Below are 101,052 nucleotides of genomic sequence, written 5' to 3' on the forward strand. Positions count from 1 at the left end.
GTACTGGCCCGCAAGTGGCGGCCGCGATCGTTCGATACCCTCGTGGGACAGGATCACGTGGTGCGCGCGCTGACGCATGCGCTCGACACGCAACGCCTGCACCACGCCTGGCTGTTCACCGGAACCCGGGGCGTGGGCAAGACCACGCTTTCGCGCATTCTGGCCAAATCGCTCAACTGCGAAACAGGCATCACGTCCAAGCCTTGCGGCGTGTGCCAGGCGTGCACGGAAATCGACGCGGGGCGCTTTGTCGACTACCTCGAACTCGACGCGGCCTCGAACCGCGGCGTCGAGGAAATGACCCAGCTGCTGGAGCAGGCGGTGTACGCGCCGGGCGCAGGACGCTTCAAGGTCTACATGATCGACGAAGTCCACATGCTGACCGGGCACGCGTTCAACGCCATGCTCAAGACGCTGGAAGAGCCGCCGCCCCACGTCAAGTTCATCCTGGCCACGACCGACCCGCAGAAGATCCCGGTGACGGTGCTATCGCGCTGCCTCCAGTTCAACCTCAAGCAGATGCCGGCCGATTCCATCGTCGGGCACCTGCAGGCCGTGCTGGGGCAGGAAGACGTGGGCTTCGAAGTGCCGGCCTTGCGGCTGATCGGGCAGGCGGCCTCCGGGTCCATGCGCGACGCCCTGTCGCTGACCGACCAGGCCATCGCCTACAGCGCCGGAAACCTCACCGAAGAGGCCGTGCGCGGCATGCTCGGCACCATCGACCAGCGGCATCTCGTGCGCCTGCTGGACGCGCTGTCCACGGGCGACGCCAAGGGCGTGCTGGCGGTGGCGGACGAACTCGCGATCCGCGGCCTGTCCTACGCCGGCGCGCTGGCTGACCTGGCCGTGCTGCTGTCGCGCGTGGCCATCGAGCAGCGCGTGACGGGCGTCACCCCGGCCGAGGATCCCCTGGCGGCCGATATCTCGCGTCTGGCGCAGTCCCTGCACCCCGACGCCGTGCAACTGTTCTATTCCGTGGCGGTGCACAGCCGCGGCGAGCTGACGCTGGCTCCCGACGAATACGCGGGCTTCATCATGGCGTGCCTGCGCATGCTGGCGCTCAATGGCGAGGCCGGTCCGCAGACCGCGCTGGAAACGCCTGCCGCGCCGGCCCGCCAGGTTGCCGATCCGGCGCCCGCCGTGGCATCCGCTCCCGTGCCCGCAACCATGCCCGCCCCCGAGCAGGCCGCGCCGGAACCCGAAGCCGCGCCTGTCGCGCCGGCCGAGGCTCCCCGGGCGTCCGTGCCGCAGGCGCCTGCCGCGCCCGCGGCCGGGCCCGAACCCGCTGCGCAACCCGCCGAAGCGGCCGTCGAAGCGGAAGCCCCCCAGGCGGCCCCGCACGGCGGCGTGCCGCCCTGGGAAGAACTGCCGGCCGAACAGACCGCTCCCCAGGCCGCTCCCGAGGCGCCCAGGGCAACCGGCTCCGCGGCGCTGGCGGTCACGCCGGCCGCCGCCGCGGTTGCCGCCGCGCCGGCTGTCGATGTCGCGGCGGCCGATGTCGCGGCGGCCGATGCCGCGGCGGCCGATGTCGCGGCGGCCGATGTCGCGGCGGCCGATGCCGCGGCGGCCGATGCCGGCGGCCCGCCGTCCTGGGTCGACGAGGAAATCCCGTACGACGCAGAAGGCGGTTTCGCGCCGGACAACGGATTCACCGCGGATCCGGATGACGACGATTTCGAAACCCTGGCCTCCGCGCCGGGCGCTGCCGCGGCTCAGGCCGCGCCCGCCCGTCGCGAAGGCCCGGCGCCGGCCCGCAAGCGTTCGTCGCGCGCGCGCATGGCCGACATGACTCCCGCGGGCTGGCCCGAGCTGGCCGCGCGCCTGCCCGTCACCGGCCTGGCCGCGGAACTGGCGCGCCAAAGCGAATGGGCTGGCGTGCACGGCGACGCCATCGTTCTGCGCGTGGCCGTCAAGACGCTGGCCGAAAGCGAAAGCCGGGTGCGGCTCCAGACCGTGCTGTGCGAGCATTTCGGCCAGGGCATACGATTGGACGTGGAGGTCGGCGTCACGGGCGACGCCACGGCGCACGCCGTAGCGCAGGCCGAACGGGCGGCCCGCCAGCAAGCCGCCGAAGACGCGGTCGCCGTCGATCCTTTCGTGCAGGCCCTGGTGGCCGATTTCGGCGGGCAGGTCGTTCCCGGCTCCATCCGCCACGTCGATTCCCCTGCCGCCTGACGCGGCGGCAATCTCTCATTCCCCTCGTTCAAGGAAGCACCGATCATGATGAAAGGACAACTGGCCGGCCTGATGCGCCAGGCGCAGCAGATGCAGGAAAACATGAAGAAGGCGCAGGACGCGCTGGCCGAGATCCAGGTCGAAGGCGCCTCCGGCGGCGGCCTGGTCAAGGTCACCATGACCTGCCGCCACGACGTCAAGCGCGTCGCGATCGACCCGTCGCTGCTGGGCGACGACAAGGACATGCTGGAAGACCTGGTCGCCGCGGCGTTCAACGACGCGCTGCGCAAGGCCGAGGCGACCTCCCAGGAAAAGATGGCATCCGTCACCGCCGGCATGCCGCTGCCCCCGGGCATGAAGCTGCCGTTCTGAGCCTGGCTTTTTTGCCGCCGGGCCGTCCCAAGGCAAAATGCGCCCCCTTGGGGGGCAGCAAGCCGAAGGCGTAGCGTGGGGGCTTTTTCGCCGCCGGGCCGCCCCAAGGCAAAATGCGCCCCCTTGGGGGGCAGCAAGCCGAAGGCGCGGCGTGGAGGCTTTAATTTTTTAGGCCGCAATGGATCCCTTACTGCCCGAACCCGAACCGCTGGTGTCGCTGATCGAGGCGCTGCGGCGCCTGCCCGGCGTGGGCGTGCGTTCCGCGAGGCGCATGGCCTATCACCTGCTGCAGCATGATCCGCAAGGCGCGGACCTGCTGGGCCGGGCGCTGGCGGGCGCGGTGCGGGACTTGAAACACTGCGCGCGCTGCAACAGCTTTTCGGAAGACGAGGTCTGCGGCACCTGCAGCAATCCCAAGCGCGACCGCTCGCTGCTGTGCATCGTCGAAACCCCGGCCGATCAGAACATGATCGAGTCCAGCCACGGTTACCGCGGGCTGTACTACGTGCTGATGGGGCGCGTTGCGCCGCTGGAGGGCATCGGCCCGCGCGAGCTGGATTTCGACCGCGTGATCAAGCGCGCCACCGACGGCGAGGTGCAGGAAGTCATCCTGGCGACCAACTTCACGGCCGAAGGCGAGACCACCGCGCACTTCCTGGGCGAAGCCCTGGGCGAACGCGGCTTGCGCGTCACCCGGCTGGCGCGCGGCGTGCCGGCCGGCAGCGAGCTCGAGTACGTGGATGCGGGCACGATCGCCTGGGCGTTGATGGAGCGCAAGACCACCTGATTCCAGGCAACGAGCCTTCGGCAATGCATCGAAGGCCGCCCAGAAAAACCGCGAGGAGACAAACGATGTCAGCGCTGACCGGACTGAAAGTCCTGGAACTCGGCACGCTCATTGCCGGCCCCTTCGCCGCGCGCATCTTCGGCGAATTCGGCGCCGACGTGATCAAGGTGGAAACGCCCCACGGGCCCGATGGCTCGGGCGGCGGCGATCCCATCCGCAGCTGGCGCCATCTGCACGAGGGCAATTCCCTGTGGTGGACCGTGCAGGCCCGCAACAAGCGGTCCATCGCCCTCAACCTGAAAGACCCGCGCGCGCGGGAAATCGCCCGTCGATTGGCGCTGGACGCCGACGTGGTGGTCGAGAACTACCGGCCGGGCGTGCTCGAGAAGTGGGGGCTGGGCTACGAGCAGCTGCGGGCGGTCAATCCCGCGCTCATCATGGTGCGCCTGTCCGGCTACGGGCAGACGGGGCCCATGAAGGACCAGCCGGGCTTCGGCGCGATCGGTGAATCCATGGGCGGCCTGCGCTATGTCTCGGGCCATCCGGACCGGCCGCCGCTGCGGGTCGGCATTTCGATCGGCGATTCGATCGCCGCGCTGCATGGCGTGATCGGCGCCATGATGGCGCTGCGCCACCGCGACGCCACGGGCGGGCGCTGGAACGGCAAGCAGGGGGCCGAATGCCGGGCAGGGCAGGGGCAGATGGTGGACGTGGCCCTGTACGAGGCCGTGTTCAACATGATGGAAAGCCTGGTGCCCGAATACGACGTGGCCGGGGTCGTGCGCGAACGCACGGGCGGCGCGCTGCCCGGCATCGTGCCGTCCAATACCTATACCACCCGAGACGGCCAGAACATCGTGATCGCCGGCAATGGCGACGCGATCTTCCACCGCTTGATGCTTGCCATCGGCCGGAACGACCTGGCGTCGGATCCCGGGCTGGTGCGCAACGACGGCCGCGCCAGGCGGGTCGAAGAGATCGACGGCGCGATCCAGCAATGGTGCGGCGGGCGCGGCATCGAAGAGGCGCTGGATATCCTCAAGAGGGCCGACGTGCCGGTCGGCAAGATCTACAGCGTGGCCGACATGTTCAGCGATCCGCAATTCCTGGCGCGCCGCATGATCGAGCAGCACCGCTTCGCCGACGGCAGTCCGGTGAAGCTGCCGGCGGTCGTGCCGAAGCTGTCGGAAACGCCCGGAGAGACGCGTTGGGTGGGCCCCGGATTAGGGGAACATACCGAGGAAGTCCTGAAATCGCTGGGGTATGATTCAGCGGCTATCGACGAACTGGCGAAGACCGGCGCTATCGGTAGACCCGACAATTAGGAGACAACCACATGTCAGTCACTCGCCGTGATCTGCTCAAGATGGCCGGTGCCGCCGGCGTCATGGGCATGGCGCCCGCCATCGTGCGCGCCCAGAAGCTGGAAAAGACCAAGGTCCAGATCGCAGTCGGCGGCAAGCCGCTGATCTACTATCTCCCCCTGTCCATCGCGGAGGCCCGCGGCTACTTCAAGGACGAAGGGCTGGATGTCAGCATCGCCGACTTCGCGGGCGGCTCCAAGGCCCTGCAGGCCGTGGTGGGCGGCAGCGCCGACATCGTCTCCGGCGCGTTCGAGCACACGCTGTCCATGCAGGCCAAGGGGCAGGCCTACCGCGCCTTCGTGCTGCAGGGCCGCGCGCCGATGATCGGCGTGGGCGTCTCCAAGAAGAACCTGCCCAACTACAAGAGCGCGGCCGACCTGAAGGGCAAGAAGATCGGCGTGACCGCGCCGGGCTCGTCCACCAACATGGTGGTCAGCTTCTTCCTGGCCAAGCACGGCCTGAAGGCCTCGGACGTGTCCATCATCGGCGTGGGCGCGGGCGCCGGCGCGGTGACCGCCTTGCGCAGCGGCCAGATCGACGCCATTTCCAACACCGATCCCGTGGTATCGATGCTGGAGATGCCCGGCGAAATCCAGATCATCGTGGACACGCGCACCCTCAAGGACACGAAGGAAATCTTCGGCGGCAACATGCCGGCGGGCTGCCTCTACGCGCCCCAGGCTTTCCTCGACGCCAATCCCAATACCGCCCAGGCGCTCGCCAATGCGATGGTGCGCGCCGACAAATGGATCCAGAAGGCCGGCCCGGACGAAATCGCCAAGGTCGTGCCCGAGACCTACCTGCTGGGCGACCCGGCCGTCTACAAGGCCGCCATCGGCAAGAGCCTGGAAGGCCTGTCGCCCGACGGCATGATCCCCGAGGATGGCGCCGCCACCGCGCTCAAGGCGCTGGCCGCCTACCAGGCGGACTTCGACGGCTCGAAGATCGACCCGTCCAAGGTCTGGACCAACGATTTCGCGCGCCGCGCCAACGAGAAGTACCCCAATGGCTGAAGCCGCGCTTTCGCTGGAGAACATCAGTTGCACCTTCGTCTCGCGTGACGACCGCAGCCAGCGCTATACCGCCGTGGCCGACACTTCCCTGGCCATCGCGCCAGGGGAGTTCGTGTCGGTGGTGGGGCCCACGGGCTGCGGCAAGTCCACGCTGCTCAATGTCAGCGCCGGCCTGCTCGCGCCGTCGTCGGGCCGGGTGAACGTGTTCGGGCAGCCCCTGTCCGGCATCAATTCGCGGGCGGGCTACATGTTCCAGGGCGAGGCCCTGCTGCCCTGGCGCAGCGCGCTGGACAACGTGGTGGCGGGGCTGGATTTCGCCGGCGTGCCGCGCCCCGAAGCGCTGGAGCGCGGCCGCGAATGGATGCGCCGCGTCGGCCTGGGCGGCTTCGAAGGCCGCTATCCCCATCAGATGTCCGGCGGCATGCGCAAGCGCGCCATGCTCGCCCAGACCCTGATCCGCGATCCCGACATCATCCTGATGGACGAACCGTTTTCCGCGTTGGACATCCAGACGCGCCAGCTCATGGAGAACGAGGTCCTGGACCTGTGGATGGCCAAGCGCAAGGCCGTGCTCTTCATCACGCACGACCTGGACGAGGCCATCGCCATGAGCGACCGCGTGGTCGTGCTCGCGGCCGGCCCGGGCACCCATCCCATCGGCGAATTCGCGATCGACCTGCCGCGCCCGCGCGACGTGGCGGAGGTGCGCGCGGATCCGCGGTTCGTTGAACTGCACGCCGCCATCTGGGGCGTGCTGCGCGAAGAAGTGCTGAAGGGCTATGCCCAGCAGAAGCGCGTCTAGAGCCCTGGAGGGATGAGATGTCGAAGTCGTTTATCAAACCCGGTTCGGCCAGCCTGCGCTTCTGGCAATTGCTGCTGCTCGTCGCGATCCTCCTGGTCTGGCATGCCGCGTCGCGGGATCCGAAGGTGGCGTTCTTCTTCGGCGAGCCGCTGAAGGTCTGGGGCCGCATCTGGGCCTGGTTCGTCACCAACGCGGACATCTACACCCACCTCGGCGTGACGCTGACCGAAACCGTGCTGGCCTTTTTCATCGGCACCATCGCCGGCCTGGGCTTCGGCCTGTGGCTGGGCCTGTCGCCGGGCGCCAGCGCCATCCTGGACCCCTACATCAAGGCCGCCAATTCGATGCCCCGCGTCATCCTGGCGCCCATCTTCGGCATGTGGTTCGGGCTGGGCATCTGGTCCAAGGTGGCGCTGGCAGTGACGCTGGTGTTCTTCATCGTCTTCTTCAACGTCTATCAGGGAGTGCGCGAAGTCAGCCCGACCTTGCTGGACAACGCCAGGATGCTGGGCGCGCGCAAGCGCCAGCTGCTGCGCCACGTATACCTGCCCTCGGCCACCAGCTGGGTGTTCTCCAGCCTCCATACTTCGGTGGGCCTGGCCTTCGTGGGCGCCGTGGTGGGTGAGTACCTGGGCTCGGCGAGCGGGGTGGGTTACCTCATCCTGCAGGCCGAAGGCACGTTCGACGTGAACACCGTGTTCGCGGGCATCATCGTGCTGACCGCTTTCGCGCTGGTCCTGGATGGCATCGTGGGCGTGGGCGAAAAGCGCCTGATGAAATGGCAGCCCCGGTCCGGCGAAACCGAAAAGATCTAGGGCCCGCTCGGCGCGGGCAGGCCCTGGCCGTCCCACCTTTCCTACGGAGTTCCCATGGCCCGTCTGCCTTATGCCGACCTGACCCATCCTGAAGCGCGGCCCCTGGTCGACCGCATCGTCGCCGAGCGCGGCAGCGTCCTGCATCTGTACCAGATGCTGCTGCACAGCCCGGCGGTGGCGGGCGGCTGGCTCAATTACCTGACGTCGATCCGCCAGCTCAGTACCCTGCCTGGCGACCTGAGGGAACTGGTGATCATGCGGGTGGCGGCCATCAACGGCGCGCCCTACGAGGCCGACCAGCACGCCCCGATCGCCCTCAAGGAGGGGGTGTCGCAGGCGCAGCTGGATGCGCTTGCCTCCTGGGAGGGATCGAACCTCTTCGACGAGCGCGAAAAGGCGGTGCTGGCCTACACCGACGCCATGACGCGCCACGTGCAGGTGCCGGAACCGGTGTTTCAGGCGGCCAAGGCTGCGATGGGTTCCGACAAGCTGATGGTCGAACTGACCGCGACCGTCGCGGCCTACAACATGGTGTCGCGCTTCCTGGAAGCGTTGCAGGTGCATTCGCACGACCACCGGTAGGCCGCCAGGCGGCTTCCGGTGGCCGGCGCCGGTCCGGCTTATCCCGTCAAGCGCGCTGCGCCTCGATCAGCGCGTCCAGCTTGACAGCGTCCGCCACGAACAGGCGGATGCCCTCCGACAGCTTTTCGCTGGCCATCGCGTCCTCGTTGAGCAGGGTGCGGAACGTTACTTCGTCCGCGCCGATGCGGGCGATGCCGGCGGGTGCGTCGCCGGCGCGCAATTGCGCCGGGGCGTCGCCCGGGGTGGCGGCCAGCTTGGTCAGCAGGTCGGGGCTGATCGTCAGCAGGTCGCAGCCCGACAGGGCCAGGATCTGGCCCACGTTGCGGAAGCTCGCGCCCATGATTTCGGTGGGAATGCCGAAGTGCTTGTAATAGTGGTAGATCCGGGTGACGGACAGCACGCCCGGGTCGCGCGCGCCCGCATTGTCGGCTTCCACCCAGGAGGCGCCGGCGGATTTCTTGTGCCAGTCGTAGATGCGGCCGACGAAGGGCGAGATGAGCTGCACGTGCGCGTCGGCGCAGGCCACGGCCTGTGGCAGCGAGAACAGCAGGGTCAGGTTGCAGCGCACTCCTTCGGACTGCAGCGCGCGGGCGGCCTGGATGCCTTCCCAGGTCGAGGCGATCTTGATCAGCACGCGTTCGCGCGGCACGCCGGCGGCCTCGTACAGGGCGATCAGGCTGCGGGCGCGTTCGATGGTGCCGCGGGTATCGAACGACAGGCGGGCGTCCACCTCGGTGGACACCCGTCCGGGGACGATGTCCAGGATGGCGCGGCCGAAGGCGACCAGCAGGCGGTCCATGAGTTCGGCCGTGGGCGCGCCGCGGTGATCGCGCGCGGTTTTTTCCAGGAGGGGGCGGTAGGCGTCCTGCTGGACGGCCTTGAGAATAAGGGACGGATTGGTGGTGGCGTCGGTGGGACGCAACGCCTTCATGGCTTCGAAGTCCCCCGTGTCGGCGACGACGGTGGTGTGGTTGCGCAGGGCGTCAAGTTGGCTGGACATGGACGATACGGCTCGCAGCGGCTAGGGTTGAAGGTGTCCTAGCGTATCACTGAGCCCGCAAGGCCGCTGTCGGCCAGACGCGGGAGGGGGGATGCGGGGCGCGCGAAAACAGCCGAAAACGCCGTTTCCGGCCTTATTTGGCGCGGTTCCCCGGGAAAAACGGCCGCTCAAGGTATAATCCGAAGGTTTGATTATCGATTCTAAAACCGGGGTTTACTGTGCTGCCGCAACTTTTTCCCGAGGGGATCAACCGCTTCCCTCCTGCAATTCTGGCTCTGGCGGACGGTACCATTTTTCGAGGCGTGTCGATCGGTGCGCCTGGCCATACCGTTGCCGAAGTGGTGTTCAACACCGCGATGACCGGGTACCAGGAAATTCTCACCGATCCCAGCTATAGCGGCCAGATCGTCACGTTGACCTATCCGCACATCGGCAATACCGGCGTCAACGCCGAGGACGTGGAAGCCAATCGCGTCTATGCCGCTGGCCTGGTGGTCCGCGACTGTCCCGCCCGCGTGTCGAACTTCCGTTCCACGCAATCGTTGCCTGAGTACCTCTCCGAGCAGGGCATCGTCGCCATTTCCGGCGTGGATACCCGCAAGCTCACCCGTATCCTGCGCGAGAAGGGCGCGCAAGGCGCGTGCATTTTCGTCGGCACCGACGCCGACCGCGCCGTCGAACTGGCCCGCGGCTTTGCCGGCATGGCCGGCATGGACCTGGCCCGCGTCGTCTCCATCAAGGATCGCACCGACTGGACCCAGGGCACCTGGCAGCTGGGCGCCGGCTTCACCACGCCGGACCAGTCCAAGTTCCACGTCGTCGCCTACGACTTCGGCATCAAGTCCAACATCCTGCGCCTGCTGGCCGACCGCGGCTGCCGCATCACCCTGGTGCCCGCCCAGACCAGCGCCGAGGACGTCTTCAAGCTCGACCCGGATGGCGTGTTCCTGTCCAACGGCCCCGGCGACCCCGAGCCCTGCGACTACGCCATCGACGCCACGCGCGCCTTCCTCGACAAGAAACTGCCGGTGTTCGGCATCTGCCTGGGCCACCAGATCATGGGCCTGGCGCTGGGCGGCAAGACGCTCAAGATGAAGACCGGCCACCACGGCGCGAACCATCCCGTGCAGGACCTCCAGTCCCAGCGCGTGTTCATCACCAGCCAGAACCACGGCTTCGCCGTCGACGCGGCCAGCCTGCCGGCCAACACGCGCGTGACGCACGTCTCGCTGTTCGACGGCACGCTGCAGGGCTTCGAGCTCACCGACCGTCCGGCCTTCTGCTTCCAGGGCCACCCCGAAGCCAGCCCCGGTCCGCACGACATCCTGGAGCTGTTCGACAAGTTCATCAGCCTGATGTCCGGCCAAAAGTAAAGATTGCATCATGCCCAAGCGTACAGACCTAAAAAGCATTCTCATCATCGGCGCCGGCCCCATCATCATCGGGCAGGCCTGCGAATTCGACTACTCCGGCGCGCAAGCGTGCAAGGCGCTCAAGGCCGAGGGTTACCGCACCATCCTGGTGAACAGCAACCCCGCCACCATCATGACGGACCCGGAAACGGCCGACGTCACCTACATCGAGCCCATCACCTGGCAAGCCGTCGAAAAGATCATCGAGCGTGAAAAGCCCGATGCGCTGCTGCCCACCATGGGCGGCCAGACCGCGCTGAACTGCGCGCTGGACCTGGCCCACCACGGCGTGCTGAAGAAGCACAACGTGGAACTGATCGGCGCCAACGAGCACGCCATCGAAAAGGCCGAAGACCGCCAGAAGTTCAAGCAGGCCATGACCGACATCGGCCTGGAGTCGGCCAAGTCGGGCGTTGCCCACAGCATGGACGAAGCCTGGGAAGTGCAGCGCCGCATCGCCGCCGAAGTCGGAACGTCCGGCTTCCCGGCAGTCATCCGCCCCAGCTTCACGATGGGCGGTTCGGGCGGCGGCATTGCCTACAACGCCGAGGAATTCGAAACCATCTGCCGCCGCGGCCTGGAAGCCTCGCCCACCAGCGAGCTGCTGATCGAGGAGTCGTTGCTGGGCTGGAAGGAATTCGAGATGGAAGTGGTCCGCGACAAGGCGGACAACTGCATCATCGTCTGCTCCATCGAGAACCTGGATCCCATGGGCGTGCACACCGGTGACTCCATCACCGTGGCGCCGGCCCAGACGCTGACCGACAAGGAATACCAGATCATGCGTAACGCATCGATCGCGGTGTTGCGCGAGATCGGCGTGGATACGGGCGGCTCGAACGTGCAGTTCGCCGTCAATCCCAAGAACGGCCGCATGATCGTCATCGAGATGAACCCGCGCGTGTCGCGTTCGTCGGCGCTGGCGTCCAAGGCCACGGGCTTTCCCATCGCCAAGGTCGCCGCGCGCCTGGCCGTGGGCTACACGCTGGACGAGCTGAAGAACGAAATCACCGGCGGCGCCACGCCCGCCTCGTTCGAACCGTCGATCGACTACGTGGTCACCAAGGTGCCGCGTTTCGCCTTCGAGAAATTCCCCACCGCCGACGCGCGCCTGACCACCCAGATGAAGTCCGTGGGTGAAGTCATGGCCATCGGCCGCACCTTCCAGGAATCGTTCCAGAAGGCGCTGCGCGGCCTGGAAGTCGGCGTCGACGGCCTGAACCAGAAGACCACCGACCGCGAAAAGCTGCAGGTCGAGCTGGGCGAACCCGGTCCGGAACGCATCTGGTACGTGGGCGACGCCTTCGCGCAAGGCTTCACGCTGGACGAAGTGCACAACATCACGCACATCGACCCGTGGTTCCTGTCGCAGATCAAGGAAATCGTCGACATCGAGCTCGCGCTGGAACAGAAGACGCTGGCCGACCTGGACTACGCCACGCTGTGGGAACTGAAGCGCCGCGGTTTCTCCGACCGCCGCCTGGCGTTCCTGCTGGATACCGTGGAATCGGAAGTGCGCAAGCTGCGTCACCAGCTGAACGTGCGTCCGGTCTACAAGCGCGTGGACACCTGCGCCGCCGAATTCGCCACCCGCACCGCCTATATGTACTCCACGTACGAGGAAGAGTGCGAGGCCGCTCCCACCGACCGCAAGAAGATCGTGGTGCTGGGCGGCGGTCCGAACCGCATCGGCCAGGGCATCGAGTTCGACTATTGCTGCGTGCACGCGGCGCTGGCGCTGCGCGATGACGGGTACGAGACCATCATGGTCAACTGCAACCCCGAAACCGTGTCCACCGATTACGACACCTCGGACCGCCTGTACTTCGAACCGCTCACGCTCGAAGACGTGCTGGAAATCGTCCACAAGGAAAACCCGGTGGGCATGATCGTCCAGTACGGCGGCCAGACGCCGCTGAAGCTGGCGCGCGCCCTGGAAGCGAACGGCGTGCCCATCATCGGCACCAGCCCCGAATCCATCGACGTGGCCGAAGACCGCGAGCGCTTCCAGAAGCTGCTCAACAAGCTCGGCCTGCGCCAGCCGCCGAACCGCACCGCGCGCACCGAAGGCGAGGCCCTGGCCCACGCCGCCGAGATCGGCTACCCGCTGGTCGTGCGTCCCAGCTACGTGCTGGGCGGCCGCGCCATGGAAATCGTGCACGAGCAGCAAGACCTCGAGCGCTACATGCGCGAGGCCGTGAAGGTCAGCAATGACTCGCCCGTGCTGCTGGACCGCTTCCTGAACAACGCCACCGAAGTCGACGTGGACTGCCTGGCCGACGGCGAAACCGTCTTCATCGGCGGCGTCATGGAACACATCGAGCAGGCCGGCGTGCACTCGGGCGACTCGGCTTGCAGCCTGCCGCCTTACTCGCTGTCGGCGGACGTCATCGCCGAGATCAAGCGCCAGACCACGATGATGGCCAAGGCCCTGAACGTCAGCGGCCTGATGAACGTGCAGTTCGCCATCCAGGGCGGCGACGTCTACGTGCTGGAAGTGAACCCGCGCGCCTCGCGCACGGTGCCCTACGTGTCCAAGGCCACCGGCCTGCAACTGGCCAAGATCGCCGCGCGCGCCATGGCCGGCCAGACGCTGGCGGCGCAGGGCATCACCAAGGAAGTCGTGCCGCCTTACTTCTCGGTCAAGGAAGCCGTGTTCCCGTTCGTGAAGTTCCCGGGCGTGGACACCATCCTGGGCCCGGAAATGAAGTCGACCGGCGAAGTGATGGGCGTGGGCATGAGCTTCGGCGAAGCCTTCGTGAAGTCGCAGCTGGCCGCGGGCGTGCGCCTGCCGGATTCCGGCACGGTGTTCATCAGCGTGAAGAACCAGGACAAGCCTCTCGCCGTGGAAGTGGCGCGCGGCCTGCACATCCTGGGCTTCAAGCTGGTCGCCACGCGCGGCACGGCAGCCGAGATCGAGGCCGCCGGCATTCCCGTGCAGGTGGTGAACAAGGTCACCGAAGGCCGTCCGCACATCGTCGACATGGTGAAGAACGGCGAGATCTCGCTGGTCATCAACACCGTGGAAGAACGCCGCAACGCCATCGCCGACTCGCGCACCATCCGCACCCAGGCGCTGGCCGCCCGCGTGACCTTCTTCACGACGATCGCCGGCGCGCGCGCCGCGGTCGAGGGCATGCAGTATCTGCGCCAGGGGCTGGGCCTGCAGGTCTATCCGCTGCAGGAACTGCACTCCTCCCTGCACGGTTAAACCGGCAGCCGGCATCAAGGTAGGGCACGCGAAAGCGTGCCCTAATTCTTTGCAACGCGATCAAAGGGCTACAGGCACATGGACAGAGTCTTCATTACCGGCGCCAGCAGCGGGCTGGGGCGCGCCCTGGCGCAGCAATACGCCGCCAAGGGCGCCACGCTGGGATTGTTGGGCCGGCGCGAGGAGGCGCTGCGGGAACTGGCCGGCAGCCTGCCCGGGCAGCACCGCTGCTATGCGGCGGACGTCCGCGACCGCGAGGCCCTGCATGCCGCGGCCCGGGACTTCATCGCGTTCTGCCAGGGGCGGGTGGATATTGTCATCGCCAGCGCGGGCATCAGCGCCGGGACGCTGACCGAGCATGGCGAGGACTACGAGGTGTTCAAGGCGATCGTCGATACGAATCTGCTGGCGACGGTGTCGACCTTTGAGCCGTTTATCGAGCCGATGCGGGCGGCGAAGTCGGGGCGGCTGGTGGGCATCGCGAGCGTGGCGGGGGTGCGCGGGTTGCCGGGCGCCGGCGCCTACAGCGCGTCGAAGTCCGCGGTGGTGACGTATTGCGAGAGCCTGCGCCTGGAGCTGGCGGGCGAGGGCATCCAGGTGGTGACGATCGCGCCGGGCTACATCAAGACGGCCATGACTGCCCACAATCCGTATTCGATGCCATTTCTGATGGAGGCGGAGGCTTTCGCGCAGCGCGCGCATGCGGCGATCGGGCGGGGGACTTCCTATACCGTGATTCCGTGGCAGATGGGAGTGGTGGCGAAGCTGATGCGGTTGCTGCCGAATGCCGTCTATGACCGGTTGGCGCGGAATGCGCCGCGTAAGCCGCGCAAGTCTCGTTGAACAGTTGTCCTTGAGACCTGCAGGGTCACACGTTGGCGGATACTACGGCACCACGTCGTTGCCGACTTCGGCGTCCACGTGGCTGACGTCGCCCCAATTCAGGACCTCCCACTTGCGGCCCTGCACGCCGACGCGGTTGATGCTGACGTTGAGCAGCGCGGCGTCGCGCGGGGCATTCAGCGGGACGCCCGAGGCGTGGCGCCAGATGATGTCGAGCACGCCGCCGTGCGTGAACATCAGGATGCGTTCGTCGTCGTGGCGGCTGGCGATGTCGTCGACGGTGGAGATCACGCGGGACTGGAACTGGCCCAGCGTTTCGCCGCCGTCCAGCGGGCGCAGCGGGTCGCGGCTTTTCCAGGCGGCGGCGGCTTCGGGGGCGAGGACGTCGATGCGGTCGTGGTCCAGGCCTTCGAGCACGCCGAAGCCGCGCTCGCGGATGCCGGGTTCCACCCGGACGCGCAGGCCCAGCTGTTCGGAGACGGGCACGGCGGTGGCATGGGCGCGCTGCAGGTCGCTGCTGTAGATCGCGTGGATCGGAGTATGGCGGGCTTCCTCGCGCATGCGCGCGGCCAGCAGGCTGGCCTGGTTGACGCCGAATTCGTTCAGGGGGATGTCTTGCCAGCCTTGCAGGCGCCGCTGGCGGTTCCAGTCGGTTTCGCCGTGGCGGATGAACCAGATTTCAGTCATTACGATCTTGATGCGGGGGAATAAGGCCAGGGCCGGACGCGATGGGCGCGCGCGGTTTCCAGATGGTTTGAATGATCGAGCTTAACGCGACCAGCGCGGGTTCGCTAGCGCGCTCGTACGGCAGGATGAACGCCAGCACGGCATCGACGCGCGCCTGGCCCCAGACGATGAAGTCGTTGGAGGCCGCGCCCGCCAGCGCATTTTCTTCGCGCAGCAGCGCGCAGCCCGCTCCGGCGCGCACCAGCGCGTCCAGGTTGGCCTGGTCGTCGTTCTGCATCACGACGCGCGGCGAGAGGCCATGGCGTTCGAACATGTCGCGCAGCAGCAGGTGGGTGTGGCTGCCGGAAGGACCGTCCAGCCACGGCAACTGCGCCACTTCCTTCCAGCCGCCGCGCTTGAGCACGGCAGCGTGTTCCCTGGGCAGGGCGATGCGGTAGCGCACGCTGCGCAGGGGCTGCCACAGCACGCCGCGCGGCGGGTTGGAGGCGATGGTCAGCGCCGCCGGCAAGCGGCCCGTGCTGACTTGTTCCGCCAGGGCGGCGGCGGGATGGGTCTGGGTCTTCAGCTCCACCAGGGGCAGGCGTTGCGTGACCGCCGACGCCAGTTCGCCCAGCCGCAGGAAGTCGGGCTTCTCGCTGGGCACGCCCAGCTCTACCGCGCCATGCAGGCTGCCCTGCAATTGCTGGGCCTCCGATTTGAATTGGGCGCCCAGCACCAGCAGCGATTCCGCGGTGGGCAGCAGCACTTCGCCGGCCTTGGCCAGCGCCAGCCTGCCGCCGCTGCGGTCGAACAGCGCCACGCCCAGGCTTTGTTCCAGCGCCTTGATCTGCGCCGTCACGGCGGGCTGGGTCAGCGACAGCGCCTCGGCCGCCTTCGTCAGGTTGCCCAGCCGGGCGACCGTGACGAAGGCGCGGATCTGGTAGATTTCCATGGCGGCCGGCTCAGGCCGCCAGCAAGCGCACCTGGGTGGGCTCCAGGCCTATCGATACGGGCGCGCCCACCGGGAAGGGCGACAGCCCGGCCAGGTGCGACTGGTCGGCCGTCAGGCGCTGTTCGCCGATCTGCACCTGGTAGCGGGTGAACTCGCCCAGGAATTCGCTGCTTTCCACGGTGCCCGGCAGCCAGACATAGCGCGCGTCGCCCAGTCCGTCCGCCATTTCGATCTGCACCGTGTGCGGGCGGAAGCTGGCCGCCAGCCGTGACGCCGACGGGGCTTCGCCGGAGAGCGGCAGGTGCAGGTCGCCCACGCCTTCCACCGCCAGCACCACGCTGCCGCTGGTGCGCTCGCGCACTTCGCCTTCCAGCACGTTCATGGTGCCGACGAAGTTGGCCACGAAACGGTTCACCGGGTAGTCGAACAGCGTGCTCGGCGCGCCGATCTGCTGCACGACGCCGTGGTCCAGCACCGCCATGCGGTCGGCGGTGGTCATGGCTTCTTCCTGGTCGTGCGTGACGAAAATGGTCGTGATGCCCAGCCTGCGCTGCAGGCTGAGCAGGTCCTGGCGCATCTGCACGCGCAGCTTCTTGTCCAGATTGGACAGGGGCTCGTCCAGCAGCAGGACCTGCGGCTCGATGACGATGGTGCGGGCCAGCGCCACACGCTGCTGCTGTCCGCCCGAGAGCTGGTTGGGGCGGCGCTTGGCATACTGGGACAGACCCACGAGGTCCAGGGCCGCCTCCACTTTGGAGCGGATATCGGCGCGCGGCAGCTTGCGCTCCACCAGGCCGAAGGCCACGTTGTCCCAGACCGTCATGTGTGGCCACAGCGCATAGTTCTGGAACACCATGCCGATATTGCGGTCCCAGGGCGGGGTGCCGCTGATGTCCTTGCCGTCGACCAGAAGCTGCCCCGCGTTATGCCGGTTGAAGCCGGCGATGAGACGCAGCAGGGTGGACTTCCCCGACCCCGACGGACCCAGCAGGGCGAAGAACTCGCCCGGCTCGATGCTGATGTTCACGTCCTTCAGCACTTCGGTCTTGCCATAGGACAGCCGGATATTGCGGCATTCGACGCTGACCTTCTTCATTCCGTTTCCCCTTCGTGGCGCGCCGGCCGCTGGCGCGTCTGTGCGCGTTCCACCAGCAGGTGCGAGATATACGTGCCGACGGCGACCGCGGCCACCGCCAGGACGCCGAGCGCGGCGCCGGGGCCGCGGCCCGCGGCGCTTTGCATGTACAGATAGATGCCGTAGCTCATGGGCGCCTGGCTGTCTTTCGTGACGAGCATGATAGTGGCGGACAGTTCGACCGCGGCCGTCACGAAGCTGGTGACGAAGCCCGCCAGCATGCCGCCCGCCATCAGCGGCACCACCACGCGCCGTATCGTGCTCATGCGCGTCGCGCCCAGCGACTGCGCCGCCTCTTCCAGCGATATGTTTATCTGCTGCAGCGACGCTACGCAAGAGCGCAGGGCGTATGGCAGCCGGCGGACCGAATACGCGATCATGATGATGATCCACGACGAGGTCAGCAGCGTGCCGGTTCCCGGCAGCTCGATGCCGCGAAAGGTGCGCAGAAAGCCGATGGCCAGCACGATGCCCGGTATCGCGAGCGCGGCGGAGGCCAGGAAGTCCAGCCATTGGCGCGCGGGCAGCCGGGTCCGCAGCATCAGGTAGGCAATGGCCGTGCCCAGGATCACGTCCACGCCCGCGGCCAGGCCGCAATAGAGCAGGGTATTGGCGATCATGCCCTGGGATTCGGAGAACACGGCGGAATAGTGCGCCAGCGTATATCCGTCAGGCAGCGGCGCGAAGCTCCAGACGCTTGCCAGGGACAGCAGCAGCACCCCCATGTGCGGCGACAGCACCAGCAGCAGCACCAGGATGATCCAGCCGTAGGCCAGCACGCTCTCCATCGGATTCAGCTTGCGCTTGTGGATGGAGCTGCCGCCTTTCTGCAAGGTGGAATAGTCCCGGCCCTTGAGCACCCGCGCCGACAGCCACAGCGCAAGGATCGAGAACGCGACCATGATGACGCTGATGACGTAGCCCAGCGGATCCTCCAGCCCTACCTGGGTGATGCGCAGGTAGGCCTGCGGCGCCAGCATGTTGGTGGTGCCCAGGACCAGCGGCGTGCCCAGGTCGTCGAAGACCTTCACGAACACCAGCGACGCCCCCGCCACGTAGCCGGGCAGCGCCAGGGGAAAGATCACGCGACGGAACAGGCGGAATCCGCGCGACCCCAGGTTGAACGCCGCTTCTTCCATTGCCCCGTCGATATTGCGCAGCGCCACGACCAGGTTCATCAGGATGAACGGGAAATAGTGCAGCGCCTCGACGAAGATTACGCCGTTCAGTCCTTCCATGAAGGGCAGCGTGAAACCGAACCAGTCCTGCAACAGCAGGTTGACGCTGCCGGAGCGGCCGAAGATCAGCTGCATGGCGACCGCGCCGACGAAGGGCGGCATGATGAGCGGCAGCACGCCCAGCGTCTGGATCAGCAGCGCGCCGCGGAAGTCGAAGCGCACGGTGAAGTAGGCCAGCGGCACCGCGATGAGCGAGGCCAGCAGGGCGGACCAGCCCGCCACGTAGAGGCTGTTGAAGAACGCCTCCTGCATCAAAGGCTGGCCGAAGAACGCGCCGAAGTGGCCCATCGTGAGGCTGCCGTCGGCATTCACGAAGGCGGAGTAGAACACTGTGCCGACCGGAATGGCCAGGAACAGCAGCAGAAAACCGAACACCAGGAGCGCCGTCAGCACAGGGCCGGCGTGCAGGCGCGAATGGCCCGAATAATTCATCGAGAATTCCAAGTCGTTGCGTCGGGGAGAAGCCGGCGGCGGACGGGACCCGTCCGCCCGCCGCCCGCGGGCTTGCCGTTCAGAGCGCCGCGGCCTGCCTGGCCAGTTTCACGGCCTCTTCGTAGTTGGCGCGCGCGCGCCCGTTCCACTCGCCTTCCAGCTGGGTGATCTGCTGGTTCACGGCGGCGTCCTTCTTGTTGCCGGCGAAGATGGCCAGGAAGGCCGGATCCGCCGCTTTCTTGCCGTCGACCAGGGGCGCCCAGGTCAGCTTGCGGGCCTGCTCCAGGAGTTCTGCCGGCTTGCCGCTCTTGGCCTTGTCGCCCAGCTTGGCTTCGGCGTCGTAGATGGCCTTGGTGGCCGCCTGCAGTTCCTTCAGCCGGAACGTGACGGTCTGGTCGTACAGCGACTGCACCACGTAGTAACGCGTCTGCGAGAGGTCGGCGTTGAACTGCACCTTGCTGCGCTTGGCGATTTCGGCGGGATCCGGGTAACCCGGCGGAATCTTGCCGGCCAGCGTGGAGTAGGGCAGCACCGGCAGGCGCGAGATCTTCGGCTCAAGCAGCAGCTCCTGGCCCGCCTGGCTGAGCGTGAAGGCGATGAACTTCTTGCCTTCCTCGGTATTCTTCGCGCCCTCGATCAATGCGATGTTGGCGGGCACGATGGCGGTTTCCGACGGGTAGACGAAATCGACCGGGAATTTGGAATACTTGCTGGACAGGCCGAAGAAATCGATGACCGGGCCGGCGCCGAACTGCCCGTTGTTCACGCCGTCCGGCACGCCGAACGAGCGTTCGGTGACGGCGCTGCTGTTGCCCGACATGCGCAGCAGCGTGCTCCAGCCTTCGTCCCAGCCTTCGCCCTGCAGAATGGTTTCGACGGTCAGGTGCATGGTGCCCGAGCGCGACGGCGACGTGATGCCGACGTGGCCGAACCACTGAGGGGCCAGCAGGTCCTTCCATTCCACCGGCGCGGGGAGCTTGTGCGCGGCGATGTAGCGCGTGTTGTAGATGATGCCGTAGCCGGCCAGCGCCTGTCCCAGGTACATGCCGCCGGGGTCGTTGATGGGGTAGTTGCCGATCTTGTCCGGCACGTCCTTGTTCGCCACGTCGGACGACTTGGCCAGCAGCTTGTCGCGGCCCAACACCTCGAACGCGTCCGGCGCGCTGGCCCAGAACACCTCGGGACGTTGGCCGGCAGGCGTTTCGCGCACATAGGCGATGCCCGACACGGTGTTCTTGTTCAGGATTTCCAGCGTGATGCCGGGATTGGCCTTTTCGAACGCGGCCTTGTAGGCCTGGGTCAGGTCCTTGGGGAACGACGTGATCACCGTGACCGTGCCGGCCAGGGCCGGCGCGGCGCAAACGGCCAGCAGCGCCCCTGCGAGGGCTGTACGCATTGCGTGCATGGTTTGTCTCCGTGGTTTTTGATTTGTCCGGAGACATTAATGTGTGGTCCGCAATGCGTCCAATCAGAAATTTTGATGCGGGCCATCAGCGCGGCCGGCCTGCGCGCGCTACGCCGTGGCGGACACGCCGCCCTGCATCGCCCGGGCCTGTTGCGCCATGACCTGGGCGATCTGCCCCTGGATCTGCAGCGCCTGGGCATTGAGCGCCTGCAACTGCTGGGCCTTCATCTCGGCGGACATGCCGCTGGCCTTGACCCGCGCGATCTGCTCCATGACGCGCTTGAGCTGCTTCTGCAGTTCCTTGATCTGGCGGGTGAATTCGTCGTCGTTGTCGGTTTCTTCGGCCGCCTGCGCGCCGCCGACCTTCAGGCCGCCGGGATTGTTGACCCGCAGCCCACCGTCCTGGGAGGTCACCGACGCGCCTGAGGATTGAGCGTCCCTGGCCTCTTTGTTGGCCTGGATTTTCTCGGCCCACAGGTCGGCCAGGCTGTTGATCCGGGAGGTGCCGCTGATGGAATTGATGGCCATGGTTGCTCCAGTGTCCGCAGGGATTTCGGGGTTTCTACCAATACGGCATTCCCGCGGAGAACTTAAGCATTGCCGGCCGTTCGCGGCCCCCTTTACACTGGCGCCCGCTCGCATCCTGAATCCTCCATTCGAATCACTTCCCCGGGGAATCCATGTCCAACTCCTATTTTCCGCGCTGGCGCCTGGCGGACGACGCCGAGCCCGGCGTCATCATCGCGCCCGACGAAAGACTGTCCTGGCCCAAGAACGTGGCCATGGGCGCGCAGCACGTCGTCGCCATGTTCGGGTCCACTGTGCTGGCGCCGCTGCTCATGGGCTTCGACCCCAACGTCGCCATCCTGATGTCGGGCATCGGCACGCTGATCTTCTTCCTGTTCGTGGGCGGGCGGGTTCCGAGCTACCTGGGTTCCAGCTTCGCCTTCATCGGCGGCGTGATCGCGGTGACCGGCTACGCGGGCGCGGGCGCGAACGCCAATATCGGCGTGGCGCTGGGCGCCATCATCGCCTGCGGCCTGGCCTATACGCTGATCGGCCTGGCGGTCTGGTTCGTCAATGCCCGGGCCGGCGGAGGCGCCAACTGGATCGATACGTTGATGCCGCCCGTCGTCACCGGCGCGGTGGTGGCCGTGATCGGCCTGAACCTCGCGCCCATCGCCGCCAAGGGCGCCATGGGGGCGTCGGGCTTCGACAGCGTGATGGCGATGGTGACGATTCTCTGCGTGGGCGGCATCGCCGTGTTCACCAAGGGCATGGTGCAGCGCCTGCTGATCCTGGTGGGGATGATCCTGGCCTGCGTGGTGTATGGCGTCTTCGCCAACGGCCTCGGCCTGGGCAAGCCCATCGACTTCTCCGCGGTCTCGGCGGCCGCGTGGTTCGGCCTGCCGCATTTTGCGGCCCCCGTGTTCAAGGCCGAGGCCATGGGCCTGATCGTGCCGGTCGCGATCATCCTGGTGGCCGAGAACCTGGGCCACGTGAAGGCCGTCAGCGCCATGACCGGGCAGGACCTGGACCGCTATCTGGGCCGGGCCTTCGTGGGCGACGGGGTCGCCACCATGGTGTCGGGCGCGGTGGGCGGCACGGGCGTCACGACCTATGCCGAGAACATCGGCGTGATGGCGGTGACGCGCATCTATTCCACGCTGGTGTTCGTCGTGGCCGCCGTAATCGCCATCGTCCTGGGCTTCTCGCCCAAATTCGGCGCCTTGATCCAGACGATACCCGCGCCTGTGCTGGGCGGCATGTCGGTCGTGGTGTTCGGCCTGATCGCCATCGCCGGCGCGCGCATCTGGGTGGTCAACCAGGTGGATTTCAGCGACAACCGCAACCTGATCGTGGCCGCGGTCACGCTGGTGCTCGGGGCGGGCGACTTCACCGTCAAGCTGGGCACGTTCACCCTGGGCGGTATCGGGACCGCAACCTTCGGCGCCATCATCCTGTACGCCTTGTTGCGCCGCAGGAAGTAAGCCGCGCGCCGCGAGAGGGGAGCGCCGATGCGTTCCCCCGGGCGGCGGCGGACCTACGAGTGGGTCAGCCGGGTGGCTCGAGCAACGTGGCCCAATGGGGCGGGCGCCGCTTCGATGACCTGTCCGGAGTGCGTCTTGAACACCGCGGTGGCCTCCGCCAGGCGCCGGGCCTGTTCCTCCATCGCCGACGCGGCGGCGGACGCCTCCTCGACCAGCGCCGCGTTCTGCTGCGTGACCTCGTCCATCTGTGTAATCGCCAGGCTGACCTGGTCGATGCCGCCGGCCTGCTGGGCCGAGGCCGCCGAGATCTCGCCCATGATGTCGGCCACGCGCTGCACCGAGGTCACGATCTCCTGCATGGTCTGGCCGGCGGCCGTGACCTGCGCCGAACCGGCCGCGACCGTCTCCACCGAGGCCTCGATCAGCGCCTTGATCTCCTTGGCCGCCTGCGCGGCCCGCTGGGCCAGGGTGCGCACTTCGCCGGCGACCACCGCGAAGCCCTTGCCCTGTTCGCCCGCCCTGGCTGCCTCCACGGCGGCGTTCAGGGCCAGGATATTGGTCTGGAAGGCGATGCCGTCGATCACCGACACGATGTCCGCGATCCGCCGCGAACTGTCCGAAATGCCGTGCATGGTGGCCACCACCTGGTCCACATTCCGGCCGCCGCGCTGCGCAACGTCCATGCTGACGGCGGCCAGCTGATTGGCCTGGGCGGCGTTTTCCGCGTTCTGCTTGACGGTGACGGCCAGCTCTTCCATGGTCGAGGCGGTCTCTTCCAGCGCCGCGGCCTGCTCTTCCGTGCGCACCGACAGGTTGGCGTTGCCGGCCGCGATCTCCGCGGCGCCGACGTTGATCTCCTCCACGCCGTGGCGCACGGACGTCACCGTGCGGGTCAGCCCTTCCTGCATGCGCTTGAGCGCGGCGAAGAGCGTGCCGATCTCATTGTCGGAACGGCTTTCCACCCGCGCGGTCAGGTCGCCCGACGCGATCCGGTCGAAGTGCTTGCCGGCTTCCTGCAGCGGCAGCAGCACCCCGCGCCGGATGAACGTCCAGCACAGCACCGTCAGCAGCAGCGCGGCCGACACCAGGGCGACGGCGGAGATCCGCGCGGTGGAGTAGGTCTGTTCGGAACTGGCCAGCACGCCGTTGCTGCGCTCTTCGACCCGGGCCAGGAAGGCCTGCATGTCCTTGATGAAGTTCGCGTCCGCCTGACGCACCCGTCCTTCGTCCTGCCGGTACTGGTCGGGCGAGCGCTCCTTCACGGCCGAGGCCAGCGCTTCCAGAATCGCGCCGTACTCCGTGAAGCGTCCCTGCAGGGCCTGGGCCAGGACCTGGCCCCGCTCCGTCTTGGGCACGGCCATGTAGCGGCCGAACCGCTCGCGGGCCAGCGTCAGCTGGCTGGCGGCTTCCTGCCCGGCCTGCGTGGCCTGGTCCATGGCGCCAGCCTGCACGGCTGCCATGCCGGCGCCCAGCGCCAGCCGTGTCCGCAGCAAGGCGGCGTTGGCTTCATACAAAGGATCGACTTGATGGACCGCGACGTTGTTCAGATCCTTGATCTCGGTGACGCTTCTTTCGGCGTTCATCCAACCCAATCCGCTTGCCAGGGCCAGGGCGATTACGAAGCAACCCAGCACCAGCAGCATTCCCGTACGGACTTTCAGTTTTTCCAGCATGAGCATTTCTCCTTCCTCAACGCTCTCCGTCGCGCGCGGGACCAGGCCAGGCCCGCCCGCTGCGCGCTGGAGCGGCGGGCGTCGCGCCGGGTGGTTGTGCGATGCGCCCGCCAGAACTGCCAACCATCAGTGCCCACCCCGCGGCGGGAACCCGGTCCGGGCCGCCAGCCTGGGGAAGTCGTCCGCATTAATTATTTGTATTAAATTGTCATTAATTGACTATTTTGTTTTTTATACTGGTTTTGATGATTTTCTCCAGCGCTTTCGCGTCCGGCCGGGCGCCTGCCGGAATAAAGGTTATCCCCGAGTAGTTTTGGCGCAACAAAGAATGGGCGCCGGGCGGGCCGTACGCAGGGAATGCCGCCGCATCTTGCGTAAAAGCAAGGACAGTTGGCGAAAATGACTGGTTTTAGCGGGTTACAGCGGCGAAATCCGCCGAAAACGACGTTTTCTCCAGCGGCTTGCAATTCCGGTGGACTTTGCCCACAATATGACCTTGATTGCCCCGGTTCCGACCCGAGCCGGGGTTTTGTTTTGGTCGTCCGCGCCGCACCGTCATTATCGAAGTACCCGGCGGCATCCGCGCGCGGGCCTTTGCGACCTTCACCGAGAACGCTCCGTCGGGGGCGTTTTCTACTTTTGTTTGGGAAACGACATGTCTGCCATTCCTTTGACCGTGCGCGGGGCCGAGCGCTTGCAAGAAGAGCTCCAGCGGCTGAAAACCGTGGAACGTCCCGCCGTGATTAACGCCATCGCTGAGGCGCGCGCGCAGGGCGATCTGTCGGAAAACGCCGAGTACGATGCTGCTCGCGAGCGCCAAGGCTTTATCGAGGGCCGGATTGCTGAGCTTGAAGGCACGCTTTCCAATGCCCACCTGATCGACCCCACCGCCCTCGAGGCCGAGGGTCGCGCCGTATTCGGCGCAACCGTCGAGATCGAAGACCTGGATTCGGGCGATCGCGTGACGTACCAGATCGTCGGCGACGTTGAAGCCGACATCAAATCGAACCTGATTTCCGTGTCGAGCCCGGTGGCCCGCGCACTGATCGGCAAGAGTGAAGGCGACGTCGTCGAGGTCATGGCCCCGGCGGGTGTTCGCGAGTATGAAGTGTTGGGCGTGCGTTACATCTGACGCCGCGGTAGTTAGCTGGAAACTGTCAAAACACCATAGTCCGAGCCGTGCGTTCGCATGGATTCCGCGGTTTAATGCGGACAGCTATGGTGGGCCGGGCGCGTAAAGCGCCCGTTTTTGTACCTGGCGTTTACGTTTACTATTGCCGCCGGGCCGCCCCAAGGCAATGGCAGCCCCCTTGGGGGGCAGCAAGCCGGAGGCGCAGCGTGGGGGCCTAAGCTATTTTGACCGGCGGCTGGTGCCGCTGCGGGCTCCGGCCCGCAAGCTGAGCGCGCTGCCGGCGCGGCGAGGGATGCCGTGACCGCTGGCGGAAGTCTTCTTGGTGCTGGGCCGCATGGGCTTGCCGTTCTTGTTGAGCTGGTCCGCGGGAACGTAGCGCGTCTTGGGCTTCGGCTCTTCGGTTTCGCTGCGGCGCGGACGCTTGGCGAGGGTCTTGCCTTCGGCCGCCAGCTTCTTGGGCGTGTGAGGCTCGGAGGCGCGGCGCTTGGCCGGACGTTCGGGCTCCTGGGCGGCCAGCGGGGCGGGCTTGATATTGCCGGCCAGCGGGCGGAACAGGATCAGGATCTTGCCCAGGTGGTGGACGGGGGCGCACGAGAGCGTGTCGCAGATGGTCGACAGCATGGCTTCGCGGGCCTCACGGTCGTCGCCGCCGGCGCGCACCTTGATAAGGCCGTGCGACGTCAGTGCAAGGTCGATTTCCTTGAGCACGGCATCGGTCAGGCCATTGTCGCCGATCAGGACGACGGGGCGCAGAGGGTGAGCGGCGGACCGAAGGTCGCTACGCTCACGAGAGGTGAGTTCTAATATAGGCATGCGTGGAATTGTACGGTAATGGCCAAGAATAAATTCTCCAAAGACTGGATTCACCAGCACATCAATGATCCCTATGTGAAGCTGGCGCAACAGAAGGGCTATCGGGCCCGCGCCGCCTTCAAGCTCATCGAGATCCTGGACACCGAAAAGCTGATGCGCCGGGGCGACCTGGTCGTGGACCTGGGCTCGGCCCCGGGCAGCTGGTCCCAGGTGGCGCGCGAGCGGCTGGCGGGGCCGGGCGGCGTCGTGGACGGCCGCATCATCGCCCTGGACCTGCTGCCCATGGAGCCGGTGGCGGGCGTCGAATTCATCCAGGGCGATTTCCGCGAGGATGAGGTTTTGAAACAATTGGAAGACATGGTCGGATCCCGGGCGGTCGATCTTGTTATTTCGGACATGGCCCCCAACTTGTCAGGCGTGGGGAGCGCCGATTCGGCGCGCATCCAGCATGTGTGCGAACTGGCGATGGAATTCGCCTGCGCCCACTTGAAGCCCAACGGGGCGCTGATCGTCAAGGCCTTCCACGGCAGCGGTTTTTCGCAGATCGTGCAGTCCTACAAGCAGCGCTTCAAGCGGGTGGTCGAACGCAAGCCAAAGGCGTCCCGGGACAAATCCTCCGAAACCTTTTTGGTTGCGCGCGATCTGAAATAGCCCGGGTCCCCGGGGCCAAGAAAAACCTATCGCCTGCCGAGACAACGACCAGAAAACTTACGTATCAGACGAAACTTAGAGGGGCCCAGGGATCCCAGGACGCAATCTGGCCTGACAGGGTAGAATGGGCTATTGACATACTTGTGACTGTGCAATATGCGGGTGCGCAGTCGCCGGTCGGAATCGAAAGCAGGAGATCGACCTTGAATAATTCATTTTCGAAAGTCGCTGTCTGGATGGTGATAGCCCTCGTGCTGTTCACCGTCTTCAAACAGTTCGACGGACGCGCCCAGACACAGGATGGCGTGACCTATACGCAGTTCATGGACGACGCCAAGGCGGGACGCATCCGCAAGGTCGACGTCCAGGGCGACGTGCTGTACGTCACGCCCGACGCGGGCCGCGCCTACACGCTCACCTCCCCGGGCGACCTCTGGATGGTTTCCGACCTGCTGAAGTACGGCGTCCAGGTGTCGGGCAAGCCGCGCGAAGAGCAATCGCTGCTGATGAGCATCTTCGTCTCGTGGTTCCCCATGCTGCTGCTGATCGGCGTCTGGGTGTTTTTCATGCGGCAGATGCAGGGCGGCGGCAGGGGCGGAGCGTTCAGCTTCGGCAAGTCGCGCGCCCGCATGCTCGATGAAAACACCAACCAGATCACCTTCGCCGACGTCGCCGGCTGCGACGAAGCCAAGGAAGACGTCCAGGAGCTGGTCGACTTCCTGCGCGATCCCAGCAAGTTCCAGAAGCTGGGCGGACGCATCCCGCGCGGCGTGCTGATGGTCGGCTCCCCGGGTACCGGCAAGACGCTGCTGGCCAAGGCCATCGCGGGCGAAGCCAAGGTTCCTTTCTTCAGCATCTCCGGTTCGGACTTCGTTGAGATGTTCGTCGGCGTGGGCGCGGCCCGCGTGCGCGACATGTTCGAGAACGCCAAGAAGCATGCCCCTTGCATCATCTTCATCGACGAAATCGACGCGGTCGGCCGCCAGCGCGGCGCCGGCCTGGGCGGCGGCAACGACGAACGCGAACAGACGCTGAACCAGATGCTGGTGGAAATGGACGGCTTCGAGTCGGGCCAGGGCGTCATCGTCATCGCCGCCACCAACCGTCCCGACGTGCTGGATCCGGCGCTGCTGCGTCCGGGCCGCTTCGACCGCCAGGTCGTGGTGCCGCTGCCCGACATCCGCGGCCGCGAGCAGATCCTGAAGGTCCACATGCGCAAGGTCCCGCTGTCGCCCAACGTCGACGCGACCGTCCTCGCGCGCGGCACCCCGGGCTTCTCCGGCGCCGACCTGGCCAATCTGGTCAACGAAGCCGCGCTGTTCGCCGCCCGCCGCAACGGCCGCACGGTGGATATGTCCGACTTCGAAAAGGCCAAGGACAAGATCATCATGGGCGCCGAGCGCCGCTCCATCGTCATGCCCGAAGAGGAGCGCAAGAACACGGCGTACCACGAGTCCGGCCACGCGATCGTCGCGCGCATGCTGCCCAAGACCGACCCGGTCCACAAGGTCACCATCATCCCGCGCGGCCGCGCGCTGGGCGTGACGATGCAACTGCCCGAGACCGACCGCTATAGCATGGACAAGGGCCGCCTGCTGTCCACCATCGCCGTGCTGTTCGGCGGCCGCATCGCCGAAGAACTGTTCATGGACCAGATGACGACGGGCGCCTCGAACGACTTCGAACGCGCCACCGCCATCGCCCGCGACATCGTCACGCGCTACGGCATGACCGACGAGCTGGGCCCCATGGTCTATGCCGAGAACGAAGGCGAAGTGTTCCTGGGCCGCAGCGTCACCAAGACGACCCACATGTCCGAAGCCACCATGCAGAAGGTGGACACCGAGATCCGCCGCATCATCGACGAGCAGTACGGCGTTGCGCGCAAGATCCTGGAAGACAACCGCGACAAGGTCGAAGCGATGACCGCCGCGCTGCTGGAATGGGAAACCATCGACGCCGACCAGATCAACGACATCATCGAGGGCCGTCCGCCGCGTCCCCCGAAGACGCCCTCGGGGCCGTCGGACACCTCCGACACGCCCCCGACCGGCCTGGCCGCGGGTGGCAATACGGCTGCCGCTGTCTGAGGGCTCTCGTCCTGAGTTATGGCAAATAACTTTCTTTGCGGGCGCTTCGAGTTTGATCTCGAGCGCCCGCTTGTCATGGGTATCGTCAACGTCACGCCGGATTCCTTTTCCGACGGCGGCGAGCATGACGATACGGATTCCGCGGTGGCGCATGCGCGCCAGCTGATCGAAGAGGGCGCCCAGATCCTGGATCTGGGCGGCGAGTCCACGCGCCCCGGCGCCGACCCCGTTTCGGTGGCGGATGAACTGGCCCGGCTGCTGCCCGTGATCGAGGCGCTGCGCGACTGCGGCGTGCCCCTGTCCATCGACACCTTCAAGCCCGAAGTCATGCGGGCCGTGCTGGACGCGGGCGCGGACATGATCAACGATATCTACGGCTTTCGCCAGCCCGGCGCCGTCGAGGCGGTGGCGCAATCGCGCTGCGGGCTGTGCGTGATGCACATGAAGGGCGAGCCCCGCACCATGCAGGCGACCCCGCCCGAGTACACCGACCTGATCGGTGAAATCGGAATTTTCCTGGGGGCCAGGGCGCACAAGCTGCGCGCGGCCTGGGTCGACCCTCGCCGCATCGTGCTCGATCCGGGCTTCGGCTTCGGCAAGACCGGCGACCAGAACTTCCAATTGCTGCGCCGGCTGTCCGGCCTGCGCAGCATCGGCTATCCATTGCTGATCGGCCTGTCGCGCAAAACCATGATCGGCCAGGCCACTGGCCGGCCGGTGGGCGGCAGGTTGCCCGGCAGCATCGCTGCGGCGCTTGCCTGCGTGGCGCGTGGCGCTTCCATCGTGCGTGTGCATGATGTGGCGGCCACGGTTGACGCGCTCAAGGTATGGCACGCGGCAGAACAAGGAGCAATCACTTCATGATTCGACGTAAATATTTCGGTACCGACGGCGTGCGTGGCGAGGTTGGCGGTCCGGTGATCAACGCCGAGTTCGCCCTGAGGCTGGGTTACGCGGCCGGCCGCGTGCTGGCGCGCGAGCACGCCGTGCGCGGGGGAAGCCGCCCGCAGGTCGTGATCGGCAAGGACACGCGGATTTCGGGCTACATGCTGGAGTCCGCGCTGGAAGCCGGCCTGTCGGCGGCGGGCATCGACGTGCTGCTGGCCGGCCCGGTTCCTACGCCGGCCGTGGCCTACCTGACGCGGGCCCTGCGCCTGGTGGCGGGCATCGTCATCAGCGCTTCGCACAACCCGTACCACGACAACGGCATCAAGTTCTTCTCGGCGCAGGGCATGAAGCTGCCCGACGACATCGAGGCGGGCATCGAGGCCGCGCTGGACGAGCCGCTGGGCTGCGTCAGTTCGGAAGGCCTGGGCCGCGCCCGCCGCATGGGCGATGCGCAGGGGCGCTACATCGAGTTCTGCAAGAGCACTTTCCCCAACGATCTGGACCTCAACGGGATGACGATCGTGGTGGACGCCGCCCACGGCGCCGCCTACAACATCGCGCCCCATGTCTTCCGCGAACTGGGCGCCAATGTGCATGCCATCGGGGTGCATCCCGACGGCTTCAATATCAACAAGGGCGTGGGCGCGCTGCATCCGGAGCTCCTGGCCAAGGAAGTGAGCGCGCGCGGGGCCCAGCTGGGCATCGCGCTCGACGGCGATGCAGACCGGCTCCAGATGGTGGACGGCGACGGCCGCATCTATAACGGCGACGAACTCATGTACGCCATCGTCCGCGAGCGCATGCAGCGCGGCAAGGTGGATGGCGTCGTGGGCACGCTGATGACCAATTTCGGCTTCGAGCGCGAAATGCAGCGCCTGGGCGTGGGCTTCGAGCGCGCCAACGTGGGCGACCGCTACGTGCTGGAGCAGATGCAGGCGCGCGGCTGGCTGTACGGCGGCGAGAGCTCCGGCCACTTGCTGTGCCTGGACTGCCATTCGACCGGCGACGGCATCGTCGCCGCGTTGCAGGTCCTGACCGCGCTGCGCCGCAATGCGGTCGGATTGGCGGAGTGGGTGAGCGACCTGCGCATGTACCCGCAAAAGATGATCAACGTGCCGCTGGCGCCGGGCCAGGACTGGAAGACCCATGCCGGCCTGAGCGCGGCGCGCAAGGCCGTCGAAGCGGAACTGAACGGCCGCGGCCGCATCCTCATCCGCGCGTCGGGCACCGAACCGAAACTGCGGTTGATGGTGGAAGCCGAGGACGAAGCGCTTGCCGTGTCCAGCGCGGAGAAACTGGCTGCCAGTCTGGGATAAACCGCCGCTTTCTTGATGTGAGGCAAAGGCCACCCGGCGCGTGATGGGTGGCCTTTTGCCTGTAAGCAGTTAGCATTGGTTTGTAAAGAATTGTCGATATCTGGGCAAAATGAATGGATCTGCGCCGAACTAAACTTCATAGTCACGTAACATATTGGTCAAGTCTTTGACATACAGGGCGTCCACACTGACTGGACTCTCTAGGAGCTTCGCGCAATGCTGGAATTAGCACGCATCAACCCGAGCCGCAATACCGCGGAACCTTGGACCGGCGCCGCCGCCAAGGTGCTGGTGGTGGGCTTGGCGCGCACCGCTGAAGAAATCGAGCAGATTCAACGCCTGCGCTACGAGGTTTTCACCGAGGACATGGGCGCGGTGTTTCCCGATGCCCAGGACGGCGTGGAGCATGACCGCTTCGATCCGTTCTGCGAGCATCTGATGGTCCGCGAGCTGGATACGGGCCGCGTCGTAGGCACGTACCGCATCCTGACGCCCGAAAAGGCGCGCGAGGCGGGCGGATATTATTCGGAGTCCGAATTCGACTTGTCCGGCCTCGGACCGATCCGGGACGAGCTGGTTGAAGTCGGCCGGTCCTGCACGCACGCCGACTACCGTGGCGGCGGCGTCATCATGCTGCTGTGGTCCGGGCTGGCGGAATACCTGCGCCGCGGCGGATACGAGTACGTGCTGGGGTGCGCCAGCGTGAGCCTGCGCGACGACGGCGTCACCGCCGCCGAAGTGTGGCGCACCATCTCCAAGCACCTGCCGCAAGGCGACGAGCCCCGGGTGACTCCGCTGCACCGTTATCCGGTGGAAAAGCTCAACAGCACCTTGCCGGCCCGCGTGCCTCCGTTGATCAAGGGCTACCTGAAGCTGGGCGCCAAGGTCTGCGGCGAACCCGCCTGGGATCCGGACTTCAATGCCGCGGATTTCCCGGTCCTGCTCAAGATGGAACGCATGGACGAGCGCTACCGCCGCCATTTCGGGCTGGACCAGCCGGCCGCCGCGAATACCCCGCGCTGAGACCGCCATGCGCCGCCTGCTCCGCCGCATGAGGATCAGACTGGTACGGCGGGCGACGCGGCCCCTGCGCATGGAACTCAAGCGGCTGGACCGCGAAACGGATCTTTCGCCCTTTTAGTAGCGCCGGCGCGCAAGGCGCGTCCGGCCGCGCGGCGGGCGGCTCGGCCGCCTGCGCCGCTTCCTAGAACTCCAGCAGTTCGAACGAAAACCCCACCTTGTTCCATTCGGCTTCTTCCGCGCGCAGCGTGAAGTCGCTCAGCGGGTGCTGGGCGAGCCAGTCACGGTTGATGCGCACGACGATGGAGTTGTCGCGCACCGAGGCCGTCAGCGGCAGCGGTTCGATCTCGTTGCGGCGGCGGAACAGCAGCACGGCCAGGCGCAGGCTGAGGATGGCCTTCCATTGGGCGCGGGAACGCACCAGCGGCTCCAGCTTGGTCAGCTTGCCCTGGTGGCCCAGGGCAAGCAGGGCAAGCAACTGCTGGTCGGCCCGCGAGAAGCCCGGCATGTCGGCGTTTTCCAGTACGTAGGCGGTGTGCTTGTGATAGGCATTGTGGGCAATGGACAGACCCACCTCGTGCAGGTCGGCCGCCCATCCCAGCGCCGGACGCAGCTCGGCGCGCTCCGGGCCGTCGGGGAACATCGTGTCGAACAGGGTCAGGGCAGCGTGGCGCACGCGCCGGGCCTGGTTGAGGTCGACGTGGTAGCGCTTCATGAACTGGCGCACCGATTCGTCGCGCTTGTCGTGTTCGTCGTCGCGGCCCAGCAGGTCGTAGAGCACGCCCAGGCGCAGGGCGCCGTCGCCGGTGTGCATGACCTCGATGCCGAGTTCATCGAAGAGGGCGCTCATGATGGCCAGGCCCCCCGGAAGCACGTCGGCGCGCTCGATCTTGATGCCCGGCAGCTCGGAGGGAATCACGCGGCCCGAGCGCACGATGCGGTCTTTCAGCTTGGTCAGGCCGGCGCGCGTGATGCCGCGGTCCGAGAAGCGGCTTTCGGTCAGGATCGCGAACAGGGCCTTGGCCGTGCCCGAAGAGCCATAGGCCTCTTTCCAGCCCGTCTTGCGGTATTGCTTGGCGATGACTTCGATTTCGCGCCTGGCAGCCAGTTCCGCCTGCTTCATCTGGTGCGCGTCCACGACGCCGTCGGAGAAGAACTGGCGGCTGTAGCTGACGCAGCCCATGTAGAGCGAGGACATCAGCGAGGGTTCGTGGCCCTTGCCGATGATGACTTCGGTGGACCCGCCGCCGATGTCGATGACCAGGCGCTTGTTGGGCGAAGGGGGCAGCGTATGGATCACCCCCGAGAAGATCAGGCGGGCCTCTTCACGGCCGGCGATGACTTCGATGGGAAAGCCCAGGGCGGCTTCGGCCCGCGGCAGAAAGTCCCGGGTGTTGCGCGCGACGCGGAAGGTGTTGGTGGCGACGGCACGCACGCGGTTGGGGTGGAAGCTGCGCAGGCGGTCGCCGAAGCGTTCGAGCACGGCGATGGCACGGTCGATGGCGTCGTCGCCGAGCTTCTTGTCGGAGTCCAGGCCGGCCGCGAGCCGGACGGTTTCCTTGAGGCGATCGATCTGATAGATCTGGGGCGTACCGTCCTGTTGAACGATGCGTCCGATGGAGAGGCGAAAGCTGTTGGACCCGAGGTCCACCGCGGCCAGAAGTTGATCCATGCGGCTCGTGAAATATTGGCTGTGAGGTGGCCTGATTATAGAGACCCCATGTGACAGCGCCCCGCGCCGCGGGTTTTTTCTTATGGAACAGGGGCTTGGGAAGATATATCCGCAGCTATACGTCCCGGTTTTGGCGTACGCTACGATCTTGGCGTCGTGTCATGGAACCGTCACTTTTTTGCAGTAAAACACCACGCTCCCCCTACGTATGGAATCCGGTATGCCCTCACGCCCTCCCGCCGAGCCCTTGCTCATGAATCGCGAGTTGTCGCTGCTGAAATTCAACGAACGCGTGCTGGCGATGGCGGAGGATCCGAAAACGCCCCTGCTCGAACGATTGCGCTACGTGTGCATTGTCAGCTCCAACCTGGACGAGTTCTTCGAGATCCGGATTTCCAGCCTGAAAGAGCAGCAGCGGCAGTCGCCGAACCTGGTGGGGCCGGACGGCATGACGCCGGACCAGGCGTTCGAGAGCGTGCAGCAGGCCGTCCATGAACTGGTGGGGCGCCAGTACAACCTGCTCAACGACGAGATCCTGCCCGCCATGCACGCGGAGGGCATCACCCTGCACCACGCGTCCGAATGGAACCCGCAGCAGCAGGAATGGGCGCGCGAGGTGTTCAACCGCGACGTCATGCCGCTGCTGACCCCCATCGGGCTGGACCCGGCCCATCCGTTTCCGCGGGTCTACAACAAGAGCCTGAATTTCATCGTGTCGCTGTCGGGGGCGGATGCCTTCGGCCGCCAGGCGTCCATCGCCGTGGTGCAGGCGCCGCGGGCGCTGCCTCGCCTGATCAAGATGCCGCAGGAGCTGTCGGGCTATCCCGAAGGGTACATCCTGCTGACTTCGCTGCTGCGCGCCTTCGTCGGCGAGCTGTTCCCCGGCCTGGAAATGCTGGGCTGCTACCAGTGGCGGGTGACCCGCAACAGCGATCTGTTCGTGGACGAGGAAGAAGTCACCAACCTGCGCCACGCCCTGCAGGGCGAGCTGTCGCAGCGCAATTTCGGGGCGGCCGTCCGCCTTGAGATCGACAAGTTGACCCCGGTCGAACTGGAAACCTTCCTGCAGCGCGAATTTTCGCTGAAGCCCGAGGACACCTACCGGGTGCCGGGCCCGGTGAACCTGTCCCGGCTGATGCAGCTGTGCAACTCGGACTCGCGGCCGGACCTGCTGTTTCCCGACTACCGGGCGCCCGTGCCGGCGCCGTTCGACAAGGTCGGCGACAAGCCCGCCGAACTGTTCGAGGCCGTGGCCCAGCAGGACAGGCTGCTGCATCACCCGTACCAGTCGTTCCAGCCGGTCATCGATTTCCTGACCGCCGCCGCGCTCGATCCGGACGTGATGGCCATCAAGCAGACCATTTACCGCACCGGCGAGGATTCCGAGCTGATGAAAATCCTGCTGGCCGCCGCGCGCGCCGGGAAAGAAGTGACGGTGGTGGTGGAACTGATGGCCCGCTTCGACGAGCAGACCAACATCAACTGGGCTTCCAAGCTGGAAGAGGTGGGCGCCCATGTGGTGTACGGCGTGGTGGCGCACAAAACGCATGCCAAGATGGCCGTGGTGCTGCGCCGCGAGAAAGGGCGCCTGCGCCGCTATGCCCATTTGGGCACCGGCAACTATCATCCGCGCACGGCGCGCCTGTACACCGATTTCGGCCTGCTGACGGCCGATCCGAGGCTGTGCGAGGACACGGACAAGGTCTTTGCGCAACTGACGGGGCTGGGCGCGCGCCGCTCCCTCAAGGCGTTGATGCAATCCCCTTTCACCATGCACGACGGCATGGTGGCGCTGATCCGCGCTGAGGCCCGGGCGGCCAAGGCCGGCAAGCGGTCGCGCATCATGGCGAAGATGAATTCGCTGCTGGAAGAGCAGATCATCGAAGAGCTCTACAAGGCGGGGCAGGCCGGCGTGAAGATCGACTTGATCGTGCGCGGGGTGTGCGCCTTGCGCGCCGGTGTGCCGGGCCTGTCCGAGAACATACGCGTGCGTTCCATCGTGGGCCGCTTCCTGGAGCATTCGCGGGTTTTCTATTTCTACGCCGACGGCGAGGAAACCGTCTATCTCTCGTCGGCCGACTGGATGGACCGCAACTTCTTCCGCCGCGTGGAGATCGCGTTCCCCATCTACGACAAGACACTGAAGAAGCGCGTGATCGACGAGGCCTTCACATACGCCCTGCGCGACAACCAGCTCGCCTGGCAACAGCAGCCCGACGGCGACTACGCCCGAGTCAAGAGCCGCCGCGAGCCCTTCAATGTGCACCAGTACCTGATGCAGAAGCTGGGCGTATAACGACGCCCTCCCAGGACAAGGGGGGGCAGCGTTTACCCACGACGGTAGACCCGTCCCCGCAATCCGCTACGCGGAGTGCGTTTCCGCTGCCCTAAAGGCCCGCGACGGACCAGTTACAGGGCGAACGGCATCGGCGGCAAGGCGTCTCCAAGCCCGGCTGCGCGGATCCGGCTCCGCCGGTCCGCCGCCGGCGCCCCCTTGGGGGAGGGCGCGCGGCGCCTTCGGGGGGGGGGCACACCCTCAGATCATGACTGTCACTATCCTGTCATCTTGGACTTCTAAGATGCGAGGGTCGCTGAAAGACAGGCAGTAACAAAGCCTGCCAAGACTCCTCCAACGAGCACAGAAGGAACCCAGATGTTCAAACGTGTCTTCAAACAAGTTTCCCTGGGCGTCGCGCTGAGCGCCGCCGTCTTCGCCGTCCAGGCCGCCGACGTGACCGGCGCCGGCGCATCGTTCCCGTACCCGATCTACGCCAAGTGGGCGTCGGACTACAAGGCTGCCACCAACAACGCCGTGAACTACCAGTCGATCGGTTCGGGCGGCGGCCAGCAGCAGATCATCGCCAAGACCGTCGACTTCGGCGCCTCGGACGATCCGATGAAGGCGGCCGACCTGGAAAAGAACGGCCTGCTGCAGTTCCCGGCCGTGATCGGCGGCACCGTTGCCGTGGTCAATATCGACGGCGTGGAGCCGGGCAAGCTGAAGCTGTCGGGCAAGGTCCTGGCCGACATTTTTCTGGGCAAGGTCAAGAAGTGGGACGACGCCGCCATCAAGGCGCTGAACCCCGACCTCAAGCTGCCGTCGGCCGACATCATCGTCGTGCACCGTTCGGACGGCTCGGGCACCACCTTCGGCTGGACGAACTACCTGTCCAAGGTGTCGCCTGACTGGAAGGCCCAGGTCGGCGAAGGCAAGGCCGTCAAGTGGCCCACCGGCCAGGGCGGCAAGGGCAACGAAGGCGTCGCCGCCTACGTCGGCCAGCTGAAGAACTCGATCGGCTACGTCGAATACGCCTACGCCAAGCAGAACAAGCTGGCCTGGACGCAACTGCAGAACAAGGACGGCAAGTTCGTCCAGCCCGAGCAAAAGGCGTTCGCCGCCGCGGCCGCCAACGCCGACTGGAAGAGCGCGCCGGGCATGGGCGTGGTCCTGACCGACGAGCCGGGCGCCGATTCGTGGCCCGTGACCGCCGCCACCTTCATCCTGGTCCACAAGTCGCAGGACAAGCCGGCGCAGGGCAAGGCCGTGCTGGAGTTCTTCGACTGGGCATTCAAGAACGGCGCCAAGTCCGCCGAGGCGATGGACTACGTGCCGCTGCCGGAAGCCGTGACCAAGGAAATCCGCGCCGCCTGGGGCGAGGTCAAGGCCGCCGACGGCAAGGCCGTCTGGAAGTAGGATGGGTGTAGCGCGAGGGCGCCCCGGGCAAGAATGCCGGCGCCCCGCGCGCAACCCATCGATGCCCGTCCCCGGAGTTCCGATCGCGGAGCGACGGGGCGGTCCCCCGGCAAGACTCCGATGTTCCCCCAGGTTTCCTAAGGAAAGTCCATCCATGAGCGCGGTAATGGATAATAGTGTGCCGCTTCCGCCCAGCGTGGCGGACTCCGTGACTACCGGCACGCCTTCGCCTATGAAGCAAAACAACAACGCGCTGATGGATGCGCTATTCAAGAACCTGACGCGCCTGTTCGCCTTCCTGGTGTTCATCCTCCTGGCGGCGATCCTGGTGTCCCTGATCTACGGCAGCCGGGAATCGCTGGCCAAGTACGGCCTGTCGTTCCTGTGGTTGAACGATTGGGATCCCGTCAACCAGAACTATGGCGCCGTCGTGCCGATCATCGGCACGCTGCTCACTTCGGCCATCGCGCTGATCATCGCCGTGCCCGTGTCGTTCGGCATCGCCATCTTCCTGACCGAACTGTCGCCCACCTGGCTGCGCCGGCCGCTGGGCACGGCGGTGGAAATGCTGGCGGCTATCCCGTCCATCATCTACGGCATGTGGGGCCTGTTCGTCTTCGTCCCCGTATTCCAGCAGTACGTGCAGCCCTTCCTGATCGCCACGCTGGGCAGCGTGCCGGTGATCGGCGGCATCTTCGCGGGGCCGCCCTTCGGCATCGGCATCTTCACGGCCGGTCTGATCCTCTCGATCATGATCATCCCGTTCATCGCGGCGGTCATGCGCGACGTGTTCGAACTGGTGCCGACGATGCTGAAGGAATCGGCATACGGCCTGGGCAGCACCACCTGGGAAGTGATGTGGCGCGTGGTTCTGCCCTTCACGAAGTCCGGCGTCATCGGCGGCATCATGCTCGGCCTGGGCCGCGCCCTGGGCGAAACCATGGCCGTGACCTTCGTCATCGGCAACGCCTTCAAATGGTCCGGTTCGCTGTTCTCTCCGGGCAACTCGATCGCCTCCGCGCTGGCCAATGAATTCAACGAGGCGGGCGGCATCCAGAAATCGGCGCTGCTGGAACTGGGCCTGATCCTGTTCCTGATCACGACCATCGTGCTGGCCCTGGCCAAGATGCTGCTGGTTCGCCTCTCCGCCAACGAAGGCAAGAAAACCTGACGAGCCGCGCGCACAAGGAAAAGATCATGGCTGTATCCGTACTCAACATGCAGAACGGCATCTACCGCCGGCGCCGCGTGGTCAACCGCATCATGCTGACCATCTCGCTGGGCACGCTGACGTTCGGGCTGTTCTGGCTGTTCTGGATCATTCTGACCCTGCTGACCAAGGGCGCGCCCGCCCTGTCGCTGACCCTGTTCACCGAGATCACCCCGCCGCCCGGACAGGCCGGCGGCCTGGTCAACGCCATCTTCGGCAGCGTGGTCATGGCCGGCGTGGGCACGCTGATCGGCACGCCCGTCGGCATCCTGGCCGGCACCTACCTGGCCGAGTACGGCCAGCGCGGCTGGCTTGCCCCCGCCACGCGCTTCCTGAATGACGTGCTGCTGTCGGCGCCGTCCATCATCATCGGCCTTTTCATCTACGCCGTGTACGTGGCGCAGGTGGGGCATTATTCGGGCTGGGCTGGCGCACTCGCGCTGTCCATCCTGGTGATTCCGGTGGTGGTCCGCACGACCGACAACATGCTGCTGCTGGTGCCCAACAGCCTGCGCGAAGCGGCCGCGGCGCTGGGCTGCCCCAAGTGGCGCATGATCACCCTGGTGTGCTACCGCGCCGCCAAGACCGGCATCATCACCGGCGTGCTGCTGGCCATCGCCCGGATCTCGGGCGAGACCGCGCCGCTGCTGTTCACCGCGCTATCCAACCAGTTCATGTCCTTCAACATGAACGCGCCGATGGCCAACCTGCCGGTCGTGATCTACCAATACGCCGCCAGCCCCTTCAAGGACTGGAACGACCTGGCCTGGGCCGGCGCCACCCTGATTACGCTGCTGGTGCTGGGCATCAACATCATTGCCCGCAACATGTTCCGCAAGTAAAGATCGCTTTGCCGGCGCGCCCGCCGTGCCGGACCTAGGGAAACCAAATGGAAAACACCGCTACCGCCGTCAAGAACAAGATCGAGGTCAAGAACCTGAACTTCTACTACGGCAAGTTCCATGCGATCCGCAATGTGAACATGTCGATCCAGGAGAAGAAGGTCACCGCCTTCATCGGCCCGTCGGGCTGCGGCAAGTCCACGCTGCTGCGCACGTTCAACCGCATGTTCGAGCTGTATCCCGGCCAGCGCGCCGAGGGCGAGATCATCCTGGACGGCGAAAACCTGCTCACCGCCAAGACCGACATCTCGCTGATCCGCGCCAAGGTCGGCATGGTGTTCCAGAAGCCCACGCCGTTCCCCATGAGCATCTACGACAACATCGCCTTCGGCGTGCGCCTGTTCGAGCGCCTGTCCAAGGGCGAAATGGACGAGCGCGTGGAATGGGCGCTGAGCAAGGCGGCCCTGTGGAACGAAGTGAAGGACAAGCTGCACCAGAATGGCAACAGCCTGTCGGGCGGCCAGCAACAGCGCCTGTGCATTGCGCGCGGCGTGGCCATCAAGCCCGAGGTGCTGCTGCTGGACGAGCCGTGCTCGGCGCTGGACCCGATTTCCACCGCCAAGATCGAAGAGCTGATCGCTGAACTGAAGAACGACTACACCGTCGTCATCGTGACGCACAACATGCAGCAGGCAGCCCGCTGCTCGGACTTCACCGCCTATATGTACCTGGGCGAGCTGATGGAGTTCGGCCAGACCGACCAGATCTTCGTGAAGCCGGCGCGCAAGGAAACGGAAGACTACATCACGGGCCGTTTCGGCTGATTCGCCGAAGAAGTCCGCGGTCCGGCGACGGCGCGCCTAGCGAGGCGCGCCGTTGTCGCTTCAGGGCCGCTGCAACGCCTGGGCGCCGCTGCGCGTTCCCTGTTCCCGAGGATCGCCGGCATAGCGGCGGGGGATCAGGATCACGAAGAGGGCCGCCAGCATGGCCGCGCAAGAGAAAACGATGAAATTCCAGGCCAGCGGCAATTGCAGGCCTGCCAGGTATCCGCCCACGATGGGGCCGCTCATCGCGCCGATGCGGGCGAAGGAAAGCGCCCAGCCGGTGGCGGCGCCGCGCGCATGGGCCGGGTAATAGCCCGCCAGGTAGCCGGTCAGGATCAGCGACGAGGAAATGCTGCCGATGCCGGCCAGGGCCACCCACAGATAGTTCACGGCCAGCGGGTTGTTGTAGGTCAGGCAATAGATGCCGGCGGCGCCGGCCAGGTAGAACAGCGCCACGATCCTGCGCGGCTCGGTCCTGTCGGCGAACCGTCCCAGCACCAGGCCGCCGATGGCCGAGGCCAGGCTGAACACCAGCAGGAAGGAAATGCTGGATCCCAGGTCGTACCCATTCTTGCGCATGATCTGCGGCAGCCAGGTGTTCAGGCCGTAGACCAGCATCATGCCCAGGAACAGGGCGCCCCAGAAGCACAAGGTGGCGCGCAGGTGGCGCGGGGCGAACACCGCCGCCATCAGGTCGCGCCAGGTGGACTTGGCGCCGGCGACCTCGCGCGGCCGGAAGGCGTCCAGCGAGGGGATGCCCAGGCGCTGCGCCTGCGCCCGAGCGCCGGCCTCGTCGCCCTTGGCGAGCAGGTATTCCAGCGATTCGGGCAGCAGCCGCGCCAGTAGCGGCACCAGCAGCAGGGGCAGGGCGCCCACCGCAATGACCGTGCGCCAGCCCCAGTGGCTGAGCAGGGCCATGGCCACGGCGGCGGAACACAGGATCCCCAGCGAATATCCCGAATACATCACCCCATAGTTGAAGCCGCGCTTGGCGGGCGGCGAATACTCGATGGTCAGCGCCGCCGCCGCCGGGATCACGCCGCCCAGCCCCAGGCCGCCGATGAAGCGGAACGCGCCGAACCAGCCGGGCGTAGGTGCCCAGGCTGCGCCGATCATCGTCAGGGAGAACAGGGTCACGCAGGCCAGCAGCATGCGCCGCCGGCCCAGCAGATCGCTCAGCGTGCCCACGGCGAACGAGCCCACGAACATGCCGGCCAGCGCGTAGCTGCCCAGTACGCCCAACTGCATCGGGCTGAGGGCCCAGCCCTTGTCTTCGGCCAGCGCGGGCAGGACGGCGCCCATCACGCCCACGTCGTAGCCTTCGAACAGGATGGCCAGCCAGCAGACGAAGAGGACGGTATGGGTAGCCCGCGCGGGCGTGGCCCAGGCGGATGGAGCGGAGGCGTTTGCCATGAGTTTCCCGATGAGTGTTTATTGGGTTTGCGCCAGCGGCGCCCGCTGGCGGACTGCAGACGCTCCGGCGCGCAGATTCAGGGCACTAGGCGTCGCGGCAAGCCCCTGGCGGCTATTTCCCCACACCGTCGGAAGGCCGCATTTAATTTAGGCTTGAAATATATAGGTGTCAATCAGGGCTTGACCTGCCAGCAGCGCCCGGCCAAAGACGGGGAGGGCGCGGATTGCCCGCCAGTATCTGGTATAGTTGCCACCCTTCGGGGCGTAGCGCAGCCTGGTAGCGCATCTGCTTTGGGAGCAGAGGGTCGCGAGTTCGAATCCCGCCGCCCCGACCAATAAAATCAAAGGCTTAGCTCAGATGATGAGCTAAGCCTTTTCTATTTTGACGGCCAGCGGCCCAAGCGCCTGGCGCGCTAGAAGCGCGGATTCTTGCCGAACGGCACTTCGGTCTCCGTCGGCTTTTCGAACGCGGCGGTGTCCCCGTTCAGGTCCGCGACATGGATCTGGGCCAGGCGCGTGGCCTCGTCGATCGCGATCTGGGCCGAAGGGTAGCGCTCGTCGATGACGATGCGCTCTTCTTCCGCGCCCCCGGCTAGCGGAATCAGGGTGTATGCGATGCGCCACGCCCCATCGTCATGGAATGGGCGCTCTATCTGGAAGTCCCACTTGGCGTTTTCCATATGGCCTCCTGCTTTGACACTACATGCTACCGCCGCCGACCCGGCCCCAGAAAGCCCCGGGCGCGCCATGTCCGCTAGAATCCGCAATTGCGCCGGCCTTGCGGCGGCCTACGAAACCAGGGGAATCGAATGAGAATGTCATTGCTGTTCGTGGCAGCCGTGGTGGCGGGATGCGCCAGCGGTTCCAGCAACTTGATCACGGAAGCGAAGGTGCAGGCGATCAAGCTGAACATCACCACCTATGACGAGATGGTCCGGGATTACGGGCCGCCCCGGTCCCAGCATTTCGGCCAGGACGGCCTGCTGACCGCGACCTGGTTCTATTTCTACGACGGCGATTACGATGCGATGGACGATCAGCAGAAGCTGACCGTGATTTTCAACAAAGACCGCACCGTGAAGGACTACATGAACGCCTCGGCCGCGGGGCTGGCCGAAGGCCAGGGCGCGGGCAAGCGCCGCTAGCGGTCGGCGGCTGGGTCATCGACGTGGCCACTCTTGTTGCGCTGTCGCGCGTGACCATGGCCAACCTCCACCAGAACGTGGTCTTCGCGCTTGGGCTCAAGGGCCTGTTCCTGATCATTGGTCGCGCTGCCGCCTGCCGGTTCAGAAGCTCGCGGCCAGGCGCAGCGCTGCCGTGTAGCCCTCGGCGCGGTTGCGCGCGCCGAATTCCTTATAGATGTGCAGCCAGACGGGCGGCAGGCCCGGTTTGTAGAAATGGACGGCGGGTCCCAGGGCGATCACCCGCGAACGGTTGCCGCCTTGAAGGCCGGGCGCGTCGTCGTCGGTGAACTGGCGGCTGTAATAGCCGCCCACCCCCAGGGTCCACGGCCCCATGTGCTGACCCAGCGCGAACTCATGGCGGTACTCGATGCCGTTGCGGTAGCCGGTGGCTTGATTGCGCGTGCTGATGTCGACCTCGAAACTGGAGGACACCTCGAAGCCGCTGTCGGTGACGTAGGTGAAGTTAAAGATGGGGGAGAAGGCCCAGTGGTTCAGGCCCGGGTTCACCAGGCGCTTCCTGTCATAGTCGCCAGTTGGGGCCAGCACTTGGAACTGCGCATTCAGGTGCAGGTTCGGCGAGGGATTCCATTGCAGGATTAGGGGCAGCAGCAGAGTGTCGGCGATCCGGAAGGTTTCACCGCGTAATCGCAGCGGCCCCCCGGCCGTCGGCACGTCGAAGGCCGCGTCCATCTTGAAGAACGGCTGCACGATGCCGAAGCCATAGGCGCCGCCCAGCAGCGTGGCATGGGTCATGCGAAGATAGGCTGCGCTTACGGTGAAGACGCTGAGCGAGAAGTTGTCGTCCAGCGACTCGCCGTACTGGTTCTTGCGGACGGTGGCATGATTGTATGAGGAACGCAGCGAGATCGTTCCGAACGGCGTCGGCGGCGGCGACATGCCGGCACCGAAATCATAGAAGCCGTTGACCGTGGTGGGTATGCCGTTCTCGGTGGCGCCTGCGTTCCCGGCCAGGCCCAGCGCAGCCAGGATCAGCGGCGCCGCAGCAGCCGGCATGGTATTGCGGATGTTCATGGAATTCCTCTTGTGCCCGGATGGCGGACATGGCACCGCCCCGGCCGGAAAAGGCCAGGCCCTGACTGGGGCGCAGGCTTCAGCGGGCGGCCGCCGGTTGCCAGTCGGTGGCGCGGATGGGGGTGGAGGCGGATGCCACCGTCACTTTGGACAACACCCAGGGCTCGCTGAACACGCCCCGCACGATGCGCGGACGCACGGCGTTGGGCAGGTTGGCGAGTTCGCCCCACAGGCAGGACCAGCGCTGGCATTCCTCGGTCAGCGGCCGTGTCGCGGCCTCCCACGCGCCCAGCGCTTCCGGTATGTCCCGCCGGTCCTTCACCCTGTCCATATAGGCGGCCAGCGCCAGGCCGTTCTGCATGGCCATGCCGCCGCCCTGGCCCAGGTTGGGCGGCTGGGCATGGGCGGCGTCGCCGAGCACGCAGGCATGGCCAGCGGACCAGCGCTTGCACCGCACCACGGTGTAGACATTCCAGAGCACGCTGCCATGCGCGATCCGGTCGAGCAGGAATGCCCAGTCCGGAAAGGCCTCCCGCCAGCACGGCAGCACGCGCGTGTCGCGCGCCGCGTCGTCGTCCTCGCGGCAGGTCAGCGCCAGATAGATTTCCCGGGCGTTGATGGGGGTAATCAGCAGACGCCGCGTGCCATTCCAGATTTCGACGCACTTGCCGCGAGCGGCCGGTGGCAGTTCGTCCTGGGTCGCCTGTACGATGGTCCGCAGCGCGCCTTCCTCGGCTCGCTGGTGCACCTGTTCAAGACCCAGCGCGCGGCGCACGGGCGACCAGACGCCGTCGCATCCAATGGCCAGGTCGGCTCTTGCGCGGTCGCCGTTTGCGAACGTCAGGGTGCCGTCGGTGTCGGCCTCGACGACCTCGGCGCCGGTGACGATGCGCGCGCCGGCCGCGCGCGCGGCCGACTCCAGGCCCGCGTGCAGTTCGCTGCGCGCGATCGCGACCACGCGCAATCCCGGCGGAAGCAGCGCGGGAACCAGCACTTCGCCGGCATGGTCGCGCTGCTCGATGCCTTCGGGCAGGAAGGCGTTGCGCATGGAGCGTTCATAGGCGCCTATCTCGGATAGCGCCGCCAGCCCGTTCGACCACAGATAAATGCCCGAGCCCGAGACGCGCAGTTCCGGCCGGCTTTCATAGACGGTTACGTCCCAGCCGCGCCGGGCGAGCGCCGCTGCGGTGGCCAACCCGCCGATGCCGCCGCCGCTGATGATGGCTTGCATGCTCATGGTGTGTATCTCCTTTTTCGTTGCGCGCGCGCTTGTGGCCGCACTCAGGCGCGGCCCAGGCTGCGCGCGTAGCTGAGTACGCCTACGCCTCCCATCCATTCGGGCACGGCTTCGTAGGTCACGATGTCCGCCTGCGCGTCGCGCATCGCGCCCATGAGCGCCGTCCACATCAGCATTTCGGCGCCGCCCGGGCCGGCTTGCGCGCGGACCGTCTCGTGCGTGAGCGACAACAGGAAATCGCGATCGCCGGCGGCCAGCTTCTGCAGGATGTTCCGGTCCCATTCGGCATTGACGAGTTCGCGGCCGGACGCGGCCATCGCGGCTTCGCGCTGCAGTATGGCCAGCGGCAGCCCGGGATCGTCGCGCAGGGCGGCCGCGCCCAGGATCTGCCATCGCTGCACGCGCTGCATCAGCGGATCGTCCAGCGCGTCTTCGTCCACGGTGATGGGAGGCCAGTGCGACAGGCCGCCGCTCGCCATGAGCGCTATGCGCTCCGGCCGCCGGTCGAGAACATTGCGCACGCTGGCGCCCAGTTCGTACGCGCGGCGCCACGTGGGTAAGGGGGGCGCGAAGCAGTTCAGGAAGATGGGCACCACCGGAATGCTGGCGCCGGGCCATAGGTACTTGGCCGGCATCAGCACGTTGTGCACGAGTTCAGCCGATTCGCTGCGGAACAGCTCGAAGCCGTCTTCCACGGCACCCCGGTAGATGTCCCGGGCCAGCGCCGCGTGGCCGGAGCGCGGCGCGCGCGGCATGCCGATCCAGTCCTGCGTGGCTTCGGTGGGCCCCCAGTGAGTGTCGCCGAGCGCGATGGCCATGCCCGGCATGGCGTGCAGCGTGTACATGTCGAAATGGTCGTTGACGAAGGCAACGATCACATCGGGCCGGGCGGCCTCGATCTGCCGGCGCACGATGTCGAAGCCGTCCAGGATGCGGCGCAGCGTCTCCGGCTGCGCAAGCCCGGTCTGGTTGCCCAGCCCCGGTGTGTGCGTCATCGCGAATGCGGCGACGATCCGCGTGTCCGTGTTGTCTCTCATGGCGGTTCCTGTTCTTCCTGCCCTCGAAGGGCGGTGAGTGGGCGTGCCTTCCGCGCCGCCCGCTCCTCCTCGAGCGGCGCGGAATCCGGCGGCGTAGCCATCCCGGATGGGCACGCGATGGAGTATGGGAGCCGGGCCGAGGGCGCGTCATCTCTCAAATGCGATATGCCGGGCCTGTTTCATGGCAAACCCCAGTTGCCGTGCCGGCATGCTTGCCGGACGATGAGCGCTTTTCATTCAGATAGTGTGGGTGTCTTCCATGGCTCTCGGCGCAGCATCTGATTCTTTCCTGCTGGACCTCTATGCCTGCTGCGCGGACGCGAGCCGCTGGGCCGGCGTGCTGGACCAGTTGTGCAGCGATGTCGGCGCGCATTCCGCCGTGCTGCAGTGCCTGGACATGGAGGGCGCGCGCGCCGTTCCCTATTGGGGGGCGTACGACACGCGCATCGACATGGATGCCTATCGGGCGGAGGTATCCGATGCCCGCAATCCCCGGCTGGAAGCCTGGCGCCTGCAGCGGGTGGCGCGACGGCCGGGCAGAATGGCCACCGACGGCGAACTCTTCTTGCCGGAAGAGGCGCCTGTGCGCGACCGCCTCCATCTGCAATTGCGCCGAGCAGGGCTGGGACGTTTCATGGGGGCCATGGCGCCCATGGGCGGCACGCGCTGGGTGGCCATCGCGGTGCACCAGGATCCGCGCGACGAAGGCGGTTTTTCGCCGCGCCGCATGGAGCGGCTGCGCAAGCTCACGCCGCACCTGCTGCAGGCCGCCACGCTGGCGCAGTCGGTGGGGCTGGATCGCTGCGTGTCCTCGCTGGTCAGCCGCTACCTGGAGGCTTGGCCCTGTGCGCTGCTGCTGTGCGATGGTTCTGGCGGGCTGTTCTGGTCGAACCGCCGCGCCCGGGAAGGGCTGGACGGCCGCGGGCGCCTGCTGTTGCGCGACCGACGGATCTGCGCGGACGCCGCAGGGCAGCCGCGGTTCGCGCGCGCGCTTGCGCAGGCGTCGCAGGACGTCGCGCCGGTATTCCTGAGGCTGGAGAACGGGCAGGGTCGCACGCAGCTCGCGCTGCAGCGCCTGGAGGCGCCACAGGCGGACGGCGCCGGCCTGGTGCTGGTATCGCTGGTGGACGAGTCGCAGGCCGGCGCCCCGTTTCCCGTGGCGGCGTTGCGCGCGCTGTTCGACCTCACCGAGGCCGAGGCGAGGCTCGCGAGCGCGCTGGTGGCGGGAAAGACGGTGGAGGAATACGCGCGGAGCCGCCGCATCACGGTGGGCACCGCGCGCTACCAGTTGAACCAGGTGCTGGGCAAGGCCGGCGCGCACCGGCAGGCCGATTTGGTGCGGCAGGTCCTCTGTTCGGCCGCCGCCCACATGATGGGCAGCCACGAGGGCGAAACGCAGGCCTGAGCGGGCGCGCGCCTTTACATCGGGCTGCCGCTGCGCAGGAAGGCGCGCGCCCGCGCGATCCACGGGTGCCCCTCGTCCACGCAGCGGCTGCTGGCGGCGAAGTGGTCGTGGCCTGCATAGACCTCCGCTGCCGCCGCCACGCCAGCCTGACGCAGCAGATCCTGCATGGCGAGCGCTTCGGCGGCGAGCGCGCCCAAATCATGTTCGCCTGCGCCGAGATAAAAGGGAGGAGCCTGCGGTCCGACATGCCGTATCGGGCAGGCGGTCGGCACGTCGGCGTCGTCCGGAATGAAGCGCCGCCGTATGGCGAGCGCTGCGGCGCCGATCGCGCTGCCGCCGTCGTAGTCCAGATCGTACAGGCCGCTGATGGGCAGCGCGCCCTTGAGCACGCGTGCGGGCAGGCCGCGTTCGTCCAACCAGCGGCGGTCCAGCGCTACCAGGCTGGCCAGGTGGCCGCCTGCGGAGTGGCCGCCAAGAAACAGACGCTCGGGATCGCCGCCGTATGCGGTGACGTTGCGCCAGGCCCAGTCCACCGCGGCGGCGACGTCGCGCACCGCGGCGGGATAGACATGTCCGGGCGCGAGCCGGTACGAGATTGAGATGAAGAGGGCCGGGGTCGCCGTCACCGCCGGCGCCATGAATCCCATCCATTCCTTGCAGCCCAGCGAGAACGCTCCCCCGTGCACGAAGATCAAGCAGGGCAGGCCCTCGCGTCCGCCCTTCGGCGCGTAGAGGTCCAGGCGGCAGCCCGTGGCGTCGTCGTAGGGGATGTCGGGATGGTAGTGCAGGCCGTGGTTTGCGGCGGCGAGGCGGGAGCGCTCAAGCACTTGCGCGGCGTAGGCGTCGCCGCCGGGAAAATTGGCGCGCGCGGGCGCTTGGGGAAGATCGAAGGCCATGGCTTTCCTCAAGGTCAAGAACGGACAGAAACCCCGCGGGCCTTGCGGCCACGCGGCGAGACGTTGGGGCCGGCCTGTGCGGACGGCCCTCTGGCTGTCGGTCTTGCGGCAGGAGGAGAGCGGCGCGCCGTGGAACTGCCGAGCGGCGCCGTGCCGTGTATGACGTAACGGCAATTTTAGGCTTGAAGCATTTTGCCCGCAAGACCAGGGCGAGGCCTCAGAACACATAGCGCATCCCTACGCCCAGCGCCCGGATGTCCCCGCCGCGCGCCGCCGGCGCGACTGCGGTGTCGCTCGACAGCAGCGAGAAAGCGCCAGCGGCGCCGTTGTTGACCATGCCGTAGGATGCGTACAGGGAAACGCGCCGCGAAAGCGCATGGATGTAGCTGATGCCCAGCACCATCGCCTCGCCTGGCCGGCTTCTTCCCGACACGTCCTGCCGCATGTGCTGGACGTTGAACGCCAGCACGCCCGCGCCCAACCGCAAGGACGCGCCTGCCCAGATATCGCTGCCGTCGCCGCTGCGGCCGGGATGGCTCACCCGGAAATAGCCGCCCGCAAGGGTGTAGTCGCCGCTGGTGTACTTGAGCCCGACCAGCATGTCGCGGCGCAGCCCCGTGGCGCCGGTATAGGCGGGCGGGGAGCCAGCGATTTCGGGCAGGCGTAGCAATTGGTAGGAGCCGTTGAACGTCAGGGCGCCCCGCGTGTAGTCCAGGGATGCGCCGATCATGCGGCTCGCGCTGCGGGGCTGCCCTGGCGGCGAGCCTTGTGATGCGCCGTGCGCCGCCGCGGGCCCCAGGCTGACCATCAACCGGCCCCGCAGCCCGGCGACGCGGGGCGACGTGTAGAACACGGCGTTGCTGGCGCGCCCGAACCGGTCCGACCCGGTGCCAGACAACAGCACGATCTGTTGCATGTTCCCGTAGGATCCCAGTTTCAGCGGATCGCTGTCCAGCACCGCCCAGTACAGCGGCGTGTAGTCGCGGCCCAGTTGCAGCATGCCGTAGCGGCCTTCCAGGCCGACGAACGCGCGGCGGTTGAACCCCTTGCCGACCACGCCGTTGGGCGCCTGCGGCGTGGCGCTAGACGGGTCGCCGAAGTAGGGCTTGTAGGCGCCGGAATTGGATTCGAAGCTGGTTTCGAGCTGGAAAAAGGCGCGCAGCGACCCGCCCAGGTCTTCCGTGCCGCGCATGCCGAACTGCGATCCGCTGACGATGCCGGACTTCATGGAGGCGGACGTCGCGGATCCGTTGTCGACCAGGTTCAGGGCCGCGTCCACGACGCCATAAAGGGTCAGGCCGGGTTCTGCGCGGCAGTCGGCGCCGGCCGCGGCGGCGCAGAAGATCGCCGCGATCCGCAGGGCGCGCACTCTCATGGCCTGCCCCTTCCGGTCCTGGCGTTCTGTCAGCATCAGCCGGCCGCAGGTCGATAGCCGCCGTATTGCTCGCGCAGCTGTTTCTTGAGCACTTTGCCCGTGGCGCCCAGCGGCAGGGCCGGCACGAACAGCACGTCATCGGGCATCCACCACTGAGCGATGCGTCCTTCGATGAAGCGCAGCAGTTCCTGTTTGCCGATCTCCGCGCCGTCGCGCGGCACCACCAGCAGCAAGGGGCGCTCGTCCCATTTGGGATGTGCAATGGCGATGCATGCGGCCTGCTGCACGCCGGGATGTTCCATGGCGGCGTGCTCGATCTCGACCGAGCTGATCCATTCCCCGCCCGACTTGATCACGTCCTTGCTGCGGTCGACGATCTGCATGTAGCCGTCCGCGTCTATCGTGGCCACGTCGCCGGTGGCGAACCAACCCGCGCCGGCGGTTCCGGCGCCATAGTCCTCGCCGAAGTAGCGCTCCATCACCCAGGGGCCGCGCACCAGCAGCTCGCCCCGGGTTTTGCCGTCCCAGGGCAACTCGTCGCCGCGTCCGTCCGTGATCTTCATGTCGATGCCGAAGACGGCGTGCCCCTGTTTGCCCAGGATGGCCAGCCGCTTGTCTTCCGGCAGCGCGAGATGCCTGCGCTGGACCACGGCGGTCGTGCCCAGCGGCGACAGTTCCGTCATGCCCCAGGCGTGCAGCACTTCCACGCCATGGCCGTCGCGCAGGCTGCGCAGCAACGCGGGCGGACACGCGGCCCCGCCGATGACCGCGTGGCGCAAGCCCGACAGGATCAGGCTGTTGCGTTCCGCGTGGGCGAGCAGGCCCAGCCACACGGTCGGCACGCCGGCCGCCGACGTTACGCCTTCGTCCTTGATCAGCGCATGCAGCGAGGCGCCGTCCAGCGCGGGGCCGGGCAGCACCAGCTTGCAGCCGGCGAGCGGGGCGGCATAAGGTATGCCCCACGCATTGACGTGGAACATGGGCACGGCAGGCAGCACCACCGTGCGCGAGGACAGATTGAGCGCGTCGGGCAGCGCCACCGCGTAAGCGTGCAGCACCGTGGACCGGTGCGAGTACAGCACGCCCTTGGGCTGGCCCGTGGTGCCGGACGTATAGCACAGGCCGCAGGCGGATTCTTCGTCCAGCGCCGGCCAGTCGTAGGTTTCCGGCTGGGCGGCCAGCAGATCCTCGTAGCACAGCAGATCGGGCAGGGCGGCGGAGGACGGCATGTCCTCGCGGCCGCATAGGGCGACATAGCCTCGCACGCCGGGGCATCGCGCCGCCACCGCTTCCAGGAGGGGAAGGAAGCCCACGTCGAAAAATACGTATTGGTCGTCCGCGTGGTTGAGCAGGTAGGCGATCTGGTCGGCGTGCAGCCTGGGGTTGACGGTGTGGACCACGGACCCGGTGCCGGACACGGCGTAATAGAGTTCCAGGTGCCGGTAGCCGTTCCAGGCCAGCGTCGCCACGCGTTGGCCCGGACGCACGCCCAGCGCCGCCAGCGCATGGGCCAGTCGCTGACAGCGCCTGTGGCAGTCGGCATAGGTGTAGCGGTGCACGTCGCCCTCCACGCGGCGCGACACGATTTCCACCGTGGCGAAATGGCGGGCGGCATGGCGCAGCAGGCTGGAGACGAGCAGGGGCTGGCGCATCATCAGGCCGGCGAGCGCAAGCGGGGGATTAGGGGGCATGTGGAGCTCCATATCGTGGGCGGCGCGCAGACGCGCCGGGGCCGGCGGCGCCTGGGCCGACGGGGGCATTGCACAGGGAAGCGGGCGAGGAAGGCCCGCGCGTTCAGGGCGCGGGGGGCTGCTCGTCGCGCAGCGCCTCGTAGGGCTCGCGCGAAAGGTCCAGCAGGAGCTGCGTGATGGCGGCGGTCTCCCGGCGCATGCGGCCGTAGTCCACCTTGTCGGCCGTGGTGACGCCGTAATTCAGCAGGTAGTCCGGCCCGGTGATGTAGTTGAGCGTGGGCAGGCGGGCGCCGCCCCAGAAGTACTGGCCTTCGCCCGGCCATGAGGCCGAGTTGGGGCCTCCGTCCGCGTCCGGATTGAGCGGGGGCATGACGAAGGCCGGCGCCGCCTGCGCGTTGCGCAGCATGGCCGAGGCGGCACGCACCAACGCGGGAATGCGGGGTAGGAAGATCGCGGCGGGTTCGTCGCGGCCGGTCGGCGCCAACCTGCCGTCGGGCCCGGGCAGCCATTCCGTGGCGCCCAGGTGTTCGATCGTGACGATGCTGGCGATGCGCCCACGCAAGCCATCCTCGCGGTGCCGGGCCAGGAAGCCTTGTATGCCCACGCCGCCCGCGAAGTGGCCGCTGGAGAGCATGATCATGATGCTGCGGGGCAGCGCCTCGCGCGGGAGGCGGGCCAGGTACTGAGCGATGTCGACGATGGCGTTGGGGCCGTTGTCCTCGATGCCGTTGGTGCCGTCGGTATGGCTGTTGATCACGGTCAGTTCGCTGCTGGCGCCGGGAATGATGCCGATCAGGTTGCGCGTGACGACCTCTTCGGCCTGCGCGTCCAGCACCAGGCGCAGCCGGGCGCCGGACGCCGCCAGCGCTTTCAGGCGCGCGCCGGCCTCGCGGTCTACGTATACGCCGGGCAGTTTGCGCAGTTCGCGGTCGTAAGGGGCGTACAGGCCCGCGGCGATATCGGCGGGCTCGTCCAGGACGGCGACCACGCCCGCAGCGCCAGCGGCCTGCAGCGCATCCAGCGTCTGCACCAGCGCTTCCAGTATCTGGTAGGGACGCGCATACGGCGCGCCGGGCGGCAGTGCGTTGGCGGGGTCGTGTTTGTATAGCGCCATGGCATGGAAGAAATCGCTGGTCAGCGCGGGCTCGGGCAGCTCTACCACCACGATGCTGCCTGCTACGCCGCGGTCCGGGTGCTGGCCGGCCGACAGGTAGCGCATCGGCGCCACCAGGCCCTGCGCGCCGGTGCTGCCGGAGTAGGGGATATACCCAGCAGTCCGGATTCGGTCCGTGCCGTCGGCCAGTTCCAGTGACCAGCGCCGCGCCTCCCAGCGCGTCATAGTCACCGGTTCGAAGTACAGCTCCGGCACGCCCGCTTCGCGCAGGCGCTGGTGCAGCGTGTCGACGTAGGCTTCATGCGCAGGCGAACCCGTGTCGCGCAGGCCACGCCGGTCCAGGTCCTCCTGCCATGCGCGTAGGCGAGTCTCGGAATGGAACTGTGTCCGGTCCACCTCTATCGCCGCCTGGGGCGGCAGCGCACCGGCCGGTGCACGGGGCTCCCGGCCGCTGGCGCAGGCGGTCAGTCCGCAGATCAGCAAGGCCGCGCCCACCGCGCGGCGCAAGCGCCATAACCGCCCTGGTGCATAGAGCATGCGTGTCTCCGTGGTCTTTGTCGTTTACGCGAGCGCGCCGTCGAGGGCGCACAAGCCGATTATTCCCGCGGGCGGTCCTCGGGGGCAGACCTCCAACGAGGGGTATTGGCCCCCCGAAAGCGGGAATCGCGGCGCTTGTGCCCTTCAGGAGGGCGGAGCGATCAGGCCGAGCTTGATGGCGCAGGCCACGGCTTCGGCGCGCCGCTTCGCGTTCAGGCGCTGCATGATCTTCTTGACACTGTCCTTGACCGTATGCGGGCTGCGGCAGATGATGTCCGCGATCTCGCTGTTGGAGTGCCCTTGCGCCAGCAAACCGAGGATGCGCAGGTCGGCCACGGAGAGCCCGTGCTTCTGGGCCGCGAGCTGATCGAACGCATGCTGTACTTCCTGCAGCATCTCGCCGCCCGCCGGCCCTGCGCCGGGGTCGGCGTAGACCAGTTCGGCGATGCGCGCATACATGGCCATCGCGATGCGCGTGCGTTCTTCCAGCAGGGTCACGCGCTGCGACTTTTCCGTCACCAGCGTCTGCAGCGCCTTGATCGCGTTGATGTCCCGGGCGATGCCCTGCCTGCCCACCATCTCGCCATCCCGGACCAGCGCGCCGGCGCGCACTTCCAGATGCACGACGCCGCCGTCGGGCCGGCGCGCCTCTACTTCGAAAAATGGCGTCCGTTCCTGGCCGAGCAAGCCTTGATGGTAATGGCGCGTCGCGACCAGCGCGGACTCCGCGGTCAGGATCTCGGTGAATGGGCGGCCCAGCAGGGCGCAAGGCTCATAACCCAGCACTTGTTCGGACGCCTGGTTGAGGTAGGTGAAACACCCTTTGAAGTCGAGGGTATAGATGAGATCGCCGGCGGCTTCGATCAGCGCCTCGAAGTCGGGCGCCTGGAAACGCCGCGGCTGGCCGGGAAGGGAACGGGGCTGCGTCATGGAGTATGTCTTCATGGCTGTGGTCCAGGCGGGGAGCGCGGGGCTGCCGCTACTTTTACCCCAACTGGCGCAGCTTGGGCAAAGCGCGCGCGCCGTGAAGGACTACATGAACGCCTCGGCCGCCGGGCTGGCCGAAGGCCAGGGCGCGGGCAAGCGCCGCTAGCGGGCGTTTTTCTGGTCAGAGCACCAGTTTCAGGCCGATGATGAACATGGCCGCGGCGACGAAGGCGTCGAGCGCCCTCCAGGCCCGCGGGTCGGCAAAGACGGGCCGCAGCAGGCGCGCGCCATAGCCCAGCGCAAAGAAGAACGTAAACGAGGCGCAGATCGCGCCCAGCGCGAAGGCCAGCTTGTGGCCGTCATACTGGCTGGATACGGAGCCGAGCAGGACGACGGTATCCAGGTACACGTGCGGATTGAGCCAGGTGAACGCCAGGCAGGCCGCGAGCGCGGCCCATCGCCCCGCGGCGGCCCGGGACGACGGCGCCAGACTAGCGTGGCGGCGGCTCAGCGCGGATCCCAGGCTGCGAGCGGCATAGAGGAAGAGGAACGCCGCGCCGCCGTAGCGCAGGGCGGAATCCAGCCAGGGCAGGGTGGCGACGGCCAGTCCGAACCCGGCCACGCCCGCCCCGATCAGCACGGCGTCCGACAGGGCGCAGGTCAGGCAGACGGCGAAGACATGTTCCTGCCGCAATCCCTGGCGCAGGACGAAGGCGTTCTGCGCGCCGATCGCCATGATCAGGCTCAGGCCGAGCAGGAAGCCGGGAAGGAAAGCGGTCGTCATGGATACCCTTGTGCGAAAGGGCGACAGGCTAACCGTTATGGAATGATTAGAAAAACTAAAATCGCTAATCTGTATGTAGCCACGCTAACCATCATCCCGGGCAGTCGCTTGCGCCGAGTCCAAGCCTTTCCGTCCCGCTGTCGCCAGATGCTCCAGCAGCAGGCCGGCGGCGGCCGGCAGGCTCTTTTCGTCGCGCATGCAGACCGCGAAGCGCCTGCGGCTCCACGGGTCTTTCAGCGGCAGTACCCGCAATCCATGCGCCAGCGCATAGGGCATGGCCACTTCCATGGGCGCGACGCTGATCGCCAGGCCGGCGAGCACCACGCGGAAGGCGGAGTCGAAATTACTGACCGTCACCCGGTGCCGCAGCGTCTTGCCGATTTGGCTGGCGGCGGCTTGCAGCATCCGCAGCACGGCGCTGGCGGCGGGCATGTTGACGTGCTCGTACTCCAGCGCCTCTTCGAACCAGACCTCATCGTGCCGGGCCAGGGGGTGGTCGGGGCCCGTGACCACGGCAAGCCGGTCGCCCCGGTAGGGGCGGGTATGCAGCCCGTGGAAATCGGCGGCGTCCCAGCAGATGCCCAGGCTGGCGATGCCTTCCTTGACGCCGCGCACCACCTCGTGGCTGACGCGCTCCTCCATGTCCACGCGGATATTTCGATGGGGCGCGGCTTGCAGGAACGCCGCGATGTCCTCGGCCAGCGATTCGGCCAGGACGGACGCCGTGGCCAGGATGCGGACCTGACCTTTCACGCCGCTGGCGTACGCGGCCATGTCGCGCTCGACTCGTCCCGCGCTGGCCAGGATGGCGCGCGCATGCTCGAGCAGCGTTTCGCCCGCCGCGGTCGGCTCGACGCCGCGGCGCTTGCGCGTCAGCAGCTTGGTGCCCACGGTGTCTTCCAGCTGGGCCAGTCGCTTGCTGATGGCGGAGCCGACGATATTGGCATGCTGGCCGGCCCGGGCGATGTTGCCGGTCTCGCAGACGGAAATGAACAGGCGCAGCGTCGTGATGTCCAGGTCGCGCATGGGATCGGTGGATTCCTGTGGTGTTCCGGTTTGGAATTTTAAGCGTTCCTTAATAGCGCTTGTGGATTGAATGAGAATATCTAAACTGGCGGCAACCTGATCGACCAGACACCGCGATGCCACCCGATTGCCTATCTCCCCATCCCCGCGCAGCCATTGTTCGAGAAGTGGGCTTGCGCGACGGCCTGCAAAGCCTGCCGGTGGTGCTGCCCACCGCCATCAAGCTCGAATGGCTGGAGGCGGCCTATGCCGCGGGCCAGCGTGAAATCGAGGTGGGCTCTTTCGTGCCTGCCCGCCTGTTGCCGCAACTGGCGGATACGGAGGAACTGGTCGCCCACGCCAAGCGCCTGCCGGACCTGTCCGTGTCGGTGCTGGTGCCCAATCTGAAGGGCGCCGAGCGGGCCTTGTCCAGCGGCGCGGACCTGATGCTGGTGCCGCTGTCTGCCAGCCACGCCCACAGCGTGGCGAATCTGCGCAAGACGCCGCAAGAAGCGGTCGCCATGCTGCGGGAGATCCGCGCCGCGCGCGATGCCGCCGGATCGGCCACGTTGATCGAGGGAGGGGTCGGCACGGCCTTTGGCTGCACGCTGCAAGGCCAGGTGCGCCCCGACGATGTGCTGCGCCTGTTGGAGGACCTGCTGGACGCGGGCGCCGACCGTGTAAGCCTGGCGGACACCGTGGGCTACGCGGATCCCGCCGCGGTGCGGCGCCTGTTCGAGCAGGCGCGCCGCATTGCCGGCGACCGGCTCTGCTGCGCGCACTTCCACGATACGCGCGGCCTGGGGCTTGCCAATGTGCTGGCGGCCCTGGAGACCGGCGTGACGCGGTTCGATGCCTGCCTGGCGGGCATCGGAGGCTGTCCGCATGCGCCCGGCGCCAGCGGCAACGTCAGCACCGAAGACCTGGTGTTCATGCTCGAAAGCATGGGCATCGGCACGGGCGTGGACGTGGACCGCCTGCTGGCGCTGCGCGACGCCGCGAGCCGGTGGCTGCCCGGTCAGCCCTTGCACGGGGCGCTGTGGCGCGCCGGCCTGCCCAAGACCTACTCCCCGCGTTCCCGCGCCGCCTGAGCGCGCCGCCGAATTCCACCCGAGCCCTTCCATGTCCAATACGCCAGACGCTTCTTCGCCCCAATCCCCGCGCTCGCTGCCGCTGGCCGGCCTGCGCGTGGTCGAATTCACCCACATGGTCATGGGGCCCACCTGCGGGATGGTGCTGGCCGACCTGGGCGCGGAGGTGATCAAGGTCGAGCCGGTGCAGGGCGACCGGACCCGGCACCTGCTGGGGGTGGGGGCGGGATTTTTCCCCATGTTCAACCGCAACAAGAAGAGCATCGCGCTGGATCTGCGCAGCGCGGCGGGCGCCGAGGCCGCCCGCAGGCTGGCGGCGAGCGCCGACGTGTTGGCCGAAAATTTCCGTCCCGGCACGATGGCCAGGCTTGGCCTGGACTATGCTTCCCTCTCCAAGGAAAACCCCCGCCTCATCTACGTGAGCCACAAGGGCTTCCTGCCCGGCCCCTACGCGATGCGCACCGCGCTGGACGAGGTGGTGCAGATGATGGGCGGGCTGGCCTACATGACGGGGCGTCCCGGGGATCCGGTGCGCGCCGGCACCAGCGTGAACGACATCATGGGCGGCATGTTCGGCGCGATCGGCGCCATGGCGGCGCTGATCCAGCGCGGCATTACCGGGCGGGGCCAGGAAGTGCAGTCGGCGCTATTCGAGAACAACGTCTTCCTGGTCGGCCAGCACATGCTGCAATACGCGATCACGGGACAGCCTTCCGCGCCGATGCCGGACCGGGTGTCGGCCTGGGCCCTGTATGACGTGTTCACCGTCAAGGACGGCGAACAGATATTTCTGGCGGCGGTCAGCGATTCGCAATGGCAGACCTTCTGCGACGCCTTCGGGTTCGACGACCTGAAGCGGGATCCCGCCCTGGCGACGAACAATGACCGCGTGCGCATGCGGCCCACGCTGCTGCCCGAGTTGCGCAGGCGCCTGGCGCCTCGCGGCGCGGCCGAGCTGGCGAGCGTGTTCGAGCGCATCGGCCTGCCGTTTGCGCCCATCGTCAAGCCGGAGGAACTGTACGACGACCCTCACCTGCGCGCGACCGGCGGACTGGCGGATATCCGCTTGCCGGACGGTGAGCGGGCAGGGCAGATGGCGGGCGCGGCCTTATTCCCGTTGATGATGGATGGAGAGCGCCTCGGGGTCAGGCAGCATCCGCCCGTGCTGGGCGCCGACACCGATGCATTGCTGGAAAGCCTGGGCTATTCGGCGGCCGAAATCGCCACGCTGCGGCAGCAGGGCGCGGCGGCGTGACGCAGTGGGTCCCCGGGCGGGAGCCGCAGAGGGAAACGCACCGCGGACGCGGGCGTCGAAATAAAACAGAAAGGAGACGGACATGGACAAGCAAGGGGCGGGTTGGAGCCGCAGAAGGATGCTGGGCGCGTTCGGGGCGGCGATGCTGGCCGCGCCGGCCCTGTCGTGGGCGCAGGGCGAGCGACCGGTGAAGTTCATCCTGCCGGTGGGCGTGGGCTCCGGCGTGGACACGATCACGCGCTCGGCGGGGCCGGCGCTTTCGGCGGCCCTGGGCCATACGGTGGTGGTCGAGAACCAGCCCGGCGCGGGCGGCATCGTCGGCACGTCGGCGCTGGTGCGTTCGGCGCCGGATGGCTATACCTTATCCATGCTGTCGAACAACCACGTCATTTTTCCCAGCGTGTACAAGTCCCTGCCGTTCGACCCCTTGGCGGACATCACGCCGATCAGCATGGTGGGAATGACGCCCTTTCTGCTGGTGGCGAACCCGCAGAAGGTCCCGGCACAGGACATCCAGGGGCTGACCGCGCTGCTGCGGGGCGAGCCGGGCCGCTATAACTATGCCTCGTCGGGCAACGGCACCATCCTGCACCTGGCCGCCGAAATGTACGTGCAGCAGGCGGGCGTGAAAGCCCGGCACATCCCGTACAAGGGCGTCGGGCCGATGATGGCGGACCTGATGAGCGGGCAGGTGGATTTCGGCGTCCTGTCGCTGCCTTCGGTCCTGCCGCAGGTAAAGAGCGGCGCCTTGACGGCCCTGGGCGCATGCGGCAGCGAGCGCATGGCGGCGCTGCCGGACCTGCCCACGCTGGGCGAGCAGGGGCTGCGGGATTACGAAATAGGCGGATGGTTCGCTGCGGCGGGCCCGGCAAGGCTTCCCGCCGCCGAGGTGCGCCGCATCTATGGCGCGCTGGATCGCGCTTTCAATTCGCCCGAGGTGAAGCAGGCGATGGCGGCGCAGAACAACAGGATCGTGCTGATGCCGCCGGAACAGACGGTGGCGTATTTCCGCGCGGAAATGGCGAAATACGCCACGGTCGTCAAAGGAGCAGGATTGGAATTGATGTAGCCAGGCTCAGCTGCCGCCCTGGTCCGCCGCGCGCAGGATGCCGTACAGCTTGTCCTTCAATTGCAGCTTTTCCTTCTTGAGCACTTCGACCTCGTTGCCGGAGGCTGGCTGAATGCCGGCCTCCATATTCTTGATTTCCTGGTCCAGGTCGTTGTGACGCTGGAAAAGCGCGGAGAAGTGCGCGTTCTCGGATTTCAGGCGGGTAATGAGTTGGCGGTATTCAGGGAACATAAGGGCCTCTTGAAAAAACCGGTTGGCGGGTACTGCGAAAGAGCTGTGAGCCAGAAGATCCTTGTGTTGTGGCTACCATGACACGCCAACGCCGGACGGTTGTCAACCGTCCGCCCGGGCGCGGCCGGCAGGCGCGTTGATGCGGCGCAAACGATATCCACAGGGCTGGGGATTCTGTCCTGTTTGGTGACGAGTGATTACATATTGGTCCGGGCACGGGGATACACTCGCATCCCCGTGGTCACATAACAGTGAAATGAAACAGCGCGCGCCCATTTACCGGCAGGTCTTCGAGCTATTCAAGCAGGACGGGCGCATCCGCCCCGGCACGGGGATGATCAGCGGCGTGATCGCGCTATTCCTGGCGATCCTGGCCGTCCTGGGCGTGCTGGCCTTCCATTTTCCGGCCTACCTCACGACGCCGGAGCTGCGCAGCTTCTATTCCGTGGACGCGATGCGGGCCCTGCTGTTCAGCGCGCTGCTGGTGTCCGGCACGATCGCCCTCGCCAACACCGTCCTGGGCCGCCAGCGCTGGCTGAACATCGCGGCCTTCGTCCTGGTCTGCGGCGCGGTGGCCGCCGGCGGCAGCGACGTGGTGGTGACCACGTCCAACACGGGCAACCACCCCTACCTGGGCCTGGATTGGTTCATCCTGGACCTGCTCGCTTCCAGCACCGTCTTCATCATCTTCGAAAAGCTGTTCCCGCTATACCCCGGCCAGCCGGTGTTCCGCGTGGACTGGCAGGTGGACATGAAGCACTTCCTGTTCAATCACCTGTCGGTGGGGGCGGTGCTGCTATGCATCAATTTCTTCGTGCACCGCCTGTTTTCCTGGGCAGCCTACGAGCCCCTGCAACAGGCGATCGTGTCGCTGCCCTATCTGGTGGAATTGTTCCTGGCCGTGCTGGTGGCGGACCTGGTGCAATACGCCGCGCACCGCGCCTATCACGAGGTGCCGTTCCTGTGGCGCATACACGCGGTCCACCACAGCACGCGCACGCTCGACTGGCTGGCCGGCTCGCGCCTGCATATCGTCGAATTGCTGATCACCCGCGTGGCGGTGCTGGGCGTGCTGTTCGCGCTGGGCTTCTCGAAGGCGGTGCTGGACGCCTATATCATCATCGTCGGCTTCCAGGCGGTGCTGATCCATTCCAATGTGAAATTGCCCTGGGGCTGGCTGCGCTACATCATCGTGACGCCGGATTTCCACCATTGGCACCACTCGTCGGATACCGAGGCGATCGACAGGAACTACGCCGCCCATCTGTCGTTCATCGACTACTTTTTCGGCACCGCGGTGCGCGGGGTGCGAAACCGCCTGCCCGAGAACTACGGCATCCTGGACAACGACATGCCGGGCACCTTCCTGGCGCAGCAGGCCTACCCGTTCGTCCGCAAGAAGTAGGCCGGCGGCGCCCCGCGCCACCGGTCCGGGTTTCCCGGCTACCTGCCCGCCTTGACGGTCGAGTACGCCGCCATCAGGTTGCGGTAGTCCGGAATGTGATTGGAGAACAGCGTCCCCAGGCCCTCGATGTCGTTGCGCCAGTCGCGGTGCAACTCGCAGGCCACGCCGAACCAGCTCATCAGTTGCGCGCCGGCCTGTTCCATGCGGCTCCAGGCGGCGTGGCGGGTCACTTCATTGAAAGTGCCGGAGGCATCGGTGACGACGAACACCTCGAAGCCTTCCTCCAGCGCCGATAGCGCCGGAAAGGCCACGCATACTTCGGTGACGACGCCCGCGACGATCAATTGTTTCTTGCCCGTGGCCTTGACGGCCTTGACGAAGTCTTCGTTGTCCCAGGCATTGATGTTGCCGGGACGGGCGATGTAGGGCGCCTTGGGGAACTTGTCCTTCAGTTCCTGCACCAGCGGGCCATTGGGGCCATCTTCGAAACTGGTGGTCAGGATGGTGGGCAGCTTGAAGTAGTCGGCCAGGTCGGCCAACGCCAGGACGTTGTTCTTGAACTGGTCGGGCTGGAAGTCCCTGACCAGCGACAGCAGGCCTACCTGGTGGTCGACCAGCAGCACCGCCGCCTGGGTCTTGTCGAGCTTCACATAAGGCTTGGTCATAGCATTCTCCAGGAAATGGGCGCCCGCGATGATCGAGGTCCTGCGGCCGATCGTCTTGGGCGCTGGGGGGGCAAATCCGACGGATGGATCAATCATCCTAGGGTCAACCCATCTCGCTGTGTAGACACGAAAAATAGGTTTCTGCGTCCTACCCGTCGGACGATGAGCGCGCCGGCCGCTACGACCCGGAGCGGCCGTGGCCCTTGTGCGCGTCATACTCGCGCCGGGCGACCTCCTGGTATTCCGTGCTCATGAAATCCAGCAGGTCCCGCACGCCGGGCAACAGGCCCCGGCGCGAAGGAAAGACGGCATGGACGCTGCCCGATTCGGGCTGCCAGGGGGCGCCCACGTCCACCAGCGTGCCGGCTTCCAGTTCCTCGCGGACCATCAACAGGGGCAGGGCCACCACGCCCACGCCCCGCAGCGCCGCCTGCTTCAGGGCCAGCATGTCGTCCGTTACCAGGCGCGGCGTGAGCGGCACGACCTGGCGCGAACCGTCGGGTCCTTCCAGGTGCCAATGCGATTCCCTCTGCTCGGTGCCCAGCGCCAGAGTGGGGCCCTGGCTCAGGGCTTGCGGGTCGCTCGGCCGCGCAATGGCGCTTGCCAGCGCCGGGCTGGCCACGAGGCTCTGGCGGCTCGTGCCCAGGGGTTTCATGACAAGGTCGCTGCTCTCCAGGGGGCCGAATCGCACCCGCACGGCAATATCGAAGCCCTCGCGCAGCACGTCCACCGGGCGGCTGAAGCTTTTCAGATACACGTGGACCTTGGGGCACTGCACCATGAATCGCGCGGCCAGGTCCCCCAGGAAGTAGTAGATCAGCGCGGGCGGCGCGCTCATGCGGATCGTGCCTTGGGGTTCGGCGCGGGTGCGGTCTATGACCTCCTGCGCGGCTTCCGCGCCGGCCAGCATCGCCAGGCACTGCTCGAAGTATTCCTGACCCAGTTCGGTCACGGCGAAGCTGCGCGTGGAGCGCTGGATGAGCCGCACTCCCAGCCGGTCCTCGAGGAGCGCGATGCGCCGGCTGAGCCGGGACTTGGGGATGTCCAGCGCGCGGCCGGCTGGGGCGAACCCGCCATTCTTGACGACCTGGACGAAGTAATAAAGGTCATTCAAGTCATGCATGCGAGGGGCTCCCGGCTGTTCCGAAAATAGGACGTCGGGAAGAGCATATAACGGCAATGGCCAAAAATGGCAGCTTCCCGCAAGCCGTGCCGGGCAGCCGGTTTTCCCGATACAGTGAGTACTTCCAGGAGCCTCCATGCCAGCTTGCGACCCCGCGGCTCTCGCCCGCGACATCAAGGCGGCGCAGGACCACGCCGCTTCCATCGCCCCGATTTCGGCGAGATACCCGCGCTTCGGCCTGGACGAAGCGTATGAGGTGGCCGCGCGGATCCATCGGGCTCGGCTGGCGGAAGGCGCGCAGGCCGCCGGCCGCAAGATCGGGTTTACCAATCCCGCGATGTGGGCCGCGCTGGGGGTGGATTTCCCGGTCTGGGGCAGGATCTATGCGCATACGGTCGTCCAGGACGATGCAGGCGAATTCCGCTGCCGGCTGGACCGCTATGTCGAGCCGCGCATCGAGCCGGAAGTCGTGTTGCATTTCGGCGTCCAGCCGCCGCAAACGAGCGATCCGGCCCGCCTCCTGGACTGCGTGGACTGGATCGCGCACGGTTTTGAACTGGTGCAATCGCATTACCCGGCGTGGCGGTTCCAGGCCGCGGATACGGTGGCGGACAACGCCCTCCATGGGGCTTTGTACATCGGCCCGCCGAAAGAGCCGGCCAGCCTGGGGCCCGGGCTGGCAGAGCGCCTGGCGCGTTTCCAGATCGGCCTGTCATGCAATGGCGTCGTGCGCGAAACGGGCTGCGGCGCCAACGTGCTCGGCAGCCCGCTGGCGGTCCTGGCCCATCTGCTGGCCGTGCTGGCCGACCGCCCGGCTGACGACGCCATCCAGGCGGGCGAACTCGTTTCCACCGGCACGCTTACCCGGGCCTACCCCGTGCATGCGGGCGAGACCTGGACCACCGCGCTGGATGGCATCGGCCTGCCGGGCATGTGCATCGTATTCGAGGATTGAGGGGCTTGCGACGGGGGCAGATCCCGCAGGCGCCGGGGGGATCTGCCTCAGGCGGCCACCGAGGCGGTCTCGTCCTTCCAGCGCTGCTTGTCGCGCAGCGGCGGCGTGCCGAAAAGGCGGCTGTACTCGCGGCTGAATTGCGACGAGCTTTCATAGCCCACGGCATGCGCGGCCAGCGCGACCCCGGCATCGTCGGTCAGCATGAGCCGGCGCGCTTCCTGCAGGCGCAGATGTTTTTGGTACTGCAGCGGGCTCATCGCGGTCGCCTGCTTGAAATGGTGGTGCAGCGACGACACGCTCATGTGCACGTCGCGCGCGATCTCCTCGACCCGCAACGGCTGCGCGTAATTGTCCCGCAGGATACGGATGGCCTTGGCCACCCGGTTGAGCTGGCTGTCCTGCAGCACGGATTGACGCAGCACCATGCCCTGGCCGTTCATCAACAGGCGGTACAGCAGCTCGCGCTTGACCATGGGCGCGAGAATGGGAATGTCGCGCGGCGTATCCAGCAGGCGCAGCAAGCGCAGCACCGCGTCCAGCAGCGATCCGCCCAGCGGATTCACGCTGAGGGCGCGCGATGCTTCGGCGGCCACCAGGGGAGGCAGGTTCTCGTCGCTGATCAGCTCCGTGATCTCTTCGGCGTTCAGGTCCAGGCGCAGCCCCAGATAGGGCAGTTCCGGGCTGGCGACCGAAACCTTGGCCACCACCGGCAGGTCGACCGACGAAATCAGGTAATGGAACGGGTCGTACTCGAAAGCCTCGTCCCCGATGAGCAGGCGCTTGGAGCCCTGCGCGATGACCGCCAGCGCGGCCCGCTGCAGCCCGGGCTTCGCGCCGGTCGGCTGAGATAGGCGGTGCAGGTACAGGCCTTCGATGGGCGTATCCAGCGATCCCTCCAGATCGCCTGTCATGCGTTCCAGGGTGCAGAGCAACTCGCGCCGCGCCGGCTCGTATTCGGCGGTTGCCGGCGGGCCGGCGCGATCGACGGGAAGTATGGGGGTCTGGGACATGGGAGGCTCCGGGCGCGTGCCGTCCGGCGCGCGCGGCGGCGGGGCAGCAGAGGATTAGGCGATTGCCAGTGTAGGCCCAAGTCGGCCGTCCAAACAGGCATGGCGCCCGGGCGCGTAGGAATAGGCAAAAAAATCGGAGGAATGGGCGTCCGGCGGCGGTTCCGGGGTATCGCCGGAGAATCAGGCAAAAAGCGGGCAGTATCGAGCAGCGCACCGGCCGGCTCCGAGACGCATACTGTCCCGATCCCGGCTGGCAGACCGCCTGCCGCGTCCCTGAAAGGAGTCCATCATGCGGTACAAGAAATTCGGAAGCACCGGCCTGTTCGTATCGGAACTATGCCTCGGAACCATGACCTTCGGCGGCGAAGGCGAGTTGTGGAGCAAGATCGGCAGCCTGCAGCAGGAGGACGCCAACCGTCTGGTCGGGCGGGCGCTGGACGCCGGCGTCAATTTCATCGATACCGCCGACGTCTATTCCGAGGGCCGGTCCGAGATCATCACCGGCCAGGCGCTGCGGGACCTGAAAGTGGCGCGCGACGACGTGGTCATCGCCACCAAGGTCTTCGGCCAGACGGGCGCCGGCGCCAATGCCCGCGGCAATTCGCGCGCGCATATCATGGACGGCATCAAGAAGAGCCTGTCGCGGCTTCAGCTGGACCACATCGATCTTTACCAGATCCACGGTTTCGACCCCGCCACGCCGGTCGAGGAAACGGTCCGGGCGCTGGACAACCTGGTGCAGCACGGACACGTCCGCTACGTGGGCGTGTCGAACTGGGCGGCATGGCAGATCATGAAGGCGCTGGGCATCGCCGAGCGCCTGGGACTGGCGCGCTTCGAATCGCTGCAGGCGTATTACACGATCGCGGGCCGCGACCTGGAGCGTGAGATCGCGCCCATGCTGCAAAGCGAAGGCGTGGGGCTGATGGTGTGGAGTCCCCTGGCCGGGGGGCTGCTCAGCGGCAAGTACGGCCGGGACGGCAAGGCCGAGGAGGGCAGCCGCCGCGCCGCGTTCGACTTCCCGCCGGTGGACCGGGACCGCGCCTATGACAGCATCGATGCCCTGCGCAGGATCGCCGACGCGCGCGGCGTCTCCGTGGCGCAGGTCGCCCTGGCGTGGCTGCTGCATCAGCGCGTGGTGACCAGCGTCATCATCGGCGCCAAGCGTGTTGACCAGTTGGACGACAACCTCGCCGCCACCGCCATCCGGCTGACGGACGAGGAACTGGCGGCGCTGGACGAGGTAAGCGCCCTGCCGCCCGAGTACCCCGGCTGGATGCACGTGCGGCAGGGGGAGTATCGGCGCAAGCAGCTGAGCGAGGCGAACGCCGTCTAGGACGGTTCCAGCCTGCCTCGTTTGCGGTCCCGGGGACTAGAATGCTCGCTCCTGGTGCGAGCGATATATTCAAGGTACCCGCGTGGCTATTCCTTACCTGCGCAGGCTCACGGCGGTGAGCCGAAGCCCGCAGGCCAACCGGCAGTTGGCCTATTTCCTGACTTTTACCGCCGGCGCGGTCAACGCCGGCGGCTTCCTGGCCGTGCAGCAGTACACCTCGCACATGTCCGGCATCGTATCGATGATGGCCGATCACATGGCACTGGGCGGGCTGGTCGTGGTCCTGCAAGGGCTGGCGGCGCTGCTGTCCTTCCTGGCCGGCGCGGCAAGCTCGGCCTTCCTGATCAACTTTGGTCGCCGTTCGCGCCTGGCCAGCGAGTACGCGCTGCCGCTGCTGTTCGAGGCCGTGCTGCTGCTGGGCTTCGGCCTGCTCGGCGCCAACCTGGAAACGCTGCGCTGGTTCTACGTGCCGGGCACCGTCATGTTGCTTTGCTACATCATGGGTCTGCAGAACGCGATGATCACCAAAGTCTCGCGGTCCGAAATCCGCACCACCCACGTCACCGGCATGGTGACGGACATCGGCATCGAGCTGGGCAAGCTGTTCTACTGGAACGTGGCCCGGGCCGATACGCCGACGGCGGCGGCGCCCGTAAGGGCGGACCGCGCCAAGCTCATCGTCCTGGGCCTGCTGGTCGCGCTGTTCTTCATCGGAGGCGTGGCGGGCGCCTATTCATTTTTCCATTTCGGGTTCGGCTCCACGCTGCCCCTGGCGTTGATGCTGATGCTGCTGGCCGTGGTGCCCATCGTGGACGATATCCGCGCATTCCTCCAGCGCGTCTAGCGCGTGTCATCGACGCAGCGGCCGGGTGGGCGCGCGCGGGGAGGAATACGCCAGGAATACCTGGAGCGCGGCCAGCGTTTCGCGATGCAGCCTTTCCATGCGGGCATCCTTGGCCCGGTCGGCAAGGGCATAGCCTTGGGAGTCCACCGAATAGGGCTCTCCCAGCAGCCGCGCCATATCGGTCTGGTAGTAGCTGCTATCGCCATATGGCCGCTTGCCGTCGATGTAGGGCATGGGCCAGTAGCGGGCGCCTTCGCGCAGCACGGATTCGATTGAGTTACGGTCCACCGTCCGCCAAACGGCTGCGCGCAGTAGCGTGAGGTGTTCCTCGCGCAGCGCGAACCCACCGCCGGAGTCCACGCCGCTTTCCGGGAAATCGAAAGCCGGCGTCATTTCCGCGGGCAGCGCGTAGCGGCCTGGCGCGAGCCTGCCCAAGGCTGCGACGTAGCGCGGAACCAGCAGGCCGACCTCCGCCAATGTCCGGATCGCCTGGGAGTCGTCGGACGTCTTCAGCGCCGCCCGCGCGATCGACAGGGAGTCCGGGCCCAGCGGGTCCTCGAACTCGATTCCCGGGGCGCCGGATTCCACGGGTACCCACAGCACGCGCAGCAGGCGCATCAGCGCCGCGTGCTCGGGCCGGTAGGCCAGAGCGGCGGCCGGCGTCTTGAACGCCTGCCGGATGATGGCGGCGCGGTCCGGAGGCGCGGCCCCGACGCGCGGCGGCGCACATAGCAGGGAAATCGGCAGGATCAACAGCGAGCGGCGTTTTGCGGACATGGCAGCAACGATATCCGACTTCCGGCGGGAGCGGAACGCGCAAGCGGGGCGGACTACAATGCCCTACACCCGCAGCGCGGGAAACAGGACGGGGCGAAGCACCCGGCGCGGCGCGGACTCACAAGGAGGAGCTGACTCGGTATGGACGCGGAATTCTGGTTGGAGCGGTGGCGCGAAGGCCGCACGCACTTTCATCAATCGCGGGTGACGCCGCTGCTTCAGAAGTACTGGCCCACGCTGGGCGTGCCCAAGGAAGGCCGGGTGCTGGTGCCGCTTTGCGGCAAGTCGCTGGACATGATCTGGCTTGCCTCGCAGGGCAATCCGGTGCTGGGCGTGGAGCTCTCGGAACTGGCGGTGGAGCAGTTCTTCCAGGAGAACGAGCTCAAGCCGCTCACGCACCAGTCCATCTACGGCAAGCATTACGTGGCAGGCAACATCGAGATCATCTGCGGCGACATCTTCAAGCTGGACGCGCAAGTCCTGTCGCACTGCGTCGGCGCCTATGACCGCGCCGCGCTCGTGGCTCTGCCGGAAACCATGCGCGCCGACTATGTGCGCCATGTCTATGGCCAGCTGTCGCCTGCCTACCAGGGATTGCTGATTACGCTGGATTATCCCCAGGAAGAGATGCCGGGACCGCCGTTTTCCGTCGTGGATAGCGAGGTCCAGGCGATGTTCGCGGAGGTGTCGCCCGCCCGCATCATCGACCGCCGCGACATCCTCGAAAAAGAGCCAAAATTCCTGGCCGCGGGCGTCAGCCGGCTGGACACGGTTGTGTACCACCTGGGCGCACAACCCTGAACCGCCTCAGGTCATCAGCCATCCGCCGGCCACGTCCAGCACCTGGCCGGTGACGAAGCGCGCCTGGTCCGACGCGAAGAACAGGCAGGCGTCCGCGACTTCCTGCGGCGTGCCCAGGCGCCGCAAGGCGGTCGCCTGCGCCACGGCGTCGTTGATCTCCTTGGGCACGGTTTTCAGCAGGGGCGTGCTGATGCGGCCCGGAGCCAGGGCGTTCACCGTGACCTGGTGTTCGCCCAATTCGGCGGCCCAGTGGCGCGTAAGGCCGATCAGCCCCGCCTTGGTCGCCGCGTAGTGCGCGGCCACGATATCGCAATATGCCCTGCCGGCCACCGAAGACATATTGATCACGCGGCCCTGGCGCTGCTTGACCATGTGCGGCGTGGCCAGGTGCGTCATGTAGAACACGCTGTTCAGGTTCACCGAAACCACGGTTTCCCATTCCTTCGGGGGCATTTCCCACACTTTCAGCGCGCGTCCATCCGTTTTCGGCGAGATGCCGACGTTGTTCACCAGGATGGCGGCCGGGCCGAGTTCGCGGGTGATGCGTTCGTAGGCGGCCTGGCATTCCTCGAAGCGCGCCACGTCCGCGTGCACGAAGCAGACGTCGTGGCCGCGTTTGCGCAACTCCTTTTCGTAGGCCTGGCCGCCTTGCGAATTGAAGTCGATGAGCCCGACGCGGCCGCCCTCGGCCAGGAAGCCTTCGACGATGGCCGAGCCGATGCCGCCGACGGCGCCGGTCACGATCGCGACCTGGTCCTTGAAGCGCGGGGTTCCGGGCGTGCCCCCATGCTGCGCGCTCATGCGGCCACCTTCAGCATGATCTTGCCGATGTGCTTGCTGCTCTCCATCAGCGCATGCGCCCGGGCGGCTTCGGCCAGCGGGAACACTTCGTGTATCAACGGCAGGCATTGCCCCTTCTCCATCAGGGGCACGACCTTGTCAGCCAGGGACCGGGCGATCTCTCCCTTGTCCTCGTCCGACCTGGGCCGCAGGGTCGATCCGGTGAACTGCAGGCGCTTGGTCATGATGGGCATGGCGTCGATCTCGGCCTTGCTGCCTTCCAGGAAGGCGATCTGCACCAGCCGGCCATTGACGGCGAGCAGCCGCAGGTTCTTGTTGATGTAGGCCCCGCCCACCATGTCCAGGATAACGTCCACGCCCGGCCCGCCGCTGCCTTGGCGCACCTCGGCCTCGAAATCGACGTCGCGGTACACCAGCGCGTGGTGAGCGCCCGCGGCCATGCAGGCTTTCGCTTTTTCCGGGTTGCCGACCGTGGTCCAGACCTCGGCGCCGAAGGCGCGCGCCAGCTGGATCGCGGTCAACCCGATGCCGCTGGAGCCGCCGTGCACCAGGAATCGCTCGCCGGCCGCGAGGCGGGCGCGGTCGAACACGTTGGTCCAGACGGTGAAGTAGTTCTCGGGTATGGCGGCAGCGGACAGCAGGTCCAGGCCGCGCGGCACCGGCAGGCAATGGCGTTCGTCGGCAAGGCAGTATTGGGCGTAGCCGCCGCCCGGGGTCAGCGCGCAGACCTGGTCCCCGACTTTCCAGGCGGTGGCGTCGGGGCCGGCGGCGATGACCGTGCCCGACACTTCAAGCCCGAGGTAGGGCGAGGCGCCGGGAGGCGGCGGGTAGGAGCCCGACCGTTGCAGCACGTCGGGGCGGTTGACCCCGGCGTAGGCGACTTCGATCAGTACCTGGCGCCCCAGGGGCGCGTCCATTTCGCGGTCGGCGATGCGCATGCAATCGGGCGCGCCGCCCTTGCCATGGTCTATGAATGTGCAGCGTAAAGACATGAAAAATCGTTCCTTGGATTCAATGGCCCAGATAGGCCTTCTTCACGTGAGGGTCGCTGAGCAGCTCGGCGCCGGTTCCCGTGCGCACGATGGCGCCGTTCTCCAGCACGTAGCCGCGGTCGGCAAGCCGCAGCGTGCGGAACACGTTCTGCTCCACCAGCAGCACGGTCACGCCGTGCGAGGTGACGTTGCGGATAACGTCGAACATCTGCTGCACGAGCAGCGGCGAAAGGCCCAGCGAGGGTTCGTCGAATACCAGCAGCTTGGGATCGGCCATCATGCCGCGCGCGATCGCCACCATCTGCTGCTCTCCGCCGGAGAGCGATCCGGCGTACTGGTTCAGGCGTTCCTTGACGCGCGGGAAAATGCCCAGCACCTCGTCCAGCTTGCGTTGCACGATGGGGCGGGCCGCTCGCTTGTACGAGCCCATCAGCAGGTTGTCGCGCACGGTGAAGTGCGGGAACAGCTGACGGCCCTCGGGGATCATGGTGATGCCGGCATCCACGATGTCGTAGGGCTTGCGGTTGGTCAGGTCCTGGCCTTCGAATTCAACCTTGCCTCCCATCGCGCCGATGACGCCGCACAGCGCCTTGAGCGTGGTGGTCTTGCCGGCGCCGTTGGCGCCGATCAGCGTGACGATCTCGCCGGCGTTGACCTCGAAGTTCAGTCCGTTCAGCACCTGGCTCTTGCCGTATCCGGCGGACAGGTTCGAAACCTTAAGCATCCTGGTACTCCTTGCCCAAATAGGCTTCGATGACGGCGGGGTTCTCTACCACGTCCTTGGGCGCGCCGCTGACCAGCACGGCGCCTTCGTTCAGCACGATGATGCGGTCGGATAGCGCCATGGTGGCCTGCATCATGTGTTCGATGAGCAGCACCGACACCCCCGAATCCCGGATGCGCCGGATCATCTGGATGGATTTCTCGATATCGGTCGGGTTCAAGCCCGCCATCACCTCGTCCAGCAGCAGGATGCGGGGCTTGATCGCCAGCGCGCGGGCGACCTCCAGGCGTTTCATTCCGCCCACCGTCAGGCTGCGCGCCTCGGTGTTCAGGTACTTCACCAGGTCGGTCTGTTCGGCGACCTTGAGCGCGATCTGCTCGGCCTCGTCGCGGTCCGACGTGCGGATGAACGCGCCCAGCATGATGTTCTCGAGCACGGTCAGCCCCGTGAACGGCTTGGCGATCTGGAAGGTGCGGCCCAGCCCCTGGTGCGCGAACTCGTCGGGCGTCTTGCAGGTGACCCAGTTGCCATGTGCGTCCAGCATCGATATGCCGCCCTTGTCCGGAGACAGGAACCCCGACAGCAGGTTGAACACCGTGGTCTTGCCCGCGCCGTTCGGCCCGATCATGCCCAGGATCTCGTTCTGGTTCAGCGTCAGCGACACGTCGTTGGTGGCGCGCAGGCCGCCGAAGCTCTTGAACAGCTTGTCGGCCTTCAGCACCGGCTGCTCGGAACGGACCGCGCCGTGCAGGCGCAGCTCGTCCGCCAGCTTGCGCTTGGCGCGGGGCGTTCCCAGGTAGGGCAGCCGGGCCAGCCAGCGCTCGATGGCGGGCCCGAAGGCGCCCGCCAGGCCGCGCGGGATGGTCAGCACCACGCCCACCAGGATCAGGCCATAGATCAGCCCGTGCATGCCGTTGCCCACGCTGCTGAGCCAGCCGCGCGCCAGTTCGGCGATGGGCAGGACCAGAAAGGTGCCGGCGATCGGGCCGGTCACGGTGCCCAGGCCGCCGATCAGGGCGAACATGGCGACCTGGATCGAGAGTTCCAGGGAAAACGCCGAGCTGGGATCCACGAAGGTCAGGTAGGTGATGTGGAACGTGCCGATGATGCTGGTCAGCACGGCCGACACGACGGCGGCGATGATCTTCATGCGCACCGTATGGATGCCCACGGCCAGCGCGGCGTCCTCGCGTTCCCGGATGGCGATCAGGTAATGGCCGATGCGCGACTTGCGGATGTACCAGGAGACCCAGGTCACCAGCAGGAACAGGCCGAACGCGATGATCACGTAGTTGATCTTCTCGCGGAACACGATCCAGGTCCAGCCGATGTTCAGCGGCAGGCTGATGCCGCTGGATCCGCCCGTCCAGCTTTCCTCATGGATGACCAGCAGGCGCACCACCTCGAGAATGGCGATGGTCGCGAGCGCGAAGAAGGGGCCGCGCAGGCGCAGCGTGGGGTAGCTGATCAGGATGGCGACCGCCGCCGAAATCGCGGCGCCCGCCAGCATGCCGAACCACGGGGAAATGCCGAAGTTCTGCGTCAGCAGCGTGGCGGTGTAGCCGCCGATGCCGTAGAACACAGCATGGCCCAGGGAGAGCTGGCCGGCGTAGCCGCCCACGATGTTCCAGGCCACCGACAGGGCCGAGAACACGAACAGCAGGACGAAGAGATTGGTCCAGAAAGGCGTGCCCATGACGACGGGCACGAGGAACATCACGATCAGCAGAATGAGGCTGACGTAAGCTTTGGGATGTCGAAAATCGGGAAACACGTCTCGCTCCTTGTTGTTCTGATCACTCGGTGCCGACGCCGAACAGGCCGTTCGGACGCAAGACAAGGATCAAGAGAAAGATCCCGAAATACACGACCTCTTTCAGGTCGGGAGCGATGTAGAAGCCGGCCAGCGTGTCGACGATGCCGATGATCATCGACCCCGCCACCGCGCCGTACAGGCTGCCGAGCCCTCCCAGCACGACGATGACGAAAGCCGTCAGCACGAAGTACGTGCCTACCGTGGGGAAGACCGGGTACTGCGGCGCCAGCAAGCCCGCGGCGATGCCGACGAAGGCCGTGCCCAGGCCGAACGCGATGGCGTAGACGTTGTTGACGTTCACCCCCATCAGGGTAGCGGCGTAGCGATGTTGCGCCACGGCCCGCAGCGCGCGGCCCAGATAGGTGCGGTGCATGAAGACGTGCAGCAGCACCGCCAGGCTCAGGCCGACCACGAAGGTGATGAGCTGGCCCGTCACCATGGAGAACGGGCCGACGTCGATGGCGCTGGTGCCCAGTTCCACCGGCGCGCGATAGACGTTGGCACCGAAAATGACCAGGGCGAGATTCAGGAGAATGGTGGACACGCCCACCGTGGCGAAAATCTGGATGTGCTGATCGGCGTTGAGCAGCGGCTGGATGATGCCTTTCTGCGTCAATGCGCCCAGCGCGAACAGGATGATGGCGACCGGCACCAGCCCGGCATAGGGATGGACGCCAAGCTGCGCGGCGATCAGATAGACCAGGTACATGCCTATCATCAGGAATTCGCCGTGAGCGAAGTTCACGACGCGCACCACGCCGAAGATCAGCGTCAGCCCCAGGCTGATGATGGTGTACGCGCCGCCCAGCAACAGGCCGTTGATGACCAGTTGAATGAATAGTTCCATGTTGCAACCTCTTAGTGGCGGCCCCGCCCCCGCCGTGCTGTCGGCGAGGGCGGGGCGCGCGGACCTCGGAATACGTCGGGCGCCCCCGAGCGCCCGAGCGCGGGCCTAGGCTTATTTTTTGAAGACGGGCTTGCCGAGTGCGAGGTTGCCGGGCGCGATGGTGACGAGCTTGCCGTCCTGCCACTGCATCACGTAGAACGTGGATGCATTGTTCTGGCCGTCTTCGCCGAAGTCGAAGGCCCAGCCGTTGGCGGTTTGGCCGGCCGGCTTCTTATAGGCCAGGACCGCGGCGCGGATCTTGTCCTTGTCCGTGGACTTGGCGTTGCCGATGGCTTCGAAGAAGGCCTTGGCGCCGACGTAGTTGGTCAGGCTGTGGCCCGATTGCGGGTCGCTCTTGTAGGTCGCCTTGTAGGCTTCCAGGAACTTGTCCAGGCCGGGGGCGCCGGCCGGATTGATGGAGGCCTGGGGGAAGTCCAGGTCGAACACGCCATTCATGTCGGCGCCCACCGCCTTGGCCGTGTCGGCCAGCGAATAGCCGCCGCCCGCGCCGATGATCACCTTGGGCTTGAAGCCCGCGGCGCGCGCCTGGCTGAAGAACAGGATGGCGTCGTTCTGGTAGGCCGTCTGCAGCACCACGTCGACCTTCGAGCCCTTCAGACGCAGGATCAGCGAAGACAAATCGACCGCCTTGGCGGAGTAGGGCAGCACCTCGGCCACGGTGTAGCCCAGTTCCTGGGCGCGCTTTTTCTCGGTGGCCGCCACGTCCGTGCCGTACGGGCCGTCTTCGTGGATGATGCCGATCTTGATGTCTTTGGGATTCAGGCCCATGCCGGGCGCGATAGTGTCGTGCAGGGCGTTCACCACCGAAACGCCGTACAGCGCCGTATTGGGATTGCTGCGGAACAGGTACTTGTAGCCGCGCGTGGTGATCTTGTGCGCGGTGGCGCCCAGCTCGAAATACGGCACGCCGGCCAGCTCCGTGACGGGCGAGGCGGCATACGAGATGCCCGATGCGTAGCTGCCGAAGACGCCGACCACGTTGGACGAGATCAGGCGCTTGGTTTCGGACACGGCCTGCGTCGGATCGACGGCGTCGGCCTTGATGATTTCGATCTTCTCGCCGTTGACGCCGCCGGCGGCGTTGATCTCGTTGACGGCCAGTTCCAGGCCGCGATAGCTCTCCTGGCCGAGGAGCGCGAGCGCGCCGCTGAACGGAAAGAGGGCGCCCACCTTCATGTCTGCCGCCGCGTTGCCGGCCGCCAGCGCGCTGCACACGCCCAGCGCCAAAACAATTTTGTTGAACTTGAACACTGTCTACGCTCCTTTGTCGGTATGGGATGCAGGCTCTTACATTGCCTGTCTTTTTTAAATATATGATATATCTGCCGGCCGGGTAGAAAACCCCGCCTTGGATTCTAGTTGGGGTCGTAACCCAAAGAATCGGGGAATTCCCTAAAGCCGCATGAATAAAGACTTAGCGGGCGATTATCAGGGTTAACGATGGGTGCTTTCCCTCTATCCGATGGCGTCATCCGATGAGCGGAATCATTGCTGATGGAGTTGGAAAGCGCTTGGTTTTTTCATATATCGTATATCATCAAACACGCGCTTTTCATAAGAATCTAGGAGACAGACGCATGTTCGAGGAAGTGGATTTCGCCGGCAAAAGGGTGCTGATCACCGCCGGCGCGGATGGGCTGGGCCTGGAAATGGCCAAGGTGTTCCACCACGCGGGCGCCACGGTGTTCGTGTGCGACGTGAACGAAGCCCGTCTGGCCGCGCTGCCGGCGGAATTGCCGGGCGTGCATACGGCCGTCGCCGATGTGTCGGACGAAGGCAGCGTGGCAGCGTTGTTCGCGGCGGTCCGGCAGCAACTGGGCGGGCTCGACATCCTCGTCAACAACGCGGGCGTGGCGGGCCCCACCGGCTATGTCGAGACCCTCTCCAAGGCCGATTGGGACCGGACGCTGGCCGTCAATATCACGGGGCAGTTCCTATGCGCGCGGCAGGCGATCGCCCTGCTCAAGGAGTCCAAGGCGGGTGTGATGATCAACCTGTCCTCGGCAGCCGGGCACCTTGGCTTCGCCGGGCGTTCCGTGTATTCGGCCTCCAAGTGGGCGGTGATCGGGTTCACGAAATCGCTGGCGATCGAGCTGGGCGCCCATGGCATCCGCGTCAACGCCATCCTTCCAGGCGCCGTCGAGGGGCCGCGCATCCGCGCCGTCATCGCGGCCAAGGCGGACACGCTGGGCCGCCCGGTGGAGGAAATCGCCGCGCATTACGAAAACCAGGCCGTGCTCGGCCGCATGGTCACGGCGCGCGATATCGCCAACATGGTGCTGTTCAACGCCAGCGAGGCCGCCCGCAGCGTGACGGGGCAGGCCATCGTGGTGGACGGCTTCACGCAGAAGCTCTACTGATGGGCGCCGTCGAACCGGCGCGCTGCGCCGCCATCGTCGGTACGGGCCTGATCGGGCAGGGATGGGCCATCGTATTCGCCCGCATGGGCTGGGACGTGCGGCTATACGACGTCAACGCCTCCATGCTGGCCGAAGCCCGGGGCCTGATACGGCAGCAACTGATCGAACTGGAAAGCCAGGGGCTGCTGGCGGGCGCGGACGCCGTCATCGAGCGCGTCCAGGCCGCGGGCAGCCTGGAGGCGGCCTTGAAGGGCGCGAGCTACATCCAGGAAAACTCCCCGGAGAAGCTGGAAATCAAGCGCGCGCTGTTCTCGCAACTGGACGCCGCGGCCGACCCGCAGGCCATCATCGGCAGCTCCACTTCCAGCATCCCGGCCAGCCAGTTCACCGAGCACCTGCCGGGCAGGCACCGTTGCCTGGTGGCGCATCCGGTCAATCCCCCTTATCTCATCCCGGTCGTGGAGCTGTGTCCGGCGCCCTGGACCAGCCAGGAAGCGCTGGACGGCGCGCGTGCCGTGATGGCGGGCATCGGCCAGAAACCCGTGCTGGTCAAGCGGGAAATCGAAGGATTCGTTCTCAATCGCCTGCAGGGCGCGCTGCTGCACGAGGCTTTCCGGCTCGTCAGCGAGGGCATCGCCAGCGCAGAGGACATCGATGCGACCGTGAAGGACGGCCTGGGCCTGCGCTGGTCGTTCATGGGGCCGTTCGAAACCATAGACCTCAACGCGCCCGGCGGCATTGCCGATTATTGCGCGCGCTATGGCGGCCTGTACAAGTCCATCGGCGCCACCCAGCGAGAATGCGTCGCGTGGGAGGGCGCCCTGGTGGATGCGCTGTCGGACGAACGGCGTTCCCTGCTGCCCGCCGATGATCTTGCCAAGCGCCGCTTCTGGCGCGATGAAAAGCTGATGCGCCTGATGCGCCACAAGCAAACCAACGGAGACGACAATGGCTAAGCCCAAACAGAAAGTCATCATCACCTGCGCCGTGACGGGCGCCATCCATACTCCCAGCATGTCCCCGCACCTGCCGGTCACGGCCGACGAGATCGCCGAAGCGGCCATCGGCGCGGCCCAGGCGGGGGCCGCGGTGCTGCACCTGCACGCCCGCGATCCGCAGACCGGCAAGCCTTCCCAGGACCCCGCCTTGTTCAAGCCGTTCCTGGAGCGCATCAAGAATGAAACGGACGCCATCATCAACATCACCACCGGGGGCAGTCCGCATATGACGGTGGAAGAGCGCATGCGCCCCGCCACCACCTTCAAGCCGGAACTGGCGTCGCTGAACATGGGATCGATGAACTTCGGTCTCTTTCCCATGCTGGGCCGCTTCAAGGAGTTCAAGCACGACTGGGAGCGCGAGCATCTCGAAAACAGCCGTTCGCTGATCTTCCGCAATACCTACCAGGACATCGAATCCATCCTGACGCTGGGCAACGCCAACGGCACGCGCTTCGAGTTCGAGTGCTACGACATCAGCCACCTGTACAACCTGGCCCACTTCGTGGACCGCGGCCTGGTGAAGTCGCCGCCTTTCATTCAATCGGTGTTCGGCATCCTGGGCGGCATCGGCCCGCATCCGGAAGACCTGATGCACATGAAGCGCACGGCGGACCGTCTGTTCGGCGACGAATACGAGTGGTCGATCCTGGGCGCCGGCCGCGCGCAGATGCAGTTGGCGACCATCGGCGCCGCAATGGGATCGAACGTGCGCGTGGGGCTGGAGGATTCGCTGTGGATCGGTCCGGGCAAGATGGCCGAATCGAACCGCATCCAGGTGGAACGCATCCGCACGATCCTGGAAGCCTTGAACCTGGAGATCGCCACCCCGGACGAAGCGCGCGCGAAGCTGGGCCTCAAGGGCGGGGACAACGTCGCGTTCTGACGGCGCCGCGGCGGGCAGGCCGGGGCGCTGGCCCCGCCGGCCGCCGAAGGGTCATGCGTGGCGGCGCAGGGCGGCCGCCAGGGCGCCGGTGTCCAGCGCGCGATCGAAGTTGGCGGCGTGCCGGGCCTTCAGGCTCAGTTCCGCGGCCAGCGCCAGGTCCGCGTCGGACGGCGTGCCGGCGGCGCCCAGCGCGCGCAGGGTAGTGGGCAACCCCACCTGGGCGTACCACTGCGTCAGGTCGGCCAGCATGCCGTCGGCGCGCTGCTCCAGATCCAGCTGCACCAACAGGCCGAGGGCGACCTGCAGGCCATGCGGCGAGGTGGCCAGGCCAGGGATCTTGGGCAGCCCGCGCGTCAAGGCATGGGCGATGGACAGACCGCCGCTTTCGAAACCGAGACCGCTCATGAGGATCATTGCTTCCACCACGCGCTCGAACGCTGGCGTGGGCTGGCCGCTGCCGGCCGCCGCCACCGCGTCAGCGCCGTCGGCCAGCAGCGTGCGCAGGCAACCGTCGGCGATGAACTGCGCGGTGAGCGGGGGCGCGCCGTCGTACATGTTCCTGCCGCCGTTGCGCTGGCACTGCTCGGCCTCGAACTTCTTCGAGATCGCGTCGCCCAGGCCCGCGCGGAAGAAATGCGCGGGCGCGGTGGCGATGACGGCAGTATCCACCAGCACGATCGTGGGGTTGAACAGCATGTGCTCCACCGCCAGGAGGTTGTGATGGGCGTCGTACAGAACATAGTTCTTGCTGGTCGGCGCGTCGTTGGACGCGACGGTGGGCACGGTAATCAGGTGGCAGTGCGTGGATTTGGCGACCGCCTTGCCGGCGTCCAGCGATTTACCGCCGCCGACCGCGATCACCATGTCCACGCCGGCCGGCGCCGCTTGCGCGCGCAAGTTCGCGATGACCTCCGGCGTCAGGTCGCCTTCGACGAGCAGAGGAACGAGCGCCACCTGGTGGGCCGCGCAGAGCGCTTCGATTCTTGGCCCCAGCACGCCATGGACATAGCTGTCGATGACCAGGGCGGCGCGGCGGCCGAACAGGGCTGCGTACTGGCCCAGGGTGTCCAGGGCGCCGGCCCCCTGGATGTAGCGGCCGGGGGCGCCAAAAATCTTCAGCATCGGATCTTCCTATTTGCGGGACTGGGGAGGACGGTAGTCGAGTTCCTTTTCGCGCTCGACCAGCCAATCGATCATGATTTTGCCGCCCCAGACCAAGTCGGCCTGGATGGCTTGCCTGGCCGCTTCGGAATCGCGCGCTTCCAGGGCCTGGAGCACCGCCTCGTGGCGGTGTTCGTCTTGCGAGTAGTCCAGCCCCGACGTCTTGACGTGGAACACCTTGAGGATGGGACCGGTAATCACCCAGAACGATTCCACCGTGTTGCGCAGGATGGGCTTGTTGCTGGCTTCCAGGATGGCGAAGTGGAACTTCCGGTTCAGGTAGCTGGCGCGCTTGGGGTCCGTGGAAGTGCAGGAAATGAAATCCCGCTGCAGGGCGATCAGGTTGTCCAGCTGCTTGCGCGTGATGTTCTGCGCCGCCTCGGCCGCGCCCATGCCTTCCAGGTGGAAGCGGATCTGTTGGATCTCGCGCAGCTTCTCCGAATTGACGTAGGGCACGTAGACCGCGGTGGCCGCCTGCATTTCCAGGCCCTGCTCGCTGATGAGCCGGAAGATGGCCTCGCGCACGGGCGTGATGGAAACGCCCATTTCCTGGGCAAGCTCACCAATGATGAGGCGCTCTCCGGGTTCGTACTGCCCGTTGATCAGGGCATTGCGGATTTCGTTGTAGACCCTGACGGAGAGGTTCTCTTTCTTTACCGGTTTAAGGCTCGACATAGGGGTTGCTGGCTTGCTGTATTGATGGATAGGGCGGATTCGGGATGAATTCTAGCCCGCCATGGCCAATTCAAGCTCAATGGGTATATTATATATCATATATCCTAACAACGGCAGGAGACGCCATGCGCCAGGAAAGGGAGGCTCCCTCGGATGAGGAGCTCCGGCTATTGCGGGAAAAGGCCCGCTTTATCCGGTTGGAGACAATCAGGCTGATCGAGATCGCCAAGGTCGGGCACTACAGCTCGGTGTTCTCGTGCGCGGAAATCTTCGCCGCGCTGTACTACGACGTCATGCGGCTGCGCCCGGGCGAGCCCCAGTGGCCCGACCGCGACCGCTTCCTGATGGGCAAGGGGCACGCGGCCGTCGGCCTGTTCCCGGTGCTGGCGGATCACGGCTTCATCGATCGTGAACTGCTGGACGGGTACACCCGCCTGGGCAGCCCGCTGGGCGACCATCCCGACATGACCAAGGTCCCGGGCGTCGATTTCAGTTCCGGCTCCATCGGCCATGCCCTGTCCAACGGCGTGGGCATGGCGGTCGGCGGCCGCATGAGCGGGCGCGACTTCAACGTGTTCGTGATGCTGGGCGACGGCGAGATGCAGGAAGGGCAGGTCTGGGAGGCGGCCCTGTTCGCGGCGCACAACCGCCTGTCGCGCCTGATCGCGATCGTCGACCGCAACGGCTACCAGCTGGACGGCAAGGTGGACGACGTGATGGGCGTCGAGTCCCTGCGGGAAAAATGGCGCGCGTTCGGCTGGGAAGTGCACGAGGTCGACGGCCACAACCTGAGCGAACTGACCGCGCTGCTGCGCCGTCTGCGCGCCGACCAGGGGCGCGAGCAGCCGGCCTGCGTGATCGCCAGGACGGTCAAGGGCAAGGGCGTTTCCTTCATGGAGACCGAACCGGGCTGGCACCTGGGCTATCTGGCGCCGCAAGACGCGCAAGGCGCCATCGACGAAATCATGTCCCGCGAGATCTGAATGGCACACGCACAGACGCTTTCCCCCGATTCCTGGCAGTACCGCGCGCTGAACGCGGTGAACCCCGGGCTTTCCTATCTTTCGGACGCGCTGATCGAGCTGGCCGCGCAGGGCCATCCCGTGGTGGCCGGCTCGGCCGACCTGCAGTACTCCAACGGCCTGAATCGCTTCGCGCAGGCCCATCCCGACCGCTATATCCAGTTCGGCATTTCCGAGCAGAACATGGTGTCGGCGGCGGCCGGCCTGGCGACCACCGGCATGATGCCGTTCGTCGCGACCTTCGCCTCTTTCCTGGGCCTGCTGTGCTGCGAACAGATCCGCATGGACGTGGCTTACACCAAGCTGCCCGTGCGGCTGATCGGTCATCACACCGGCATCAGCCTGGGCTTCTACGGCACCTCGCACCACGCCACCGAGGACATTTCGACGATGCGCGCCCTGGCTGGCCTGACGGTCGTGTCGCCGGCCGACGGGCCGCAGCTGGCTTCCGCGATCAAGGCCTCGGTGGACTGGCCCGAACCCATTTACTTCCGCATCGGGCGCGGGCGCGATCCGCAGGTCTATGAGGACGGCGCGCCTTTCGAATTCGGCCGCGCCATCGTCCATTCCATGGGCGGCGACCTGAACATCATCGCCTGCGGCATCACCGTGCATGCTGCGCTCGCCGCCGCCGAGCAGTTGCGCGGAGAAGGGCTGTCCGTGGGGGTGATCGACATGCCGACCATCAAGCCGCTGGACCGGGACGCCGTGCTCGCGGCCGCGGGGAGTTCCCGCATGCTGTTGACGGTGGAAGAGCACAACGTGCTGGGCGGGCTGGGTTCGGCCGTGGCCGAAGTGCTGGCCGACGCAGGCGCCGGCACCCGCCTGCGCCGTCACGGCATCTACGACGAATACAGCCTGATCGCGCCTCCCACGACCCTCTATGCGCACTACAAGCTGGATGCCGCCGGCATCGGCGAGGTGGCGCGTGAATGGCTCAAGGCCTGAACGACGGAGAATGACATGAAGGAAATCAGCGGAAACACCCGCCTGTTCGGCATCCTGGCCGATCCCATCCATCACGTGAAGACGCCGCAGCGCATGAACGAGCATTTCGCCAGGATCGGCTTCGACGGCGTCTGCGTGCCGTTGCACGTCCGGCCGGAAGGCCTGGCGGCCGCGGTCGAAGGGCTGCGGCGGCTGGACAACCTGAGAGGCGTCATCGTCACCATCCCGCACAAGACGGCCATTCTGGAACTGGTCGATGATGCGACCCCGGTGGCCCGCAAGATCGGCGCCGCGAACGTGGTGCGCCGCGAGGCCGACGGCCGCTTGGTGGCGCACATGCTGGACGGCGAGGGCTTCGTGCGCGGCCTGCAGACGGCAGGAGTATCGCTGGAAGGGAAAAGCGCCTATCTGGCGGGGGCGGGCGGCGCGGCCAATGCGATCGGCTTCGCCCTGGTCCAGGCCGGCGTGTCGACGCTGACCATCGCCAATCGCACGGTGGCCAAGGCGGAGGACCTGAAGGCGCGGATCCTGTCCCTGCATCCGGGCGCCGCCATCGCCATCGGCACGGCCGATCCTTCGGGGCACGACCTGGTGGTCAACGGCACGTCGCTGGGCATGAAACCCGACGACGCGCTGCCGCTGGATGCCAGCCGGCTGACGCCGGACCAGCTGGTATGCGAAGTCATCATGCAGCCGCGCGATACCGCGCTGCTGCTGGCGGCGCAGGCCCGGGGCTGCAAGGTGCACTACGGCGCGCCGATGCTGGCATGCCAGATCGAACTGATGGCGCAGATGCTGGGCGTGGCCGGCGCCGAGTAGGGCCCCGCAGCCGTAACGGACTCTGGAAAACCATGGACGACTACGATTTCATCATCGCGGGCGGCGGCACGGCCGGCTGCATCCTGGCCAACCGGTTGAGCGCGGACGGCAGGCACCGTGTGCTGATGCTGGAGGCGGGGCACGAAGCGCGCAGCATGTGGATCTCCATCCCGGCGGGCTTTTCCAAGCTCCTGGTGAACCCGGACTACAACTGGCGCTTCGCCACCGAACCCGAGGACAATGTATACGGCCGCACGATCGCCGTGCCCCGGGGCAAGGGCGTGGGTGGGTCGACGCTGATCAACGGCATGATCTACGTGCGCGGCCAGCCTCGGGACTATGACGGCTGGGAGGCCGCCGGCGCCACCGGTTGGGGCTACGCGCAGGCCGAGCGCCTGTTCCGCAAGATCGAACACTACGAACGGGGCGGCGAAGGCCGCGGCAAGTCCGGTCCCATGCGACTGGAAGAAGTGGCTGAACGTTTTCCGGTGTCGGACGCGTTCCTGCGCGCCGCGCAGGAAGACGGCCAGCCGCTGAACCCCGACTACAACAGCGGCAGTCAGGAAGGCGTCGGCTACTACCAGGTGCTGCAGCACCGGGGCCGGCGGTGGAGCGTGGTGGACGGTTATCTGCGCCCGGCGTCAGGCCGCAAGAACCTGCGCGTCGAATGCGGAGCGCACGTGACGCGGCTGGTCTTCGAAGGCAAGCGCTGCGTGGGCGTGGCCTACCGGCAGAACGGGCAGGAGCGGACGGCGCGGGCGGCGCGCGAGACGCTGCTGTGCCTTGGCGCGGTGCAGTCGCCGCAACTGCTGGAACTGTCCGGCGTGGGCAATCCGGCCCTGCTGCAGTCCTTCGGAATTCCCTTGGTGCATGCGCAGGCGCAGGTGGGCGAGAACTACATTGACCACTTCGCCACGCGGATGAACTGGCGGGTGAAAGGGACGGTGACGCTGAACGAGATGTCGCGCGGATGGCGGCTGGCCCGGCAGGTGGCCCGCTACTACGCGAGCCGCAAGGGCATCCTGACCCTGGGCACGGGGCTGGTGCACGGTTTCGTGAAAAGCGCGCCGGACCTGCCCGCGCCCGACGTGCAGTACTTCTTCGTGCACGCCAGCTACGCGAACGCGGCGGAGCGCATCCTGGACCGGCATCCCGGCATGACGATCGGCGTGGCGCAACTGCGGCCCGAATCGGTCGGATCCATCCACATCAAATCCGCCGATCCGTTGACCGGGCCGTCGATCCGTCCGAACTTCCTGTCCGCCCAGGTGGACCGCGACAGTCTCGTGGGCGGCATGCAGGTGGCGCGGCGCATCGTCGGCCAGCCGGCGCTGCGGCCCTACGTGGAGGCGGAGGTCAGTCCCGGCTCGGGCGTGGAAAGCTACGACGAATGGCTGGATTTCGCGCGGCGCAACGGCCAGACCATCTACCATCCCATCGGCACCTGCCGCATGGGCTCGGACGCCGCGGCGGTCACCGACCCGCGCCTGCGCGTGAATGGCCTGTCGGGCCTGCGCGTGGTGGACGCTTCCGTCATGCCGAAGATGGTGTCGGGCAATACGCAGGCGGCCGTCATGATGGTGGCCGAGCGCGGGGCGGAGATGATCCTGGAGGACGCCGCGGCCTAGCGTCAGGCGCCCGGGTAGCGGCCTTCGCCATGCGCAGGCCTTTCCCGGGTCGCCTGCGCCGGCAACGCGTCGGCGCCTCAGCGGATCAGGAAACCCGCGCCCACCGGATCGTTCTTGTCGATGACCCAGCGCGCCGTGCCCAGGATGCTGGCCGTGCCCTTGACCGTCGGCCGCACGGCCCGGGTGCCGTTCAGATCCACTTCGCCCAGCAGGCAGCCCTCGAACACGCCGCTGCCCAGCAGGCCTTCCGACTTGATCGGCTGGTTCATGCCCATTTTCCCTCGCGCCTCGAACATGGCCATCATCGCGCTGGTGCCGGTGCCGCCAGGCGAGCGGTCCAGCTGGCCGGCGCTGAACACGTGCACGTTCTTGTAGAACGCGCCCTCGATGGTCGGCTGGTGCCAGAAGGTGATGAAGTTCAGGTTGTTGATGTGCGCTTCGGTCGGGTGCTGGATGCGCTGGCGCGCGTTGAGCTGGTCGCGCACGATCAGGCCCATGCGCGACAGCTCGGTGCCGTTGTCCGGCGAGATCCGAAGGTCGCAGCCGGACAGGTCCACGATGCCGAAGTAGTTGCCACCCCAGACGATGTCGGCCGACAGCTTGCCGTAGCCGGGCAGTTCCACGGGGATGTCCTGAGCGGCGACATAGGCCGGCACGTTCTCGAAGCGCGTCCACAGCACGTTGTCGCCTTCGGACGCCACTTCCGACACTACCAGCCCGGCCGTCGTTTCGAAGCGGATCTTGGTGATGCCGTCCTTGCCGCGCGCGACCAGGCCGTGGGCGACCATGGCCATGCTGACGGCGATCGTGCCGTGGCCGCACATGTGCGAGTACTCGGTGCCGTCGATGTAGATCAGGCCGGCGTCGTAATCGGGGCTGGATGGAGGCGTGAGGAAGACGCCGAACATGTCCTTGTGTCCGCGGGGCTCGCGCATCAGGGCCTTGCGCAGCCAGTCGTAGTTCTGTTCCAGGAACGCCCGTTTCTCCAGGATGGTGGATCCGGCGGGGTAGGGAATGCCGCTGTGCACGATGCACAGGGGCTCGCCTTCGGTATGGGTATAGATGACATCGAACGCGTCTTGCTTGCGCATGACTGTGGCTCCAGACAAGTAGGGAAGAGAGGAAAGGTTATTTGCCGCGTTCGGACAGCATGTCCAGCCCGACGGTCAAATCCAGGATGACGATGGCGATCACCGCGGCCGCGATCGTGGCGCCCGATACGGCCGCGATGGTCGGATCTATCGTGTATTGCACATAGTTGAAGAGCTTCACGGGGATCGTGTTCAGGTCCGCCGTGGTGTTGAAGATGGACAGCTCCACGTTGATCCAGGAAGAGATGAACGCGAAGATCGAGCCGGTGACGATGCCGGGCCGGATCTGCGGCAGCACCACCAGGAAGAACGTGGTCCAGGGATTGGCTCCCAGGTCCGCGGAGGCTTCTTCCAGCGCGCGCTGTTCCGGCGTGAGCAGCGTCAGCGTGGAACGCAGCACGAATGGCGCGATGATGACGATGTGCCCGATCAGCAGGGACAGGAAGCTGCGCGTCAGGCCGAAGTAGGCCCCGTATTGCAGCAGGGCCGCGCCCAGGACGATATGAGGCAGCACCAGCGGCGACATCAGCACGGAGGTCAAGGCGGCCTTGCCCGGAAACTCGTACCGCGCCAGTGCCAGCGCGGCCGGCACCGTCAGCAGCACCGCCACGGCGGTGGCTGCCAGCGCCAGCACCGTGCTGGTCGTGAATGAGGCGACGTAGCCGGCTTCGGTCAGCAGCGTGCGGTACCACTCCAGCGTCCAGCCCTGTGGCGGGAAGGCCAGATAGGGTGTGGCGGTGAACGAGGAGCCCAGGATGACCACGAGCGGCAGGGACAGGTAGACGAGCACGCCGAGCGCGAGCAGGCGGATCAGGTGGCGAAGAATCATCGCGCGGCTCCAGGCAGGACGGCGGCGCGGTTCGCCAGCGCGACCAGGATCAGGGTGAACACCAGCAACACCATGCTCAGCGCGCCGCCATAGTGAAAGTCGAACACCGTGCTGTACTGCTGGAAGATCAGCATCGACAGCACCGACACGCGTCCGCCCGACAGCAGGGCGGGCGTGACGTAGGCGCTGACGGCGAGCGTGAACACGATGATGGCGCCCGACACCACGCCAGGCAGCGTCAGCGGCCAGGTGATGTGGAAGAAGGTGGCCGCGGGGCTGGCGCCCAGGTCGGCGGAGGCCTGTTCGCAGGCGGGATCGACGCGGGCCAGCGCGTTGCCCACGGCCAGCACCACGAAAGGCAGCAGCACGTAGACCATGCCGATCAGGATGCCGGTTTCCGTGCCGATGAAACGCATGGGGCGGTCCGCCGCGCCCATTCCCACCAAGGCCTGGTTGACCAGGCCGTTGCGGCCCAGCAGCACCATCCATCCGAAGGCCCGCACGATGTTGCTGGTGAACAGCGGCACCACCAGCAGGATCACGCAGAATCGGCGCCAGGCCTTCCAGCGCACCACGCGCACCAGATACCAGGCCAGGGGATAGCCCAGGATCACGCAGGCGACCGTGGTGAAGAGGGCCAGCCGGAAGGTCACCAGGATGACGTCCCAGTGATACTGGTCGGCCAGCACGCGCACGTACTGCTGCGCGGTCAGGGTCAAGCCGTCAGGGCCGCCCGTGAAGCTCGCCAACGCGACCACGGCGAGCGGCGCCAGGAAAAAGGCGGCAAAGAACAGGACCGGTGCCGCCAGCAGCAGGCAGGGCGATTGCCAGGCGCGGGCGTTCATGGCCGCTCACCGATCAGATGCAGGCTTTCCGGTTCGAACGCCAGGGCGGCGACGGCGCCCGGGCCGAGGCCCGACGGCGCGATGCCGCCGTGGCGGGCTACCAGGGTCTGCCCGCCGATGTCCACGTGGATCATGCTGTGGCTGCCCACATTGATCACGTCGGTAACCGTGCCGGTCAGGCTGGCCCCGGCGGCGTCGCCGCCCACGCGCAGGTCTTCCGGGCGCAGGACGGCAACGCCGCGCGCGGACGCGGCGTTGCCGCGCAGCGGCACGCGCAGCCCCTGGGCTTCCAGCAGCAGCGTGCCGTCGCCCGGGGCGGAATAGGCCAGGAAGTTCGCCTCGCCGATGAACTCGGCCACGAAACGCGTGGCGGGCTGCCGATAGATATCGGTGCCCATTCCCACCTGCTCGATTTTGCCCGCGTGCATCACCACCACCTTGTCGGCCATGGTCATCGCCTCTTCCTGGTCGTGCGTGACGAAGATGAAGGCGATGCCCAGTCTGGCTTGCAGGTGCTTGAGTTCCAATTGCATGCGCTTGCGCAGCTTCAGGTCCAGCGCGGAGAGGGGTTCGTCCAGCAACAGCAGCTTGGGCTGGTTCACGATGGCGCGGGCCAGCGCCACGCGTTGCTGCTGCCCGCCGGACATCTCGCGGGGATAGCGCGGGCCGAAGTCCGCCAGGCCCACCATGTCCAGCGCCGAGCGGGCGCGCGCCGCGGCCTCGGGCCGGGAGGCGCCGTGGCGGCGGGGCCCGTAGGCCACGTTTTCCAGCACGCTCATGTGCGGGAACAGGGCGTAGTTCTGGAAGACCGTGTTCAGCGGCCGGTGATGGGCGGCCAGACGGCTGATGTCCTGGCCCTCGATCAGAATGCGGCCGGATTCGGGCTTCAGGAATCCGGCGATCGAACGCAGCAGGGTGGTCTTGCCGCAGCCGCTGGGGCCCAGCAGCGCCACGAATTCCCCCTGCTGGACTTCCAGGTCGATGCGGTCCAGCGCCTGATAGGCGCCAAAGCGCATCGATACGCCGTCGATGGTAAGCAATGCGGACATGTTCGGCCCCGGTCTAGCGCTTGCGGGCAACCTGGCGGTTCCAGGCGTCCGTGACCTCGGCGCGGCGGCTGTTGATGATGTTCCAGTCGAACAGGCTGAGGTTCTTGACCGAGCCGTCCGCGCCCCACGGCAGCTTGCGGGCGACATCCTTCGGCACCTGGACGTCCTTGACCGCCGGGCCCAGGTAGAGGCGCGTGGCCAGGCAGGCCGCGGCCTCACGGGTCAGCGCGGTGTCTATGAATTTCTGCGCGGCGGCCTTGTTCGGCGCGCCCTTGACCAGGTGCAGGCGCGCGTCGGTGGCCCAGGCGCCTTCCTTGGGCACGGCGAAGCCGATGGGCAGTCCCTTGTCGATCAGGTCCCAGGCGCCGACGTTGAAATGCGCGCCGATGATGGCCTCGCCGCTCTGGTAGGCATTGGTGGCGGCGCCGGAACTGTCGAAGAACAGCGCCGTGTCTAGGCTGGCGAGCTTGGCGTAGAGCGGCGCCAGGTTGGAAGGATCGACGGAGAATACCCGGGCAAGGAAGAAGACGAACGGCACGCCGGACGAGTTCGCCGGCGAGGGAATGGCCACGGCGCCCGCATATTCGGGCTTCCACAGGTCCTTCCAGCTGGCCGGCGGCTGCGGCACGTCCTTGGTGTTGTAGGCGATGCCCAGCGAGTAGTAGCCGGAACTGACGGCATAGGCCGCGCCGCCGTTGCGATACAGGCCCTGGTCGATGACGTTCGTCATGTTGGGAATGGCGCCGGGATCGAGCGTATCCAGTACGCCGGCCTCGGCGGCCAGTTCGCTGATGCCGCCGTCCATCCAGGCGACGTCGATCGTGGGCGCGCCCTGTTGCTGCTGCAGCTTCGCCAGCGTCGTGGTGGAAGTGCCTACCTCCGGCACCACGGCGACGCCCGTCGCCTTGGTGTAGGGGTCGGCGACGCAGGTGCGGAAGGCGTCGCCCCAGTTGCCGCCGTACCAGGCGACGGTGATTTTCTGCTGTTGCGCCAGCGCCTGGCTGGCCACGAGCAGTCCGGCGCCCAGCAGGGCGGCGCGGACGGCGTTGCGGGTAAGTGTTGCCATGTCGGAATCCCCTTGTGAATTTATCGGCCCGTTTCGGCGCGTCCCGGAGGGCGCGCATACGGTGCCACAAGCGAATCTTGGGCGATCCCAGGGAAAACCAGCTTGAAGGCGCGGGACATAAACTTGAATAATTGCGACATGGATACCGCAACGCCCGCCGCGCCCGCGCCGTTTCCCTATGGAGACGGCTTTCACGAGCCCGCCCAGGGGAAACCCGCGCTGACCATCGGCATCGTGTTGCTCGACCAGTTCACGCTGGCCGCCTTCGCGGGCCTGGTGGATGTCTTGCGGCTGGCTGGCGACCATGGCGGGCGCAGCCGCCAGATCCACACGGCATGGCGCGTCATGAGCTGGGACGGCAAGCCGCGCCGCTCGAGCGCGGGCCTGACCATCGACGTGGCCGACAGCCTGCCCGACGACCTGTCGCAGTTCGACTACGTGGCCGTTTGCGGCGGCAACGATTATTTCAATGAGCGCATGCCCGAGCGGCTGCGCGACTGGCTGCGGCAGGCGGCCGCGCAACGCGTCCGCCTGCTGGGCATCTGCACGGGCACGTTCGCGCTGGCGCAGGCGGACGTGATCGGCCCGCGCACGGTCTGTGTGCACTGGAACGTGCTGGATACCTTCCGCGAACGGTTTCCCCAGACGCGCGTGGTCGTGGACCGGCTGTTCGTGGACGAGGGCGACCTGATCTCCTGCGCCGGATCCACCGCCGCCATCGATCTCGGGCTGTACCTGGTGGCCCGGCACTGCGGGCGCGACAAGGCGCAGCAGGCCGTGCGGCACATGATGCTCCAGGGGGTGCGGCCGGGCCGCGTGCCGCAGGCGCATTTCCACACGGATCTGTCGGGCATCCAGGACCTGCGGGTCCGCCAGGCCGCGCATTTCATGGAACAGCGCATCGACAGTCCGCCTCCGCTGGACGCGATCGCTCGGTACGTCGGGGTGGGGCGCAGGCAGCTCGAGCGCGCGTTCCGCGTGGCCACCGGCATGTCGCCCATGGCTTTCCAGCGCCAGTTGCGGCTGGAATACGGCAGCTGGCTGTTATTGAACAATCCTTGCAGCATCACCCAGATTGCGCTTGACTGCGGGTTTGCGGATGGCGCGCATTTTTCGCGCGACTTCCGCGCGCATTTCGGCCTGTCCCCCAGGCAGTACCAGCAGGCCCGCGGCGCGCCGGCCGCCGGACACGGAGGCGAGATCAGCGTATTCCCGGCTTAGCCTTCATCGACAGAAGGAGACAGCATGACTTACGACCTTTGGTATTGGGACGGCATTCCCGGACGTGGAGAGTTCGTGCGCCTGGCGCTGGAAGCGGGAGGCATTCCGTACCGCGATTGCGCGCGCGAGCAGAGCGCGGACGAAAACGCCCTGGTCGAGAACCTGAGTTCCCGCCGCAGGCACCCGCCGTTCGCTCCGCCTTACCTCGTGGCGGGAAAGATGACGCTGGCGCAGACCGCCAACATCCTGCTGTTCCTGGGTGAAAAGCACGGCCTGGCGCCGGAGTCGCAGGAAGGACGCCTGTGGGTGAACCAGCTCCAGCTCACCATCGCCGACATGGTGGCCGAAGCGCACGACACCCATCATCCCATCTCCGCCAGCGAATACTACGAAGATCAGAAGGAAGAGGCGGCACGCCGCGCGCGCAGCTTCCGCGAAGAACGGATGCCCAAATTCCTGGGGTACTTCGAATCGGTGCTGGACGGGCAGGATGCCTGGCTGGCCGGCGGCAAGGGCTGGACCTATGTGGACCTGTCCTTGTTCCATCTGGTCGACGGCCTGCTCTATGCCTTTCCCAAGCGCATGGCCACGCTGGCCGCGGGCTATCCGAACGTCATGGCGCTGCACGCGCGCGTGGCCGCGCTGGCGGAATTGCAGCCCTATTTCGAAAGCGGCAGGCGTCTGCCTTTCGGGGAGGGCATCTTTCGCCGCTATCGCGAACTGGACGCGGCTTGAGCGCGGCCGTCCCCGGGGGCGCGGTCCGATGCGCTATAAAGACGGTATTGTCTGAACCCGCAGGCCCGGGCAGGAACCATCCCGCCCGGGCCGCGCCATTTGCGGCAACCGTCCATGACCGAATCCGAAGCCCTGGCTCTAGCCTCGCACCGCCACTACAAAGGCGGCCTGTACCTCTACGTGGGCACCGCCCGTCATTCCGAAACCGAGGAGTCCATGGTGGTGTACGAGCACCTCTGGCCTCACGAGCGCGGGCTGTGGGTGCGCCCCGCGGCGCTGTTCTTCGGTCAATTGGCCAACGGCTCGCCTCGTTTCGCGCCGTTGCGGCCGGCGGAGTAGCGCCGTGACGTTTTTCTATCGGCGCACGCGCGCGACGCCCGTTCGCGCGGCGGCGGGCCGCAAGGCCGGCGCCGAGGCCCTGGCCGAAGCGCTGCAGGCATTGCGCGGCCCCTTTATCGTGGCCGACCTGGAAACCACCGGCCTGTCCACCGCCACCTGCGAGATCCTGGAATTCGCCGCGGTGCGCGTGGACGCGTCCGGCGCGATGGAGCGGGAATACACGCAGGTGGTGCGCACGCGCGGCCCCGTTCCGTCCTTCATCACGCGCTTGACCGGCATCACGCAAGCGGAAGTCGATCGCCATGGCGTGCCGGTGGTGCAGGCATTCTCTTCCTTCCTGGATTTCGTGGAAGACCTGCCCGTGTTTTTCCACAATGCGTCATTCGACCGGCGCTTTCTGGGGGCCGCCGCGGACCAGACCGGGATGCCGTTTTCGAACGCCACCCACTGCACGCTGGCGCTGGCCCGCCGCGCCTGGCCCGAGCTGCCGTCGCACAAGCTGGAGATCCTGGCGCGCCATGTCGGCGCCTCGGACCCCACTCACCGGGCGTTGGCCGACGTGCGCACCACGGTCGCCGTGGCGCTTGCGGCCAGCGAGCGGCTCGGCGCGGCCTGAAGCGTTCATTTCCTGTCAGGAGGCCGGATGTCCGACCTGGAACAGATCAGATTGGCCGTCCGCCAGTTCACGGCGGAGCGGGATTGGCAGCCCTATCATTCGCCCAAGAACCTGGCCATGGCCCTGGCCGGCGAGGCGGGGGAACTGGTGTCGCTGTTCCAGTGGCTGACCGAAGCCGAGTCGCGCAGCATGCCGCCCGAGCGGCTGGCCGACGCGGCGGACGAAATCGCCGACGTGCAGATGTACCTGGTCGCGCTGGCGGACCAGCTGGGCATCGATATCGCCGAGGCCGTGGCCGGCAAGATGGTGAAGAATGCGCGGAAATATCCGGCGGACCGTTTTCGCGGCAGCGCGCGCAAGTACGACGATCCGCCCGATATTCCCTAGGCTTCAAAGCACTTTCTGCTCGTGATGCACCTGCGGCGGCTCGACGAAAAATCCCGCCACCAGCTTGCGCCATTCCTGGAAATCGGTGGACTCGCGGAAATCCACCATGTGGTTCTCCACGGTTTCCCATTCCACGACCAGCGTATAGCGCTGCGGCTGCTCGATGCTGCGGTACAGCTCCATGCCGTGGCATCCGCGGGCGCGCAGGAACAGCGGCCTGGCCTGCGCGACGCCGGCTTCGAACAACGCCTCCTGCCCTTCGCGGACATGGATGCTGGCAATCTCCTGGATCATGATTCTGTCTCCGTACGACGAGTGGGGCCGGGTAGCGCCCGGCGGCCGGAATAGTATGGCCGAAAAATCCTCATTCAGCCTTTTGACAGGCTTGCAAAATTCGGCGCCGTCAGGATCGCTCGGGCGCGCTAGGGAAGTTGCCCGAGTCGCGGGCCGCCGTTCCCATCCGTTGAGTTGAGTTCCTTCGCCCGCGCGTTTCCTCCCGCTCGTTGCGCTTCGTCCGTATGAACGGTCCCGCGCGCGTTGTCCGCATATTTGGCCGGACTTGTTACTGCTCTTGCTCGTCCACCTGGATCCGGTCGGCCGTTTAGCCGATATCGATGTGCCTAGGACGGCGCAATCATTCCGTACCAATACGAAAGTCCCACGCCTTTCGTCATTGTCCGGAGGGCTGGGGAGGTAACGGTCCGCGCCGGTCGGTCGCCGGCAACCAGGTATCCGTGCAAGTACGGAGCAGGAGGAGCTCAAATGAAAAAGCTCGCAGCAGTCGCCGCGTTGTCCTTGTTTGCCGCCACGGCCTACGCCACCGGCCCGGTCGGCGGGTCCGTGACGGGCCACGCCGGCGCCATCAACGGCACCGCGTCATCGGTTTCCACCGGCAGTTCGGTGGTGGCCACGCAGATCAATGGCTACGGTTCGTCCAGCCAGACGTCGTTCGGCAGCACCGGCGGCATCGCGGAAGTCGGCGGCACCTTCAGCCGCGATGGCACGCAAGTCGTCACCAGTACGCGTCAATACGCCAATAGCGAGTCATATGGCAGCGTGTCGGGCAACGCGCCCATCATGGTGGGCGACAGCATCGCCAACGGCGGCGCAACGTTCGCCAAGACGGACACGAACGCGTCGGCCACGGGTTCGTTCCATGCGGTGAATGTAGGCGCGTTCGGGTCGATACACGGCATTGGCGCGGTGGGCCATGTCGCGGGGTTCAATCACTGACCCAATTATCCGGACGGCTTCGGCCGTCCGGGCGAGGGGACATCATGAAGACCATTGTGTTTGCCATTTCCCTGTCGCTGGCGGCGTTTTCCGCCAGCGCCCAGACCAGCAGTTCCAGCGCCACGACCTCGGCGTCATCGGGTTCGACCAATGCGGGCAACAACCAGGGCATTACCTTCAACTCCAGCAATAGCGGATCCGGCACCTTGCGGACCGCGCCGCCGGTGGGCGGCCAGAGCTTCTACGGCTCGTTCTCATCCGATAGCTGCATGGTGTCGGCGGGAGGAGGAGGCTCCGTCGTCGGTTTCGGCATGAATCTCGCGATCCCGATCGAGGATCAAAAGTGCAGCTTGCGGCGCAACTTCGAGCGCACGATGCAGGCCGCCGCTTCCACCAAGGACGCCGACCGCGCCCGCCGCCTGGAAACCGCCGCTATCGACATTCTGTGCCAGACCGACGACCGCACCAAGGCCGCGCTGGTGGCGCAGGGGCTATGCACCAATCCCGCGCTGACCACGGCGGATCATCGCTTCGACGGAAACGCGGTTGCGCAGGTCGCGCCGCCATCGGCGCCGGTGCTGGCGGAGACGCCCACCGCGCAGGCCTATCCCGTGCGCTCGGCGCAGAGCGCCGCGCTCGCGTCGCCGCCGCTGCGCAACCCCCGCTACGACAGGCAGACGTTCGCCGACCTGTACTCTCCGGGTTGAGGCCGGACGCCCTGTCCGGCCATGGAACGCTACCGCGCGGGCGCGGCCGGCGGCGGGACCGCGGCGGGAGCCGCCTCCGGAACCGCCGGCAGCTGTGGGGCCGAGGCGAGCAGCATGGTGGGCGGCGACGACACCTCCAGCCCCGCGTCGTGCAGCCGCTTGAGCACGGTGAACAGCAGGGCGCTGCGCACCCCGTAGGCCGCGCGCGGGGAAGACACATAGCCCTTGGCATTGAAGACCAGGTGGCCGCCTTCAATGCCATCGAGGAACACGTTGGGCGCCGGCGCGTCCAGCACGTCTTCGTGATCGGCGAAGGCCTGGAGCATCAGTTCGCGCACGTGCTCGGCGTCGATGGACAGCGGCATGGGCAACTTGATCTGCACCAGCCCCAGCGGATTGGAGCGGGTGACGTTGCGCACGGTCTTGGTGACGAATTCCGAATTCGGAACGATCACGGTCGAACGGTCTCCCATCTGGATTTCCGTCGCCCGAACATTGATGCGCAGGATGTCGCCCTCCACGCCGCCCAGCGATACCCAGTCGCCGACCTTGACCGGCCGCTCGGCCAGCAGGATCAGGCCGGAAACGAAATTCTGGACGACCGCCTGCAGGCCGAAACCGATACCCACTGACAGCGCGCTGGCGATCCATGCCACGCGTTCCAGGCCGATGCCGGCAGCGGATAGCGACAGGGCGACGGCAATCACGAAACCGGCATAGCCGAAGAGCGTGGCGGCCGACAGCTGCATGCCCGGATCCAGCTCGGTCGTGGGCAGATAGCGGTTGGACAGCCAGCGCTTCAGCATCTTCACGCTGAGCAGCGACAGCCCCAGCACCAGCAGCGCCTGCAGGACGGCGCCGGGACGGATCTGGGCCTCGCCGATGGCCAGGCCCTTGCGCAATTGATCGAAGCGTTGCACCAGGTCCATTGGCGCTTCGCCGAAGGGGGCCAAAAGCAGGGTGATGGCAAGCAGCCCGACCGCGACCCTTCCGACGCCCGACAGCAGCACCGCCGCCTGGTCGCGCATGCTGGGGGCCTCATGCTCCCCTCCATCGCGATGAGACGAGCCCAGCAACGTGCCGAATCCATCCTCGATCAGCGTCGAGGCCAGGTAGGCGGAGGCCAGCACGATCAGCGTCCAGAGCACCTGCTTGACGAGGAAGCTGCCGAACGCGACGTAGCCGGCCAACAGGCTGGCGAGGCTCAGGATCAGCACGGTCCAGATGGCGGTCAGCAGCAACGACAGCCAGAAAGGAATGGGGCTATCGTTTTCCTGCATGGCTTGCCGGCGCAGGCGGCGGCTGATCGCCAGCACGGCGCCGATCATCGCCATGGTCATGACGGCGACGATGCCGGTCAGCGTGATCGTCGTGGTCAGGCTGGCGTTCAGCAGCACGGGCAGGCGCTCGGCCAGCCAGATCATCACCACGAGCACGCCCAGCACGCCGGGCAGCCAGCGCAGCCGCGCGGCCACGATGTCGCTGATCGGAGGGAGGCGCCACGACGGCCGGTTCGAGGACAGAAGGGCATAGCCCAGCCCCGACACATACCCGCCGAAACAGACAGTCGCCACCAGGTTGGCCAGCAGCGATGCGGTGTTGTCGGTCAGCTGGGAATTCCAGTCCAGCCCGATATGGATGAGCAGCGCGATGACGCCGGGCGTGGCCACGGCCAGCGCCACGTGCGTGACCGCCAGGAAGGAGCGCCGCAGGCGGCCGGGCGGGACCCGCGTAGCGGTCAGGCGCAGCAGGATGCGGCCGATCCAGACGCGCAGGGCGATGGCCAGCACGGCAGCCGCGGACAGCAGCAGCCACCCCCATTTGGGCGTCTGCTTCACCGCGGCCGCAAGATCATCGCCCAGGGCTTCCAGGCGTTCGAGATCGCGCGGGAATTCTTCCCGGAACTCCGTCCAGAACGGATTGGAAAGGAAGGAATCCCGCCGCTCGCCCAGCCGCGCCTGGAACTGCGTGCGGCGTTGCGCCGATATCTGTTCCGCGGCCTGGCCGGCGTCCACGGACAGCAGTCTGGCCAGCTTGATCTGCGCGTCCAGCGCCCGGTTGCTCTTTTCGAGCTGCGTGCGCTGCGCGGCCACGTCGGGCGCTTCCTTGGCGCCTTCCGGCGGCGTGCCCAATTCGCTCAGTTTGGCCGCCACGCTGGCCAATTGCGGCGCCAGCGCTTCGGCCGCCGCGTCCGCCTTGGACTGGATGTCGAGCGCGTCGCCGCGCTGCTGAAGCAGCGCGGCGTCGTCGGTTTCGTCGGCGACTTGCTTGCGGATATCGTCGATCTGCTTGCGCGCCGCGGTCAGCATGGCTTCCGTGTCGGCCGGGGTGGGCGGCTGCGCCGCGAACGCGGGGATCAGGAACAGCGCCAGCAGCAATGCCGCGGCCAGCGCGGCGAGCGAAGGACGCTTGCGGCAAGTCCGCAAGGGTAGGGAATGGGTTATCGATGTCATGTTCTTGGGCGAGGGACTCGCATTCGAGGCGGCAGCATAACAAGCCGCCGTCCCGCCCGTTGCAACAAAAACTGGTGCTATGGCCCCATTAGAATCGGCGCGCGATTGTCGTCAAATCGCCGCTGCGCGGGGATATGAAACGGGGTCGGATCAAAGCCGGGGCCCCCGCGCGGAGGGGACGGTGCCGTTGTCCGCAACCCAAGTTTACGAGGCCAACGTTTGGATTCAACTCAGGCTAGCGCGAGAGGCCCCGGGCGGGCGCTTTTTGGGGTTTCCCTAGCACCTCGTCGCACACCGCCAGCCAGGCGCGGGCGGCGAAGGACAGGTATCCCGATTGCTGCCAGATGTGGCCCACTTCCCACTGCATGCCCGATTTGGCCAGTTTCGCGGTGCTCAGGCCGCGCGTTTTCATCCGCTGCATCAACGGTTCGGGGAGCAGCGCTACGCCCAGGCCGGCGGATGCCATGGCGACCAGGAAGTCCCAATGGGCGCTCTGGGCCGCGATGCCGGGCTGGAAGCCCGCATCGGCGAAGGCTTGCCGCAGGCGGCGAGTGATGGCGAAGTCGTCCGTGGGGATCAGGAGCCGCGCATCGCGCAACGCGCTCAGCGGCAGCGAGGTCTTGCCAGCCCAGGGCGCGTCTGGCGGGCCGATGACCCATATGGGATAGCTGCCGAAGGGCTGGGCGGCCAGCCCGCCGTCGGGCGCGATCGGCAGGATGGTGGCGCCCACTTCCAGTTCACCGCTCGCGACCAGGCCCTCTACCGCCTGTCCGGTGCCTTCGCGCAAGGTCAGGTGTATGCCGGGATGCCGTTCGCGAAAGCGCTTTACCACCGGGGTGAACAGCAGGTTGATCATGGGCGGAATGCCGACCTCCAGCGCGCCGCGGCGCAGGTCGGCGGTCTGGCGCAACTCTTCGGACAGCTGGCGCATCGTTTCCAGCACCTGCAAGCCGCGCTGGTACATGACCCGCCCCGTGTCGGTGGGGCGGGCGGTGTGGCCATCGCGGATCAGCAACGGGGTGCCCGCTTCCTCTTCCAGTTGCCGGATCATCTTGCTGACGGTCGATTGCGTCACGAACAGCGCTTTGGCCGCCTGGGTGAAGCTGGCATGCCTGACGGTTTCCACGAAATACCGCAACGCGCGCACGTCCATGGCGCCAATCTCCTCCGCGCGGCGCGCGACAAACTAGCAAATGATGAAAAAAACGACTGATATGGATGATTTTAAGTCATTACGAGATTTGGACGGGCCTTCCTATACTGCCGAAAATTCGTCCCGGCGGCGGCATGACCGCCCTCGGGACCTCGGGAAACGCCGCGTCAGACGGCGCCTGGGCGCAGAGGCGGCATATCGCCGCGCCCCGCCGCGAGCCGTTGGCCCTTGAATCTGGAGACACCATGCATCTCGACCGTATCCGCCACCCTGGGCTGCGCGCCAAGATAACGTCCGCCGAACAGGCGGCTTTGCTGGTTCAGGACGGCATGACCGTCGGAATGAGCGGCTTTACCCGCGCCGGCGACTGTAAGTCGGTGCCGGCGGCGCTGGCGGCGCGCGCCGAGCGCGATCCGCTCTCCATTACGCTGATCACCGGCGCGTCACTGGGTCACGACACCGACAAAATGCTTGCGCAGGCCAACGCCCTGGCGCGCCGCATGCCGTTCCAGGTGGATACCACGCTGCGCCGCAAGATCAACGAGGGTGGAATCGCCTTCATTGACCAGCACCTGTCGGAAACGGTCGAACAACTGCGCGCGGGCCACATCGGTCCGATCGACGTGGCCATCATCGAGGCGGCGGCGATCACCGAGAACGGTGCCATCGTGCCGACGATGTCCGTGGGAAATTCTGCCTCGTTCGCGCAACAGGCCGACAAGATCATCATCGAGTTGAATCTGGGCGTGCCCGCCGCCATCGAAGGCTTGCACGACATCTACGTGCCCGCCGACAGGCCGGCGCGCCAGCCTATCGGTCTGGTATCCGCCGACCAGCGCATCGGCCAGCCGTTCATCGAGGTGGATCCCTCCAGGATCGCGGCCATCGTCATCACGCACGAACCGGACAGTCCGTCCAACGCCTTGCCCCCCGATGACGAGACCAACGCCATCGCCGGCCACATCAACGCTTTCCTGCGGCGCGAGGTCGACGCGGGCCGCCTGACCAATTCCCTGCTGCCGCTACAGGCCGGCATCGGCACCATCGCCAATGCCGTGCTGCACGGATTCGAGTCTTCCAGTTTCGACAAACTGACGATGTACTCGGAAGTGCTGCAGGACAGCGCCATCGAGCTACTGGACCAGGGCAAGCTGGCATTCGCGTCGGCGTCCTCCATCACGGTGTCCAAGCCCGTCTACGAAAAGATCCTGGCGAACATGGAGCACTATCGCGAGCGTATCGTGCTGCGCCCGCAGGAAATCAGCAACGCGCCGGAGATTGTCCGCCGCTTGGGCGTCATCGCCATCAATACCGCGCTGGAATTCGACATCTACGGCAACGTGAACTCCACCCACGTGGGCGGCACCCACATGATGAACGGCATCGGCGGATCGGGAGACTTCGCGCGCAATGCGCATCTTGCGATTTTCGTATCGAAGGCTATGGCCAAGAACGGCGATATTTCCAGCGTGGTGCCCATGGTGTCCCATGTGGATCACACCGAGCATGACGTGGACGTGCTGGTCACCGAGTGCGGGCTGGCGGATCTGCGCGGCCTGGCGCCCCGCGAACGGGCTCGCGCCATCATCCGCAATTGCGTGCACCCGTCCTACCGCGATGCGCTGCAGGACTACTTCGACCGCGCCTGCGAACGCGGCGGGCAGACCCCGCATCTGCTCGAGGAAGCCTTTTCGTGGCACCAGCGGTTCAATGAAACGGACTCCATGCAGCCTTCGGCGCCGGTCGCGCGCAAGGTCGCCTGAGCGGCGGTCCGCGGCGGCCGAAGCCGCCGCTATCGTCCCTGCGATTCATCCCCGGCGTCGGGCCCGGAGGTGACCAGGCTGCGGCGGGACAGCTCCAGTTCGTCGCGCAGCCATTGCTTCAATGCAACCAGCGGTTCCCAGTCGCGCAGGCTGGGGCGATAGACCAGGTGGTACGTCTGCGCCTGCTCGTAATGGACGCTCACCGTAGAGACTTGCACCAGCCGTCCGGCGCATAGCGCGTCCGCCGCGAGCAATTCGCGTCCCAGCGTGATGCCCAGCCCCTGTTCGGCGGCCTGCAGCATCATGCCCGCATCGTTGAACGAAGCGACCGGTGTGACCGGGATGCGCAGCCCCGCGGCATTGAACCAGTGCTGCCAGACTTCGCGGTCACCCAGCAGGGGCTGGCGCGCAAGGGTTTCGGGCGAGCAGTCGGGAAGCGCGGCGGCCGTCTCCGGCGACGCCAGGACGATCAGCGGCAAGGGCATGTCGAACAGGGGCTCCGACTCGACTCCGGCCCAGGGGCCCCGGCCGAAACGCAACGCCGCGTGGAAACCGTCGCGCAGCAGGTCGACGACTTGCTGCGAGGAATCGATCTCCAGCGCCAGGCCGGGATGGCGCGCACGCCAGCGGGCCATGCGGGGCAACAGCCAGCGCTGCGCGAAAGAAGGCAATGCCGACACTCTCAGGCGCTGCTCATTGCCCCTTGCCATCGCGGACGCCGCAAGCACCCCTTCATCCAATTGCGTCAAGGCGCCCTGGACGGCGCAAAGCAGGGCGGCGCCAGCGCTGTTCAGGACGATGCCGCGCCCGCTGCGTTCGAACAGGGGAAAACCCAGCTGTTCTTCCAATCCCTTGATCTGCTGGCTGACGGCGCTGTGAGTCAAGTGCAGCCGTTCAGCCGCCGCGCGCAGGTTCTGCAGCTCGGCGACCGCCCGGAAAGCGGGAAGCGTGTTCAGAGGCAAGCGCATGGCGGAAAACCGATAGAAGATTTATTGGTCATCATAGCTTACCGATAACCCCAGAACAATTCGATTTTCATCGGGTGGTTGGGCTATTACGCTTACCAAACGCCTATCCCATCCGGAGCCCGTCATGCCAGCGCAAACTTGTTCCTCATCTTCCGTTTCGTTGCCGTCGCTACCCGTGGGACGGCAACCGTCTCCGTGGCCGGCCGGCAGCGTCGTGGGCCCGTCCGGCCGGGAAATCCAGGAAATGGCCGTGGCGCCCTTGGGCAACGGTTTCTTCAAAAGGCTATGGTCCGTCTACCGCCAGTACCGCAACATGGCGCAACTGCGCAATCTGGCGGGAGATCTGGACGAGCATATGCTGCAGGACGTCGGGGCTCCTCATTGGCTGATCAACGAAGCCAGCGTGAATCGTGAACTGATGCGGCTTCGCGATGTGAACTATTTGCGCTGGTAGCGAATTGCGAGCGCCGCCACTGCGGCCCCGCCCGCTCGGGTTGTCCTCTTTAATCTGTCTCTATATAGAGTAGGCAGGGGCCGAGCTGGCGGGGCCGCTTTGCTTGTCGAAAGTTGTGCTATAGTCTCGCTCCTTCGCGATTCGGGCGGTTTCCGGGTCGTGGGGCCAGGCAAGCATTCATTGCATG

93 protein-coding genes, 1 tRNA gene and 1 pseudogene are annotated in these 101,052 nt (G+C 66.5%); 51 read left to right on the forward strand and 44 right to left on the reverse strand.

All coding sequences use genetic code 11. The annotated features are described in order from the left end of the window. From ACN6PJ_RS21190 to ACN6PJ_RS21225, 8 genes are all read left to right on the forward strand, one after another. Positions 1–2,175: DNA polymerase III subunit gamma/tau (locus ACN6PJ_RS21190; RefSeq protein WP_427997779.1), on the forward strand; the 2,175-nt coding region annotated here is incomplete at its 5' end. Between the two features lie 45 nt (positions 2,176–2,220). Continuing rightward, the gene (locus ACN6PJ_RS21195; protein ID WP_042794716.1) at positions 2,221–2,547 is read left to right on the forward strand and encodes a YbaB/EbfC family nucleoid-associated protein; all 327 of its coding nucleotides are present in this window, start codon (positions 2,221–2,223) and stop codon (positions 2,545–2,547) included. Positions 2,548–2,725: 178 nt separating this feature from the next. Continuing rightward, a complete protein-coding gene (gene recR, locus ACN6PJ_RS21200) occupies positions 2,726–3,334 on the forward strand; it encodes a recombination mediator RecR (protein ID WP_427997780.1) in 609 nt (202 codons plus the stop codon). A gap of 65 nt (positions 3,335–3,399) precedes the next feature. Beyond that, complete coding sequence (locus tag ACN6PJ_RS21205; protein ID WP_427997781.1) at positions 3,400–4,659, forward strand: CaiB/BaiF CoA transferase family protein; 1,260 nt, start codon at positions 3,400–3,402, stop codon at positions 4,657–4,659. Between the two features lie 11 nt (positions 4,660–4,670). Further along, positions 4,671–5,711, forward strand: coding sequence for an ABC transporter substrate-binding protein (locus ACN6PJ_RS21210; protein ID WP_427997782.1), 1,041 nt, complete (start codon positions 4,671–4,673; stop codon positions 5,709–5,711). Then, positions 5,704–6,513 carry an ABC transporter ATP-binding protein gene (locus ACN6PJ_RS21215; RefSeq protein WP_427997783.1) on the forward strand — a complete coding sequence of 270 codons (810 nt, stop codon included), beginning with the start codon at positions 5,704–5,706 and terminating at the stop codon, positions 6,511–6,513. Before ACN6PJ_RS21210 ends, ACN6PJ_RS21215 begins: the two co-directional genes overlap by 8 nt. A gap of 17 nt (positions 6,514–6,530) precedes the next feature. Beyond that, positions 6,531–7,328 carry an ABC transporter permease gene (locus tag ACN6PJ_RS21220; protein WP_427997784.1) on the forward strand — a complete coding sequence of 266 codons (798 nt, stop codon included), beginning with the start codon at positions 6,531–6,533 and terminating at the stop codon, positions 7,326–7,328. Positions 7,329–7,382: 54 nt separating this feature from the next. Beyond that, the gene (locus tag ACN6PJ_RS21225; RefSeq protein WP_427997785.1) at positions 7,383–7,910 is read left to right on the forward strand and encodes a carboxymuconolactone decarboxylase family protein; all 528 of its coding nucleotides are present in this window, start codon (positions 7,383–7,385) and stop codon (positions 7,908–7,910) included. A 46-nt stretch (positions 7,911–7,956) separates the two neighbouring features. Here the strand turns inward: ACN6PJ_RS21225 and tal are convergent, their stop codons facing one another. After that, the gene (tal, locus tag ACN6PJ_RS21230; RefSeq protein ID WP_427997786.1) at positions 7,957–8,910 is read right to left on the reverse strand and encodes a transaldolase; all 954 of its coding nucleotides are present in this window, start codon (positions 8,908–8,910) and stop codon (positions 7,957–7,959) included. A gap of 218 nt (positions 8,911–9,128) precedes the next feature. Here tal and carA point away from each other — a divergent pair, with 218 nt between their 5' ends. The 3 genes from carA (at position 9,129) to ACN6PJ_RS21245 (ending at position 14,376) form a co-directional block, all read left to right on the forward strand. Continuing rightward, positions 9,129–10,283 (forward strand): glutamine-hydrolyzing carbamoyl-phosphate synthase small subunit, encoded by a 1,155-nt coding sequence (gene carA / locus ACN6PJ_RS21235; RefSeq protein ID WP_427997787.1) that lies wholly within the window; start codon positions 9,129–9,131, stop codon positions 10,281–10,283. A 10-nt stretch (positions 10,284–10,293) separates the two neighbouring features. Continuing rightward, a complete protein-coding gene (gene carB, locus ACN6PJ_RS21240; protein WP_427997788.1) occupies positions 10,294–13,533 on the forward strand; it encodes a carbamoyl-phosphate synthase large subunit in 3,240 nt (1,079 codons plus the stop codon). A 78-nt stretch (positions 13,534–13,611) separates the two neighbouring features. Further along, positions 13,612–14,376 carry an SDR family oxidoreductase gene (locus ACN6PJ_RS21245; protein ID WP_427997789.1) on the forward strand — a complete coding sequence of 255 codons (765 nt, stop codon included), beginning with the start codon at positions 13,612–13,614 and terminating at the stop codon, positions 14,374–14,376. Positions 14,377–14,418: 42 nt separating this feature from the next. Here the strand turns inward: ACN6PJ_RS21245 and ACN6PJ_RS21250 are convergent, their stop codons facing one another. The 6 genes from ACN6PJ_RS21250 to ACN6PJ_RS21275 all read right to left on the reverse strand — a co-directional run bounded on the left by ACN6PJ_RS21250 (position 14,419) and on the right by ACN6PJ_RS21275 (position 20,732). Beyond that, a complete protein-coding gene (locus ACN6PJ_RS21250) occupies positions 14,419–15,063 on the reverse strand; it encodes a histidine phosphatase family protein (RefSeq protein ID WP_427997790.1) in 645 nt (214 codons plus the stop codon). After that, complete coding sequence (locus ACN6PJ_RS21255) at positions 15,056–15,994, reverse strand: LysR family transcriptional regulator (protein WP_427997791.1); 939 nt, start codon at positions 15,992–15,994, stop codon at positions 15,056–15,058. The genes ACN6PJ_RS21250 and ACN6PJ_RS21255 overlap by 8 nt, the downstream gene beginning before the upstream one ends. A 10-nt stretch (positions 15,995–16,004) precedes the next feature. After that, positions 16,005–17,090, reverse strand: coding sequence for an ABC transporter ATP-binding protein (locus tag ACN6PJ_RS21260; RefSeq protein WP_427997792.1), 1,086 nt, complete (start codon positions 17,088–17,090; stop codon positions 16,005–16,007). Further along, entirely contained in the window at positions 17,087–18,799 is a 1,713-nt protein-coding gene (locus tag ACN6PJ_RS21265; protein ID WP_427997793.1) for an ABC transporter permease, read from the reverse strand. The genes ACN6PJ_RS21260 and ACN6PJ_RS21265 overlap by 4 nt, the downstream gene beginning before the upstream one ends. A gap of 79 nt (positions 18,800–18,878) precedes the next feature. Then, the gene (locus ACN6PJ_RS21270; RefSeq protein ID WP_427997794.1) at positions 18,879–20,204 is read right to left on the reverse strand and encodes an ABC transporter substrate-binding protein; all 1,326 of its coding nucleotides are present in this window, start codon (positions 20,202–20,204) and stop codon (positions 18,879–18,881) included. A gap of 108 nt (positions 20,205–20,312) precedes the next feature. Further along, positions 20,313–20,732, reverse strand: coding sequence for a FlxA-like family protein (locus tag ACN6PJ_RS21275; protein ID WP_427997795.1), 420 nt, complete (start codon positions 20,730–20,732; stop codon positions 20,313–20,315). 152 nt (positions 20,733–20,884) lie between these two features. Between ACN6PJ_RS21275 and ACN6PJ_RS21280 the strand changes: the two genes are divergently transcribed. After that, positions 20,885–22,195: a solute carrier family 23 protein gene (locus ACN6PJ_RS21280; protein ID WP_427997796.1), complete on the forward strand. Its 1,311-nt coding sequence runs from the start codon at positions 20,885–20,887 to the stop codon at positions 22,193–22,195. Between the two features lie 53 nt (positions 22,196–22,248). Here ACN6PJ_RS21280 and ACN6PJ_RS21285 read toward each other — a convergent pair whose 3' ends face one another. Beyond that, positions 22,249–23,868 (reverse strand): methyl-accepting chemotaxis protein, encoded by a 1,620-nt coding sequence (locus ACN6PJ_RS21285; RefSeq protein ID WP_427997797.1) that lies wholly within the window; start codon positions 23,866–23,868, stop codon positions 22,249–22,251. A gap of 655 nt (positions 23,869–24,523) precedes the next feature. Here ACN6PJ_RS21285 and greA point away from each other — a divergent pair. Then, positions 24,524–25,000 (forward strand): transcription elongation factor GreA, encoded by a 477-nt coding sequence (greA, locus tag ACN6PJ_RS21290; protein ID WP_427997798.1) that lies wholly within the window; start codon positions 24,524–24,526, stop codon positions 24,998–25,000. Between the two features lie 219 nt (positions 25,001–25,219). Here greA and ACN6PJ_RS21295 read toward each other — a convergent pair whose 3' ends face one another. Next, positions 25,220–25,813: a YhbY family RNA-binding protein gene (locus ACN6PJ_RS21295; RefSeq protein WP_427997799.1), complete on the reverse strand. Its 594-nt coding sequence runs from the start codon at positions 25,811–25,813 to the stop codon at positions 25,220–25,222. Positions 25,814–25,831: 18 nt separating this feature from the next. Between ACN6PJ_RS21295 and ACN6PJ_RS21300 the strand changes: the two genes are divergently transcribed. The 5 genes from ACN6PJ_RS21300 (at position 25,832) to ACN6PJ_RS21320 (ending at position 31,781) form a co-directional block, all read left to right on the forward strand. Next, entirely contained in the window at positions 25,832–26,464 is a 633-nt protein-coding gene (locus ACN6PJ_RS21300) for an RlmE family RNA methyltransferase (protein ID WP_427997800.1), read from the forward strand. A gap of 203 nt (positions 26,465–26,667) precedes the next feature. Then, positions 26,668–28,554, forward strand: a complete 1,887-nt coding sequence (gene ftsH / locus ACN6PJ_RS21305) for an ATP-dependent zinc metalloprotease FtsH (protein WP_043544097.1) — start codon at positions 26,668–26,670, stop codon at positions 28,552–28,554. Positions 28,555–28,572: 18 nt separating this feature from the next. After that, the gene (folP, locus tag ACN6PJ_RS21310; RefSeq protein WP_427997801.1) at positions 28,573–29,418 is read left to right on the forward strand and encodes a dihydropteroate synthase; all 846 of its coding nucleotides are present in this window, start codon (positions 28,573–28,575) and stop codon (positions 29,416–29,418) included. Further along, positions 29,415–30,758, forward strand: a complete 1,344-nt coding sequence (gene glmM / locus ACN6PJ_RS21315; protein WP_427997802.1) for a phosphoglucosamine mutase — start codon at positions 29,415–29,417, stop codon at positions 30,756–30,758. The genes folP and glmM overlap by 4 nt, the downstream gene beginning before the upstream one ends. A 216-nt stretch (positions 30,759–30,974) precedes the next feature. Further along, a complete protein-coding gene (locus ACN6PJ_RS21320; protein WP_427997803.1) occupies positions 30,975–31,781 on the forward strand; it encodes a GNAT family N-acetyltransferase in 807 nt (268 codons plus the stop codon). Between the two features lie 181 nt (positions 31,782–31,962). Here the strand turns inward: ACN6PJ_RS21320 and ppx are convergent, their stop codons facing one another. Next, positions 31,963–33,450 (reverse strand): exopolyphosphatase, encoded by a 1,488-nt coding sequence (gene ppx / locus ACN6PJ_RS21325; RefSeq protein ID WP_427997805.1) that lies wholly within the window; start codon positions 33,448–33,450, stop codon positions 31,963–31,965. Positions 33,451–33,670: 220 nt separating this feature from the next. Between ppx and ppk1 the strand changes: the two genes are divergently transcribed. The 5 genes from ppk1 (at position 33,671) to pstB (ending at position 40,020) form a co-directional block, all read left to right on the forward strand. Then, on the forward strand, positions 33,671–35,746 hold the full coding sequence (gene ppk1, locus ACN6PJ_RS21330; RefSeq protein WP_427997806.1) for a polyphosphate kinase 1: 2,076 nt from the start codon (positions 33,671–33,673) through the stop codon (positions 35,744–35,746). A 357-nt stretch (positions 35,747–36,103) separates the two neighbouring features. Beyond that, the gene (gene pstS / locus ACN6PJ_RS21335) at positions 36,104–37,144 is read left to right on the forward strand and encodes a phosphate ABC transporter substrate-binding protein PstS (RefSeq protein ID WP_427997807.1); all 1,041 of its coding nucleotides are present in this window, start codon (positions 36,104–36,106) and stop codon (positions 37,142–37,144) included. A 154-nt stretch (positions 37,145–37,298) separates the two neighbouring features. After that, positions 37,299–38,315, forward strand: a complete 1,017-nt coding sequence (gene pstC / locus ACN6PJ_RS21340) for a phosphate ABC transporter permease subunit PstC (protein WP_427997808.1) — start codon at positions 37,299–37,301, stop codon at positions 38,313–38,315. Positions 38,316–38,341: 26 nt separating this feature from the next. Continuing rightward, positions 38,342–39,196: a phosphate ABC transporter permease PstA gene (pstA, locus tag ACN6PJ_RS21345; RefSeq protein ID WP_427997809.1), complete on the forward strand. Its 855-nt coding sequence runs from the start codon at positions 38,342–38,344 to the stop codon at positions 39,194–39,196. A gap of 47 nt (positions 39,197–39,243) precedes the next feature. After that, a complete protein-coding gene (gene pstB / locus ACN6PJ_RS21350; RefSeq protein ID WP_102773556.1) occupies positions 39,244–40,020 on the forward strand; it encodes a phosphate ABC transporter ATP-binding protein PstB in 777 nt (258 codons plus the stop codon). A 60-nt stretch (positions 40,021–40,080) separates the two neighbouring features. Here the strand turns inward: pstB and ACN6PJ_RS21355 are convergent, their stop codons facing one another. After that, positions 40,081–41,433, reverse strand: coding sequence for an MFS transporter (locus ACN6PJ_RS21355; protein WP_427997810.1), 1,353 nt, complete (start codon positions 41,431–41,433; stop codon positions 40,081–40,083). Positions 41,434–41,691: 258 nt separating this feature from the next. Between ACN6PJ_RS21355 and ACN6PJ_RS21360 the strand changes: the two genes are divergently transcribed. Then, positions 41,692–41,768 (forward strand) — tRNA-Pro (locus ACN6PJ_RS21360). Between the two features lie 78 nt (positions 41,769–41,846). On the opposite strand, the gene ACN6PJ_RS21365 is transcribed toward ACN6PJ_RS21360, so the two are convergent. After that, on the reverse strand, positions 41,847–42,113 hold the full coding sequence (locus ACN6PJ_RS21365; protein WP_427997811.1) for a hypothetical protein: 267 nt from the start codon (positions 42,111–42,113) through the stop codon (positions 41,847–41,849). A 129-nt stretch (positions 42,114–42,242) separates the two neighbouring features. Between ACN6PJ_RS21365 and ACN6PJ_RS21370 the strand changes: the two genes are divergently transcribed. Continuing rightward, positions 42,243–42,578 carry a hypothetical protein gene (locus ACN6PJ_RS21370; RefSeq protein ID WP_427997812.1) on the forward strand — a complete coding sequence of 112 codons (336 nt, stop codon included), beginning with the start codon at positions 42,243–42,245 and terminating at the stop codon, positions 42,576–42,578. A 141-nt stretch (positions 42,579–42,719) separates the two neighbouring features. On the opposite strand, the gene ACN6PJ_RS21375 is transcribed toward ACN6PJ_RS21370, so the two are convergent. The 3 genes from ACN6PJ_RS21375 to ACN6PJ_RS21385 all read right to left on the reverse strand — a co-directional run bounded on the left by ACN6PJ_RS21375 (position 42,720) and on the right by ACN6PJ_RS21385 (position 45,923). Further along, positions 42,720–43,649 carry a SphA family protein gene (locus tag ACN6PJ_RS21375; protein WP_427997813.1) on the reverse strand — a complete coding sequence of 310 codons (930 nt, stop codon included), beginning with the start codon at positions 43,647–43,649 and terminating at the stop codon, positions 42,720–42,722. A gap of 79 nt (positions 43,650–43,728) precedes the next feature. Continuing rightward, on the reverse strand, positions 43,729–44,886 hold the full coding sequence (locus ACN6PJ_RS21380; RefSeq protein WP_427997814.1) for an FAD-dependent oxidoreductase: 1,158 nt from the start codon (positions 44,884–44,886) through the stop codon (positions 43,729–43,731). Positions 44,887–44,930: 44 nt separating this feature from the next. Next, positions 44,931–45,923, reverse strand: a complete 993-nt coding sequence (locus ACN6PJ_RS21385; RefSeq protein WP_427997815.1) for a hypothetical protein — start codon at positions 45,921–45,923, stop codon at positions 44,931–44,933. A gap of 259 nt (positions 45,924–46,182) precedes the next feature. On the opposite strand from ACN6PJ_RS21385, the gene ACN6PJ_RS21390 reads away from it, so the two are divergent. Then, positions 46,183–47,328 (forward strand): helix-turn-helix transcriptional regulator, encoded by a 1,146-nt coding sequence (locus ACN6PJ_RS21390; RefSeq protein ID WP_427997816.1) that lies wholly within the window; start codon positions 46,183–46,185, stop codon positions 47,326–47,328. Between the two features lie 14 nt (positions 47,329–47,342). Here ACN6PJ_RS21390 and ACN6PJ_RS21395 read toward each other — a convergent pair whose 3' ends face one another. From ACN6PJ_RS21395 to ACN6PJ_RS21415, 5 genes are all read right to left on the reverse strand, one after another. After that, entirely contained in the window at positions 47,343–48,224 is an 882-nt protein-coding gene (locus ACN6PJ_RS21395; RefSeq protein ID WP_427997817.1) for an alpha/beta hydrolase, read from the reverse strand. A 217-nt stretch (positions 48,225–48,441) separates the two neighbouring features. Further along, on the reverse strand, positions 48,442–49,599 hold the full coding sequence (locus tag ACN6PJ_RS21400) for a porin (protein ID WP_427997818.1): 1,158 nt from the start codon (positions 49,597–49,599) through the stop codon (positions 48,442–48,444). A 35-nt stretch (positions 49,600–49,634) separates the two neighbouring features. Beyond that, on the reverse strand, positions 49,635–51,290 hold the full coding sequence (locus ACN6PJ_RS21405; RefSeq protein ID WP_427997819.1) for a 3-(methylthio)propionyl-CoA ligase: 1,656 nt from the start codon (positions 51,288–51,290) through the stop codon (positions 49,635–49,637). Positions 51,291–51,393: 103 nt separating this feature from the next. After that, positions 51,394–52,941 carry a PA domain protein gene (locus ACN6PJ_RS21410; protein WP_427997820.1) on the reverse strand — a complete coding sequence of 516 codons (1,548 nt, stop codon included), beginning with the start codon at positions 52,939–52,941 and terminating at the stop codon, positions 51,394–51,396. 144 nt (positions 52,942–53,085) lie between these two features. After that, a complete protein-coding gene (locus tag ACN6PJ_RS21415) occupies positions 53,086–53,886 on the reverse strand; it encodes a helix-turn-helix transcriptional regulator (RefSeq protein WP_427997822.1) in 801 nt (266 codons plus the stop codon). On the opposite strand from ACN6PJ_RS21415, the gene ACN6PJ_RS21420 reads away from it, so the two are divergent. Then, entirely contained in the window at positions 53,885–54,034 is a 150-nt protein-coding gene (locus ACN6PJ_RS21420; RefSeq protein WP_427997823.1) for a hypothetical protein, read from the forward strand. The genes ACN6PJ_RS21415 and ACN6PJ_RS21420 overlap by 2 nt on opposite strands. Before the next feature lie 15 nt (positions 54,035–54,049). On the opposite strand, the gene ACN6PJ_RS21425 is transcribed toward ACN6PJ_RS21420, so the two are convergent. Both ACN6PJ_RS21425 and ACN6PJ_RS21430 read right to left on the reverse strand, forming a co-directional pair. Then, positions 54,050–54,652 (reverse strand): LysE/ArgO family amino acid transporter, encoded by a 603-nt coding sequence (locus ACN6PJ_RS21425; protein ID WP_427997824.1) that lies wholly within the window; start codon positions 54,650–54,652, stop codon positions 54,050–54,052. Between the two features lie 84 nt (positions 54,653–54,736). After that, positions 54,737–55,678, reverse strand: a complete 942-nt coding sequence (locus ACN6PJ_RS21430; RefSeq protein ID WP_427997825.1) for a LysR family transcriptional regulator — start codon at positions 55,676–55,678, stop codon at positions 54,737–54,739. A gap of 116 nt (positions 55,679–55,794) precedes the next feature. Between ACN6PJ_RS21430 and ACN6PJ_RS21435 the strand changes: the two genes are divergently transcribed. From ACN6PJ_RS21435 to ACN6PJ_RS21445, 3 genes are all read left to right on the forward strand, one after another. Then, positions 55,795–56,748 carry a hydroxymethylglutaryl-CoA lyase gene (locus tag ACN6PJ_RS21435; RefSeq protein WP_427997826.1) on the forward strand — a complete coding sequence of 318 codons (954 nt, stop codon included), beginning with the start codon at positions 55,795–55,797 and terminating at the stop codon, positions 56,746–56,748. A 31-nt stretch (positions 56,749–56,779) separates the two neighbouring features. Then, positions 56,780–58,003, forward strand: a complete 1,224-nt coding sequence (locus ACN6PJ_RS21440) for a CaiB/BaiF CoA transferase family protein (RefSeq protein WP_427997827.1) — start codon at positions 56,780–56,782, stop codon at positions 58,001–58,003. An 82-nt stretch (positions 58,004–58,085) separates the two neighbouring features. After that, a complete protein-coding gene (locus ACN6PJ_RS21445; protein WP_427997828.1) occupies positions 58,086–59,072 on the forward strand; it encodes a Bug family tripartite tricarboxylate transporter substrate binding protein in 987 nt (328 codons plus the stop codon). Positions 59,073–59,078: 6 nt separating this feature from the next. On the opposite strand, the gene ACN6PJ_RS21450 is transcribed toward ACN6PJ_RS21445, so the two are convergent. Further along, a complete protein-coding gene (locus tag ACN6PJ_RS21450) occupies positions 59,079–59,303 on the reverse strand; it encodes a YdcH family protein (RefSeq protein WP_129528865.1) in 225 nt (74 codons plus the stop codon). Positions 59,304–59,559: 256 nt separating this feature from the next. Here ACN6PJ_RS21450 and ACN6PJ_RS21455 point away from each other — a divergent pair, with 256 nt between their 5' ends. Beyond that, a complete protein-coding gene (locus tag ACN6PJ_RS21455) occupies positions 59,560–60,708 on the forward strand; it encodes a sterol desaturase family protein (RefSeq protein ID WP_427997829.1) in 1,149 nt (382 codons plus the stop codon). 38 nt (positions 60,709–60,746) lie between these two features. Here the strand turns inward: ACN6PJ_RS21455 and ycaC are convergent, their stop codons facing one another. Further along, positions 60,747–61,373 carry an isochorismate family cysteine hydrolase YcaC gene (ycaC, locus tag ACN6PJ_RS21460; protein WP_427997830.1) on the reverse strand — a complete coding sequence of 209 codons (627 nt, stop codon included), beginning with the start codon at positions 61,371–61,373 and terminating at the stop codon, positions 60,747–60,749. Between the two features lie 178 nt (positions 61,374–61,551). Continuing rightward, positions 61,552–62,496, reverse strand: coding sequence for a LysR substrate-binding domain-containing protein (locus tag ACN6PJ_RS21465; protein ID WP_427997831.1), 945 nt, complete (start codon positions 62,494–62,496; stop codon positions 61,552–61,554). Positions 62,497–62,632: 136 nt separating this feature from the next. On the opposite strand from ACN6PJ_RS21465, the gene ACN6PJ_RS21470 reads away from it, so the two are divergent. Then, on the forward strand, positions 62,633–63,451 hold the full coding sequence (locus ACN6PJ_RS21470) for a 2-keto-4-pentenoate hydratase (protein WP_427997832.1): 819 nt from the start codon (positions 62,633–62,635) through the stop codon (positions 63,449–63,451). 47 nt (positions 63,452–63,498) lie between these two features. On the opposite strand, the gene ACN6PJ_RS21475 is transcribed toward ACN6PJ_RS21470, so the two are convergent. Further along, complete coding sequence (locus ACN6PJ_RS21475; RefSeq protein WP_427997833.1) at positions 63,499–64,461, reverse strand: AraC family transcriptional regulator N-terminal domain-containing protein; 963 nt, start codon at positions 64,459–64,461, stop codon at positions 63,499–63,501. 289 nt (positions 64,462–64,750) lie between these two features. Between ACN6PJ_RS21475 and ACN6PJ_RS21480 the strand changes: the two genes are divergently transcribed. Both ACN6PJ_RS21480 and ACN6PJ_RS21485 read left to right on the forward strand, forming a co-directional pair. Continuing rightward, entirely contained in the window at positions 64,751–65,797 is a 1,047-nt protein-coding gene (locus ACN6PJ_RS21480; protein WP_427997834.1) for an aldo/keto reductase, read from the forward strand. 82 nt (positions 65,798–65,879) lie between these two features. After that, positions 65,880–66,635: pseudogene (locus ACN6PJ_RS21485) on the forward strand (YoaK family protein); the annotation flags it as partial. Between the two features lie 12 nt (positions 66,636–66,647). Here ACN6PJ_RS21485 and ACN6PJ_RS21490 read toward each other — a convergent pair. Continuing rightward, complete coding sequence (locus ACN6PJ_RS21490) at positions 66,648–67,418, reverse strand: hypothetical protein (protein WP_427997835.1); 771 nt, start codon at positions 67,416–67,418, stop codon at positions 66,648–66,650. A gap of 141 nt (positions 67,419–67,559) precedes the next feature. On the opposite strand from ACN6PJ_RS21490, the gene ACN6PJ_RS21495 reads away from it, so the two are divergent. After that, a complete protein-coding gene (locus tag ACN6PJ_RS21495) occupies positions 67,560–68,219 on the forward strand; it encodes a thiopurine S-methyltransferase (protein ID WP_427997836.1) in 660 nt (219 codons plus the stop codon). Between the two features lie 6 nt (positions 68,220–68,225). Here the strand turns inward: ACN6PJ_RS21495 and ACN6PJ_RS21500 are convergent, their stop codons facing one another. The 6 genes from ACN6PJ_RS21500 to ACN6PJ_RS21525 form a co-directional block, all read right to left on the reverse strand. Then, the gene (locus ACN6PJ_RS21500; protein ID WP_427997837.1) at positions 68,226–69,020 is read right to left on the reverse strand and encodes an SDR family oxidoreductase; all 795 of its coding nucleotides are present in this window, start codon (positions 69,018–69,020) and stop codon (positions 68,226–68,228) included. Beyond that, positions 69,017–70,012 carry an NAD(P)H-quinone oxidoreductase gene (locus ACN6PJ_RS21505; RefSeq protein WP_427997839.1) on the reverse strand — a complete coding sequence of 332 codons (996 nt, stop codon included), beginning with the start codon at positions 70,010–70,012 and terminating at the stop codon, positions 69,017–69,019. Before ACN6PJ_RS21505 ends, ACN6PJ_RS21500 begins: the two co-directional genes overlap by 4 nt. Positions 70,013–70,031: 19 nt before the next feature. After that, the gene (locus ACN6PJ_RS21510; RefSeq protein ID WP_427997840.1) at positions 70,032–70,736 is read right to left on the reverse strand and encodes an ABC transporter ATP-binding protein; all 705 of its coding nucleotides are present in this window, start codon (positions 70,734–70,736) and stop codon (positions 70,032–70,034) included. After that, positions 70,729–72,510 carry an ABC transporter permease subunit gene (locus ACN6PJ_RS21515; protein WP_427997842.1) on the reverse strand — a complete coding sequence of 594 codons (1,782 nt, stop codon included), beginning with the start codon at positions 72,508–72,510 and terminating at the stop codon, positions 70,729–70,731. The genes ACN6PJ_RS21510 and ACN6PJ_RS21515 overlap by 8 nt, the downstream gene beginning before the upstream one ends. Before the next feature lie 22 nt (positions 72,511–72,532). Further along, positions 72,533–73,399, reverse strand: coding sequence for a branched-chain amino acid ABC transporter permease (locus ACN6PJ_RS21520; protein WP_427997843.1), 867 nt, complete (start codon positions 73,397–73,399; stop codon positions 72,533–72,535). A 111-nt stretch (positions 73,400–73,510) separates the two neighbouring features. Further along, complete coding sequence (locus ACN6PJ_RS21525) at positions 73,511–74,710, reverse strand: ABC transporter substrate-binding protein (protein ID WP_427997844.1); 1,200 nt, start codon at positions 74,708–74,710, stop codon at positions 73,511–73,513. Between the two features lie 326 nt (positions 74,711–75,036). Between ACN6PJ_RS21525 and ACN6PJ_RS21530 the strand changes: the two genes are divergently transcribed. From ACN6PJ_RS21530 to ACN6PJ_RS21540, 3 genes are read left to right on the forward strand one after another with little or no spacing between them, the layout of a single operon-like run. Next, entirely contained in the window at positions 75,037–75,819 is a 783-nt protein-coding gene (locus tag ACN6PJ_RS21530) for an SDR family oxidoreductase (protein WP_427997845.1), read from the forward strand. Then, a complete protein-coding gene (locus ACN6PJ_RS21535; RefSeq protein ID WP_427997846.1) occupies positions 75,819–76,775 on the forward strand; it encodes a 3-hydroxyacyl-CoA dehydrogenase in 957 nt (318 codons plus the stop codon). The genes ACN6PJ_RS21530 and ACN6PJ_RS21535 overlap by 1 nt, the downstream gene beginning before the upstream one ends. Further along, on the forward strand, positions 76,768–77,703 hold the full coding sequence (locus ACN6PJ_RS21540) for a 3-keto-5-aminohexanoate cleavage protein (protein WP_427997847.1): 936 nt from the start codon (positions 76,768–76,770) through the stop codon (positions 77,701–77,703). Before ACN6PJ_RS21535 ends, ACN6PJ_RS21540 begins: the two co-directional genes overlap by 8 nt. Positions 77,704–77,754: 51 nt before the next feature. On the opposite strand, the gene ACN6PJ_RS21545 is transcribed toward ACN6PJ_RS21540, so the two are convergent. Beyond that, positions 77,755–78,825: a glycerol dehydrogenase gene (locus ACN6PJ_RS21545; protein WP_427997848.1), complete on the reverse strand. Its 1,071-nt coding sequence runs from the start codon at positions 78,823–78,825 to the stop codon at positions 77,755–77,757. A gap of 9 nt (positions 78,826–78,834) precedes the next feature. Further along, positions 78,835–79,539 (reverse strand): GntR family transcriptional regulator, encoded by a 705-nt coding sequence (locus ACN6PJ_RS21550; protein WP_043543953.1) that lies wholly within the window; start codon positions 79,537–79,539, stop codon positions 78,835–78,837. Between the two features lie 125 nt (positions 79,540–79,664). Here ACN6PJ_RS21550 and ACN6PJ_RS21555 point away from each other — a divergent pair, with 125 nt between their 5' ends. Genes ACN6PJ_RS21555 through ACN6PJ_RS21570 form a run of 4 tightly spaced genes read left to right on the forward strand, consistent with a single transcriptional unit; the run spans position 79,665 to position 83,956 of the window. Continuing rightward, a complete protein-coding gene (locus ACN6PJ_RS21555; protein WP_427997849.1) occupies positions 79,665–80,522 on the forward strand; it encodes a transketolase in 858 nt (285 codons plus the stop codon). Continuing rightward, positions 80,523–81,509, forward strand: coding sequence for a transketolase family protein (locus ACN6PJ_RS21560; protein WP_427997850.1), 987 nt, complete (start codon positions 80,523–80,525; stop codon positions 81,507–81,509). Positions 81,510–81,524: 15 nt separating this feature from the next. Then, a complete protein-coding gene (locus ACN6PJ_RS21565) occupies positions 81,525–82,328 on the forward strand; it encodes a shikimate dehydrogenase family protein (protein WP_427997851.1) in 804 nt (267 codons plus the stop codon). A 32-nt stretch (positions 82,329–82,360) separates the two neighbouring features. Further along, entirely contained in the window at positions 82,361–83,956 is a 1,596-nt protein-coding gene (locus ACN6PJ_RS21570; protein WP_427997852.1) for a GMC family oxidoreductase, read from the forward strand. A gap of 77 nt (positions 83,957–84,033) precedes the next feature. Here ACN6PJ_RS21570 and ACN6PJ_RS21575 read toward each other — a convergent pair whose 3' ends face one another. From ACN6PJ_RS21575 to ACN6PJ_RS21595, 5 genes are read right to left on the reverse strand one after another with little or no spacing between them, the layout of a single operon-like run. Continuing rightward, complete coding sequence (locus ACN6PJ_RS21575; RefSeq protein WP_427997853.1) at positions 84,034–85,047, reverse strand: proline racemase family protein; 1,014 nt, start codon at positions 85,045–85,047, stop codon at positions 84,034–84,036. 37 nt (positions 85,048–85,084) lie between these two features. Then, on the reverse strand, positions 85,085–85,876 hold the full coding sequence (locus ACN6PJ_RS21580; RefSeq protein WP_427997854.1) for an ABC transporter permease: 792 nt from the start codon (positions 85,874–85,876) through the stop codon (positions 85,085–85,087). Continuing rightward, the gene (locus ACN6PJ_RS21585) at positions 85,873–86,721 is read right to left on the reverse strand and encodes an ABC transporter permease (RefSeq protein WP_427997855.1); all 849 of its coding nucleotides are present in this window, start codon (positions 86,719–86,721) and stop codon (positions 85,873–85,875) included. Before ACN6PJ_RS21585 ends, ACN6PJ_RS21580 begins: the two co-directional genes overlap by 4 nt. Continuing rightward, positions 86,718–87,770 carry an ABC transporter ATP-binding protein gene (locus ACN6PJ_RS21590; RefSeq protein WP_427997856.1) on the reverse strand — a complete coding sequence of 351 codons (1,053 nt, stop codon included), beginning with the start codon at positions 87,768–87,770 and terminating at the stop codon, positions 86,718–86,720. Before ACN6PJ_RS21590 ends, ACN6PJ_RS21585 begins: the two co-directional genes overlap by 4 nt. 13 nt (positions 87,771–87,783) lie before the next feature. Continuing rightward, positions 87,784–88,836: an ABC transporter substrate-binding protein gene (locus ACN6PJ_RS21595; protein ID WP_427997857.1), complete on the reverse strand. Its 1,053-nt coding sequence runs from the start codon at positions 88,834–88,836 to the stop codon at positions 87,784–87,786. Positions 88,837–88,974: 138 nt separating this feature from the next. Between ACN6PJ_RS21595 and ACN6PJ_RS21600 the strand changes: the two genes are divergently transcribed. From ACN6PJ_RS21600 to ACN6PJ_RS21620, 5 genes are all read left to right on the forward strand, one after another. Continuing rightward, on the forward strand, positions 88,975–90,057 hold the full coding sequence (locus tag ACN6PJ_RS21600; protein ID WP_427997858.1) for a GlxA family transcriptional regulator: 1,083 nt from the start codon (positions 88,975–88,977) through the stop codon (positions 90,055–90,057). A gap of 24 nt (positions 90,058–90,081) precedes the next feature. Next, positions 90,082–90,792, forward strand: a complete 711-nt coding sequence (locus tag ACN6PJ_RS21605) for a glutathione S-transferase (protein ID WP_427997859.1) — start codon at positions 90,082–90,084, stop codon at positions 90,790–90,792. 114 nt (positions 90,793–90,906) lie between these two features. Beyond that, positions 90,907–91,131: a DUF1653 domain-containing protein gene (locus ACN6PJ_RS21610; protein ID WP_427997860.1), complete on the forward strand. Its 225-nt coding sequence runs from the start codon at positions 90,907–90,909 to the stop codon at positions 91,129–91,131. A gap of 4 nt (positions 91,132–91,135) precedes the next feature. Further along, positions 91,136–91,747, forward strand: coding sequence for a 3'-5' exonuclease (locus ACN6PJ_RS21615; protein ID WP_427997861.1), 612 nt, complete (start codon positions 91,136–91,138; stop codon positions 91,745–91,747). Between the two features lie 27 nt (positions 91,748–91,774). Continuing rightward, positions 91,775–92,134, forward strand: coding sequence for a nucleotide pyrophosphohydrolase (locus ACN6PJ_RS21620; RefSeq protein WP_427997862.1), 360 nt, complete (start codon positions 91,775–91,777; stop codon positions 92,132–92,134). Positions 92,135–92,137: 3 nt separating this feature from the next. Here the strand turns inward: ACN6PJ_RS21620 and ACN6PJ_RS21625 are convergent, their stop codons facing one another. Then, positions 92,138–92,428, reverse strand: coding sequence for an antibiotic biosynthesis monooxygenase family protein (locus tag ACN6PJ_RS21625; RefSeq protein WP_427997863.1), 291 nt, complete (start codon positions 92,426–92,428; stop codon positions 92,138–92,140). A 468-nt stretch (positions 92,429–92,896) separates the two neighbouring features. Between ACN6PJ_RS21625 and ACN6PJ_RS21630 the strand changes: the two genes are divergently transcribed. Then, on the forward strand, positions 92,897–93,367 hold the full coding sequence (locus ACN6PJ_RS21630; protein ID WP_427997864.1) for a hypothetical protein: 471 nt from the start codon (positions 92,897–92,899) through the stop codon (positions 93,365–93,367). Positions 93,368–93,411: 44 nt separating this feature from the next. After that, the gene (locus ACN6PJ_RS21635) at positions 93,412–94,074 is read left to right on the forward strand and encodes a hypothetical protein (RefSeq protein ID WP_427997865.1); all 663 of its coding nucleotides are present in this window, start codon (positions 93,412–93,414) and stop codon (positions 94,072–94,074) included. Between the two features lie 29 nt (positions 94,075–94,103). Here the strand turns inward: ACN6PJ_RS21635 and ACN6PJ_RS21640 are convergent, their stop codons facing one another. Together ACN6PJ_RS21640 and ACN6PJ_RS21645 are read right to left on the reverse strand one after the other, a co-directional pair. Then, positions 94,104–96,527: a DUF3772 domain-containing protein gene (locus ACN6PJ_RS21640; RefSeq protein ID WP_427997866.1), complete on the reverse strand. Its 2,424-nt coding sequence runs from the start codon at positions 96,525–96,527 to the stop codon at positions 94,104–94,106. A 235-nt stretch (positions 96,528–96,762) separates the two neighbouring features. After that, a complete protein-coding gene (locus ACN6PJ_RS21645; protein WP_427997867.1) occupies positions 96,763–97,680 on the reverse strand; it encodes a LysR family transcriptional regulator in 918 nt (305 codons plus the stop codon). Positions 97,681–97,925: 245 nt separating this feature from the next. Here ACN6PJ_RS21645 and ACN6PJ_RS21650 point away from each other — a divergent pair, with 245 nt between their 5' ends. Beyond that, complete coding sequence (locus tag ACN6PJ_RS21650) at positions 97,926–99,443, forward strand: acetyl-CoA hydrolase/transferase family protein (RefSeq protein ID WP_427997868.1); 1,518 nt, start codon at positions 97,926–97,928, stop codon at positions 99,441–99,443. Between the two features lie 29 nt (positions 99,444–99,472). On the opposite strand, the gene ACN6PJ_RS21655 is transcribed toward ACN6PJ_RS21650, so the two are convergent. Next, complete coding sequence (locus ACN6PJ_RS21655) at positions 99,473–100,411, reverse strand: LysR substrate-binding domain-containing protein (RefSeq protein WP_427997869.1); 939 nt, start codon at positions 100,409–100,411, stop codon at positions 99,473–99,475. A gap of 124 nt (positions 100,412–100,535) precedes the next feature. Between ACN6PJ_RS21655 and ACN6PJ_RS21660 the strand changes: the two genes are divergently transcribed. Continuing rightward, positions 100,536–100,865 carry a hypothetical protein gene (locus ACN6PJ_RS21660; protein ID WP_427997870.1) on the forward strand — a complete coding sequence of 110 codons (330 nt, stop codon included), beginning with the start codon at positions 100,536–100,538 and terminating at the stop codon, positions 100,863–100,865. Positions 100,866–101,052 lie beyond the last annotated feature (187 nt).

The organism is Achromobacter sp., from assembly GCF_050285585.1.
In the GTDB taxonomy this organism is placed as follows: Bacteria; Pseudomonadota; Gammaproteobacteria; order Burkholderiales; family Burkholderiaceae_B; genus Achromobacter.

Excerpts from the sequence above, each read along its gene's own strand:
- ACN6PJ_RS21195 (WP_042794716.1), top strand. The coding sequence starts at position 2,221 with ATGATGAAAGGACAACTGGCCGGCCTGATGCGCCAGGCGCAGCAGATG.
- recR (WP_427997780.1), top strand. The coding sequence starts at position 2,726 with ATGGATCCCTTACTGCCCGAACCCGAACCGCTGGTGTCGCTGATCGAG.
- ACN6PJ_RS21205 (WP_427997781.1), top strand. The coding sequence starts at position 3,400 with ATGTCAGCGCTGACCGGACTGAAAGTCCTGGAACTCGGCACGCTCATT.
- ACN6PJ_RS21210 (WP_427997782.1), top strand. The coding sequence starts at position 4,671 with ATGTCAGTCACTCGCCGTGATCTGCTCAAGATGGCCGGTGCCGCCGGC.
- ACN6PJ_RS21215 (WP_427997783.1), top strand. The coding sequence starts at position 5,704 with ATGGCTGAAGCCGCGCTTTCGCTGGAGAACATCAGTTGCACCTTCGTC.
- ACN6PJ_RS21220 (WP_427997784.1), top strand. The coding sequence starts at position 6,531 with ATGTCGAAGTCGTTTATCAAACCCGGTTCGGCCAGCCTGCGCTTCTGG.
- ACN6PJ_RS21225 (WP_427997785.1), top strand. The coding sequence starts at position 7,383 with ATGGCCCGTCTGCCTTATGCCGACCTGACCCATCCTGAAGCGCGGCCC.
- tal (WP_427997786.1), bottom strand. The coding sequence starts at position 8,910 with ATGTCCAGCCAACTTGACGCCCTGCGCAACCACACCACCGTCGTCGCC.
- carB (WP_427997788.1), top strand. The coding sequence starts at position 10,294 with ATGCCCAAGCGTACAGACCTAAAAAGCATTCTCATCATCGGCGCCGGC.
- ACN6PJ_RS21245 (WP_427997789.1), top strand. The coding sequence starts at position 13,612 with ATGGACAGAGTCTTCATTACCGGCGCCAGCAGCGGGCTGGGGCGCGCC.
- ACN6PJ_RS21250 (WP_427997790.1), bottom strand. The coding sequence starts at position 15,063 with ATGACTGAAATCTGGTTCATCCGCCACGGCGAAACCGACTGGAACCGC.
- ACN6PJ_RS21255 (WP_427997791.1), bottom strand. The coding sequence starts at position 15,994 with ATGGAAATCTACCAGATCCGCGCCTTCGTCACGGTCGCCCGGCTGGGC.
- ACN6PJ_RS21260 (WP_427997792.1), bottom strand. The coding sequence starts at position 17,090 with ATGAAGAAGGTCAGCGTCGAATGCCGCAATATCCGGCTGTCCTATGGC.
- ACN6PJ_RS21265 (WP_427997793.1), bottom strand. The coding sequence starts at position 18,799 with ATGAATTATTCGGGCCATTCGCGCCTGCACGCCGGCCCTGTGCTGACG.
- ACN6PJ_RS21270 (WP_427997794.1), bottom strand. The coding sequence starts at position 20,204 with ATGCACGCAATGCGTACAGCCCTCGCAGGGGCGCTGCTGGCCGTTTGC.
- ACN6PJ_RS21275 (WP_427997795.1), bottom strand. The coding sequence starts at position 20,732 with ATGGCCATCAATTCCATCAGCGGCACCTCCCGGATCAACAGCCTGGCC.
- ACN6PJ_RS21280 (WP_427997796.1), top strand. The coding sequence starts at position 20,885 with ATGTCCAACTCCTATTTTCCGCGCTGGCGCCTGGCGGACGACGCCGAG.
- ACN6PJ_RS21285 (WP_427997797.1), bottom strand. The coding sequence starts at position 23,868 with ATGCTGGAAAAACTGAAAGTCCGTACGGGAATGCTGCTGGTGCTGGGT.
- greA (WP_427997798.1), top strand. The coding sequence starts at position 24,524 with ATGTCTGCCATTCCTTTGACCGTGCGCGGGGCCGAGCGCTTGCAAGAA.
- ACN6PJ_RS21295 (WP_427997799.1), bottom strand. The coding sequence starts at position 25,813 with ATGCCTATATTAGAACTCACCTCTCGTGAGCGTAGCGACCTTCGGTCC.
- ACN6PJ_RS21300 (WP_427997800.1), top strand. The coding sequence starts at position 25,832 with ATGGCCAAGAATAAATTCTCCAAAGACTGGATTCACCAGCACATCAAT.
- folP (WP_427997801.1), top strand. The coding sequence starts at position 28,573 with ATGGCAAATAACTTTCTTTGCGGGCGCTTCGAGTTTGATCTCGAGCGC.
- glmM (WP_427997802.1), top strand. The coding sequence starts at position 29,415 with ATGATTCGACGTAAATATTTCGGTACCGACGGCGTGCGTGGCGAGGTT.
- ACN6PJ_RS21320 (WP_427997803.1), top strand. The coding sequence starts at position 30,975 with ATGCTGGAATTAGCACGCATCAACCCGAGCCGCAATACCGCGGAACCT.
- ppx (WP_427997805.1), bottom strand. The coding sequence starts at position 33,450 with ATGGATCAACTTCTGGCCGCGGTGGACCTCGGGTCCAACAGCTTTCGC.
- ppk1 (WP_427997806.1), top strand. The coding sequence starts at position 33,671 with ATGCCCTCACGCCCTCCCGCCGAGCCCTTGCTCATGAATCGCGAGTTG.
- pstS (WP_427997807.1), top strand. The coding sequence starts at position 36,104 with ATGTTCAAACGTGTCTTCAAACAAGTTTCCCTGGGCGTCGCGCTGAGC.
- pstC (WP_427997808.1), top strand. The coding sequence starts at position 37,299 with ATGAGCGCGGTAATGGATAATAGTGTGCCGCTTCCGCCCAGCGTGGCG.
- pstA (WP_427997809.1), top strand. The coding sequence starts at position 38,342 with ATGGCTGTATCCGTACTCAACATGCAGAACGGCATCTACCGCCGGCGC.
- pstB (WP_102773556.1), top strand. The coding sequence starts at position 39,244 with ATGGAAAACACCGCTACCGCCGTCAAGAACAAGATCGAGGTCAAGAAC.
- ACN6PJ_RS21355 (WP_427997810.1), bottom strand. The coding sequence starts at position 41,433 with ATGGCAAACGCCTCCGCTCCATCCGCCTGGGCCACGCCCGCGCGGGCT.
- ACN6PJ_RS21365 (WP_427997811.1), bottom strand. The coding sequence starts at position 42,113 with ATGGAAAACGCCAAGTGGGACTTCCAGATAGAGCGCCCATTCCATGAC.
- ACN6PJ_RS21370 (WP_427997812.1), top strand. The coding sequence starts at position 42,243 with ATGAGAATGTCATTGCTGTTCGTGGCAGCCGTGGTGGCGGGATGCGCC.
- ACN6PJ_RS21375 (WP_427997813.1), bottom strand. The coding sequence starts at position 43,649 with ATGAACATCCGCAATACCATGCCGGCTGCTGCGGCGCCGCTGATCCTG.
- ACN6PJ_RS21380 (WP_427997814.1), bottom strand. The coding sequence starts at position 44,886 with ATGAGCATGCAAGCCATCATCAGCGGCGGCGGCATCGGCGGGTTGGCC.
- ACN6PJ_RS21385 (WP_427997815.1), bottom strand. The coding sequence starts at position 45,923 with ATGAGAGACAACACGGACACGCGGATCGTCGCCGCATTCGCGATGACG.
- ACN6PJ_RS21390 (WP_427997816.1), top strand. The coding sequence starts at position 46,183 with ATGGCTCTCGGCGCAGCATCTGATTCTTTCCTGCTGGACCTCTATGCC.
- ACN6PJ_RS21395 (WP_427997817.1), bottom strand. The coding sequence starts at position 48,224 with ATGGCCTTCGATCTTCCCCAAGCGCCCGCGCGCGCCAATTTTCCCGGC.
- ACN6PJ_RS21400 (WP_427997818.1), bottom strand. The coding sequence starts at position 49,599 with ATGAGAGTGCGCGCCCTGCGGATCGCGGCGATCTTCTGCGCCGCCGCG.
- ACN6PJ_RS21405 (WP_427997819.1), bottom strand. The coding sequence starts at position 51,290 with ATGCCCCCTAATCCCCCGCTTGCGCTCGCCGGCCTGATGATGCGCCAG.
- ACN6PJ_RS21410 (WP_427997820.1), bottom strand. The coding sequence starts at position 52,941 with ATGCTCTATGCACCAGGGCGGTTATGGCGCTTGCGCCGCGCGGTGGGC.
- ACN6PJ_RS21420 (WP_427997823.1), top strand. The coding sequence starts at position 53,885 with ATGGCTGTGGTCCAGGCGGGGAGCGCGGGGCTGCCGCTACTTTTACCC.
- ACN6PJ_RS21415 (WP_427997822.1), bottom strand. The coding sequence starts at position 53,886 with ATGAAGACATACTCCATGACGCAGCCCCGTTCCCTTCCCGGCCAGCCG.
- ACN6PJ_RS21425 (WP_427997824.1), bottom strand. The coding sequence starts at position 54,652 with ATGACGACCGCTTTCCTTCCCGGCTTCCTGCTCGGCCTGAGCCTGATC.
- ACN6PJ_RS21430 (WP_427997825.1), bottom strand. The coding sequence starts at position 55,678 with ATGCGCGACCTGGACATCACGACGCTGCGCCTGTTCATTTCCGTCTGC.
- ACN6PJ_RS21435 (WP_427997826.1), top strand. The coding sequence starts at position 55,795 with ATGCCACCCGATTGCCTATCTCCCCATCCCCGCGCAGCCATTGTTCGA.
- ACN6PJ_RS21440 (WP_427997827.1), top strand. The coding sequence starts at position 56,780 with ATGTCCAATACGCCAGACGCTTCTTCGCCCCAATCCCCGCGCTCGCTG.
- ACN6PJ_RS21445 (WP_427997828.1), top strand. The coding sequence starts at position 58,086 with ATGGACAAGCAAGGGGCGGGTTGGAGCCGCAGAAGGATGCTGGGCGCG.
- ACN6PJ_RS21450 (WP_129528865.1), bottom strand. The coding sequence starts at position 59,303 with ATGTTCCCTGAATACCGCCAACTCATTACCCGCCTGAAATCCGAGAAC.
- ACN6PJ_RS21455 (WP_427997829.1), top strand. The coding sequence starts at position 59,560 with ATGAAACAGCGCGCGCCCATTTACCGGCAGGTCTTCGAGCTATTCAAG.
- ycaC (WP_427997830.1), bottom strand. The coding sequence starts at position 61,373 with ATGACCAAGCCTTATGTGAAGCTCGACAAGACCCAGGCGGCGGTGCTG.
- ACN6PJ_RS21465 (WP_427997831.1), bottom strand. The coding sequence starts at position 62,496 with ATGCATGACTTGAATGACCTTTATTACTTCGTCCAGGTCGTCAAGAAT.
- ACN6PJ_RS21470 (WP_427997832.1), top strand. The coding sequence starts at position 62,633 with ATGCCAGCTTGCGACCCCGCGGCTCTCGCCCGCGACATCAAGGCGGCG.
- ACN6PJ_RS21475 (WP_427997833.1), bottom strand. The coding sequence starts at position 64,461 with ATGTCCCAGACCCCCATACTTCCCGTCGATCGCGCCGGCCCGCCGGCA.
- ACN6PJ_RS21480 (WP_427997834.1), top strand. The coding sequence starts at position 64,751 with ATGCGGTACAAGAAATTCGGAAGCACCGGCCTGTTCGTATCGGAACTA.
- ACN6PJ_RS21490 (WP_427997835.1), bottom strand. The coding sequence starts at position 67,418 with ATGTCCGCAAAACGCCGCTCGCTGTTGATCCTGCCGATTTCCCTGCTA.
- ACN6PJ_RS21495 (WP_427997836.1), top strand. The coding sequence starts at position 67,560 with ATGGACGCGGAATTCTGGTTGGAGCGGTGGCGCGAAGGCCGCACGCAC.
- ACN6PJ_RS21500 (WP_427997837.1), bottom strand. The coding sequence starts at position 69,020 with ATGAGCGCGCAGCATGGGGGCACGCCCGGAACCCCGCGCTTCAAGGAC.
- ACN6PJ_RS21505 (WP_427997839.1), bottom strand. The coding sequence starts at position 70,012 with ATGTCTTTACGCTGCACATTCATAGACCATGGCAAGGGCGGCGCGCCC.
- ACN6PJ_RS21510 (WP_427997840.1), bottom strand. The coding sequence starts at position 70,736 with ATGCTTAAGGTTTCGAACCTGTCCGCCGGATACGGCAAGAGCCAGGTG.
- ACN6PJ_RS21520 (WP_427997843.1), bottom strand. The coding sequence starts at position 73,399 with ATGGAACTATTCATTCAACTGGTCATCAACGGCCTGTTGCTGGGCGGC.
- ACN6PJ_RS21530 (WP_427997845.1), top strand. The coding sequence starts at position 75,037 with ATGTTCGAGGAAGTGGATTTCGCCGGCAAAAGGGTGCTGATCACCGCC.
- ACN6PJ_RS21535 (WP_427997846.1), top strand. The coding sequence starts at position 75,819 with ATGGGCGCCGTCGAACCGGCGCGCTGCGCCGCCATCGTCGGTACGGGC.
- ACN6PJ_RS21540 (WP_427997847.1), top strand. The coding sequence starts at position 76,768 with ATGGCTAAGCCCAAACAGAAAGTCATCATCACCTGCGCCGTGACGGGC.
- ACN6PJ_RS21545 (WP_427997848.1), bottom strand. The coding sequence starts at position 78,825 with ATGCTGAAGATTTTTGGCGCCCCCGGCCGCTACATCCAGGGGGCCGGC.
- ACN6PJ_RS21550 (WP_043543953.1), bottom strand. The coding sequence starts at position 79,539 with ATGTCGAGCCTTAAACCGGTAAAGAAAGAGAACCTCTCCGTCAGGGTC.
- ACN6PJ_RS21555 (WP_427997849.1), top strand. The coding sequence starts at position 79,665 with ATGCGCCAGGAAAGGGAGGCTCCCTCGGATGAGGAGCTCCGGCTATTG.
- ACN6PJ_RS21560 (WP_427997850.1), top strand. The coding sequence starts at position 80,523 with ATGGCACACGCACAGACGCTTTCCCCCGATTCCTGGCAGTACCGCGCG.
- ACN6PJ_RS21565 (WP_427997851.1), top strand. The coding sequence starts at position 81,525 with ATGAAGGAAATCAGCGGAAACACCCGCCTGTTCGGCATCCTGGCCGAT.
- ACN6PJ_RS21570 (WP_427997852.1), top strand. The coding sequence starts at position 82,361 with ATGGACGACTACGATTTCATCATCGCGGGCGGCGGCACGGCCGGCTGC.
- ACN6PJ_RS21575 (WP_427997853.1), bottom strand. The coding sequence starts at position 85,047 with ATGCGCAAGCAAGACGCGTTCGATGTCATCTATACCCATACCGAAGGC.
- ACN6PJ_RS21580 (WP_427997854.1), bottom strand. The coding sequence starts at position 85,876 with ATGATTCTTCGCCACCTGATCCGCCTGCTCGCGCTCGGCGTGCTCGTC.
- ACN6PJ_RS21585 (WP_427997855.1), bottom strand. The coding sequence starts at position 86,721 with ATGAACGCCCGCGCCTGGCAATCGCCCTGCCTGCTGCTGGCGGCACCG.
- ACN6PJ_RS21590 (WP_427997856.1), bottom strand. The coding sequence starts at position 87,770 with ATGTCCGCATTGCTTACCATCGACGGCGTATCGATGCGCTTTGGCGCC.
- ACN6PJ_RS21595 (WP_427997857.1), bottom strand. The coding sequence starts at position 88,836 with ATGGCAACACTTACCCGCAACGCCGTCCGCGCCGCCCTGCTGGGCGCC.
- ACN6PJ_RS21600 (WP_427997858.1), top strand. The coding sequence starts at position 88,975 with ATGGATACCGCAACGCCCGCCGCGCCCGCGCCGTTTCCCTATGGAGAC.
- ACN6PJ_RS21605 (WP_427997859.1), top strand. The coding sequence starts at position 90,082 with ATGACTTACGACCTTTGGTATTGGGACGGCATTCCCGGACGTGGAGAG.
- ACN6PJ_RS21610 (WP_427997860.1), top strand. The coding sequence starts at position 90,907 with ATGACCGAATCCGAAGCCCTGGCTCTAGCCTCGCACCGCCACTACAAA.
- ACN6PJ_RS21620 (WP_427997862.1), top strand. The coding sequence starts at position 91,775 with ATGTCCGACCTGGAACAGATCAGATTGGCCGTCCGCCAGTTCACGGCG.
- ACN6PJ_RS21625 (WP_427997863.1), bottom strand. The coding sequence starts at position 92,428 with ATGATCCAGGAGATTGCCAGCATCCATGTCCGCGAAGGGCAGGAGGCG.
- ACN6PJ_RS21630 (WP_427997864.1), top strand. The coding sequence starts at position 92,897 with ATGAAAAAGCTCGCAGCAGTCGCCGCGTTGTCCTTGTTTGCCGCCACG.
- ACN6PJ_RS21635 (WP_427997865.1), top strand. The coding sequence starts at position 93,412 with ATGAAGACCATTGTGTTTGCCATTTCCCTGTCGCTGGCGGCGTTTTCC.
- ACN6PJ_RS21640 (WP_427997866.1), bottom strand. The coding sequence starts at position 96,527 with ATGACATCGATAACCCATTCCCTACCCTTGCGGACTTGCCGCAAGCGT.
- ACN6PJ_RS21645 (WP_427997867.1), bottom strand. The coding sequence starts at position 97,680 with ATGGACGTGCGCGCGTTGCGGTATTTCGTGGAAACCGTCAGGCATGCC.
- ACN6PJ_RS21650 (WP_427997868.1), top strand. The coding sequence starts at position 97,926 with ATGCATCTCGACCGTATCCGCCACCCTGGGCTGCGCGCCAAGATAACG.
- ACN6PJ_RS21655 (WP_427997869.1), bottom strand. The coding sequence starts at position 100,411 with ATGCGCTTGCCTCTGAACACGCTTCCCGCTTTCCGGGCGGTCGCCGAG.
- ACN6PJ_RS21660 (WP_427997870.1), top strand. The coding sequence starts at position 100,536 with ATGCCAGCGCAAACTTGTTCCTCATCTTCCGTTTCGTTGCCGTCGCTA.